Origin of the sequence: Gracilibacillus sp. HCP3S3_G5_2 (assembly GCF_052063305.1) — a bacterium.
GTDB lineage: Bacteria > Bacillota > Bacilli > Bacillales > Amphibacillaceae > Gracilibacillus.
This window is the reverse complement of record NZ_JBQHXU010000002.1, coordinates 288,357-403,699: the sequence shown is the minus strand read 5'-3', so window position 1 is coordinate 403,699 and position 115,343 is coordinate 288,357. Positions and strand designations below refer to the sequence as shown.

Annotated in this window: 123 protein-coding genes, 1 pseudogene and 1 other annotated feature (2 of these 125 cut by a window edge); of the genes and pseudogenes, 86 read left to right on the top strand and 38 right to left on the bottom strand. The window is 36.3% G+C overall.

Annotation, left to right across the window (positions count from 1 at the left end; all coding sequences use genetic code 11):
* From ACTNEP_RS04500 to ACTNEP_RS04490, 3 genes are all read left to right on the top strand, one after another.
* Positions 1-603: the 3' portion of a YesL family protein gene (locus ACTNEP_RS04500; protein WP_441160489.1), read on the top strand. Its footprint begins 30 nt before the window's first position; only the last 603 of its 633 coding nucleotides appear in the window; its start codon lies off the left edge, out of view; its stop codon occupies positions 601-603.
* Positions 604-1,020: 417 nt separating this feature from the next.
* The gene (locus ACTNEP_RS04495; protein WP_441160488.1) at positions 1,021-2,256 is read left to right on the top strand and encodes a C40 family peptidase; all 1,236 of its coding nucleotides are present in this window, start codon (positions 1,021-1,023) and stop codon (positions 2,254-2,256) included.
* Positions 2,257-2,327: 71 nt separating this feature from the next.
* Positions 2,328-2,567 (top strand): hypothetical protein, encoded by a 240-nt coding sequence (locus ACTNEP_RS04490; protein ID WP_441160487.1) that lies wholly within the window; start codon positions 2,328-2,330, stop codon positions 2,565-2,567.
* Between the two features lie 199 nt (positions 2,568-2,766).
* Here the strand turns inward: ACTNEP_RS04490 and ACTNEP_RS04485 are convergent, their stop codons facing one another.
* From ACTNEP_RS04485 to ACTNEP_RS04475, 3 genes are all read right to left on the bottom strand, one after another.
* A complete protein-coding gene (locus ACTNEP_RS04485; RefSeq protein ID WP_441160486.1) occupies positions 2,767-3,195 on the bottom strand; it encodes a BrxA/BrxB family bacilliredoxin in 429 nt (142 codons plus the stop codon).
* A 61-nt stretch (positions 3,196-3,256) separates the two neighbouring features.
* Positions 3,257-4,990, bottom strand: coding sequence for an aminodeoxychorismate synthase component I (gene pabB, locus ACTNEP_RS04480; protein WP_441160485.1), 1,734 nt, complete (start codon positions 4,988-4,990; stop codon positions 3,257-3,259).
* The gene (locus ACTNEP_RS04475) at positions 4,987-5,616 is read right to left on the bottom strand and encodes an anthranilate synthase component II (RefSeq protein ID WP_441160484.1); all 630 of its coding nucleotides are present in this window, start codon (positions 5,614-5,616) and stop codon (positions 4,987-4,989) included. Before ACTNEP_RS04475 ends, pabB begins: the two co-directional genes overlap by 4 nt.
* A gap of 173 nt (positions 5,617-5,789) precedes the next feature.
* Between ACTNEP_RS04475 and ACTNEP_RS04470 the strand changes: the two genes are divergently transcribed.
* From ACTNEP_RS04470 to ACTNEP_RS04440, 7 genes are all read left to right on the top strand, one after another.
* Positions 5,790-6,743, top strand: a complete 954-nt coding sequence (locus ACTNEP_RS04470) for an ABC transporter permease (RefSeq protein ID WP_441160482.1) — start codon at positions 5,790-5,792, stop codon at positions 6,741-6,743.
* Positions 6,733-7,680, top strand: a complete 948-nt coding sequence (locus ACTNEP_RS04465) for an iron chelate uptake ABC transporter family permease subunit (RefSeq protein WP_441160481.1) — start codon at positions 6,733-6,735, stop codon at positions 7,678-7,680. The genes ACTNEP_RS04470 and ACTNEP_RS04465 overlap by 11 nt, the downstream gene beginning before the upstream one ends.
* Entirely contained in the window at positions 7,674-8,432 is a 759-nt protein-coding gene (locus ACTNEP_RS04460; RefSeq protein ID WP_441160480.1) for an iron ABC transporter ATP-binding protein, read from the top strand. The genes ACTNEP_RS04465 and ACTNEP_RS04460 overlap by 7 nt, the downstream gene beginning before the upstream one ends.
* A 122-nt stretch (positions 8,433-8,554) precedes the next feature.
* Entirely contained in the window at positions 8,555-9,526 is a 972-nt protein-coding gene (locus ACTNEP_RS04455; RefSeq protein ID WP_441160479.1) for a siderophore ABC transporter substrate-binding protein, read from the top strand.
* Positions 9,527-10,067: 541 nt separating this feature from the next.
* A complete protein-coding gene (locus tag ACTNEP_RS04450; RefSeq protein WP_441160478.1) occupies positions 10,068-10,535 on the top strand; it encodes a chemotaxis protein CheX in 468 nt (155 codons plus the stop codon).
* Positions 10,536-10,554: 19 nt separating this feature from the next.
* A complete protein-coding gene (locus tag ACTNEP_RS04445) occupies positions 10,555-11,022 on the top strand; it encodes a chemotaxis protein CheW (protein ID WP_441160477.1) in 468 nt (155 codons plus the stop codon).
* 30 nt (positions 11,023-11,052) lie between these two features.
* Entirely contained in the window at positions 11,053-11,409 is a 357-nt protein-coding gene (locus tag ACTNEP_RS04440; protein WP_441160476.1) for a response regulator, read from the top strand.
* 225 nt (positions 11,410-11,634) lie between these two features.
* Here the strand turns inward: ACTNEP_RS04440 and ACTNEP_RS04435 are convergent, their stop codons facing one another.
* The 4 genes from ACTNEP_RS04435 to ACTNEP_RS04420 form a co-directional block, all read right to left on the bottom strand.
* Positions 11,635-12,267 (bottom strand): YczE/YyaS/YitT family protein, encoded by a 633-nt coding sequence (locus ACTNEP_RS04435; RefSeq protein WP_441160475.1) that lies wholly within the window; start codon positions 12,265-12,267, stop codon positions 11,635-11,637.
* Between the two features lie 67 nt (positions 12,268-12,334).
* The gene (locus tag ACTNEP_RS04430; protein ID WP_441160474.1) at positions 12,335-13,414 is read right to left on the bottom strand and encodes a Ger(x)C family spore germination protein; all 1,080 of its coding nucleotides are present in this window, start codon (positions 13,412-13,414) and stop codon (positions 12,335-12,337) included.
* Positions 13,404-14,474, bottom strand: coding sequence for a GerAB/ArcD/ProY family transporter (locus ACTNEP_RS04425; RefSeq protein WP_441160472.1), 1,071 nt, complete (start codon positions 14,472-14,474; stop codon positions 13,404-13,406). The genes ACTNEP_RS04430 and ACTNEP_RS04425 overlap by 11 nt, the downstream gene beginning before the upstream one ends.
* A gap of 37 nt (positions 14,475-14,511) precedes the next feature.
* Positions 14,512-16,017, bottom strand: coding sequence for a spore germination protein (locus tag ACTNEP_RS04420; protein ID WP_441160471.1), 1,506 nt, complete (start codon positions 16,015-16,017; stop codon positions 14,512-14,514).
* A gap of 152 nt (positions 16,018-16,169) precedes the next feature.
* On the opposite strand from ACTNEP_RS04420, the gene ACTNEP_RS04415 reads away from it, so the two are divergent.
* A complete protein-coding gene (locus tag ACTNEP_RS04415) occupies positions 16,170-17,327 on the top strand; it encodes an acyl-CoA dehydrogenase family protein (RefSeq protein ID WP_441160470.1) in 1,158 nt (385 codons plus the stop codon).
* Between the two features lie 45 nt (positions 17,328-17,372).
* Here the strand turns inward: ACTNEP_RS04415 and ACTNEP_RS04410 are convergent, their stop codons facing one another.
* The 8 genes from ACTNEP_RS04410 to ACTNEP_RS04375 all read right to left on the bottom strand — a co-directional run bounded on the left by ACTNEP_RS04410 (position 17,373) and on the right by ACTNEP_RS04375 (position 22,539).
* Entirely contained in the window at positions 17,373-18,518 is a 1,146-nt protein-coding gene (locus tag ACTNEP_RS04410) for a glycosyltransferase family 4 protein (RefSeq protein ID WP_441160468.1), read from the bottom strand.
* Positions 18,519-18,864: 346 nt separating this feature from the next.
* Positions 18,865-19,227 (bottom strand): fluoride efflux transporter CrcB, encoded by a 363-nt coding sequence (gene crcB / locus ACTNEP_RS04405; protein WP_441160467.1) that lies wholly within the window; start codon positions 19,225-19,227, stop codon positions 18,865-18,867.
* The gene (locus ACTNEP_RS04400) at positions 19,224-19,619 is read right to left on the bottom strand and encodes a fluoride efflux transporter FluC (RefSeq protein ID WP_441160465.1); all 396 of its coding nucleotides are present in this window, start codon (positions 19,617-19,619) and stop codon (positions 19,224-19,226) included. Before ACTNEP_RS04400 ends, crcB begins: the two co-directional genes overlap by 4 nt.
* Complete coding sequence (locus ACTNEP_RS04395) at positions 19,610-20,017, bottom strand: Fur family transcriptional regulator (RefSeq protein WP_441160464.1); 408 nt, start codon at positions 20,015-20,017, stop codon at positions 19,610-19,612. Before ACTNEP_RS04395 ends, ACTNEP_RS04400 begins: the two co-directional genes overlap by 10 nt.
* A gap of 4 nt (positions 20,018-20,021) precedes the next feature.
* Complete coding sequence (locus ACTNEP_RS04390; RefSeq protein WP_441160463.1) at positions 20,022-20,885, bottom strand: metal ABC transporter permease; 864 nt, start codon at positions 20,883-20,885, stop codon at positions 20,022-20,024.
* A 13-nt stretch (positions 20,886-20,898) separates the two neighbouring features.
* The gene (locus ACTNEP_RS04385; protein ID WP_441160462.1) at positions 20,899-21,651 is read right to left on the bottom strand and encodes a metal ABC transporter ATP-binding protein; all 753 of its coding nucleotides are present in this window, start codon (positions 21,649-21,651) and stop codon (positions 20,899-20,901) included.
* Between the two features lie 293 nt (positions 21,652-21,944).
* Positions 21,945-22,265 carry a spore coat protein gene (locus tag ACTNEP_RS04380; RefSeq protein WP_441160598.1) on the bottom strand — a complete coding sequence of 107 codons (321 nt, stop codon included), beginning with the start codon at positions 22,263-22,265 and terminating at the stop codon, positions 21,945-21,947.
* A 22-nt stretch (positions 22,266-22,287) separates the two neighbouring features.
* Positions 22,288-22,539, bottom strand: coding sequence for a hypothetical protein (locus ACTNEP_RS04375; RefSeq protein WP_441160461.1), 252 nt, complete (start codon positions 22,537-22,539; stop codon positions 22,288-22,290).
* Between the two features lie 177 nt (positions 22,540-22,716).
* Between ACTNEP_RS04375 and ACTNEP_RS04370 the strand changes: the two genes are divergently transcribed.
* From ACTNEP_RS04370 to sufB, 9 genes are all read left to right on the top strand, one after another.
* On the top strand, positions 22,717-23,073 hold the full coding sequence (locus ACTNEP_RS04370) for an arsenate reductase family protein (RefSeq protein WP_441160459.1): 357 nt from the start codon (positions 22,717-22,719) through the stop codon (positions 23,071-23,073).
* Between the two features lie 40 nt (positions 23,074-23,113).
* Complete coding sequence (gene gcvH / locus ACTNEP_RS04365) at positions 23,114-23,497, top strand: glycine cleavage system protein GcvH (RefSeq protein WP_441160458.1); 384 nt, start codon at positions 23,114-23,116, stop codon at positions 23,495-23,497.
* Between the two features lie 141 nt (positions 23,498-23,638).
* Entirely contained in the window at positions 23,639-23,989 is a 351-nt protein-coding gene (locus tag ACTNEP_RS04360; RefSeq protein ID WP_441160457.1) for a toprim domain-containing protein, read from the top strand.
* Between the two features lie 24 nt (positions 23,990-24,013).
* On the top strand, positions 24,014-24,337 hold the full coding sequence (locus ACTNEP_RS04355; RefSeq protein ID WP_441160456.1) for a thioredoxin family protein: 324 nt from the start codon (positions 24,014-24,016) through the stop codon (positions 24,335-24,337).
* Between the two features lie 734 nt (positions 24,338-25,071).
* Positions 25,072-25,857 (top strand): Fe-S cluster assembly ATPase SufC, encoded by a 786-nt coding sequence (sufC, locus tag ACTNEP_RS04350; RefSeq protein ID WP_441160454.1) that lies wholly within the window; start codon positions 25,072-25,074, stop codon positions 25,855-25,857.
* Between the two features lie 15 nt (positions 25,858-25,872).
* Positions 25,873-27,180 (top strand): Fe-S cluster assembly protein SufD, encoded by a 1,308-nt coding sequence (gene sufD, locus ACTNEP_RS04345; RefSeq protein WP_441160453.1) that lies wholly within the window; start codon positions 25,873-25,875, stop codon positions 27,178-27,180.
* Positions 27,180-28,400: a cysteine desulfurase gene (locus tag ACTNEP_RS04340; protein WP_441160451.1), complete on the top strand. Its 1,221-nt coding sequence runs from the start codon at positions 27,180-27,182 to the stop codon at positions 28,398-28,400. The genes sufD and ACTNEP_RS04340 overlap by 1 nt, the downstream gene beginning before the upstream one ends.
* A complete protein-coding gene (gene sufU / locus ACTNEP_RS04335) occupies positions 28,390-28,833 on the top strand; it encodes a Fe-S cluster assembly sulfur transfer protein SufU (protein ID WP_441160449.1) in 444 nt (147 codons plus the stop codon). The genes ACTNEP_RS04340 and sufU overlap by 11 nt, the downstream gene beginning before the upstream one ends.
* 33 nt (positions 28,834-28,866) lie before the next feature.
* Positions 28,867-30,264: a Fe-S cluster assembly protein SufB gene (sufB, locus tag ACTNEP_RS04330; protein WP_441160447.1), complete on the top strand. Its 1,398-nt coding sequence runs from the start codon at positions 28,867-28,869 to the stop codon at positions 30,262-30,264.
* Between the two features lie 88 nt (positions 30,265-30,352).
* Here the strand turns inward: sufB and ACTNEP_RS04325 are convergent, their stop codons facing one another.
* Complete coding sequence (locus ACTNEP_RS04325; protein ID WP_441160597.1) at positions 30,353-30,622, bottom strand: tyrosine-type recombinase/integrase; 270 nt, start codon at positions 30,620-30,622, stop codon at positions 30,353-30,355.
* Between the two features lie 51 nt (positions 30,623-30,673).
* Here ACTNEP_RS04325 and ACTNEP_RS04320 point away from each other — a divergent pair, with 51 nt between their 5' ends.
* The 7 genes and pseudogenes from ACTNEP_RS04320 (at position 30,674) to ACTNEP_RS04290 (ending at position 35,210) form a co-directional block, all read left to right on the top strand.
* On the top strand, positions 30,674-31,450 hold the full coding sequence (locus tag ACTNEP_RS04320; RefSeq protein ID WP_441160446.1) for a DUF5906 domain-containing protein: 777 nt from the start codon (positions 30,674-30,676) through the stop codon (positions 31,448-31,450).
* Between the two features lie 425 nt (positions 31,451-31,875).
* A complete protein-coding gene (locus ACTNEP_RS04315; RefSeq protein ID WP_441160444.1) occupies positions 31,876-32,118 on the top strand; it encodes a hypothetical protein in 243 nt (80 codons plus the stop codon).
* Positions 32,119-32,147: 29 nt separating this feature from the next.
* Positions 32,148-32,390 (top strand): hypothetical protein, encoded by a 243-nt coding sequence (locus tag ACTNEP_RS04310; RefSeq protein ID WP_441160443.1) that lies wholly within the window; start codon positions 32,148-32,150, stop codon positions 32,388-32,390.
* Positions 32,391-32,764: 374 nt separating this feature from the next.
* Entirely contained in the window at positions 32,765-33,235 is a 471-nt protein-coding gene (locus ACTNEP_RS04305) for a DUF4825 domain-containing protein (protein ID WP_441160596.1), read from the top strand.
* Between the two features lie 334 nt (positions 33,236-33,569).
* Positions 33,570-34,025, top strand: a pseudogene (locus ACTNEP_RS04300) (HK97 family phage prohead protease); the annotation flags it as partial.
* A gap of 2 nt (positions 34,026-34,027) precedes the next feature.
* Positions 34,028-34,765 (top strand): phage major capsid protein, encoded by a 738-nt coding sequence (locus tag ACTNEP_RS04295; RefSeq protein WP_441160442.1) that lies wholly within the window; start codon positions 34,028-34,030, stop codon positions 34,763-34,765.
* 1 nt (position 34,766) lies between these two features.
* On the top strand, positions 34,767-35,210 hold the full coding sequence (locus ACTNEP_RS04290; protein WP_441160440.1) for a hypothetical protein: 444 nt from the start codon (positions 34,767-34,769) through the stop codon (positions 35,208-35,210).
* A gap of 891 nt (positions 35,211-36,101) precedes the next feature.
* Here the strand turns inward: ACTNEP_RS04290 and ACTNEP_RS04285 are convergent.
* Positions 36,102-36,251, bottom strand: coding sequence for an ion channel (locus tag ACTNEP_RS04285; RefSeq protein WP_441160594.1), 150 nt, complete (start codon positions 36,249-36,251; stop codon positions 36,102-36,104).
* A gap of 242 nt (positions 36,252-36,493) precedes the next feature.
* On the opposite strand from ACTNEP_RS04285, the gene ACTNEP_RS04280 reads away from it, so the two are divergent.
* From ACTNEP_RS04280 to ACTNEP_RS04245, 8 genes are all read left to right on the top strand, one after another.
* Positions 36,494-39,226, top strand: coding sequence for a dynamin family protein (locus ACTNEP_RS04280; RefSeq protein WP_441160438.1), 2,733 nt, complete (start codon positions 36,494-36,496; stop codon positions 39,224-39,226).
* A gap of 226 nt (positions 39,227-39,452) precedes the next feature.
* Positions 39,453-40,283, top strand: a complete 831-nt coding sequence (locus ACTNEP_RS04275; RefSeq protein ID WP_441160436.1) for a sulfite exporter TauE/SafE family protein — start codon at positions 39,453-39,455, stop codon at positions 40,281-40,283.
* A 15-nt stretch (positions 40,284-40,298) separates the two neighbouring features.
* Positions 40,299-41,693 (top strand): bifunctional metallophosphatase/5'-nucleotidase, encoded by a 1,395-nt coding sequence (locus tag ACTNEP_RS04270; RefSeq protein ID WP_441160435.1) that lies wholly within the window; start codon positions 40,299-40,301, stop codon positions 41,691-41,693.
* A gap of 56 nt (positions 41,694-41,749) precedes the next feature.
* Positions 41,750-42,064 (top strand): YunC family protein, encoded by a 315-nt coding sequence (locus ACTNEP_RS04265; protein WP_441160434.1) that lies wholly within the window; start codon positions 41,750-41,752, stop codon positions 42,062-42,064.
* 104 nt (positions 42,065-42,168) lie between these two features.
* Complete coding sequence (locus tag ACTNEP_RS04260) at positions 42,169-43,260, top strand: HD-GYP domain-containing protein (RefSeq protein ID WP_441160433.1); 1,092 nt, start codon at positions 42,169-42,171, stop codon at positions 43,258-43,260.
* Between the two features lie 66 nt (positions 43,261-43,326).
* On the top strand, positions 43,327-44,115 hold the full coding sequence (gene yunB / locus ACTNEP_RS04255; protein ID WP_441160432.1) for a sporulation protein YunB: 789 nt from the start codon (positions 43,327-43,329) through the stop codon (positions 44,113-44,115).
* Between the two features lie 111 nt (positions 44,116-44,226).
* Entirely contained in the window at positions 44,227-45,708 is a 1,482-nt protein-coding gene (locus ACTNEP_RS04250; protein WP_441160431.1) for a sodium-dependent transporter, read from the top strand.
* 89 nt (positions 45,709-45,797) lie between these two features.
* Entirely contained in the window at positions 45,798-45,899 is a 102-nt protein-coding gene (locus tag ACTNEP_RS04245; protein ID WP_441160430.1) for a methionine/alanine import family NSS transporter small subunit, read from the top strand.
* A gap of 29 nt (positions 45,900-45,928) precedes the next feature.
* Here the strand turns inward: ACTNEP_RS04245 and ACTNEP_RS04240 are convergent, their stop codons facing one another.
* Positions 45,929-46,888, bottom strand: coding sequence for a M23 family metallopeptidase (locus tag ACTNEP_RS04240; protein ID WP_441160429.1), 960 nt, complete (start codon positions 46,886-46,888; stop codon positions 45,929-45,931).
* Between the two features lie 118 nt (positions 46,889-47,006).
* Between ACTNEP_RS04240 and ACTNEP_RS04235 the strand changes: the two genes are divergently transcribed.
* Positions 47,007-47,291, top strand: a complete 285-nt coding sequence (locus ACTNEP_RS04235) for a YutD family protein (RefSeq protein ID WP_441160428.1) — start codon at positions 47,007-47,009, stop codon at positions 47,289-47,291.
* Between the two features lie 216 nt (positions 47,292-47,507).
* Here ACTNEP_RS04235 and ACTNEP_RS04230 read toward each other — a convergent pair whose 3' ends face one another.
* Positions 47,508-47,807, bottom strand: coding sequence for an SAV0927 family protein (locus ACTNEP_RS04230; RefSeq protein ID WP_441160427.1), 300 nt, complete (start codon positions 47,805-47,807; stop codon positions 47,508-47,510).
* A gap of 242 nt (positions 47,808-48,049) precedes the next feature.
* Between ACTNEP_RS04230 and ACTNEP_RS04225 the strand changes: the two genes are divergently transcribed.
* The 9 genes from ACTNEP_RS04225 (at position 48,050) to ACTNEP_RS04185 (ending at position 54,298) form a co-directional block, all read left to right on the top strand.
* The gene (locus tag ACTNEP_RS04225) at positions 48,050-48,490 is read left to right on the top strand and encodes a DUF86 domain-containing protein (protein WP_441160426.1); all 441 of its coding nucleotides are present in this window, start codon (positions 48,050-48,052) and stop codon (positions 48,488-48,490) included.
* 149 nt (positions 48,491-48,639) lie between these two features.
* Complete coding sequence (gene moaA / locus ACTNEP_RS04220; protein ID WP_441160425.1) at positions 48,640-49,656, top strand: GTP 3',8-cyclase MoaA; 1,017 nt, start codon at positions 48,640-48,642, stop codon at positions 49,654-49,656.
* A 17-nt stretch (positions 49,657-49,673) separates the two neighbouring features.
* Positions 49,674-50,684: a ThiF family adenylyltransferase gene (locus tag ACTNEP_RS04215; RefSeq protein ID WP_441160424.1), complete on the top strand. Its 1,011-nt coding sequence runs from the start codon at positions 49,674-49,676 to the stop codon at positions 50,682-50,684.
* A gap of 11 nt (positions 50,685-50,695) precedes the next feature.
* Positions 50,696-51,934: a molybdopterin molybdotransferase MoeA gene (locus ACTNEP_RS04210; protein WP_441160423.1), complete on the top strand. Its 1,239-nt coding sequence runs from the start codon at positions 50,696-50,698 to the stop codon at positions 51,932-51,934.
* Between the two features lie 62 nt (positions 51,935-51,996).
* Positions 51,997-52,473 carry a molybdenum cofactor biosynthesis protein MoaE gene (locus ACTNEP_RS04205; RefSeq protein ID WP_441160422.1) on the top strand — a complete coding sequence of 159 codons (477 nt, stop codon included), beginning with the start codon at positions 51,997-51,999 and terminating at the stop codon, positions 52,471-52,473.
* Positions 52,466-52,699, top strand: coding sequence for a molybdopterin converting factor subunit 1 (gene moaD, locus ACTNEP_RS04200; protein WP_441160421.1), 234 nt, complete (start codon positions 52,466-52,468; stop codon positions 52,697-52,699). Before ACTNEP_RS04205 ends, moaD begins: the two co-directional genes overlap by 8 nt.
* Position 52,700: 1 nt before the next feature.
* The gene (gene mobB, locus ACTNEP_RS04195) at positions 52,701-53,186 is read left to right on the top strand and encodes a molybdopterin-guanine dinucleotide biosynthesis protein B (RefSeq protein WP_441160420.1); all 486 of its coding nucleotides are present in this window, start codon (positions 52,701-52,703) and stop codon (positions 53,184-53,186) included.
* Positions 53,187-53,300: 114 nt separating this feature from the next.
* Positions 53,301-53,891 carry a molybdenum cofactor guanylyltransferase gene (mobA, locus tag ACTNEP_RS04190; protein ID WP_441160419.1) on the top strand — a complete coding sequence of 197 codons (591 nt, stop codon included), beginning with the start codon at positions 53,301-53,303 and terminating at the stop codon, positions 53,889-53,891.
* A gap of 5 nt (positions 53,892-53,896) precedes the next feature.
* Entirely contained in the window at positions 53,897-54,298 is a 402-nt protein-coding gene (locus ACTNEP_RS04185; RefSeq protein ID WP_441160418.1) for a YbaN family protein, read from the top strand.
* A gap of 69 nt (positions 54,299-54,367) precedes the next feature.
* Here the strand turns inward: ACTNEP_RS04185 and ACTNEP_RS04180 are convergent, their stop codons facing one another.
* Positions 54,368-54,880: a phosphatidylglycerophosphatase A family protein gene (locus ACTNEP_RS04180; RefSeq protein ID WP_441160416.1), complete on the bottom strand. Its 513-nt coding sequence runs from the start codon at positions 54,878-54,880 to the stop codon at positions 54,368-54,370.
* Positions 54,881-54,960: 80 nt separating this feature from the next.
* On the opposite strand from ACTNEP_RS04180, the gene ACTNEP_RS04175 reads away from it, so the two are divergent.
* From ACTNEP_RS04175 to thrB, 4 genes are all read left to right on the top strand, one after another.
* Positions 54,961-55,932 (top strand): hypothetical protein, encoded by a 972-nt coding sequence (locus tag ACTNEP_RS04175; protein ID WP_441160415.1) that lies wholly within the window; start codon positions 54,961-54,963, stop codon positions 55,930-55,932.
* 320 nt (positions 55,933-56,252) lie between these two features.
* Entirely contained in the window at positions 56,253-57,545 is a 1,293-nt protein-coding gene (locus ACTNEP_RS04170; RefSeq protein WP_441160414.1) for a homoserine dehydrogenase, read from the top strand.
* 5 nt (positions 57,546-57,550) lie between these two features.
* The gene (gene thrC / locus ACTNEP_RS04165; RefSeq protein WP_441160413.1) at positions 57,551-58,612 is read left to right on the top strand and encodes a threonine synthase; all 1,062 of its coding nucleotides are present in this window, start codon (positions 57,551-57,553) and stop codon (positions 58,610-58,612) included.
* Positions 58,609-59,514 carry a homoserine kinase gene (thrB, locus tag ACTNEP_RS04160; RefSeq protein ID WP_441160412.1) on the top strand — a complete coding sequence of 302 codons (906 nt, stop codon included), beginning with the start codon at positions 58,609-58,611 and terminating at the stop codon, positions 59,512-59,514. The genes thrC and thrB overlap by 4 nt, the downstream gene beginning before the upstream one ends.
* A 243-nt stretch (positions 59,515-59,757) precedes the next feature.
* Here the strand turns inward: thrB and ACTNEP_RS04155 are convergent, their stop codons facing one another.
* On the bottom strand, positions 59,758-59,988 hold the full coding sequence (locus tag ACTNEP_RS04155) for a NifU family protein (protein ID WP_018930821.1): 231 nt from the start codon (positions 59,986-59,988) through the stop codon (positions 59,758-59,760).
* Between the two features lie 187 nt (positions 59,989-60,175).
* Between ACTNEP_RS04155 and ACTNEP_RS04150 the strand changes: the two genes are divergently transcribed.
* The 3 genes from ACTNEP_RS04150 (at position 60,176) to ACTNEP_RS04140 (ending at position 61,749) form a co-directional block, all read left to right on the top strand.
* The gene (locus tag ACTNEP_RS04150; RefSeq protein WP_441160411.1) at positions 60,176-60,424 is read left to right on the top strand and encodes a DUF1450 domain-containing protein; all 249 of its coding nucleotides are present in this window, start codon (positions 60,176-60,178) and stop codon (positions 60,422-60,424) included.
* A 17-nt stretch (positions 60,425-60,441) separates the two neighbouring features.
* Positions 60,442-61,296 (top strand): diaminopimelate epimerase, encoded by an 855-nt coding sequence (gene dapF, locus ACTNEP_RS04145; RefSeq protein ID WP_441160410.1) that lies wholly within the window; start codon positions 60,442-60,444, stop codon positions 61,294-61,296.
* 93 nt (positions 61,297-61,389) lie between these two features.
* On the top strand, positions 61,390-61,749 hold the full coding sequence (locus ACTNEP_RS04140; RefSeq protein ID WP_441160409.1) for a HesB/IscA family protein: 360 nt from the start codon (positions 61,390-61,392) through the stop codon (positions 61,747-61,749).
* A 39-nt stretch (positions 61,750-61,788) separates the two neighbouring features.
* Here ACTNEP_RS04140 and ACTNEP_RS04135 read toward each other — a convergent pair whose 3' ends face one another.
* Positions 61,789-62,772 carry an NAD(P)/FAD-dependent oxidoreductase gene (locus ACTNEP_RS04135; protein ID WP_441160408.1) on the bottom strand — a complete coding sequence of 328 codons (984 nt, stop codon included), beginning with the start codon at positions 62,770-62,772 and terminating at the stop codon, positions 61,789-61,791.
* A gap of 286 nt (positions 62,773-63,058) precedes the next feature.
* Here ACTNEP_RS04135 and ACTNEP_RS04130 point away from each other — a divergent pair, with 286 nt between their 5' ends.
* The 3 genes from ACTNEP_RS04130 to ACTNEP_RS04120 all read left to right on the top strand — a co-directional run bounded on the left by ACTNEP_RS04130 (position 63,059) and on the right by ACTNEP_RS04120 (position 65,517).
* Positions 63,059-64,276: an NAD(P)/FAD-dependent oxidoreductase gene (locus ACTNEP_RS04130; RefSeq protein ID WP_441160407.1), complete on the top strand. Its 1,218-nt coding sequence runs from the start codon at positions 63,059-63,061 to the stop codon at positions 64,274-64,276.
* Between the two features lie 174 nt (positions 64,277-64,450).
* Complete coding sequence (locus ACTNEP_RS04125) at positions 64,451-64,762, top strand: YuiB family protein (RefSeq protein WP_441160406.1); 312 nt, start codon at positions 64,451-64,453, stop codon at positions 64,760-64,762.
* 68 nt (positions 64,763-64,830) lie between these two features.
* Positions 64,831-65,517 carry a 3D domain-containing protein gene (locus ACTNEP_RS04120; RefSeq protein WP_441160405.1) on the top strand — a complete coding sequence of 229 codons (687 nt, stop codon included), beginning with the start codon at positions 64,831-64,833 and terminating at the stop codon, positions 65,515-65,517.
* 159 nt (positions 65,518-65,676) lie between these two features.
* Here ACTNEP_RS04120 and ACTNEP_RS04115 read toward each other — a convergent pair whose 3' ends face one another.
* Both ACTNEP_RS04115 and deoD read right to left on the bottom strand, forming a co-directional pair.
* Positions 65,677-66,150: a divergent PAP2 family protein gene (locus tag ACTNEP_RS04115; RefSeq protein ID WP_441160404.1), complete on the bottom strand. Its 474-nt coding sequence runs from the start codon at positions 66,148-66,150 to the stop codon at positions 65,677-65,679.
* A 242-nt stretch (positions 66,151-66,392) separates the two neighbouring features.
* Positions 66,393-67,100, bottom strand: coding sequence for a purine-nucleoside phosphorylase (deoD, locus tag ACTNEP_RS04110; RefSeq protein ID WP_441160403.1), 708 nt, complete (start codon positions 67,098-67,100; stop codon positions 66,393-66,395).
* A gap of 236 nt (positions 67,101-67,336) precedes the next feature.
* On the opposite strand from deoD, the gene ACTNEP_RS04105 reads away from it, so the two are divergent.
* The 3 genes from ACTNEP_RS04105 (at position 67,337) to ACTNEP_RS04095 (ending at position 68,636) form a co-directional block, all read left to right on the top strand.
* Positions 67,337-67,600, top strand: a complete 264-nt coding sequence (locus tag ACTNEP_RS04105) for a phosphocarrier protein HPr (RefSeq protein WP_058306856.1) — start codon at positions 67,337-67,339, stop codon at positions 67,598-67,600.
* Positions 67,601-67,821: 221 nt separating this feature from the next.
* Entirely contained in the window at positions 67,822-67,989 is a 168-nt protein-coding gene (locus ACTNEP_RS04100) for a hypothetical protein (RefSeq protein WP_441160402.1), read from the top strand.
* 59 nt (positions 67,990-68,048) lie between these two features.
* The gene (locus ACTNEP_RS04095; RefSeq protein WP_441160401.1) at positions 68,049-68,636 is read left to right on the top strand and encodes a superoxide dismutase family protein; all 588 of its coding nucleotides are present in this window, start codon (positions 68,049-68,051) and stop codon (positions 68,634-68,636) included.
* 100 nt (positions 68,637-68,736) lie between these two features.
* On the opposite strand, the gene ACTNEP_RS04090 is transcribed toward ACTNEP_RS04095, so the two are convergent.
* Both ACTNEP_RS04090 and ACTNEP_RS04085 read right to left on the bottom strand, forming a co-directional pair.
* Positions 68,737-69,912: a MalY/PatB family protein gene (locus ACTNEP_RS04090; protein WP_441160400.1), complete on the bottom strand. Its 1,176-nt coding sequence runs from the start codon at positions 69,910-69,912 to the stop codon at positions 68,737-68,739.
* 102 nt (positions 69,913-70,014) lie between these two features.
* On the bottom strand, positions 70,015-70,821 hold the full coding sequence (locus tag ACTNEP_RS04085) for an alpha/beta fold hydrolase (RefSeq protein WP_441160399.1): 807 nt from the start codon (positions 70,819-70,821) through the stop codon (positions 70,015-70,017).
* Positions 70,822-71,237: 416 nt separating this feature from the next.
* Between ACTNEP_RS04085 and yugI the strand changes: the two genes are divergently transcribed.
* The gene (gene yugI / locus ACTNEP_RS04080; protein ID WP_441160398.1) at positions 71,238-71,588 is read left to right on the top strand and encodes a S1 domain-containing post-transcriptional regulator GSP13; all 351 of its coding nucleotides are present in this window, start codon (positions 71,238-71,240) and stop codon (positions 71,586-71,588) included.
* 283 nt (positions 71,589-71,871) lie between these two features.
* Here the strand turns inward: yugI and ACTNEP_RS04075 are convergent, their stop codons facing one another.
* Positions 71,872-72,069 (bottom strand): DUF378 domain-containing protein, encoded by a 198-nt coding sequence (locus tag ACTNEP_RS04075; protein WP_441160397.1) that lies wholly within the window; start codon positions 72,067-72,069, stop codon positions 71,872-71,874.
* Positions 72,070-72,278: 209 nt separating this feature from the next.
* Here ACTNEP_RS04075 and ACTNEP_RS04070 point away from each other — a divergent pair, with 209 nt between their 5' ends.
* From ACTNEP_RS04070 to ACTNEP_RS04060, 3 genes are all read left to right on the top strand, one after another.
* The gene (locus ACTNEP_RS04070; protein WP_441160396.1) at positions 72,279-73,625 is read left to right on the top strand and encodes a glucose-6-phosphate isomerase; all 1,347 of its coding nucleotides are present in this window, start codon (positions 72,279-72,281) and stop codon (positions 73,623-73,625) included.
* 78 nt (positions 73,626-73,703) lie between these two features.
* Positions 73,704-73,847: a hypothetical protein gene (locus ACTNEP_RS04065; RefSeq protein ID WP_441160395.1), complete on the top strand. Its 144-nt coding sequence runs from the start codon at positions 73,704-73,706 to the stop codon at positions 73,845-73,847.
* 105 nt (positions 73,848-73,952) lie between these two features.
* Positions 73,953-74,366, top strand: a complete 414-nt coding sequence (locus ACTNEP_RS04060; RefSeq protein WP_441160394.1) for a YugN family protein — start codon at positions 73,953-73,955, stop codon at positions 74,364-74,366.
* A 43-nt stretch (positions 74,367-74,409) separates the two neighbouring features.
* Here ACTNEP_RS04060 and ACTNEP_RS04055 read toward each other — a convergent pair whose 3' ends face one another.
* Positions 74,410-75,417 (bottom strand): potassium channel family protein, encoded by a 1,008-nt coding sequence (locus ACTNEP_RS04055; RefSeq protein WP_441160393.1) that lies wholly within the window; start codon positions 75,415-75,417, stop codon positions 74,410-74,412.
* 73 nt (positions 75,418-75,490) lie between these two features.
* On the opposite strand from ACTNEP_RS04055, the gene ACTNEP_RS04050 reads away from it, so the two are divergent.
* Complete coding sequence (locus ACTNEP_RS04050; protein WP_441160392.1) at positions 75,491-76,549, top strand: M20/M25/M40 family metallo-hydrolase; 1,059 nt, start codon at positions 75,491-75,493, stop codon at positions 76,547-76,549.
* A 67-nt stretch (positions 76,550-76,616) separates the two neighbouring features.
* Positions 76,617-77,192, top strand: a complete 576-nt coding sequence (locus ACTNEP_RS04045; RefSeq protein ID WP_441160391.1) for an ECF transporter S component — start codon at positions 76,617-76,619, stop codon at positions 77,190-77,192.
* A 29-nt stretch (positions 77,193-77,221) separates the two neighbouring features.
* Here the strand turns inward: ACTNEP_RS04045 and ACTNEP_RS04040 are convergent, their stop codons facing one another.
* A complete protein-coding gene (locus ACTNEP_RS04040; RefSeq protein WP_441160390.1) occupies positions 77,222-77,596 on the bottom strand; it encodes a PaaI family thioesterase in 375 nt (124 codons plus the stop codon).
* A gap of 14 nt (positions 77,597-77,610) precedes the next feature.
* Positions 77,611-78,543: a 1,4-dihydroxy-2-naphthoate polyprenyltransferase gene (locus ACTNEP_RS04035; RefSeq protein ID WP_441160389.1), complete on the bottom strand. Its 933-nt coding sequence runs from the start codon at positions 78,541-78,543 to the stop codon at positions 77,611-77,613.
* A gap of 498 nt (positions 78,544-79,041) precedes the next feature.
* Between ACTNEP_RS04035 and ACTNEP_RS04030 the strand changes: the two genes are divergently transcribed.
* From ACTNEP_RS04030 to ACTNEP_RS04010, 5 genes are all read left to right on the top strand, one after another.
* On the top strand, positions 79,042-80,430 hold the full coding sequence (locus tag ACTNEP_RS04030) for an isochorismate synthase (RefSeq protein WP_441160388.1): 1,389 nt from the start codon (positions 79,042-79,044) through the stop codon (positions 80,428-80,430).
* Positions 80,430-82,175: a 2-succinyl-5-enolpyruvyl-6-hydroxy-3-cyclohexene-1-carboxylic-acid synthase gene (gene menD / locus ACTNEP_RS04025; RefSeq protein ID WP_441160387.1), complete on the top strand. Its 1,746-nt coding sequence runs from the start codon at positions 80,430-80,432 to the stop codon at positions 82,173-82,175. The genes ACTNEP_RS04030 and menD overlap by 1 nt, the downstream gene beginning before the upstream one ends.
* Positions 82,162-82,938, top strand: coding sequence for a 2-succinyl-6-hydroxy-2,4-cyclohexadiene-1-carboxylate synthase (menH, locus tag ACTNEP_RS04020; RefSeq protein ID WP_441160386.1), 777 nt, complete (start codon positions 82,162-82,164; stop codon positions 82,936-82,938). The genes menD and menH overlap by 14 nt, the downstream gene beginning before the upstream one ends.
* Positions 82,939-82,951: 13 nt before the next feature.
* The gene (menB, locus tag ACTNEP_RS04015; protein ID WP_441160385.1) at positions 82,952-83,770 is read left to right on the top strand and encodes a 1,4-dihydroxy-2-naphthoyl-CoA synthase; all 819 of its coding nucleotides are present in this window, start codon (positions 82,952-82,954) and stop codon (positions 83,768-83,770) included.
* A gap of 136 nt (positions 83,771-83,906) precedes the next feature.
* Entirely contained in the window at positions 83,907-85,352 is a 1,446-nt protein-coding gene (locus ACTNEP_RS04010; protein WP_441160384.1) for an o-succinylbenzoate--CoA ligase, read from the top strand.
* A gap of 80 nt (positions 85,353-85,432) precedes the next feature.
* On the opposite strand, the gene ACTNEP_RS04005 is transcribed toward ACTNEP_RS04010, so the two are convergent.
* The gene (locus tag ACTNEP_RS04005; RefSeq protein ID WP_441160383.1) at positions 85,433-86,683 is read right to left on the bottom strand and encodes a DNA polymerase IV; all 1,251 of its coding nucleotides are present in this window, start codon (positions 86,681-86,683) and stop codon (positions 85,433-85,435) included.
* Between the two features lie 367 nt (positions 86,684-87,050).
* On the opposite strand from ACTNEP_RS04005, the gene ACTNEP_RS04000 reads away from it, so the two are divergent.
* From ACTNEP_RS04000 to asnB, 6 genes are all read left to right on the top strand, one after another.
* Complete coding sequence (locus ACTNEP_RS04000; protein ID WP_441160382.1) at positions 87,051-87,893, top strand: ABC transporter ATP-binding protein; 843 nt, start codon at positions 87,051-87,053, stop codon at positions 87,891-87,893.
* 154 nt (positions 87,894-88,047) lie between these two features.
* Positions 88,048-88,368: a hydrolase gene (locus ACTNEP_RS03995; RefSeq protein ID WP_441160381.1), complete on the top strand. Its 321-nt coding sequence runs from the start codon at positions 88,048-88,050 to the stop codon at positions 88,366-88,368.
* Between the two features lie 102 nt (positions 88,369-88,470).
* Complete coding sequence (locus ACTNEP_RS03990) at positions 88,471-89,028, top strand: hypothetical protein (RefSeq protein ID WP_441160379.1); 558 nt, start codon at positions 88,471-88,473, stop codon at positions 89,026-89,028.
* A 22-nt stretch (positions 89,029-89,050) separates the two neighbouring features.
* Positions 89,051-89,533: an RNA deprotection pyrophosphohydrolase gene (gene ytkD, locus ACTNEP_RS03985; protein WP_441160378.1), complete on the top strand. Its 483-nt coding sequence runs from the start codon at positions 89,051-89,053 to the stop codon at positions 89,531-89,533.
* 333 nt (positions 89,534-89,866) lie between these two features.
* Positions 89,867-91,069: a methionine adenosyltransferase gene (gene metK / locus ACTNEP_RS03980; protein ID WP_441160377.1), complete on the top strand. Its 1,203-nt coding sequence runs from the start codon at positions 89,867-89,869 to the stop codon at positions 91,067-91,069.
* Positions 91,070-91,349: 280 nt separating this feature from the next.
* Entirely contained in the window at positions 91,350-93,254 is a 1,905-nt protein-coding gene (gene asnB, locus ACTNEP_RS03975) for an asparagine synthase (glutamine-hydrolyzing) (RefSeq protein ID WP_441160375.1), read from the top strand.
* A 77-nt stretch (positions 93,255-93,331) separates the two neighbouring features.
* Here asnB and ACTNEP_RS03970 read toward each other — a convergent pair whose 3' ends face one another.
* Complete coding sequence (locus ACTNEP_RS03970) at positions 93,332-93,859, bottom strand: gamma carbonic anhydrase (protein WP_441160374.1); 528 nt, start codon at positions 93,857-93,859, stop codon at positions 93,332-93,334.
* A gap of 82 nt (positions 93,860-93,941) precedes the next feature.
* On the opposite strand from ACTNEP_RS03970, the gene ACTNEP_RS03965 reads away from it, so the two are divergent.
* Positions 93,942-95,012 carry a tetraprenyl-beta-curcumene synthase family protein gene (locus ACTNEP_RS03965; protein WP_441160373.1) on the top strand — a complete coding sequence of 357 codons (1,071 nt, stop codon included), beginning with the start codon at positions 93,942-93,944 and terminating at the stop codon, positions 95,010-95,012.
* A gap of 70 nt (positions 95,013-95,082) precedes the next feature.
* On the opposite strand, the gene ACTNEP_RS03960 is transcribed toward ACTNEP_RS03965, so the two are convergent.
* From ACTNEP_RS03960 to ACTNEP_RS03950, 3 genes are all read right to left on the bottom strand, one after another.
* Positions 95,083-96,453 (bottom strand): aldehyde dehydrogenase, encoded by a 1,371-nt coding sequence (locus ACTNEP_RS03960; RefSeq protein WP_441160372.1) that lies wholly within the window; start codon positions 96,451-96,453, stop codon positions 95,083-95,085.
* A gap of 67 nt (positions 96,454-96,520) precedes the next feature.
* Positions 96,521-97,246, bottom strand: coding sequence for a class I SAM-dependent methyltransferase (locus tag ACTNEP_RS03955; protein WP_441160371.1), 726 nt, complete (start codon positions 97,244-97,246; stop codon positions 96,521-96,523).
* A 13-nt stretch (positions 97,247-97,259) separates the two neighbouring features.
* Positions 97,260-97,817: a class I SAM-dependent methyltransferase gene (locus ACTNEP_RS03950; protein WP_441160369.1), complete on the bottom strand. Its 558-nt coding sequence runs from the start codon at positions 97,815-97,817 to the stop codon at positions 97,260-97,262.
* Between the two features lie 154 nt (positions 97,818-97,971).
* On the opposite strand from ACTNEP_RS03950, the gene ACTNEP_RS03945 reads away from it, so the two are divergent.
* Both ACTNEP_RS03945 and ACTNEP_RS03940 read left to right on the top strand, forming a co-directional pair.
* The gene (locus tag ACTNEP_RS03945; protein WP_441160367.1) at positions 97,972-98,253 is read left to right on the top strand and encodes a DUF2524 family protein; all 282 of its coding nucleotides are present in this window, start codon (positions 97,972-97,974) and stop codon (positions 98,251-98,253) included.
* A 194-nt stretch (positions 98,254-98,447) separates the two neighbouring features.
* Positions 98,448-100,160, top strand: a complete 1,713-nt coding sequence (locus ACTNEP_RS03940) for a DNA-binding protein (RefSeq protein WP_441160365.1) — start codon at positions 98,448-98,450, stop codon at positions 100,158-100,160.
* Positions 100,161-100,599: 439 nt separating this feature from the next.
* On the opposite strand, the gene ACTNEP_RS03935 is transcribed toward ACTNEP_RS03940, so the two are convergent.
* On the bottom strand, positions 100,600-101,835 hold the full coding sequence (locus ACTNEP_RS03935; protein ID WP_441160363.1) for an MFS transporter: 1,236 nt from the start codon (positions 101,833-101,835) through the stop codon (positions 100,600-100,602).
* A 268-nt stretch (positions 101,836-102,103) separates the two neighbouring features.
* On the opposite strand from ACTNEP_RS03935, the gene ACTNEP_RS03930 reads away from it, so the two are divergent.
* The 5 genes from ACTNEP_RS03930 (at position 102,104) to ACTNEP_RS03910 (ending at position 106,808) form a co-directional block, all read left to right on the top strand.
* Positions 102,104-102,736, top strand: coding sequence for a helix-turn-helix transcriptional regulator (locus ACTNEP_RS03930; protein WP_441160361.1), 633 nt, complete (start codon positions 102,104-102,106; stop codon positions 102,734-102,736).
* A gap of 20 nt (positions 102,737-102,756) precedes the next feature.
* Positions 102,757-103,566, top strand: a complete 810-nt coding sequence (locus ACTNEP_RS03925) for a pyruvate, water dikinase regulatory protein (protein ID WP_441160360.1) — start codon at positions 102,757-102,759, stop codon at positions 103,564-103,566.
* A 489-nt stretch (positions 103,567-104,055) separates the two neighbouring features.
* On the top strand, positions 104,056-105,027 hold the full coding sequence (locus ACTNEP_RS03920) for a 2-hydroxyacid dehydrogenase (RefSeq protein WP_441160359.1): 972 nt from the start codon (positions 104,056-104,058) through the stop codon (positions 105,025-105,027).
* A gap of 11 nt (positions 105,028-105,038) precedes the next feature.
* Entirely contained in the window at positions 105,039-105,971 is a 933-nt protein-coding gene (locus ACTNEP_RS03915; RefSeq protein WP_441160593.1) for an aldo/keto reductase, read from the top strand.
* A 57-nt stretch (positions 105,972-106,028) separates the two neighbouring features.
* Positions 106,029-106,227: a binding site (T-box leader), on the top strand.
* 353 nt (positions 106,228-106,580) lie between these two features.
* The gene (locus tag ACTNEP_RS03910) at positions 106,581-106,808 is read left to right on the top strand and encodes a hypothetical protein (RefSeq protein ID WP_441160357.1); all 228 of its coding nucleotides are present in this window, start codon (positions 106,581-106,583) and stop codon (positions 106,806-106,808) included.
* Between the two features lie 245 nt (positions 106,809-107,053).
* Here ACTNEP_RS03910 and nasC read toward each other — a convergent pair whose 3' ends face one another.
* Both nasC and nirB (ACTNEP_RS03900) read right to left on the bottom strand, forming a co-directional pair.
* A complete protein-coding gene (gene nasC, locus ACTNEP_RS03905) occupies positions 107,054-109,189 on the bottom strand; it encodes an assimilatory nitrate reductase catalytic subunit NasC (RefSeq protein WP_441160356.1) in 2,136 nt (711 codons plus the stop codon).
* Between the two features lie 88 nt (positions 109,190-109,277).
* Complete coding sequence (gene nirB, locus ACTNEP_RS03900; RefSeq protein ID WP_441160354.1) at positions 109,278-111,602, bottom strand: nitrite reductase large subunit NirB; 2,325 nt, start codon at positions 111,600-111,602, stop codon at positions 109,278-109,280.
* A gap of 232 nt (positions 111,603-111,834) precedes the next feature.
* Here nirB (ACTNEP_RS03900) and nirB (ACTNEP_RS03895) point away from each other — a divergent pair, with 232 nt between their 5' ends.
* The 3 genes from nirB (ACTNEP_RS03895) to cobA all read left to right on the top strand — a co-directional run.
* On the top strand, positions 111,835-114,234 hold the full coding sequence (gene nirB / locus ACTNEP_RS03895; protein ID WP_441160353.1) for a nitrite reductase large subunit NirB: 2,400 nt from the start codon (positions 111,835-111,837) through the stop codon (positions 114,232-114,234).
* Between the two features lie 17 nt (positions 114,235-114,251).
* Positions 114,252-114,575, top strand: coding sequence for a nitrite reductase small subunit NirD (gene nirD, locus ACTNEP_RS03890; protein WP_441160352.1), 324 nt, complete (start codon positions 114,252-114,254; stop codon positions 114,573-114,575).
* Positions 114,576-114,858: 283 nt separating this feature from the next.
* A protein-coding gene (cobA, locus tag ACTNEP_RS03885; RefSeq protein WP_441160351.1) for a uroporphyrinogen-III C-methyltransferase crosses the window boundary here: on the top strand, positions 114,859-115,343 show its 5' portion. The gene runs 298 nt beyond the window's last position; only the first 485 of its 783 coding nucleotides appear in the window; the start codon lies at positions 114,859-114,861; its stop codon lies beyond the right edge, outside the window.

The window sequence follows — 115,343 nt, the reverse complement described above, 5'->3', positions numbered from 1 at the left end:
ATAACGAAGGTAGCATATTTGAATCTGTTATGGATTGGTTTTTCATTGCTCGGACTAATTATTGTAGGGCTGTTTCCAGCAACAGCTGCTACTTTCAGTGTGGCAAGAAAATGGGTTACAGGTAATACTGATATTCCTCTTTTTAAGACTTTCTGGAAAGGATTTCGCCAATCGTTAGTACAAGCGAATATCCTCGGGTATATATTAGTAATTGTCAGCTATATTCTTTATTTGGATTTTTTATTTATTACAGTAGTTCAAAATGACTATCTCCTGCTACTGACTATACCTTTTTTATTTATAACCATACTTTTTATCTTAACATCATTTTATATTTTTCCGGTATATGCACATTACGACATGAAATTGTTACAAGTAATTAAAAGCTCTTTTTTCATGATGATATTAAATCCGCTTCAAACGATTGTCATGCTTTTGGGGTCTTTCGGAATCATATATGGGTTATGGCACTTTCAATGGATGGCACTTTTCTTCAGCATGAGTCTACTAGCCGTTGCCTTATCAATGCCGGCCCATAAAGCTTTTAGTAAAATACAAGAAAAGAAAACATATTTCAATCAAAAGAATTTGCTGGAAGAATAAAAGAGCTAATAGGCTCTTTTTTTTTTGCGCTATAAATACTTATACTGCAAAATTAGATTGCAATTATGAGATGAGTTTTGCAATATAACAGCATTTTTCATACACAGAATAAAAAGTTTCATTATGAACAATATCATTAGTGCATAATAGTATCTAGTATAAATTAATCTAGATGACTAGGGTGATGCTTTCATAAATATACTAGAGTATTAGGGTCACGACATAAGTAGACATAAGTCGTAATAATATTGAAATATTTTTGTAATATTTACATAACATTAGTGAAATCTAACTATGTTACAATAATTTTGGCTTAAAAAATAGGCTTAAGAAACTATAAGAAACCCGATTGTAAGGGGAAACATACATAGAGAAAGCGACTAACATAAAAATTTTGTTGGAAAGTAGGGGAATCGAGTGCGAGAAATAAAAGGATTTATGAAGGACTCTGCCGTTGTATTAACGATTATGTCAAGTTTTTTCTTTGTTCAGACTGTGAATGCGGAAACAGAAGAAGAAATTCAGGCACAACGCTCTGAGGTACAATCAAGCATTGAAGAGAAGGAGCAAGAGATTAAGCAGATTAAAGAAGAGTTAATAGAATTAAACGAGCAACTCATAAGGTTAGAGGAAGCGATTGAAGACAATGAAGAAGTGATTGAGGAAACGGAAAGCGAAATTGTTAATGTGGAAACAGAGGTTAGTGATCTAGAAGCGGAAATTGAAGAAATCCAACAAAATATTGAACGAAGAAATGAAATACTGAAGGAAAGAATTTCTTCATTGCAAGAAAATGGTGGTTCATCTAGTTATCTAGAAGTTTTATTGGGTGCTGCGAATTTCATAGATTTTGTTGATAGAGTAGCATTAGTACATAAGATTACGCAAGCTGACCAAGATTTACTTGAGAATCAGCAAAAAGATAAGTTGGAAGTCGAGGAAAGCAAAGCAGAATTAAGCGCTAAATTAGAAGAATTAGAAGTTATGAAAGCAGAATATGAAGACATGCAAGAGCAGATCATTGAACAAAAAGAACAAAGTGAAGAATTGAAAGAAGAACTAAAAGAAAAAGAAGAAGAAAATAGCGAGATATTAGAAGATTTGAAAATTGAAGATGAAATCTTAAGAAGAAAAGCACAAGCAGTTAGAGAAGCAGAAGAAGAGGCTCGCGCGCAAGAATTAGCAGCCAGAAATTCAAGTGGATCTGAGGATAGTGCTATTGAGCAGTATGCTAGTAGCTCTTCTAATGTAGCTTCACCAAGTTCTAGTATGGTAAAGACGGTAACGACGGTAGGTAATAAGTACATTGGTAACTCAGTTTATGTCTTTGGCGGTGGCAGATCTGCTTACGATATTGCTAATGGTCGCTTTGATTGTTCAGGCTTTGTTAGTTGGGCTTTCAAACAGGCTGGAATTAGCTTGCCAGCAAGCACATCTAGTTTAGCATCAGTAGGATCAAAAGTTTCACCTAGCGATATGCAACCAGGAGACCTTGTCTTCTTTAATACAAACGGTACTAATGGACATGTTGGTATCTACCTAGGTAATAATAAATTTATCGGTTCTCAAAGTTCAACTGGTGTTGCAGTTGCTAACATGGGCAGTGGCTACTGGAAATCCAACTTCTCAGGACTTGTACGTCGTGTAGGATAATAGTTGAAGATCCCGTTATATAACGGGATCTTTTGCCGTTTTATGAAGTAATGTAGATAAGGAGTGATAAGATGATAAGCTATTATATTGCCGTGACGTATGATATATGTGAACATAACAATCTATATGAAGTGATGAATCACTATAAGGTAGATTTGGCTGTGGATTTGCATAAGCAACTAAGTGAATGGGCAAAGCAGGATGTTGCTCCATTAGTAAAAGTGTTTGAATCAGAAACAAGTGATTTTATCAAACCGAGACTTCATAAGGAATATAGATTTGAACAATATGATTGTCACTGTGAGGAATAATTTTTTTGCTAATCAATCGATAATAACAATAAATAGGGAACGAAAAAAATCCGAACAATAAAATGAGGCAATCAAACGTGGTCAACAGTAGAAAACTTCGCGTAAAGCGAAATACTTTGACGGAACCGTGAATGAGCATATCATTAATGTTCGGATTTTTCTCTATCTTCTATTCTTTTGTCCCAGTTTGTAGCGGCTGTTAACAGATTTCAGAGTAGGCGTTTGTCAGTTCTGTTACGATATCTTCCACTTCATGTCCCTCAATTCGTTCCCGAGGAATAAAGTGTTTTAATTCCCCACCTTGTACAATAGCCATTGATGGGGAAGAAGGCTCTACACCTTCGAAGTATTCCCGCATTTTAGCAGTTGCTTCTCGGTCTTGCCCAGCAAATACGGTAACGAGCTTGGCGGGTTTCTTTTCACTATTTAATGATTGGACAGCAGCAGGTCTTGCTAAACCAGCTGCACAGCCACAAACAGAATTAACAACAACTAATGCCGTATCCTCATTAGAAGACATGAATTGATCGACTTCCTCAGGTGTGAGTAATTCTTGAAAACCAGCATTGGTTAATTCATCTCTCATAGATTGTGTAATTTCCCTCATATATTCTTCATATGCATTCATTGTTCTACCTCCTAATTATACTCTAATCCGATTTTAACAAATATGAAGTGGAACTAGCGACTTATTTGTCTGAAAGTGAGTCCTCAAATTGAACACGAACCCATCCTTGTATACTATTAATAAACCAAATTTGTTCATATTGCTTTAACTCTGACAAAGGTATTTGTTTTTCTTTTATCTTATTTTCTTCCAGTAGTTGTAGGCGCTGAGTACCTGGAAGTAGTCCGTCCGAAACAGGAGGAGTAAAAAAACGACCATCTTTTTCTACAACAATATTTCCAATTGTAAACTCTGTAATATATCCTTCGTTGTTCCATAAAAGTGTGGACAAGACATGAGGTGGTGTAGCCTGATCTATTTTCTGATAAATTTCTCTGTTCGTTGTCTTATGATATAGATAAATATTGTTTTTATCAACTGGTGTCGGTGCGACAATTGTTCGGATTGGTCCATCAATTGGTTTTACAGGCTGGCATTCTAACTCCATCTTACCTGATGGATGATAGACTAGCCGAACTTTATAAACGCCTTTCTTGAATTGATTTGCTAAAATAGCTAATTCCTCTTTCACTTTATCCATAGCAAAGGGATATCCAAAATACTGTGCAGAATGGTTAAGCCTTTGTATATGATAATCCATTAATGGATAATTTCCATTATCTAACTTCAAGGATTCCAATAAGGAAACTGCTTTTCTTTTTTGATGTAAAACTTCTGCCTTCTGATTTAATTCATGGTATTCACTTTTACTTGTTGAATCCCATGTAATACCCCCGCCTGTACCGTAAACAGCATTATTTCCATTAATAAGAACGGTCCGAATAGGGACATTAAAGATTGCTTCTCTTTGTGGAGAAATCCAGCCAATGGCACCGCAATACACTTCTCTAGGTGTATCTTCTAAGTTTGCAATATATTTCATTGTCTCTACTTTAGGGGCACCTGTTATCGAGCCACAGGGAAATAAGGCTTGAAACCAATCATATACTCTCATAGTTTCTAGACTTGCCTCAATGGTGGATGTCATTTGGTGAACTGTAGGGTATGTCTCCACGTCAAACAAACTCGTAACTTCAACGGTACCAGGTTTGGCAATTTGTCCAATATCGTTTCGTAATAAGTCAACGATCATTACGTTTTCTGCCTGATCTTTCTCTGACTCTTTTAATTGTTGTTTTAATTCTAAATCTTCTTGATAGGTTCGGCCCCGCTTTATCGTGCCTTTCATTGGTTTAGTTATAATCCTTTCATCCTTGACTTGGAAGAATAATTCAGGAGAAACAGATAATATCTGAAAGTCTTCTATGTCAAGGAATCCGCAATAGAGAGCTTCTTGATTTTTAACTAATTGTTGATAAAAAGAATAAGCGTTACCTTTGAAGTGAGCATGGAGCCTTGTAGTGTAATTAACTTGATAGGTATTTCCTTCTTTAATTGCTTTTTTAATACGAGCAATATTAGTTTGATAGTCTTCATAGCTTGTCATATGCTTCCAATTGGACAGCATATAATCCGTTTCCTCCATTTGCCGTTTCCTGGTAATTGGTTTCTCAAATGCTGCTAGCCAGATAAGCGGTAGTTTATTATCCTTCTGAACGTGATAACTTGGATCAAATGCAGGTGCAGCTTCATATGAGATAAAGCCAGCAATGAAATAGCCATTATCAAGATATGCTTCCAATTCTTCGAATATTATAGGCACTTGGTGAATCTGCTTGGTTTTCCATACTTTGACTGGATTGTCAAATTGTTGGACGCTTTGATGAAAATTAAATTGTAAAAATGGCTTACTCATATAATCACTCCATTTATCGCAAGCTCGTAACTATTTCTTATCATATCAAAACCATATTCTGTGAGAATAGCTTCTGGATGAAATTGTATTCCCTCTATTTGATATTTTTTATGCTTTATTGCCATGATATCATTATCATAGGTTAATGCTGTAGTTAATAATTCTTGCTCCGGGAGTTTTGTCGTAATTAGTGAATGATATCTGGTGACCGTAATATCGTTTGGCAAAGTATGAAAAATACCAGTGCCATTATGTTTAATTTTTGATACTTTCCCATGCATGGGTGCGGAAGCTTTTGTTACTTGTCCACCGAAATAGTAGACAATTATTTGCATACCTAGACATACTCCGAGAATAGGGATAGAAGAATGGAAGTTATCCACTATCGAGATGCATTCTTTTTGCTCCTCAGGTGCCCCTGGGCCAGGTGATAAAACAATTAAATCAGGGTTTAGTTTCTGTATTTTCTCAATGGTAATCCGATCATTGCGAACGACGTATACCTGCTCTGTTAATTGACGGTAATACTGAGCAAGATTATATGTAAATGAATCATAATTATCGATAATAATAACCACTAGTTTTCTTCCTTTCTGTACAAGCTTCCCTACGTTATTATAGCGCACAATTCTTTCTTCCTCTAATATTCTTTTCTAATCACGAAGCTATTATTAGAATTCCATTACCGCAATTTTCAAAAAAGTATTGACAGTTTTACGGAATATGATAGTATTATTAATGTGTCTAATTGATAATGAATCTCATTATTAAAAAGTGAACAGGAAGGCCTAGGAATCTTATGAAGAAGCGATATTTAATTGTATTATTAGTTGTATTATCAGTCATCTCTTTGTTTATTGGAGTTATTGAATTAGATCCAAGGCATTTGTTCCAATTAACAGAAGATCAAAAAGAAATTTTACTTATTAGTAGGTTTCCACGGTTAATTAGTATTATCATCGCCGGAATGAGCATGAGTATTTGTGGTTTAATTATGCAACAATTAAGCCGGAACAAATTTGTATCACCGACAACAGCAGGGACAATGGACTCTGCCCGATTTGGTATTTTGATAGCTTTAATGGTATTTCCGGCTGCAGGTCCAATTGAGAAAATGTTGGTGGCATTTACCTTTGCATTACTAGGTACTTTCATTTTTATGAAAATACTGGATAAGGTGAAATTTAAAGATCCCATTTTCATTCCGTTAGTCGGTTTAATGTTTGGTAATATTGTCAGTTCTATTACTACATTTTTCGCCTATCAAAATGACCTGATTCAGAATATGTCCTCATGGCTGCAAGGAAATTTTGCTCTGATTCTTCAGGGGCGGTATGAAATGTTATACATAAGTATACCGTTGGTTATTTTCGCTTATATATATGCAAATAAATTTACGATTGCAGGTATGGGTGAGGATTTTTCAAAGAATTTAGGAATGAATCATAAGCGAGTAGTTAATGTAGGACTGGTAATAGTAGCGATCATAACATCGGTCGTGATCTTAACAGTAGGTATGATTCCGTTTCTAGGTTTAATTATTCCAAATATCGTTTCGATTTATCGTGGAGACCATTTGAAGAATAGCTTACCGCATACAGCATTACTTGGAGCTGTATTCGTATTAGCCTGTGATATATTAGGAAGAGTGATCATATTCCCGTATGAAATAGCCATTGGTGTAACAGTTGGTGTTATTGGTAGTGGGATCTTCCTTTACTTAATCTTGAGGAGATCTGCATATGCGTCTTAAGTCAAAGTTATCAATATTAATACTTTTGAGCCTTATTCTGATTGCAATATATCTTTTTTCAGGTGTTCCAGGAAATTGGGAATACATATTGCCAAGAAGGTTCAGCAGAGTGCTGGCTATTATTATAACCGGTTCTGTTATAGCGATCGCAACCGTAGTTTTTCAGACGATCACAAATAACAGAATCCTAACTCCAAGTGTGATCGGATTAGATTCACTATATGTATTGCTGCAAACTTTTTTTATCTTCGTATTTGGTTCAACAAGTGCATTTGCGGTTAATGCAAATTTGAATTTTGCTATTTCTGTTGGAGCGATGATTGTATTCGCGTTTTTGCTCTATCATTTACTTTTTAAAAAACAGAAAAATGTTTACTTTTTATTATTAGTAGGAATTGTATTTGGTACTTTCTTTGGAAGTCTATCTTCTTTTATGGAAGTATTAATTGATCCAAATGAATTTATGATAGTCCAAAATCGAATGTTTGCTAGTTTTAACAATGTGAATACCGATATACTGGTCTTTGCTATCATTATTCTCATGCTTACCATTGTTTATTTTTGGAAGTATATTAAGTTTTTAGATGTTATGTCATTAGGAAAAGAACATGCGATCAATTTAGGTATCAATTATGATCATGTAGTAAAGCGATTGTTAATCGTAATAGCGATCTGGATTTCTGTTGCTACTGCATTAGTTGGTCCGATTCTCTTCTTAGGATTGTTAGTTGCAAATGTTACTTACGAGTTTATGAAAACCTATCGCCACAAATATTTACTTATTGCTTCTGCTTTAGTAAGTATCGTCGCTTTAGTAGGTGGACAGTTAGTGGTAGATCGCATCTTTTCATTTGAAACAACATTAAGTGTAATTATTAACTTTATTGGTGGAGTATATTTCTTATATCTGATTTTAAAGGAGAATAAAGCATGGTAGAAGTACAGGAGATTACCAAAAAGTATGGAAATACTGCAGTTGTAGATCAGGTTTCGGTCTCCATTCCAAAAGGAAAAATAACCTCCTTTATTGGACCGAATGGTGCTGGGAAAAGTACTTTATTATCGATTGTAAGTCGCTTGATTACAAAGGATTCTGGTGAAGTCCTGATAGATGATCAAGAAATATCGTCGGTTAAAAGCAATGCGTTAGCGAAAAAGATAGCTATTCTCAAGCAATCTAACGATTTAAATGTAAGATTAACTGTAAAAGAACTAGTTGGCTTTGGTCGTTTTCCTTATTCACAAGGAAGGTTGACAAAAGAAGACCGTCAATTTGTTCAAGATGCAATCGATTATATGGAACTTAGCGATATGCAAAATAAATACTTAGATGAATTAAGTGGTGGACAGCGTCAACGTGCTTTTATCGCAATGGTAATTGCTCAGGATACAGACTATATTCTGTTAGATGAACCACTTAATAATTTAGATATGAAGCATTCTGTGCAGATTATGAAGGTATTGAAAAGATTGGTAAATGAATTGGGCAAAACAGTTGTTATTGTCATACATGATGTTAATTTTGCATCTGTTTATTCAGATTACATCGTGGCATTAAAGCATGGGAAAATTGTTCATCAAGGTCCTAAAGATGAAATGATTGATAAAGAAGTTCTCCGCGATGTCTATGACATGGATATTCAGATTCAAGATATTGATCAATGTAAAATTTGTTTATATTTTAATTAGTGGTTTAATCATATGAACACTTTTTATCTTCCTTACAGATGTTGATAGGGCCCATTAACATGGAACTAGAGATGAAGTGATCATAGTAAACATATTGAAAAAATAATAAGGAGAGTATAATCATGAAGAAATTAATTTTCTTTTTATCTTTTATAGCTTTACTATTTGTGGTTACAGCATGTGGTACAGATAGTGATACGCAGGCAAATGAGGAACAAAGTCAATCAACAGAAGCTTCAGAAAATGAAGAACAACCAGCAGAGGTAGTTGTCGAGCATGAGTTAGACACGACGACCGTACCAGTGAACCCAGAAAAAGTAGTTGTGTTTGACTACGGTACATTAGAAACATTAGACGAACTAGGGGTTGAAGTAGCAGGTGTTCCGCAAGGTAATCTGCCTCCTCATTTGGAAAACTATGAAAGTGATGAATATACGAATGTTGGTTCATTGAAAGAACCTGATTTCGAAGCGTTAGCGGTACTTGATCCTGATTTAATTATCATCTCTGGTCGTCAATCTGAAGTATATGACGATTTAGCAGAGTTAGCACCAACCATTTATATGGGTGTAGATACAGGAAACTATTTAGACTCATTCAAGGCTAATGTCGAAACGTTAGGCGAAATCTTTGCTAAGGAAGAGCTAGCAGCGGAGAAGTTGGATGAAGTATTAGCAGTAGTGGATGAAGTGAAAGCATCTACTGAATCGTCAGAAGGTAAGGGTTTAATTGTTTTAACAAATGACGGTAGTATAAGTGCATATGGTGCTGGTTCACGTTTTGGCTTGATACACGATGAATTAGGAGTTGCACAAGCAGATGAAAATATTGAGGTAGCAACACACGGTCAAAATGTAAGCTTTGAATATATCGCAGAAACGAATCCTGATTACTTATTTGTGATAGATCGTAACACCATCGTAGGCGGAGAAGAATCTGCGCAGAAAACATTGGATAACGATCTTGTACAAGGAACAAGCGCGGGACAAAATGATAAAATTATATATTTAGACCCGAACTACTGGTATATTTCTGGCGGTGGTTTGGAATCAGTTAGAGAAATGGCAACTGAAGTAAGAGACGCTATTCAATAATTATGAAATTATAAACTGGATATGTATTAACCCCGTTTCATCGATGATGGAACGGGGTTTTTAAATAGGAAGATTTATAGAATATGACTTAGCTGACAATTAACATGATGAAAAGCCAACTTCAAACAAGATAATGAACAAATCTAATAAGGAAGAGCACGGATTTGTTGAATAAGGGGAGATAATGAACAAATCTCGTAGGGAAGACCAAGAATTTGTTGAATAAATAAATATAATCAACAAATGTATTGGAAAAGGGAAAGATCTGTTGAATAATTTCGTTAGCACCCGAAAGAAGCTAAGGAATAGTATAAAAAGGTGGTTTAACAATCTATGATTACAGCATGCCACTTTCTTCACTTCGGAAAATAGGTAAAATAACTCATTATAACAACTTCAGAACATGGTATAATGTCATTAAAAGTACTGTCTTATTTGATTCTAAATATCCATGATGGTGTTGTGTATTCTCTCATCATTAGGTATTATGATATATAAGGAATGATTAAATCTTACCAGATGGGATTGAGGGGATATAATTATGGCATCATCAACTGAAGTACAAGCTAATGAAATCATAAAAGAATTATACAATGGATCTGTCCAATCTATCAAAAATGTTGTGCCTGTTGAGCATCAGTTTGAATCACCAAAAATGACTACTAAGCCATTAAACGTGGAATACGGAGTGTTGATAGGATATAGTGGGACATTTAAGGGAGATTTATTAATTCAGGCCAATCAACATGTATTCAGTTCCATTGGAGAAGCTTTATATGGAATGCAATTGTCAGAAGATATGTTGGATTCTTTCTCAGGAGAATTAGGTAATATGTTGGCAGGCGGATTGTCGACGCACTTAGCAAACGCTGGTATTAATACAGATATTACTCATCCAACCATTATTAATGGGAATGCAAATTTAACTGGTTTTAAAAGAATACTTGAGGTAGAAATACACTATCCAAGTATTGGTGATATGAAAATGTCACTTCTATTAAATCAATAAAAAGGCTGGTGTTATAAAAATGGAAACAACGATAACAAAAACAATCATTTTTAAGTTGAATAATCAGGAATACGGTGCAAATATTGATCAAATACGGTCTATTGAGAGATTAGAAGAAATAGTCTCGGTACCACAAACATCTGATTTTATAAAAGGAATCATCAATCTGCGTGGTAGTGTTACACCAATTATTGATTTACGTACTAGACTTGGAATGAAAGAGGCAAAACCAACGGAAGAAACTAGAGTGTTAATTGCAAATGTTCGAGATGTAAACGTAGGTTTAATTGTTGATGAAGCTACTGATGTAATTGATATTTCACCAGAAATTGTGGAAGATGCACCAGAGTTAGTCAAAGGTGTAGATTACCAATTTATAAAAGGTGTAGCTAAATTACCTGAACGAGGTATGTTGCTGTTGCTAGACCTTGATTATGTATTAAGTTTAAACGAGATTGAAGAAGTACAACAAGTAGCAGATAATTAAAAATTTGATAGATCAACGGAGGGGAATAGTTTGGCTCGAATATTGATTGTAGATGATGCTGCTTTTATGCGTATGCAATTAAAAAATATTTTTACTAACTTAGGACATGAAGTAGTAGGAGAAGCAGAAAACGGACAGCAAGCAGCCAGCTTGTATGAAGAATTACAACCTGACATTGTTTCGATGGATATCACAATGCCAGAAATGAATGGGGTTGAAGCAACGAAGGAGATAAAAAGTAAAGATGCAAATGCAACAATCATTATGTGTTCTGCAATGGGACAGCAACAAATGGTATTAGATGCGATAAAAGCAGGAGCCACTGATTTTATCGTAAAACCATTCACTGAAGAGCGTGTAAAAGAAACGCTAGAAAAAATAGAATAGAATAATGGTATGCTAGCTCCTAACTAATTGAAAACCCGTTCGAAATACTTCGAACGGGTTTTCAGTTTTCCCAAACAACTAAAGGATTCTTCTATTATATGATGTCCATGAGTTCATCATTTCTATGCTGTTATAATTTTATGCTATAAATACTTCGGCATAATGTGCACAGCAGCTTTAGTTACGATTACTTTCCCACCTGTGTAACGAAGTACGATGATTTTGTTAGCTTGCCTTCATTTTGCGCATTACATATTTCTGTTTAATTGAAACGATATGAGTACGTAATGCTTGAATAACAACACCAGTAAATAATGCATTTAGTAATGTGCCAATTCCAATATCACCTTGAAAGAGAAAAGCAATGATAACTAGAACAATGCTTATGATGGCACGAGATTTCCCAAACGATAATCCTGTTTTATCGGTTAAAATAACCATAGAACGATCCATCGGGTTCGGAGCGAAGCTAGATTCCAAATAAATCGCAATACCGATGCCGCTGAAAAGGATACCAAGTAACAGTAAAATGGATTGTTCCAACCAATTATTAGGTGTTAGCCAAGACCCTTGGATCAATAGCCATGAATCAATTCCAAGACCAGTAAGTAAAGAAGTTAACAATGCAAACAGTTCAGGCTTGGCTTTTATTGCAATCGCATTGATCATAACGATTGTAAAGCCGACAAGAATTTCCCAGCTTCCAATTGACAATCCGAATGTTCGGTATAAACCTACAAGCAATGCATCGAAAGGTGAGGCACCTAATTGTGATTGAATGGTGATGGAAATCCCTAATGTTAACATAATAATACCAAATATATATATCATGAATGATGAAATTAATTTTTGCATCATGTTCCTTTCCCCCTAGCATGGTACACTATAACAGAAAAAAGCTGTAAAGGGAATAAATGAACACTTTTTATTGAATTATGTTACTTAAATCTAACTCGAAATCGACAGAAGGAGAAATCGTTATGTTTGGATACTGTGTTTCCCATTCTTTTACATTCCAATCTTTAAAATTACTTTTAGCGGAAGCGCCAACCATAAGTGGATCAATTCCCAATTCTTGAAAAGTCTGTACTAATTGCTTACCTTCCTCCTCCAGTTTTTTCGATACAGCCTCTTCCAATTCTTTTTTTTCAGCAAAAGTTTTCATCCACATATTATTCGACTCCTTTAACGTTCCCGTGATATCAGCCTTTATTACTACTTCATTCCTTGACTTCCAATGTAAGCTATTCGTTGATCGAATCGAACTGATTGCTAACGTTTTGTTTTTTTCTTTCCATTCAAATTCATACGTGTGATCCTTACAATCTTGATATAATAACGTAAAAATAAAAAATTGTTCATAAGGAATTTCATAAACTAATTTGTCATCTTTCATCATGCCTAAAGCTACTATATCAACGGTACGATCGCCTAGTTTCAGAATCGGGAGAAATGGATCCATTCCCTCCCCGACTAAACGATAATTGAAATCATGCAAATTCATTTTGGGAATATTTGTTTCACTATTATTTTCGATCAATTTTTCAATAAATCTAGAAAGTGTTAATTCCAAGTTAGTGGCATTTTTCAATAATGCTTCTGCTTCTCCTTGAACAAAGGCTATATTTAGGTCCCTTCCCAGATCCGGGTCTTCATTAATACCTTCGATAATATTAAAGATACCTTTTTTTGCTAACTCCTCGCCAAATAAAATATCAGCTAAATTACCGACCTCCACTTGAAAGGGTGCTTGTGTTTGAATATAGGAATTAATATCCTGAAAGGTATTAGCATTACCGGTATATTGCACATTTTGATTCATATCTGATTGTTCACTAACACCAAAAATAGGAGCAACAGCTGTCCCTTTGTATGTTTCAGTAGTTGGATCCCAATCATAACCAAATGCCATAATCAATTCAACATCATCAAGTATTTTTGTCTTCACACAGCCTGTTAGTATGAAACAGCATAATAAAATAAGGTAACAACCATTAGCGCGCATGCTTATTTTTCACTCCTACTACTATTTTCTGGATAATAAATATTAATGGAATATAACCAAATAATAAACCAAATCCCACTCTTGAAATGGTGGTGGAGATAGTCTCGATGACAAGAAAGTTATTTATTAGATAGATACACACTATTGCTAATAATGAACAAAAGATACTTGTTTTTCGAAAAGATATCGCTGTTAGTCGGTTAAAGCATTGGATGCTTGCCCAGAAATATAAGCAACTGGTTGCTATAATGGCAAACAAGTGCATGCTAATCCCAATATATTCAAACCTTTCAATAATAGGCATATTAATCACTTTCCACAAATGAAGGGTTGGCCAGGATATTAATTGAAGTTGTTGCTCGTTATAATACATAAAAATAATAATAGCAGAAATAAAATAGACGAGCGTTGTATAGATATTCCCAGAAACTGCCCATTTTAATCCAGATGGGAAACGATGGATAAATGGAGCATAAATTAAAATTAATTCAATGCCTAAAAAACCAAAAGACATTGGTTCCACTGCCATTACAATATCTTTCATCGGAGTATTGAAAAGGGGAAGTAAATTACTAAAGTGCCCATCAATAACTCCTCCAAATTTAAACAATGCTAAAAAAGAAGTGATAAAAAAACTAAAAAATGCAAAACCGGCCACAATTCGAAATCCACCTAGACTAACGTATAAAATAAGAATGAGTAAAAAAGAAAGGAACACTTTGATCGACATATCTGGAAAAAACCAAATTTGGATAATTTCAATATAAGAAATTAAAACAATAATGGAAACAATTAGCAGATATAACCCGAATATGAATGTTAAAACCTTGCCGATTATGTTACCAAATAGATATTGGTGAATATCCATCAAGTCAAGCTGCTGATTTCCTATTATTCTCCAGATCATAACAATTACAATAGTTGTAAGGATGCCAGTGATAATGATACTTATCCAAGAATCATATCCAGCGATATTTGCAATGTCTCGTTCAAAACTTAAGATACCTTCACCAAGTTGGGTCGCGTGGATAATAAAAAATAACAAAAAGGGTGATAGCATCTATGTTAGATCCGGTTTAAATTGTTTCATGATTAACCTACTTTCGTTTCCCTCGCTTAGGGATTGTTCTAGAAAGGTTTACTCGATTTTTATCTTTTGGTGTTGTGATAATAGGTCTTGATCCTTGTAAGTTAAAAGGTAAGCGAATGACAGCATCTTTAAAATCTCTCCAGCGTGGAGGATATAATGGTTCTAAAAATGGCCGACCTAATGATGTTAACCTTAATAGGTGTGTAACAAGAAACATCAGTCCAATAATAATTCCGACTATCCCCCACATTTGAGCAAAAATAATAAAAGGAAAGCGAATTAATCGAATCGTATTACCAATCCGGTAAATCGGTGTTGTAAAGGAGGCTAATGCTGCTAAAGCTACTAATATAAGCAATACATTACTAGTTAGTCCTGCTTCTACTGCTGCTGTACCGATTACGATACCACCAACAATACCGATTGTTTGGCCGATTTTGGTTGGAAGTCGTGCTCCAGCTTCCCTTAATAACTCAATCGATAATTCGAGAATGAGTACTTCAATAATTGGAGGGAAGGGAATATCCTTTCTAGAGGAGACTAATGTCCCTAACAAATCTCCGGGAACGATGTGATAATGGTAAGTTAACACAGCCACATACATAGGTGTAATAAGTACAGAAAAGATCACCGCAAAGATACGAATAATTCGAAATGCCGAAGCAATCGGCCATGTTAAAAAATAATCTTCATAGGATGCAAAAAATTCTCCTAGCGTAGTTGGGGCTATTAAAACATGTGGTGATCCATCAACGACTACCGCAATTTTCCCTTCTACTAAAGCACTACTCACTCGATCTGGACGTTCTGTATCCATTAATTGAGGAAAAGGTGATTGTGAATTATCTGAAATCATTTGAGCAATAAAGGAACTGTCCATGATTTGGTCATATTCAACATCTGAAATTCTTTGTATAACTGTATCTACATTATCCTGATTCGCGACTCCTTCAATATAGACAACGGCAATTTCAGTTTTTGTAATTTTCCCTACTTGAAGTTTTTTTATATGTAGTTGAGGTAGTTTTACTCTTTTACGAATTAGGTTAATGTTCGTATTCATGTCTTCGATGAAAGCAAGTTTAGGACCGAGAACACTAAATTCTATTTCAGGCTGAGCTACTTCCCGATCTACTGCAAACTTAGCAGGGATAAGGAGTACTTCTTGATTGTTATTAACAAATTTTAGCGCTATGTATCCATTTAGTAATTTTTCTTCGATTGTTTTCATATCTGAGGTTATTTCTGTCTCAGAAAAAGGAAGTAAATTTTCTAATGCAGGAAGATGATCAATCTTAGCGTCATCTAATTTGTCAAAAAGATTAACCTCGATCTTTTCCATCGCAATTAACGAGTTATAATAATAAAGTTCAATATTATTAGTATTTCCTAAAGTTAAACACATAAAATCATCACTGTTTTTCATTACAGTGAGTAAGTCATCAATACTTTTTCTATCTTTTTTCGATTGATTATTTATTTTTCTCTTATAGAAGTTTTTTTTTCTGCTCATTATTAAATACCTCGTGGTGAAATATTGTGATTAGTATGTGTGATTTGGTAGTGAAGTATACACTTGGTAACAGCTTATTGTCTGAGTAGATTAGTGGCAAAATTTATGATAGTTCGTTATTATCAAACTAAGCACCAAAAGGAGGTAAATGAATGGATTCATCAAGGAATTTTCTTCAGACAGAGCGACATGAAGAGCTTTACCAAAAAGCAGCGCAATTAGCTGTCAAAATAAAAAATAGAAGGCAACAGGCTGACAAAGAGGCAACCTTACCAGTTGAGAATATCAAAGACTTGCGCCAATCCAACTATTTATCATTAACATTACCAAAAGAATATGGGGGAGAAGCGTTAAGTTTATATGAATTTTTGCTTGTCCAAGAAAAATTAGCAGAAGGTGATGGTGCGACCGCTCTTTCAGTTGGTTGGCATTTAGGAGTAATGAAAGAGCTCAGTGAAGATAAATTATGGGAGCAGCAAAAGTTTGATTATCTTGCAAAAGAAGTAGGGGAGCAGCAAAAATTAGTGAACCGTTGTGCTACAGAACCTGCGACAGGAAGTCCGACACGCGGAGGTATTCCTGAAACGACGGCTGTTTTGGATAGAGAAGCGTATGTTGTTAATGGTAGAAAGACTTTTGCAACAATGGCATTAGTACTGGATTATTATATCGTAACAGCTTATGTAAAAGACAGAGATGCCGTCGGTTCTATTTTGATTCCGAAAGAAACAGAAGGTCTACATGTTGATAAAACATGGGATACTTTAGGTATGCGTGGAACGGCTAGTGATGACTTAATACTAGAAAATGTACGAGTACCAAAAGATAATTTAGTAGAAGTAAGTGATAAACCGAAGAGACCAGGTCCAAAAGGCTGGTTATTACATATTCCTGCCTGCTATTTAGGTATTGCTCTTGCAGCACGTAATGATGTGATTAAATTTGCCAAAGAATTTCAGCCGAACAGTCTGAATAAACCAATATCAGAAGTAGAGCATGTACGCAATAAAGTAGGAGAAATCGACCTGAAGTTATTACAAGCACGACATTTTATGTACAGTGTTGCAGAGAAATGGGATGTATATCCACACAAACGTGAACAATTAATGAAAGAACTTGGTGCTGTAAAGCTAGTTGCCACCAATAGCGCAAACGAAGTAGTTGACCTTGTCATGCGGATTGTTGGAGGGCGCGGCTTATCTAAAAATATGCCGTTTGAACAATATTATCGTGATGTAAGGGCAGGGCTACATAATCCACCGATGGATGATATGGTTATTTCTTTATTAGCTAAAAACGCATTTTCCTGACTTAACTGCATTTTACTATTACTACCAAAAAAGCATGCTTTGTCATTAAGCATGCTTTTGATTGTTTTTTGTTTCATCTAATATAAATTGATAAGTGATGATTAATTCTTCAAAACGGTCTTCCCAACGTTGCTTTTGAGCATAACGAACAGCATTTTGTTCCAATTGATCTCGCCAATCTTTATCACTTAATATCGAACGAATAGCTTGAATAAATGAATCTATATTATTGCAATCACACAACTTTCCGGTAAAACCTTCTTGGACAATATTTTTTACACCACCTGCATTCGCCGAAACAACTGGTGTTCCTGTCGCCAATGCTTCTAACACTACATTACCAAATGTTTCAGTTTCAGATGGAAATACAAAAATATCGCTGGCAGCAACAATATTTGCTACCTCACGCTGTGTTAAGAATCCTGTATATGTTACATTTTGATGCCAGTCTTTCTCAAGATCCGTTTTTGAAGGACCATCACCTACAATGAGCCAATGAATATCTTTTTGTAATACAGCTGGAAGTTGTTTGGCGATATGAGGTAGTAATTCAACGTTTTTTTCTGGTGCTAATCGACCTACATAACTTAAAATATATCGTTCTTTTATTTTGTATTTCTTGCGGATTTCTTCCATAGAATAATGTGGGTGAAAAATAGTTGTATCGACACCGCGTTGCCATATTTGTAAGTTGCGGAAACCTTTTTGTTGTAGTTGTTGATATGTTACGGAAGATGGAACGAGAATACGACGAAGTGGTTGATGAAACCACTCCATATAACGCCAGAGCGCTTTCGATAACAATGTTAAATGATAGTATTTTAAATATTGATCAAAATCTGTGTGGTACGATCCAACGACTGGAATATTATATTTTTTTGCAAGGTGAAGTCCTGTTAATCCAATAGAAAATGGTGTAGCAACATGGATGATATCAGGTTGGAATTTTTTGATGATTTCCTTTAAATGAATAGTATTTGGTAAAGAGATACGACAATCTTTATAAAGTGGAAACGGAAAGCTTGATTGACGATAGATTTGACCGGCACTTATTTCTTTTCTTGTTTGTTTTGGTGAAATTACAATATAAGAATGGTTAGTTCGATCCAAATACTTAGTAAAACGCCCTAATGTTTTAGCAACACCGTTAACATCTGGAAGAAAGGTATCAGTAAAGATAGCTATTTTCAAAGTGTCTCCCCCCTAGGAACTATTCCTTATTTCAAACATATGTCGAAATAATGTAAAGAACAACAGGAATATGTTAAATGAATGTAAAAAATAACTAACATAATCTAGATACCTATAAAATATAAGGGAGATCATTCAATAATAGCTTTGGTCAATAATGAGAAAGTGTATATTACGGGGGAAGAGAAAGGAACAGGCAAATGTTTAGCAAAAAGAAATGGAACAAAGCTAAATAGAGGAAGAAGAAAGTGTTTTAGAAGTAACAGAAAATAGTGGAAGATCTAATTTTATGAAAAGGGGTACCATATTTTAATCCTTATCTAATATTAGCAACGGTCGATCACGATTATACCGGAATGACTTTCCAAATAGTAAAAACGGTAATAAAACTGATTCCAACTGAACCAAATAGATAAAAGAGCGCTTTTTTCCATTGCTTTTGCTCTAACATTCTAAAAACTTCCATACAAAATGTTGAGTGGGTAGTAAAGGCACCGCAAATTCCTACACCTAAAAAGCTCCATGTCCAGGGAGATAGCCAACCCGCTTGATAAAATAAATAGGTAAAAGCGAATAGGGTGCTGCCAGCTATATTAGCAATCAATGTACCTACTGGCAGCCAATATTTACTTGTATTCAATTGGAGACTAAGCATATATCTTAAAATGGCACCGATAAATCCACCTAGACCAACGAACAGATAACTCATACTTTTTTCTCCTTACTCATCGCTATCCTTGCACCAAGGAAACATAATACTATACCACCGAAAATTTGAATAGCCAGATAAAATAACATTCTACCTACATTCTCGTCCATAAGCAGTAAGCTTTCAGCAATAAACGTCGAAAAAGTAGTAAAGGAACCCAGTAGCCCTGTTGTAAAGGCAGTAAATATATAGGGTGCCAACTTATTTTTAATAAGTGGATGGAATGTAACATATGCTAATACAAAGCATCCGATTAAATTAGCGATGGTTGTACCAACTGGGAAATTACTAAACGATACAGTTTCTGCTATTAGGTAACGAAGTAATGCTCCAATTACACCACCAATGCCTAAAGCCACAAATAGTTTCAATTGCCTGGCTTTCATTGACATGTTGGACAGAAACCGTAAATTTCGAACTTATGATCATCTATCATATATTGCTTTAATTCCTCCGATATTTCTTCCATCGGGCAATGGTGAATTTCTTTTGTCACACCACAGTTTTTGCAAATAAAATGATGATGATGGTGATGGTCGCATTTAAGTCGGAAGTGTTTTTCACCATTTAATTCAGTAGATTCTAATATACCTAGCTGATGAAATAAATGCAGGTTGCGATAAATCGTATCAAAGCTTATCCCTTCATAATTTGGTTCCATATTCTCCAATAAATCTTTTGCTGTACAATAACGGTTTTCTTCCACAAAGAAATCAATCATATGCTTACGTTTATCGGTATATTTATAGCCCTTTTGTTTTAATATACCAAGCGCCTCAGTTGTATTCATTCGCTCACCCCGTTTTTAAACGATGTTTTCTATTTTTTAAAATGGCTGTTAGCTTTTTCATGATAATGGTTGCTATTAATAAAAGTATCAGTAGCATAACAATGGTACCACCAGGTGGTATTTCCAAATAGTAACCAGATATTAATCCTAAAATAACAGCTGTCTCTCCATATATTATCGCATAAATAATCGTTTGTTTAAATCCTTTTGCAATACGAATACTCGCTGCAACCGGCAGTGTCATAAGTGCTGAAACTAAAAGAACACCAACAATACGAATAGAAGCAGCTATTACTAAGGCAGTTATAACGATAAAAATAAAATGAATCCGTTTCGCATGAATACCAGTCACCACTGCTTGCTCCTCGTCAAAGGATAGTAAAAATAGCTCTTTATATAATAAGAAAATAACTGCACATACGATAATCGCTATTATGATTATACTATATAGGTCCTGTCTGCTGACTGCTGAAACAGAGCCAAAGAGATAAGTATATAAATCTGTATTGAAGCCATTAGCGATGGAAATAAATATAACACTTAAGCCAACACCACCAGACAAAATAATAGGGATTGCTAATTCTTGAAAGGCGGTATAAACTCGTCGCAATCGTTCAACTATTAAAGATCCTATAATGGAAAATCCTAACCCAGAATAAAAGGGGGTAATCAGCATTGCGCCTGTCTTTTTTTCTAATAGCAGACCAAACGCAATTCCTGCAAGGGTAACATGTGATAATGCATCAGCAATCAAAGATAGTCTGCGTACTACAATAAAGGCACCAAGTAATGGGGCAATAACACCGATAATGATTCCAGTGAAAAAGGTATTCCTTAAAAACTCATATTCTAATAAATTCATTAACATAATTGTTCCTCCATTAATGCTCATGGGTCACTAGATTTAGTGGGTGACCATAAAAATCCGATAACTCATCTTTGGAAAGTGTTTTAAACTCACTTGGTTCTCCGTGAAAATGTAATGTTTTGTTTAGGCACGCAACCTTTGATGCATGATGCGTCATCGTTCCAATATCATGGGTTACTAATAATAAAGTAATGTTTTGCTTGTTTAAGTCATGTAATAAGTCAAAAAACTTTTCTACATTTTCAGCATCAACACCTACAGTAGGCTCATCCAAAATTAATAATTCGGGATCACTAACAAGAGCTCTGGCAATAAAAATCCGCTGTTGCTGTCCTCCAGATAAGTCTCCAATATTTTCAGAAAGATAGCTGGTCATTCCTACTTTTTCTACAGCTTCCTCGATCCTTTTTTTATCCTGACGTGTTAATCGCTTGAAATAGCCTAGTTTTGCAGTTAGTCCCATCGTAATAACTTCTTCTACTGTTGCAGGAAAACCACGATTAAAAGTGTTAGCTTTTTGGGAAACATAGCCTAATTTACTTTTTTCTTTGAATTTTCGAATCGGCTGGCCAAAGAGATGTATCGTACCAGTAGTTGGCTTTTCCATTTCCAATAGTAGCTTGATTAGTGTTGTCTTACCACCACCATTAGGTCCTACCAATCCGATAAAATCTCCTTCATTTATTGTAAAATTAATGTTTGATAATGCCTGTCGATTACCATAATGAAAATTGACATTCTTCATTTCTACAATCGGTTTTGTCATTGTTATCCCCTTCGTTTTTCAATCTGTACATATTCTATCGTAACCATTACGGTTTGTAAATTGTCAAAACTGGAAAGATTGCAATTTAAATAGTCACAACTAAATATCCACTCTTTTTTCATGATGCTAATAATAAAACAAAATAGCAAAGTGGAGGTAACGTTGTAATGCTTAAACGTTTCTTTTACTCCTAGCGGGGGACACCCCCCCACTGGAAGAAGTTCTACTTTTTGATTTACGGAAACATGTGCATATTGTAACTTTTTTGGATATGTTCGTAGTGTAAGGAAAAATTAATGAGTTGGTAGCTGCTGCTTGTATTGTTGGAATTGCTGGAAGCTTTGTTCACATGCTTGGGGTGAAGCTTGTTCCAAACTGTACCAGCCATTTTTAAACATCATATTATATAGTTCGCGCTGGCAATTTTGCGTATCCTCAAAAATATGAAGTATGTCTTGATATAATGTCTGGTTGCTCGCTTCATTTAAAGCATATCCATAAGCTTGAGATAAATATTTTTCTGTAGCTAGCATATCATTCATGAAATCACGATCATTCATTGCTCGGGATTTAGGTATCTGCTGTTCGGGGTTCTGTACTTTTTGATTATTCATTTGTTGCATCATATTTTCCTCCTTACATCAAAGTTTTTTGATTATCTTTTAAATGTTCTAAGATCATATTGTAATGCTTCTCATGCATTTGACATGCCTTTTCAATTGTTTGTTTTACTTCAGGTATAGAACAATTTTCGGCAAAGAAATGTGCTTTTTTACAGGCAATTAAGTTCCAAGACAACATGTCAGTTAAATACAGATGATCTTTTGTGCTTACCATTTTAGGTGGTTGTGCCATAATCTGGTTATTATTCTGTTGTTGTAGGTCCATTTTTTCAACCTCCTTTATTAGATGATCAATATCGAGTTACTCAACTCAGCTTTAGTTTTACATGATACTTGTAAAAGTATTCGGTTTTGTTTTGTCATGATATGCCAACTAGATCATTTGCTTTTTTTCTGCTTTTTTCGTTAAAATAATAACAACGAATAGTAGGAGGAGTTATACATGACAGTTCAATTTTATTGGTATCCGAAGTGTGGAACTTGTCGAAAGGCTAAAAAATGGTTAGATGAAAATCAAATTAATTACGAAGCTATACATATCGTGGACAATCCACCTAGCAAAGTAGAATTGAAAAAAATGATAGATAAAAGTGGTTTACCATATAAAAAATTCTTTAACACAAGCGGAAAGAAGTATCGTGAACTAGGGTTAAAAGATAAATTGAAAGATGCTACAGAAGATGAAATGCTGGAGTATCTGGCTTCTGATGGTATGTTATTGAAGCGACCGCTGACAGTTGGTGAAAATCAAGTGACAGTAGGTTTTAAAGAGGAAGCATTCGAGCAGGCATGGAAATAATTTACTAATTTAAATATGCAGTAATATAGGAGGAAGGATCATGAGTTTACCTGAAAATTTTTTATATTCAAAGGAGCATGAATGGGTAAAAAAAGAAGATGATAAGGTTAGAATTGGTGTGACAGATCATGCCCAATCAGAATTAGGGGATATTGTGTTTATTGAACTGCCAGAAGTGGGAGATGAAATTAAAACAGATGAACCGTTCGGTAGTGCCGAATCAGTCAAAACTGTTTCGGAATTATATGCTCCAATAACAGGAAAAGTTGTGGAAGTAAATAGTCAGCTTGAGGACAATCCAGAATTAGTAAATGAATCTCCATATGAAAAAGCATGGATGATTGTGGTAGAGCCTAGTAATCAGGCAGAACTGGACAAGCTATTGACTGCTGAAGATTATGATAAGATGATCAATGAGTTGTAACAACCAGGTACAGGTAGCATTCGCATCAAGCGAATGCTATATTTTTTAATCGATCCGCTGTCATAACTTTATTAAGTTTTTCCATACAATAAATTAATAGCTTTTGGTTTTATTTGAACTTTGATGAAGTAGGTGAGCCAATTGTCAAAACAAGAAATAAAAGTAATCATTGTAGAAGGTAGATCTGATAAAGAAAAAGTGGCAAAATTAGTGGATGAGGAAGTGGAGATTGTCTGTACAAATGGCACCATTAATGTGGAGCGTTTGGAAAATTTAATTGAAAGGTTCAATATGGATTATCGGGATGTTTTTATATTAGTTGACGAAGATAGTGCAGGTAAGAAATTAAGAAAGCAATTATCTAAGGAATTACCCCATGCGATTCATATATATATCGATAAATCGTATCGAGAAGTGGCTGCAACACCTGAGTCTGAGTTAGCAGTTGCACTTGTTTCCTCCCATATTATGATAAATCCAGACTACCTATGATTTTAGAAGGAGACATGACATGAAATGATGGAGATAAATAAGGAAAGCTGGAATGAAGTGTTCGTTAATGAGGAACCTCAGATCATCTTTGTACACACACCTTTTTGCGCTACATGTCAATTGGCGGAAAGAATGCTATCAATAATAGAAGAAGCAGATCAGGTGCAGTCCTTTTACAGGATGAACGCCTCCTTTTTCCCCGAGTTTATGAAGCAAAATCAGGTTCAAAGTGTACCGGCTCTGCTATTAGTGAAGGCTGGTGTAGTATTAGACCGATTGTACGCCTTTGAATCGGTAACGAAATTGCATAATGTGTTGGAAAGGTGGAAACAAAAACAGAGCATTTAGCAATAAAATCAAGTAATTTGTAAAAATATATATCATACTTTCATCTGTATTATATATATCATGACAAGTGGATGTGTATCTTTGCAAATCTCTTCTCACTACATTTGGTCACGATGTAAGAAGATGTTACAATAAAAGTGTCATAAAAAAGAAAGGATTGATTTGTTATTAGTGACCAATTACATCTGCAGTATACAACAGAAATGGAAAAGGCGATGCACCAATCGCATGGGATGGGATATGCAGAATACAGTCGCAAACTTTCCAAACGATTAAGCGTCGAAAAGGAAAGAGAAGAAAGCTACCAAAAAAGCCAAAAAGTTGTGCAAGATGTAGAACGACTAGTTCACAGATAATGGAATTAAGAAGAAAATCAATAAAATCAATATAGACTAGGCAACAGTTACTTTTCCAAAAGTAACTGTTGTTTTTGTGTTAGAAATATACTATTGTTTTCAATTGATTAGGCACATATTCTGCCTCTCCATTATACTATTCTGATTAAGACGAAGAAGTCTAACATTGTGCTGGCTAAGCTTTTCAGCGTAATAAATCGAAAAATAGCAGTTAAGTGTGATATAATAGCAGACGAAATTAATCAAATCAGTCGTTTTTCAATAGCTGAAAATGGTTGATAATAGATTCGAAATAGTATAAGATTATAATGAGAATAAAGTGAGAATGAATGTAATTCCACTTCAAATCAAAACATTAAGCTTTGGAGGTATGTAGCTATGGCAAGTTCTACTTTGGAAATTAAAGATCTTCATGTTGAAATAGAAGGTCAAGAAATATTAAAAGGTGTTAACCTAACTATTAAAGGTGGAGAATTCCACGCAGTAATGGGACCTAATGGTACAGGTAAATCAACATTAGCTTCTGCTATTATGGGTCACCCTAAATATGAAGTTACAAAAGGCGAAATTCTACTTGATGGTGAAGATGTATTAGAAATGGAAGTAGATGAGCGTGCTCAAGCAGGGCTGTTTTTAGCGATGCAATATCCTAGTGAAATTAGTGGTGTAACAACTTCTGACTTCCTACGTTCTTCTATTAATGCACATCGTGAAGAAGGGGACGAAATCCCATTAATGCAATTTATTAAAGAAATGGACCAAGCGATGGATTATCTAGAAATGGATAAAAACATGGCTCAACGTTATCTAAACGAAGGTTTCTCTGGTGGTGAGAAGAAACGTAACGAAATTCTTCAATTAATGATGCTAAAACCAGCTATCGGAATCCTTGATGAAATTGATTCTGGTTTAGATATTGATGCATTAAAAGTAGTTTCAAAAGGTATTAATAAGCTACGTGATGAGTCATTCGGTTGCTTAATCATTACGCACTATCAACGTTTGTTAGACTACATCACACCAGACAAAGTACATGTAATGATGAACGGACGTGTTGTCAAATCTGGTGGGCCAGAACTAGCTCAACGTTTAGAAGCAGAAGGCTATGACTGGATTAAGCAAGAACTTGGTATTGAAGATGAAACTGTAGGACAAAAAGCGTAAGCTAGGAGGTATCGTATGACTGTGGAAACTAAACTGCCATATGATCAGGACTATGTCCGATCATTTTCAGAAAATAGAAAAGAACCAGAATGGATGACAGAGTTGCGTCTGCAAGCACTTGACTTGGCAGAAGGACTTGAAATGCCAAAACCGGATAAAACAAACATTAAGCGTTGGAAATTTGATGACTACAAGCATGATGTTGATGGGGAGTCTATCAACTCACTTAACGAATTACCTAAAGATATCCAAGTGTTTTTAGACATGGATAATCATAATAAGAATCTTGTCATCCAACGAAACCAATCTTTAGCCTATCAATCACTTGCTTCTGGATTAGCAGAAAAAGGAGTAATATTGACAGATATTCAAACAGCATTACAGGAACATAGTGATCTTGTAAGACGCTATTATATGAAAGATGCTGTACAAATTGATGAACATAAATTAACAGCATTACACACAGCTTTAATGAATGGTGGCGTATTTGTATATGTACCTAAAAATGTCCAAATAGAAGAGCCACTACAAGCGATTTTCTGGCAAGAGAACCCGGAAGCAGCTACTTTTAACCATGTAATTGTCGTTGCTGAAGAAAACAGTTCTTTGACATATGTGGAGAATTATATTTCTCAGAACAAAGAAGAACATGCAGTAGCCAATATCGTAACAGAAGTAATCGCGCACGATAATGCAAAGATTAACTTTGGATCTGTAGATAACTTTGCAGCAGGTACGACAGTTTATGTTAACCGTCGTGGAATTGCTTACCGTGATGCGAAAATTGAGTGGAATCTTGGCCAAATGAATGACGGTAACACAGTATCAGAGAATATCACACATCTAATTGGTGATAATTCCTATTCTTATGCAAAAACTGTATCTGTTGGCCGTGGGGATCAAGCTCAAAACTATACTGCAAAAATTGTTCACTTTGGCAAAAATAGTGAAGGTTTTATCTTACAGCACGGTGTAATGAAAGACAGTGCTTCCTCTATCTTTAACGGAATCGGTAAAATCGAACACGGAGCTACTAAATCAAACGCTGAGCAAGAGTCTCGCGTATTAATGTTAAGCAAAGATGCTCGTGGAGATGCGAACCCAATTCTGCTAATCGATGAAGATGATGTAACAGCAGGTCACGCAGCTTCTGTAGGACGTGTAGACCCGATCCAATTATATTATTTAATGAGTCGCGGTATTTCTCAACAAGAGGCTGAACGTCTCATAATTCACGGTTTCTTAGCACCAGTAGTGAAGGAAATTCCGATCGAAGCAGTACGTGAACAATTGACAGAGGTTATCGAAAGGAAAGTCTACTAATGACTGTTAACGCTATTCGTGAGCAATTTCCAATCCTGAATCAAGAAGTAAACGGGCATCCACTTGTTTACCTTGATTCAGCGGCAACATCACAAAAGCCAATATCTGTTATCGAGTCACTGGAAGCTTATTATAGAAGCGATAATTCAAACGTACACCGAGGTGTCCATACACTGGGTACGAGAGCAACGGACCAATATGAAGGTGCCCGCGATAAAGTGAAAAGCTTTATTAATGCAATTTCGACAGAAGAAGTGATTTTCACTCGTGGAACGACAACTGCCCTTAATATGGTTGCTTACGGATATGCTCGTCACGTTTTGCAAGAAGGTGATGAAATTGTCCTTACTGAAATGGAGCATCATAGTAATATTATTCCGTGGCAACAAGCAGCGAAATATACTGGTGCAACATTAAAGTACATTCCGATGGAAGCTGATGGAACGATCACACTTGATGCAGTCCGTTCCACTGTATCGGAAAATACGAAGATGGTTGCTGTAACACATGTATCCAATGTATTAGGAACCATTAATCCAATTAAGGAAATTGCCCAAATTGCACACGAGAATGGAGCAGTTATCGTTGTAGATGGTGCACAAAGCGTTCCCCATATGCAAGTCGATATGCAAGACCTAGATTGCGACTTCTATGCTTTTTCTGGTCATAAAATGTGCGGGCCAACTGGAGTTGGTGTTCTTTACGGTAAGAAAGCATTACTAGAAGAAATGGAGCCAGTCGAATTTGGTGGGGAAATGATTGACTTTGTTGACCTTTACGACTCCACATGGAAGGATCTTCCTTGGAAATTTGAAGGTGGAACACCGATTATCGCCGGAGCGATTGGTTTAGGTGCAGCGATTGATTTTCTTTCAGATTTTGGTATGGACAATATTTTGGAGCACGAAAAGCAACTTACCAAATATGCACAGGAAAAACTTTCAGAAATTAATGGTTTGACCATTTATGGACCGAAAGAACGCGGTGGTTTGGTGACCTTCAATATTGAAGGGGTTCACCCGCATGATACTGCTACTGTTCTAGATGCAGAGGGTATTGCAGTAAGGGCAGGACACCACTGTGCACAACCTTTAATGAAATGGTTAGATGTAACAGCTACAGCAAGGGCCAGCTTTTATCTATATAATGATGAAAGTGATGTTGACCGATTAGTTAAAGGAATACAGCGAGCGAAGGAGTATTTCGGTGATGTCATTTGACAATTTAGATACATTGTACAGACAGGTTATCATGGATCATTATAAAAACCCTCGTAACCGTGGCACATTGGAGAACGAATCTGTTACAATAGATATGAACAATCCGACATGCGGTGATCGTATCGAATTACACCTTCAAATGGAAGATGGTAAAGTAAAAGAGGCTAAATTTGAAGGAGAAGGTTGTTCAATTAGTATGTCATCCGCTTCAATGATGACACAAGCAATAAAAGGGAAAAAAGTGGATGATGCACTTAAAATGTCAGCCATTTTTTCTCAAATGATGTTAGGTGATGATGTAGAAGAGGTGGATTTCGATCTTGGGGATATAGAAGCATTACAAGGTGTTTCCAAATTCCCAGCAAGAATTAAGTGCGCAACATTGGCATGGAAAGCGATGGAAAAAGCAATCGCAGCTGACAAAGAAAAATAAGCACAATGAAATCCTAATATAGGAGGTAATAGTATGGCTAAAAAAGCACCTGAAATAGGCGAATATAAATATGGCTTTCATGACAGAGATGTTTCCATTTTCCGTACTGAAAAAGGTCTTACAAAAAAAGTAGTGGAAGAAATTTCTCGCATGAAAGAAGAACCAGAATGGATGTTGGAATTCCGCTTAAAAGCACTAGAACAATTCTATAAGAAACCAATGCCACAATGGGGTGGCGATTTATCAGAATTAGATTTCGATGAAATCACGTACTATGTTAAACCATCTGAGCGTTCTGAACGTTCGTGGGATGAAGTGCCAGAAGAAATTAAACAAACGTTCGATAAATTAGGTATCCCTGAAGCAGAGCAAAAATATCTTGCTGGTGTATCTGCACAATACGAATCTGAAGTTGTATATCACAACTTGAAAGAGGACTTGGAAGAATTGGGTATTATCTTTAAAGATACAGACACAGCATTAAAAGAAAATGAAGACCTATTTAAAGAGTATTTTGGAAAAGTAATCCCAGCTTCAGACAATAAATTTGCAGCTCTAAACACGGCAGTTTGGTCTGGTGGATCATTTATTTACGTACCAAAAGGCGTAAAAGCTGAAACACCATTACAAGCATATTTCCGTATTAATTCTGAAAACATGGGCCAGTTCGAGCGTACATTGATTATCGTGGACGAAGGTGCTTCTGTACACTATGTAGAAGGTTGTACGGCACCAACTTATACAACAAACTCATTACACAGTGCTGTTGTAGAAATCTTTGTTAAGAAAGATGCGTATTGTCGTTATACAACGATTCAAAACTGGGCAAACAATGTTTATAACCTAGTTACAAAGCGTGCTACATGTGATGCGAATGCAACAATGGAATGGATCGATGGTAACATCGGTTCTAAACTGACAATGAAGTATCCAGCGATCATCTTAAAAGGTGAAGGTGCTCGTGGTAATACTCTTTCCATCGCATTAGCAGGTAAAGGACAGCACCAACACGCAGGTGCCAAAATGCATCATTTAGCACCTAACACGTCTTCAACGATCGTTTCTAAATCGATCTCCAAACAAGGTGGTAAAGTTTCTTACCTTGGTATGGTACACTTTGGACGTAAAGCAGATGGTGCTCGTTCCAATATCGAATGTGATACGTTAATTATGGATAATAAATCAACTTCGGATACCATTCCTTACAATGAGATCCTAAATGAAAACATCTCATTAGAGCATGAAGCGAAAGTTTCAAAAGTATCTGAAGAACAATTATTCTATCTAATGAGCCGTGGTCTTTCAGAAGAAGAAGCAACTGAGATGATCGTAATGGGCTTCATCGAACCATTCACAAAAGAACTTCCAATGGAATATGCGGTAGAAATGAACCGTCTTATCAAGTTCGAAATGGAAGGTTCAATCGGATAACTAATGATTAACCCTTGTATATCAAGGGTTTTTCTTTTTTTTTGCACGTGCAAAGTTCAGTTCGTGCAAAGTTGAATTTATTTTGACGTTATTTGAAGTTATTTTTAACATGATTTTGTGATGTGTAAGCAGTGAATTTTGCAAGTTCATCTGTTTGAATTTTTCCAGTGATATGCCCATATGTTCTACATAATTCTTTTGTGTCTTTATGTCCTAATCTTTTTGCTATATAAATTTCACTTACACCTGATTCAAGGAGTAAAGTGGCATGAGTATGCCTGAAAACATGTAAGCCCCTATATTCACCCCCTGAAGTCTTAGTTCTGAATCGTTTCTCGAATGATTGAAGGTGTGAGATAATACCATCATTATTTTTCTTAAATCTTGGATTTCCAAGAATCAGTTCATTTTGCTTTGTGGTGGGAACGGCAAAGGAACACTTTTGTTGATTATCAGGAGAATCCTTGGATATGAAAGATGTTCAAGTTTGTCAATTAAACAATTAACAGATGAAAGATATTTTAGAACCATTCTGAACAAACTTGTGAATCTTGGGGATGATGTGCAGGATGAGGCAATCAATAACGAGCAAATGAAGGCATTAAAAAACATTTCAACATGTGATTATATGGCATCAAGAAATCTGTTTGAAATGTCAAAAGATGTTGAATTGACAACAAGCCTTATTTTCACATCCAATCATATTTTGAAATCCTTTGAAAAGGGTGAATCCTACAAAAGAAGGGTTCAATGGTGTCCAATGTTTTCAAAACCCACCAAGAAGGATAGAAGATTTATTGACAAATTGACAACCCCTGATTCCTTGAAATATTGGATGAAACTGATTGTTGAAGGATATATGAGATTATACCGAAATGAAGGATTCACTGAATCCCCAATTGTCAAAGAATACAATGAAAAGTATCATCAGATAAACAACAATTGCATTGAGTTTTTGCAGGATTTTGAACCTGCCCATTTTGAAGGCAAAAGGGCACCTGAATCATATGATGAATATCAAAATTGGGCAGAAGAAAATGGTTTGAATGTACATTCAAGAAAGTTGTTTAATGAATCCATGGATAAAGAATTAGGTTTAGTTATCTATCCTAAAAAAATAAACGGTAAAACTGCAAGAGTATATTTGACTAAAGAAGAAGTAGAAGAAAAAGAGAAGGGGGAATAAAAGGTTACATTTCTTAAATAAAATGTAACCAAATGTAACCAAAATGTAACCCAGTCGAACCCTTGGTATCACTAGGGTTTTTATTAAAAAAGTTACAAGTTACAAAATATATTTAGATTTTAAATATTATTTTATCTTTTATTAGTTTTGTTAAAAGATATCCGATAAAAAGATAAAAATAAAATTGTAAATAGAATTTGGAAATAAAAATGTAACTGTAACTTTTAAGGTAAAAACCCTTGGGAGAGTAGGGGGAAGAGGTTACATTTTGTTGCAGATTTTATAATAAATTTTGTAACCCATTATAATTTATCCCCCCTATTTTTGAGTTGGGGGGGCATCAATGGGACAAACGGCGACAAGGGAACTTTTTCCGACCAAGCTGAAAAATTGAGATACTTTTTTGAAAGGAGAATCACGGCTGAATGGTTATGCTTATCACATTACAAACGATTCAAAACGGCTTTTTTAGGTGCAAAATTAAACCCATTGTGGGTGCATCCTATCACCGAGAATTTACGGCTGAAGCATTACACGAATATTTAATGGCGATTGATTTCTATTGTGAAACAAAAGGTTATCAATATAAATTTGTCATTCCTGATGCGATTAAGAAGATGGCAGAGCATTGGTTAGAAAGTCTGGCAACAACCTATAATAAAAAATAGTGATGCCCAAATCAATTATGATGGTGTTCATGGTATTGCCTTTGAATGTTCTTGTTGTTGCGGTGAAAAGCATTCCTTTTGCTTGGGGGAATGCTTTTTATTATGCTTCAGAAGGTTCTGAAAGAGTTTCTGAATGGCATCATATGAATAAATATTCTTTCATGAAAGGATGCCGATACATAATGTATAAGGTTGCAAACATCAATTATATTATTGAAACAGAATCCTATATTGAAGAACATAAAAACAAAGATGCCCACCAAGGTGTATGAGTTTATTAGAGAAGTTTGTCAGGATGAAAGAAAATATATTGATTTAGTGGAACAAATGAGCAACCAAAAAGGGGTTCTGAAAGTACCTGAACCAAGGCTGATATAGTATGAAAGAGTGCTGAAAAGTCAATAATAATAATGCTTGCAAACGGTTCTGTGTTTCTTTCCTTTCTTTTTTTGTTCAATTGATTGTAATTCTAAATGATTTCAAGTGCTTGCAATTCAATTGTTTTAGTTTCATTCAATCCATCTTGCCCCCTGTTGGACTTCAACCCCAAACAGGGGTTTTTAATTGTGATAACGTCAATAATGGGGATTTTATGGTATATTTATATAGTGCGTAATTTATGAAAGGGGTATAAAGATTGAGAAAAATGATTAAGTTTTTGTTCTTTTCACTATTGGTAATGCTTTTTTTAAGTGGGTGTAATTCAAATGATACAAATATAAAGAATGATATTTTTAAATTTAAAGATTCGTTTGTAGGTGATAACAGTGCAGTAGGAAACATTGCTAATCAATTACTAGGAGCAGAGCAATTAAACGGTTTTGAACTTAAAACAAATGAAGAACCGTATGGAATAATCTTAAATTATGATTGGATAGAATCAGAGCAAGAATACAAGGAAACGGTGATATCCAATGCAACATTTTTATTTACATTAGTACAAAATGTTGATTGGATAACATTTAATTCTGATATCCTTCAATATACAATTACGAGAGAAAAACTACAGGAATGGTATGGTAAAGAATTAAGTGAAATCCAAAACGAGGATGAACTAAGAGAACTTATACAGGAATATTTAGAAGACGAAAACAAATTTAATCAGTTATTAAACTAACGGGTCTAACGGCTTTTTAAGGATTGAAACCAAGCCAACAGGGGTATAATATTACTAATTCTTTGTACACAAAGTTGATTCAAAGTCCGCAATAAGAAGAACTCACAAAAGGGGCATTTTGTGGGTTTTTTTTATGCCCTTTTTTATTGTGTGAACCATGAAAAACCCTTATCTATCAAGGTTTTTGGGCAAACTAATAACACCAATACCAAACCAAAAATCTATTACCGAAAAATAGTGATGATATAAAAATCCAAGATAGAAAGGGGGTACATAATTTTGATTGAAATCAGGGGCGATTTAAAGAGATTATCAAGGAAAAGTATTTGAACGTGCTTTAAGCCGTGCAAAGGATGTTCTATTGCTTTTTAACCATGATGGAAATAGAAAACTTGGTTCCATAACCCAAGGAAATCTAAAACTCATGGAAGATTCAATAGGGTTGAAGGCTGAAACCGAAATCAGGGATTCATCCATTATTGAAAAAGCAAAACAGGGCAATTTTTTGCAAGGTTGGTCTTTTGGGTTCATTGAACGGAAAATCCGTTTTGAAAAAGGTTCTGATGGGATTGAAAGGCGATTCATTGAAGATTTAGACCTGAAAGAAGTGTCTTTATTATCTGTGAAACCTGCTTATCCTTGTTGTTCGGTGGAAATCCGAAATAATGGCATCTATGAAAGGCGTTATTCTGACTTGAATCTTGAAATCAAGAATCATGAAATTAAAAATCCTAATTTGGATTTATACGAGAACGAAATAAAATATCTTACACTGAAGGGAATGTTTTAAAAATGTTTATTGGTACTCAAATGGCTTTACTGAAACAGGCACAACAAAGAGAACAACATTTGAACGAAATGAAAGGCATCCTGAACACGGCTAAAAAAGAAAACCGTGCTTTTACGGATGAAGAAAATACAAAGTTTGAAAATCTTCAAAAGTCTGCGGAATCAATTGATGCAGAACTTGAAAAGAACAATACAAGCCTAGAGGATTTAATCACTAAAATGGATGAACGTGAAAGCAAAGTAAGAGCATTAACAAAACAACCTGAAGAAAAAAAGAAAGCAAAAAAGCGTTCTGAAAATCCTTTAGAGGTTCGAGGATATACAGGAAAAGAACGAATCGGAAACAATGATACTGATGTTACAATCGGTGATTTAGTTGTGGCTTATGTAACAGGAAAACCAAGAAATGAAATGGTTAAAAGGGCAATGAGTACAACATCTTCAGGGGTTCTTGTTCCTACTGAAGTTTATCAGGGATTCATTGACCAAATGAGAGATACAAATTTCTTGTTGAATGTTACAACTTATCCAATGACTACAAAAGCCCTTGTGATTCCAAAAGTTGTGGGTGATATCCTTCCTACTTTCAAGGCTGAAAATGATTTAATTGTGGAATCTAACCCTGTTTTTGATGGGGTTCGTTTAGAGGCTAAACCTTTATATGCAATGACTTCAATCAGTTTAGGATTGCTTGAATCATCTTCAGTTGATTTAGGAATGGCAGTAACAAATGGCATTTAGCATGGCACAAGCCGTTCAAAGTTTCATGCTGAAGGGTGGGGGAACTTTAGGTTTTGAAGGTATCTTAAATGACCCTAACATCAATGTTATTGATGCTAGTGCTATTGATTATGCTAGTATTGGTGCTGGTATGCGTGCTATTAGAAGTGCTAATGGTAAACCTAACACTCTTATTCTTAACAATGGGGATGCTACTGATATTGAATTGCTAACAGATACAACAGAGCAATTTATAGCACCTCCTAACTTTATGAACAATCTTGAAACCTATATTCCCTTGGTGGTGGGCTTGATGAAGGTGAAGGGGTTGTTGCAGACCTTCAAAGGATTGCATGAGGTATTCTTTCTGAAGGTGGTTTACAGATTGATATTGATAAATCAGGGGATGCCTTCAACCGTGGACAAATCAAAATCCGTGCTAGAATCAACAGTGATTTTGCCCTAACAAATCCTAGATTGATTTCTTATCTAAGACCTGCACCAACAGTTTAAAGGCAAAGTAAAAAGACTAGGGTTGAACCAAGACCCTAGCCTTTTTTCTGCATTCAGATTGAACGAAAATTAAGCCATACAACAACAAAAACCGTTAATAGTCAAATTGTTACTTCTTGATAGGTTGTTGGTGAGACAAAAATCCCTAACAGTGTTTCTTCTTTGACCGTTTATATATTGTTCCCAAGGCAAATAAAAAAGACCCACAATCCCCATTGTGAGTCTTTCTAAGTTCGTGCAAAGTTGGGTTTATAAGAATAGTTTGAAGTGATTTCCAAAACGCTTTATATCAAGGGTTTAAGGGGTTATTTGGATTGGTTTTCATGTCATTTTAACCTCAATTAATCAAGTTCGAGATGGAAGGGTCTATTGGTTAATTGAGGTTGTAGCTTTGATATCCTAAGCGTTAAGAGGATAATCACATCATAGATAACGAGTTCGTGCCGTTTTTGTGCCGATCTCGTTATCTTTATATATATATAGATAAAACGCCTAAAAGTCTAAAGAATAGTGGTACAAATATTTTTTGGTGGTTGAAGAAAAAAATCTTAGATAATGAAGAAGAGGTTCGATCGTTAAGGGATGCCATATCCATTGTATTTATTCTTTTTGGAAAATAGAGCAGTTGAAAGGAAAACACAAGAGATTTTGTTGATAATAAAAAGTATCTACAGGTGAGTATCTACTGTTAATATTAACTTGTTGTGGTATTTTTTTCTTTTGTGGTAATAGCTGATTCATTGTTAAGGTCTTCTAACAATAGAATGATTCTCTGTTTTTCTCTTTCGTTAAGTTCATCGTATCTATTTAATTCTGATTTAATAAAATCTAATGTAGGATTCTTCTATTCAATCCCTCTCACAAAATAAGTAGTTAAAGAACCTGTAAACATGCCTATTAATCCAATACCGATTATCATTAAAAATATGGCAACTAATCTACCAACAATCGATTGAGGAGATACACCGTAACTTCTTAAGTAATTATAAAATATGTTATACGAACTCGAAAATTAATGCTTATGTTATCATTCATCATTTTTTTATGCCTGATTATACCCCGCAATAAATAATCACTCCGTCCATTAAATCTTTTTATCATTACCTACAAAAAAAGTGAACTAATTTACGAATTATTTATATGTGAAAGTATGGAATATAAATGAATATATTAATAAAGTAGTTTCCATGATTACATGAAAGATGATGAAACTAATAAATAGTATGGAGGATAAAAATGATATCAGAAGAACAACTTGTTCATAAATCCTATTATAAAACCTTTATCGACGGTACAGTAAATGTGCATCCGATCAAGGCATTGGGTGAAATGTATTTAGCGGAGCAACAAAAAGAAGTAAATGACCTTACGTATATTCGATTTGCTCAGGGAGAGGTATATTTCTTAAACAATGACTATGAAGCTGCAATTTATAAATGGGAGCATATTTCAAATGAACTTAAACCATGGGCTCTTAAGAATATAGGAGATGCCCATATGCAATTAGATCTGCTTGCAATTGCTGAGGATTATTACAAAGCAGTAGAAACGGAATCCGATGTTTTAAAAACGGAAGTACTTTTGGAATTATTTGCGTTATACATACGCAGAGATAATTTTGAAAAAGCAGTAGCTTCTATCAAAGAAGCAGTTCAGTTAAATCCAGATTATCCAGAAGTAACAGAAATTGCAAGGAAATTTTTTGAAGAAAATATGGACTATACAAGTGCGATGGAACTAGCTATTAAGGAAGCGATTCGAACAGAAGATTTATCCTGGTTCGAAACGTTAAGAATGTATGTGGAACAAGGCTATACAGAAAGCTTAGCACCGGCAACTTTTCGGGAAGTACTAAAGACTTTACTTAACATTAATCCTACAAGGTTCGAAGGCCTAAGTGTTGCACTCTGGAACAGCTATAAATATACGGATTATTATTTTGATTGGTTAAAGGAAATTAATCAGTTATTCATTGATATGGAATTAGACAGAGTAACGATATGGCATGACTTATCTCTTCTCTATAATGAAACGTTTAAGGAATTAATAAATGGTAAGTATTTGTTAAAAGAGTTGTCTCATATCATCCCACCACATTTAACTAATTGGTTAAAGATCTCTCCAGCATCCACTATTCTCGAATCGTCCTCAGCTGCCATAGCGTGGAATGAGGTTTTTCCGTCTAGTTTAGATGATTCCACTATCAATATGGCAGAAAGCATGTTAAGAGATGCACAACAGAAGCATATGGATCTAGAAGAAGTGTACAGTCTTATTGAAAATATGAAAAAATGGGCAGCAAATCATCAAGTAACATTAGGAAATCGATTTGAATGGACGGTTCGCAAGTTGCTGGACTTAGAAGACTTTCATTTACTTGTAACTGGACCAGCTAATAGTGGGAAGAAAGACTTTGTTAATACAATAATTAATGAGGACTTACTGGACGGATCGGCATCAACAACCGTTATCTTCGAGGATAAAGACCAAGCCGAAATGAAGGTGATGAATGATGAAGAGGAAAGAACTATAGCTAACTTACATGACTTTATTCAAGGTACAAAAATGCCGCAAACATTAGTCCACTGTCATATGCCAGTAGACTTTTTACAGGAAAATCAAGTTACACTTATCGACACACCAGGGTTTACTGACCAAAGGAAAACAAAGAAAGAAGTTTTCCAATATTTGCATTTGGCAGATGCGGTACTCTATGTCTTAAACGTAGAATCTGTACCTACATTTAATGAGTTGGATATGGCTGTTAAAATGAGAGAACGAGCACCAGAAACACCCATACATTTTTTATTATACGAAGTCAGCGGTAGATCGAATCAGGAAATAACGGAAAAAAGTATTACTTGGATCCATAAATATTTCCCAAATGCAAAAGTTCTGACATTTTCTCCGTTTGCAGAAAAAAATAGTCAGTTACAGGCTTTTTCCTCGTTTATCCAATCGTTAAGGAAAGATTATGATATGGTGAATGAGCGTAAAACGAAAATATTACATTATGCGAGACGTTCGACACAATTACTTCATAATCGAAGACTGGAATTGGAAAATTCGTTAATAGAAGAAATGAATTGGAATCAGGAAATGGTAGGGAAATTGGAAGGAGCATTATATCAAGTAAGTGATCTTGAAGAAGAGAATACGACCGATATTAAAAAAGCTTATCATGAAGTATTGGTTGATTTAAGAAAGAGTTTAACCACGAAAATTCCTGAAATACTCAAAAACTGTTCGGAGCTTGTCAAAGATGATAGTGAGATTGAGAAAATTCACGTTGAACTTAATGATGAAATGAACAGACGCGTGACAGAATTTGTTAAAGAAGAAGCTTTACCTAACTTACGTACAGCTATCCATGAATGGATTTCTCTTAGTGAACAAAAATTCCGTGAAACGGAAGAATACCTACAAGAAATGCGGGATAGTTTTAATCAATTGTATGGTGAGGAAAAACTCTCCTTAAATTGTGATTTTAAAGTTCTGGATGATTGGAAAAGAGATGTCGAAAGGATGACAAGATATAATATAGAGCTTGGTAACATACGAATTTTCAAGCGTACGACGTCATCTCAATATTTATTAAAGGCTACTGGAACACTGTTTGGGGCTCTCGCTAAAAATAAGAGCCTGCTGCAGGAGAAATATAAGCAGTTCATTGAGACAAAAGATTACAGGGAAATTGTTACATCCATTACCGATGAGTTCATGCAACAGTTTGAGTATTTTGAAAAAACATTAGATAGAGATATTAACATGTTTTTTGCTAACACAGTAGAAGAATTGAGTCACACCTTAAAGGAAACAAACCAAACGATAGAAATAAGTAAAGAATCACTAGAAAATAAAAGAAAAAACCCTGAATTCTATCAAGATCCGTTGAGTCTATTTGAAGTAAAGGTACGTCAATATGAGTGGATGAGAGAAGCTGGGAAGCGACAAGCTGAATTTCAGTAAGGTGGTAAGGTATTGACAGTAAGCTTATTTACAATGAATGACCAATTGTTGTTGCAAAAGTAAGGAACCAAACTCTTTGGGGAGCTCGAAGGAAACTGTCATTAATGATACTCATAATATTTGCAGGATAAATATAAGCCTCCTCAATTGGATAAATTCCCTCATAAGCTTTATAATAAAGAGTAATGCATCATAAGAACTAAGTTTAAAGATTGTAGGGATACGTTTGGTTATTATTATCTGTTTGATTATTGGATTATTATCGGCTATGTTAGGAAGCATAGTGGGATTTGGGGGAGGGGTTATCCTCGTACCAATTTTATTAATTCTACATGCAACAACTCCATTATTTGATTGGGCGAGTGCAAGTACCATTGTAGGTATATCTCTGATTATTATGATATTTACTGCCTTATCATCTACTTATGCTTATGCAAAAAGCAAACGAATAGATTATAAAAGTGGATTATATTTTATTGGTGGTAGTCTGCCAGGCGGTATATTGGGAGCATGGTTAAATCAGTTCGTTGAAACAGATATGTTTTCGTTGTTTTTAGGAATATTTATGTTATTGATCTTTTCCATGTTCTTATTTAAAAAAACGCCTATACCAGAAAAAGAAGACATCGATATCGATAATTCACATAAAGTGGTACGTGAGGTGAAAATAGGAGAGTCTACTTACCGTTATGCATTTTCTCCATATATTGCGATTGCTATAGCTTTTGTGGTAGGAATGTTATCCGGCTTTTTTGGAATTGGTGGTGGCTCTTTAATGGTACCTGCAATGATCTTATTGTTTCATTTTCCTCCTCATATAGCTACTGCTACATCGATGTTTATGATTTTAGCACTTAGTATTGTTAGTTCTGGTACACATATTGTGTTAGGTCATATAGAATGGATGTATGTATGGGCCTTTATTCCAGGTGCATGGTTTGGTGGAGTTTTAGGTGCCAAAATTAATCAGCAACTATCAAGTAAAACAGTAGAATATTTGTTAAGAACTGTCGTATTCCTCATTGGTATACGCTTGATCTGGCAAGGTTTGTTTTAGGGAGGGCTTGTCTTCATGATCGAACATATCCATTTTTATTATTGTAATGACTTACATAGTCACTTTGATCAATGGCCGAATATTGTCCATTATTTTAACAAAAAGAAAAAGCAGCATACCCAGGCAAATGAACAAAGCTGGAGAATTGATATCGGGGATCATGTAGATCGGTCTCATCCCATTGCAGAGGCATACAGTGGGAAAGCTAATGTTGAATTATTAAATGAAGCAGGGTTTGATTTTGCAACGATCGGTAATAATGAAGGAATTACACTAGAATATAATGACTTATATCACTTATATGATCAGGCTAATTTTCAAGTTACTTGCGGCAATTTGAAGTCGGTAAACAATGATAAACCATCTTGGTTGCAAAACAGTATTTCCATCCAAACAAAAGAGGGTTTACATATAAAACTATTTGGTCTTACTGCACCGTTTAATCCATTTTATCATCCTTTAGGCTGGCATGTAGAATCACCGTACGATTATTTAATACGGGAAATAAATGAGCTAAGAAAAGATGCAGATATACTTATATTACTTTCTCATTTAGGATATTCTGAAGACCAGTTAATTGCTGAAAGGTATCCGGAGATCGATATTATTATTGGTGGTCATACGCATCATTTATTGAAAAATGGTGAAAAGGTGAACGGTACATTGTTAACTGCGGCAGGTAAACATGGAAAATATATTGGAGAAGTCCATATAGATTGGGATCATCAGTCAGGTAAAATTATTAATAAACAGGCTTATACAGTTGAAACAGAGCATCTCAGCCAAGATAAAGAGACCGTGAAAAAAATTGAAACATTGAATAAATCAGCACAAGCTCTATTAGATAAGCAAGTAACATTTTTAGATAGTCGTTTAACAGTTGATTGGTTCGAAGAGACACCTATCATTGAAAAATTAACGGATAAATTGAAAGATTGGACGAAGGCGGATATTAGTATGTTAAATGCAGGCTTGCTATTAGAAAGCATGGAGGAAGGTTATGTTACATATGGAGATATCCACCGCATTTGTCCTCATCCGATAAATCCTTGTACGGTAAGGCTAAGAGGCATTGAAGTATTAGAGGTTGTGCGTGGGGCATATGATGAGGCACTTATGCACTTTGAACTGAAGGGATTTGGTTTCAGAGGTAAAGTGTTGGGGAAATTTATATTTAGCGGTATTGAGATTGATACAGAAATAGACCAAAATGGAATAGAACATGTTACATATGTCTCAATGAATGGCAAAGAAATTGAACATAATAAAGTCTATCTCTTTGCAACAGCAGATATGTTTACTTTTGGACAAATGTTTCCAGAGATTGCAAGATCTACTACAAAAAAATTTTATTTGCCAGAATTTATGAGAGATTTGCTAGCGGATGCTTTAATATCATCGTCTTCTTAAATAGACACACATATACACTTCCTTCATATTTTATATGGAGAGGAGTGTGTTTTTTTATGATGGAAATGAAACCAATATTTATAAAGAATCACCCTTTTACAGCCATTTCTGTAAAACTTCCCTATACGAATCTTTTGGTGATTGCCAATGATGTCGGATATGTTATGTGTGGGGCTTTAGATGTAGAATTATTGAATGATCGATTAACGGATCGCCCCATTGTTGCAGGGCGAGCAGTTGGGGTTAAAACGATTGAAGAATTGCAAAAAGCTAAATTAGATAAGGTAACCAACTACTCCAAGAACTATGGTTGGGAAGAAGGTATGATGATAGAAGAAGCGCTGTTAAAAATAGCCAACAAAAAGGGTTAATTTAACTACTAATCATCAATTAACGGGCAAAATATATGAAAAATAGTAGATTATATCGACATTTTCTGATAAAATTTTACCAAAACAATAAATAGGTGTTTGATATGAGGGTAGTTCCAACCAATTGTATCCGGGCAGGTAATGTACTAGCAAAGCCGATATACGATGCACATGGCCGGATTTTAGTGCAACAGAATATGCAATTAACGGAAATAATGATAGAGCGTTTGAAAAGTTCAGGCATAACGTATGTAGTTGTTCAGGAGGAGGACACAGAAGATATCGTTATTGATGGACCTATTCCTGAACGACAGCGGTTAGAAGCTGTGCAAAAAATAAAAGACACCTTCCAGCGGTTAAAATTAGATGACCTTACGAAAAATAATTACCTATTGGAAGATGCTGCAGTAAAACTAGAAGTATTAGTCAGAGAAATCGCCAGTGAATTAAATAAAAATGATGACGTTATTCATTACTTATCAAATTTATTAATCATCGATGATCATCTTTTTTCCCATTCCCTAAATGTAAGTATGTATTCACTTGCACTAGCACAAGAGTTGAATTTGCAGAATACCGACATGGTACAACTGGGACTAGGAGCAGTGTTACATGATATAGGTAAATTAATTATTCCGGAAGAAATTATCAATAAGCCTGGAAAGCTTACGAACAAGGAACTAAAAATTGTGCAAGCACATACTGAATATGGCTTTGATATGTTGAGAAAAGCACCGAATATTCCACTAATAGTTGCACACTGTGCATATCAGCATCATGAACGTATGGATGGGTCAGGTTATCCAAGAGGAATAAAAAGGAACGCAATTCACCCGTTTGCTAGAATTATTGGAGTAGCCGATGTTTTTGATGCAGTGACAAGTAATCGAGTATATAGAAACGCCATGTTACCACATGAAGGGTTAGAAATTTTATACGGTGGGGCAGGAACTCAATTTGATAAACACCTAGTCGAGATGTTTAAAAGAACAGTAGCCCTCTATCCAAACGGTTTAACTGTCTATTTAAGTGATGGCAGAGTAGGTGTTGTTGCTCGTCAAAATTCACACCTATTTGAACGCCCTGTAGTCCGGATACTGAAGGAGAACGGTTCAAAGATAACGCCGTATGATCTAGATTTGAAAGAGGTATTAGATGTGATGATTGTCAGTACAGATCAATTTATCACAATTTAATAAAAATAATAAAAATACAACTAAATGAATCCTTCCAATCATATTAATAGATTGGGGGGATTTATTATGCGCAGAAAAAATTGGAATAGACGAAAGATAGGTTCACCTCCAGCTAATCAACTAATTTTTATATCATTTTTCATTTTTATACTGACGATGATTGCAAGTATTTTAATTGTTAACGAAGGTATCAAGCCTGTACTGTTGGATTATGCGAAAGTTCGTGTAGAACAAATTGCTAATCAAGCAATGGGGATAGCTGTAAGTAAAAAAATTTCAGAAGATTTAGAAGCTGGCGATTTAATACAAGTACAATATGATGATGATGGAAAAGTGGAAAATTATATTTTTAATGCAGTAGTAGAAAATCGTGTGCAAAGAAATGTTCAGTACCGTGTAGAAAATTTCTTGAAGTTATTGGAAAAAGGGGAACGCCCAGAGTCAGGCGTACCGCTCGAAGTTGAACTGGATCTTGAGCCATCAGAACAAGAGTTATTGAACGATGTAAGAGAAAAAGGCTTATTAGTAGAAGTTCCATTAGGTCAAGCATTAGGAGTGCCATTGTTAGCTAATCTCGGGCCAAAAGTCCCGGTTAATATGGAAGTAATAGGTAGTGTTGGAACGGAAATAACGAGTGAAATAGTGCAAACTGGAATAAATGGTGCGTATATTCATGTGAATGTTCATATAGAAGTGGAAATGATGGTTGTGATCCCATTTGCTTCAGAGCCGTATAGAGTAGTCCAAGATATTCCTGTAACGAAAGTATTTCATCCTGGCGATGTCCCAAATTATTATCATGAAGGAGGAGAAGGCTCAGATCTGTCTATTCCTATAGACCCAAATATAGAATAATAGTATTTTCCTATTTTTTCCTTTGACAGAATATTCGGAAATCCGATATAATTTCTAAGATTAAAACTATTACTATAGAGAAATCATTAAAAATTGAGAGGAGTTAAAACAATGAACAACAGATCACAGTGGGGCACACGCCTTGGTTTCCTCCTGGCAGCTATTGGGTCAGCTGTAGGATTAGGAAACATTTGGCGTTTCCCTGCAACGGCTTTTGAAAATGGTGGAGGTGCATTTTTTGTTCCGTATTTGTTTGCCTTATTAACGGCAGGTATTCCGTTACTTATTATGGAATATACAATTGGACATAAATATCGTAGCTCGGCACCTAGAAGTTTTTCGAAAATTAGTAAAGGCATGGAATGGGTAGGATGGTGGCAGGTTCTAATTGCCTTTGTTATTTCTACTTACTATCCAATTATTATCGCATGGTCGATGATGTATGCTTATTTCTCTTTAGGGACTCAGTGGGGAGAAGATCCAACAGGATTCTTTGTCGGAGACTATTTAAATCTTGCTGATGCTGGAACTTTCGGTTCCATCGTACCGGCTGTCATGATTCCTTTATTAGTTGTTTGGGCATTAGTGTTATTTTTCTTAGGACGAGGAGTTAAGAAGGGGATTGAGTTAGCTAATAGAATCTTCATACCGACATTATTTATTGTATTTCTTATTATTGTTATCCGTGCTGTTACACTACCAGGAGCGTTTGAAGGGTTGGACGCCTTCTTTAAACCTAATTGGAGCAGTATTACAGATGGTTCGGTTTGGGTGGCAGCATATGGTCAAATTTTCTTTAGTTTGTCGATTGCTTTTGCTATCATGATTACTTATTCCTCGTATTTACCAAAAAAATCTGATATTACTAATAATGCGTTTATAACTGGATTTGCTAATTCATCCTTCGAATTACTAGCAGGTATTGGTGTATTTGCGGTTTTAGGATTCATGGCAGTTCAAGCAAATACAGAAGTATCTGAAGTGGTTGCAGGAGGCGTAGGTTTGGCATTTATGGTTTTTCCTGAAATCATTAGTCAAATGCCTGCAGCTGGCTTCTTTGGATTCCTATTCTTTGCATCATTGTTCTTAGCTGGGTTATCTTCCATGATTTCCATTTCAGAAACATATATTGCAGGTCTACAAGAAAAGTTTTCGATTTCACGTGGTAAAGCCGTTCTATTTGGTGGTGGCCTTGCACTGATTGCTTCTTTATTCTACGCAACTCAAGGCGGACTGAACTTGTTGGATACGGTTGATTATTTTATCAACAATTATGGTGTAGCACTTGCTGGTTTATTTGAAGTAGTAGCTATCGCCTGGTTCGCTCGTTCCCTAAAAGACTTGCAGAGCCATGCAGATTCTATATCAGATATTAAACTAGGGATATGGTGGAGAATTTGTTTAGGCATCATTACACCAATAGTATTAGGCTATATGATGTTGCAAAATCTTAGAACAGAAGTATCACGCCCATATGAAGACTATCCAATTGATTTCTTATTTACGTATGGCTGGGTAGTAGCGATCGGTGCAATGTTCGTAGGTGCATTATTAACAATAAAAAAATGGCCAAGTAAAGATCACGAAGCATAAAGGGAGATTCCACATAGTAGGAATTTTTTATCGCCCACTTAGCTTTAGTAGTGACTACGGTTAAATAGAAGAGCAAAGGAGGTATACTCATGTCTGGCAGTGCAATTGTTATGGCGGTAATTGGTATAGTAGTTATATGGGGCGGCTTAATTGCTAGCGTAATTCGAGCAAGAAGTGTCTCCAAAGATTAACAATAATAATCCGTAAAGTGGTGAAAACTTTACGGATTATTTCTTTCCCATCGTTTTAAATGTGGGTATGGATCAAATGACCATTCGGTTTTTCCATTATCTTTATATAAACCATAGTGCAAATGTGGTGGGAATTTCCCAGAAGTTCCTGGTGGACCATAACCGGAAGAGCCAACGGATCCAATTGTTTGTCCTGCTTCGACGATGTCTCCAATTTCTAATCCATCCGCAAATCCATTTAAATGAGCGTAATAATGATATCGGTTGTATATATCACGGATACCTATGCGCCAGCCTCCATACCTATTCCATCCTTTGAGCTCTACAATACCGAATGTAGTAGCCCTTACAGGAGTACCATAGTCAGCAAAAATGTCGGTTCCTTCATGTATTCTTCTTCCACCAAACCCTCTTGCATCTCCCCATGTGTTTCGGTAACTATAATTGTATCCCTTAGGTATGGGAAAGGCTGTTTCATCAAGACTAATTTTTTGATAGGTTTTAAACAAACGGGCATAGTTCATAATAGATAGTACCGTTAATTCTCGTTGATAATAATTCCAAAGTGCTGTCCGAATATCTTGATCTGAATGTCCGTACTGTTGAATATAGTGAGCCATTGAGTATAAAACATCATAATCATTCGTATGATCCGCTATTCCATCACCGTCACCATCTTTGCCAATACCACCAAACATTTCGATTACACTTTCGTCTGTTGGTTCGGTAACGGGTGAAAGTCCATACCATTTAAGCTCAGGGATTTTTATCATGATTAATGAATCATTGTCATCTGATTGATCGGAGTTAATATTGGCTTCATAACGGTTAATTGCCGCTAAATAATACCAAGGTATTAATGTGACAGCTTCCATTTGTTTATATAGGCTGATTTTTTCTTGATCAATATCCACATTTTCTTCTGCATGTGCTATAGTAGAGAGAAGAAAAAAACTTGTGAATGTTAATAATAAGCATCGCTGAATCAAAGGATATAGCCTCCCCTTGTTGTTTTTTCAGATAGATAACGTTAGTTTAGGTTATAAATGTTGATTTCATGCTAGTAACTTTTGTTAATTTGACTCTGGAAAAAAGGTGTGAAAATGAGTGGTTGAAGTACAAGGTCATCGTTATGAGATAGTGAAGGATTATCGTAATGCTTTTGAAGAAAGAGCTTTTAAGGAAAGATATACGGATATATTAAGTAAATATGATTTTATCGTGGGTGATTGGGGTTATGAACAACTTCGCTTAAAAGGGTTTTATGATGATCAAAATCCTAAAGCTACTTTTGATACAAAAATAAGTACGTGTGAGGATTACCTATACGAATATTGTAACTTTGGTTGCCCATTTTTTATTGTTAAACAAATCGAAGGGGCTGGCAGATAACTTAAGGAACAGAAAATCCGAACATTCCGACATAGTGTAGTCAAAATACGTATTGGGAACAGCATGGAGCTGAAGTGCTCGACGACATAGACAGCATTAGCAAAAGTGATTTTTGTGATTGAGCAGATGTTAGACTTGTGCCCTACGGTGATAATGAATATTTTGACGGAGAGGTGAACTAGTCGAGACATTAATGTTCGGATCTTCCCTTACCCATTATTCTATTGTCCCAGTCTCTTTGTCGTTTAATAATGGTTTCAAGTAGGAGCGAAAATCCTCTGCTTCCATTTCATTGAAATGGAATGCATGCTCAACAAAATTACTTTGCTTTAGCTTTGTACGATTAATTCGCGAATATTTATTAGTATTAAGATTCACTACAAGACAATCTTCTCCGAAGCTTGGAGAAGATATAATCGCAAGGTCAAACCTTTCAGTATCTCCTTTAAAACTGACAAAGCGGGTAGTGCTTTGTTCTTTTTCATTTTTGATAAATATTTTTTTTTGATCGCCCATCTTATCACTCCCTTTATAATAATATAGTTATTACTTCCTTTTCTGTAAAATATTCAAAGTCTCACTAACAATGTAGTTTATGACGTTTTTTGTGATCTTGTCAATTATTCGTTTCATTATTGCTGGTAATACACAAGTTCATGTGTTATTTTATCATATCAGAAATAATCACTGACGAGACCTTTGTTAGTGTGGTATCATATATTTAGATAGAAGTTGCTAGGAACGGTAGGGGGATTATCGTGTACTTTGTTGATATGAGGAAAATGAACGAAATATTGGACTATTTTGATCAAACTTTAACTTTGGTCAAGGATAACCATTTTCAAACATCTATTGAACATTTTGCGCTGGAACGAATAACCCATGTTTTAATTGAATCTATTCTAGATGTAGGCAATATGATGATTGATGGATTTATTATGCGTGATCCTGGAAGTTATCTGGACATCATTCATATTTTGATTGATGAAAAAGTTATTCCAGCACAAGAAAACCACGCATATGAAGCAATTATTAACATGCGAAAAGCGCTTGTTCAGGATTATAAACAAATCGATCACAATCAATTACAATCTGTTTTAAATAGAAATATCCATATTTTAATGAATTTTAGTAAGCATATTCGCACTTACCTGGCAACAGAAATGGGTGTAGCAAATACATTTACACATAATAAGTAATGTAGGTCTTTAATCAGCTAAGAGAAAGGTAGATAAAGATATATTACCTTTTTCTTTTCCTAAGAGTTGTGATGTCTCTCACAAAGATAGAATGAAACTCTTGTATAATTAAATGGATAAAAAATATTAAAGAAATGGAGCGATTCATCATGCAACAGTCAGTCATAACAGATAAATTTGGTAGAGCTCTACAGGATTTACGGATTTCTGTGACAGATCGTTGCAATTTTCGCTGTCGCTATTGTATGCCTCGAGAAATATTTGGGAAGGATTTCGCTTTTTTGCCGAAAGAACACTTGTTAAGCTTTGAAGAAATTGAACGGTTAACAAAAATATTTTTGAACTTAGGTGTACGTAAGGTACGTTTAACTGGTGGTGAACCATTATTAAGACGGGATCTCCCTATGTTAATCGAAAAATTGTCCAAGCTGGATGGGTTACAAGATATTGGTCTGACCACTAACGCAGTTTTACTCGGTAAGATGGCTGGAGATTTGAAAAAAGCCGGATTAAAGCGCGTTAATGTTAGTTTAGATGCGATTGATGATGAGACATTTATGAAGATAAATGACAGTAAAGTACGTACTCAGCCTGTGATCGACAGTATTATCAAGGCGCAAGAAATCGGATTAGGTGTAAAGGTGAATATGGTCGTAAAAAAAGGAATGAATGATCACCAAGTTGTCCCAATGGCCAAATTTTTTAAAGAATTAGGCGTCACATTACGCTTTATTGAATTTATGGACGTCGGTCAGACGAACAGCTGGGATTTCCAGCACGTGATAACAAAGAAAGAGCTCTATGGTGAAATTTCAGAACATTTTGAATTAGAAGCAATGGATCCTGCGTATTTTGGTGAAGTGGCCAAACGTTATCGATATAAAGGAACGAATACAGAAGTAGGGTTTATCACATCGGTTTCAGAATCGTTTTGTTCCTCATGTACAAGAGCAAGAATTGCAGCAGACGGTCACTTTTTTACTTGTCTATTTGCTGGAGAAGGCCTAAATTTGAAGGATATACTACGTAACGGGGCTACGGATGAGGAAGTTACAGATACGATTGTTTCACGATGGAAATATCGCAATGATCGTTATTCAGATCAACGTACAGAGGAAAGTGCCAAAAACCGTAAAAAGATCGAAATGTCATATATAGGTGGTTAAGGAAAGGATTGTATTGGATGTCAGATACCAGATATCATCGGCAAATACTTTTTCAAGGAATAGGGCAGCATGGGCAAGCACAATTATTATCCAAACATGTGTTAATCATTGGCTGTGGTGCGCTTGGTTCTTCATCCGCAGAGATGCTGACAAGAGCAGGTGTAGGAACTATTACTATTATCGATCGTGATTATGTTGAATGGTCCAATCTTCAACGGCAACATTTATTTACTGAGGAAGATGTTCAGGAGCAAATACCTAAAGCCATTGCTGCAAGCCGTAAACTAAAAAAAATAAATAGTGAAATAACTATTCAACCAGTAGTAATGGATGCTACTTCAGAAAATCTTTCTAGTTATGTAGAAAATGCCGATATAGTGATCGATGCAACAGATAATTTTGATACTCGTTTTCTAATCAATGACCTTGCGCAAAAACATAGGAAGCCATGGATTTTTGGTGCATGTGTAGGTAGCTCGGGAATGACCTTTTCGATTATGCCTGAACAAACACCTTGTCTTGATTGTTTATTAAGGGTTACACCTATGTTTGGGGCAACCTGTGATGCAGTTGGAGTGATAGGGCCAGCGGTGCAAATGGTTGTCACACATCAGACAACAGAAACATTAAAGCTATTAAGTGGGGCAGAACAAAAATTAAATAGTAAATTGCTTATTTTTGATTTATGGAATAATCATTATCAAACAATTGATGTAAGTCGTGCTAAACGCCCTAATTGTCCTAGTTGTGGTGAAAAACCGACTTATCCTAGTCTGTCTTATCAAGGCAGAACGAAAACAGAGGTACTATGCGGAAGAGATACAGTACAAATTCGTGGGAAACAATATTCATTGGAAGTTTTGGAGTCAAAGCTTGCTCATTATGGTGAAGTACAGGTGAATCCTTTTTTAGTTTCTGTTCATATCGGTAAGAAGCGACTAGTATTTTTTCAAGATGGTCGTACTTTTGTTCATGGTACGAATTCGATAGAAGATGCGAAAAAGCTATATTATCAGATTGTTGGTTAGGAGTATGTTGTATGTTAAATGAACGTAAGCCGATTCCGGTTTCAGAAGCAATCAACCGAGTTGCAAAATATAAGAAAACAGGTAAAACAGAATATGTGGAGTTAACCAATGCTTATAACCGTGTATTAGCAGAAGATTTAGTTGCTGATCATGATGTGCCACCATTTGACCGTTCGCCATATGATGGGTACGCACTTCGTTCACAGGATACTACAGAAGTAATGGAAAATAACCCGATTATAATGGAAACAGTGGGACATATTGGGGCAGGCAGTGTCTATAAGGAAAAAATAGAAAGTAAGCAAGCAGTTCGGATTATGACAGGGGCGCCGATTCCAGCAGGAGCCGATGCTGTGATTATGCTTGAAGATACTGTTTCATTTGAAGAGGATGGAAAATCGCTTGTAGCAATTAAAAAACAGCTTCATCCCCATCAAAACATTTCGTTTCAAAGCGAAGATGTGGAAAAAGGCACTGTGCTAGTGAAAAAAGGCACGCTGATTAACCCTGGAATTATTGCGTTATTAGCTACATTTGGTTATGCGCAAGTCCCTGTTGCTAAAAAACCGGTGATTGGTATCATTGCAACAGGTAGTGAATTAGTAGAAGTGGATCAGGCATTGGAGCCAGGTAAAATCCGTAATAGTAATGCATATATGATTATTGGTCAATTGCAAAGAGCAGGAGCAATACCTAAATATGTTGGGCAGTTAACTGATAATCTTGAGGAAAGCCTAGACAAGATTGCTGAGGTAATTAAGGAAGTTGACTTTTTAATTACAACTGGTGGAGTGTCAGTAGGTGATTTTGATTTACTGCCAGAGATTTACCAACAATTAGGTGCAGAAGTTTTGTTTAATAAAGTTGCCATGCGTCCGGGAAGTGTCACAACCGTTGCTTTGGTTAAGGATAAATTGCTATTTGGTTTATCTGGTAATCCATCAGCATGTTATGTTGGATTTGAACTGTTTACAAAGCCAGTTATTGACCAATTTTTGGCAAAAGAAACAATTGGAATGCTCCAACAACAGGCGACACTAGCTGCTGATTTTCCTAAACCGAACCCTTTTGACCGTTTTATTCGCGGAAATTACAAGGTCAATAATGGTCAGCTGATAGTGGAACCTGCTGGTAAGGATAAATCGAACATGGTACATAGTTTAGCGAATGCAAACTGTTTGATCCAATTACCTGGTGGAACAGAAGGATATAAAAAAGATCAACAAGTAACGATTCATTTGTTGCCCTAAGCAAATAGATATAATGAGTCAGACCGCTGAGTACGGTTTGTCATTTTGTAAGGAGAATGAGAATGCATGATAAATTGTTTGAAGTAGTAGAGGATCCTATTTCTGTCGAAGCATTAATTAAAAAAGTAAAAGATCGTAATGCTGGCGCGATTACAACCTTTATCGGTACGGTTCGTGAAATGACAGGTGACAAGAAAACCATTTATCTTGAATATCAGGCATATAAACCGATGGCAGAAAAAATGCTTGCTCAGATCGGGAAAGAAATAAATGCTAATTGGCCAGATACGAAGGTGGCTATCACGCATCGCATCGGCTCTCTTGAAATTTCAGAAATTGCTGTCGTAATTGCTGTTTCATCACCTCATCGTAAACCAGCTTATGAAGCGAATCAGTATGCCATTGAGCGAATTAAACAAATCGTTCCGATATGGAAAAAAGAGCAATGGGAAGATGGTGAAGCATGGATCGGCGACCAATTGGAAAATGTGTCCTATCCAGAAGGGAAACCAGAAATAAAGGGTGAGGAGAATGGTTGAGGTTTTATTATTTGCTCAATTACAGGAAGAAGTAGGAAAAGATAAAATTTATTTAGATATCAAAGAAAGTACGGTAAAGGATTTAAAGCAGAAATTGCAATCTGACTATAAATTGAGCCAGTTAGAACAATCGATGGTTGCTGTTAATGAAGCTTATGCATTGGAGGGTGATATCATTCAACCAGGTGACACTGTAGCAATTATTCCTCCAGTAAGTGGTGGTTAATATGTTTGTTGTACAAGTGGTAGGGTATAAAAATAGTGGTAAGACGACATTTATGACACAATGGATTAACTACTTAACAGAAAAAGGTTATCAGGTAGCTACCGTTAAACATCATGGTCACGGTGGTGAACCAGATCAGCTAAAAGGAACAGATAGTTATCAGCATTTTGAGGCAGGTGCAAAGCTGTCAACCGTTGTGGGCGATAGCCAGCTTATCATGACAGCTGATAAAAGGAAATTTTCATTGAAAGCACTATTGTTATTATATCAATCGATCGATATAGATATTGTTCTCATTGAAGGCTATAAACAGATTCCTTTACCGAAAATCGTATTACTGAAAAAGGATGATCATCTGCTTTTAGAGTCAGTTGAAAATGTGAAATATGTGTATCAGGATAATGCTGAATATGCTGAACAGTTATTTTACGAAGTAGAAGCTAACTGGTCAGATTTCGATTTTGAGAATGTCAAAACCTTTCTTTAAAGAATGATTTCGTTCTGTTTCAGTGAAATGAGACCAGTTATGAAAAAATATGACCGGTTCATGTGAAAGAATTCCGACAATATTGTGAAAAATTGAGCGAAAGGCGTGTAACTAGTGGAAAAATTGTCAGGAATCGTGTTAACTGGAGGTAAGTCATCTAGGTTTAAAAAAGACAAAGCACTTGCAACGAATAAAGGATTATCTTTCTACGAGCATGCAGTTCAAGTGATGGTAGCTTGTACGGATACCATCATTGTAGTCGGAAGGGACAACCAACCTGTGAAGCTGGATTCACCGAATATAGAGGTTATCAAAGATCTGGAACGTTTTAAAGGACAAGGTCCATTGGCTGGTATTTATTCCGCTATGGCTGCAGGGAATACTGAGTGGTACCTTGTCTTACCAGTGGATATGCCATTTATAGATCAATACATTTTAAAAAAGTTAACAACCAAGATTCATGAAAATACCGATGCCATTGTTGCTCGAATAAATGGACGGTTACAGCCATTAGTTGCTCTCTATAAAAAAAAGACAAGTCAGATGATGGAACAACAATTAACAAGTGGGCAACGGTCGATGCGTCAATTACTAGATCATTTACACGTAACCTATGTTGATTTTCCAGAGCAGGAAGAGAAATATTTTATCAATATAAATACGCAAGAAGAATATCAACAGCATGTGATAGCTAAGTTGGAGTGAAATAAATGTGGAAGTTTAAAAGATTATGTTGGCTATTAGGAGGGTTTGTAAGTCTTACTACCGGCTTAATCGGTATTATAGTGCCTATCCTGCCTACAACCCCATTAGTAATCTTAGCAGCATTTTGTTTTAGTAAATCATCTCCGGTATTGCATAATTGGCTAGTAACAAATAAATACTTTGGCCATTATATAGCAGATTATCAGAGGGGAAAAGGTGTACCAACTCGAATAAAGGCCTTTGCTGTTTTAATCGTTTGGACGAGTGTTCTAGTGACATTAAGTGTTATTCCATTAGTTGTTGTGAAAGTGTTGATGCTTGTGATTGCAGTACTTGTCACTATTTTTATTTTCACCTCGCCCCTATTAAAAAAGAAAACCAATACAGAATACATTAGCTTGAACTAATTACCTGATGACTGAAGAAATCCACGTATTTCATAGCACTGAAATACGTGAATTTTGTTTTTTCTTTACTTATTCATCATCTATGGAGTGGTCATTGGCTTTACTGTGTGCTAAGCGTGAGGAAGCAGCTGCTGCAATTGCCCCAACGATATCATCTAAAAATGTATGACATCCTTGTGATTTATCATTTAACTTTTCCAGAATACCTGGCTTTTGCTTATCAATGTATCCATAATTGGTAAACCCAATGGACCCATACACATTTACAATTGATAAGGCAACAATTTCATCTATACCATATAGGCTTTCATCTGTTTCCAGTATTTCCTGAAGTGGAGGTTCTAATTGATTGTTCTCTGCCAAAACATCCAGCTGGATACCGGTAATAATTGCATTTTGCACTTCGCGCTTCATTAACACTCGATCAACGTTTTCATAACATTCCTCTAATGTTAATTGATCCTGATATTTATTTTGGAGAAAATAAACTAATTCTGCAATGTCTTCTAATGTCACTCCGCGTTCTCTTAACCATTCTCTTGCTTTCTGTTCTAATTCGGTTTGTCTACGTTCGTTTGCCATTTGATCACATCCTATATTCATCATTTTCATATCACGGTATACATATAGTTTAATATATAAACATTAAAGGGGGAAATACAGTGCATCCTATTTTTTTACACTACCCAATTCAGGTGCCTACTAAACAAGTCACAGAGAAACCATATTTAACTTTTGCAGATCAAACATATTATTATTTTGTTATCCCGACTTCTATAACTGAGCGCTTTGCGCTTGAATTATATACTATTGCTACTCATTATCATCAACAAGGCTGGACAAATGTCACCTGTCCGATTCCAAATGTGCACAATCAATTTCTTACATCCATTGGTAAAGAAAAATATTTGCTGTGTTATGCGATCTACAAGGAAGACCAACGAGAAGAAGCTACTAAACTTTCCGAATTTCATCAAGCAGGTTTTGGTTATCCGTATCAGCCAAGTTCGATGAACAGTTATGGAAAATGGAAAGAATTATGGATTTCCAAGTTAGACCAGTATGAGGCTATGTTTAAGCAATTATATGAACAAAGACCTGCTTCACCTTTTATTCGTGAATTTGTTAATATGTTTCCTTATATTATTGGCTTAGGAGAAAATGCCATTCAATACCTGCATAGTGTGGAACAGGAATCTCGATTTAATGAAAGTGATCAACCATCGATCACCTTTGGACGTTATCAAAATGATATGAAGGAGATATTCATTTTAAGTGATCGATTTGTGTATGATCATCCAGTACGTGATATAGCAGAAAAATTGAGGCAGTACATGCTAACATCAGAAGGTCTGTCTAGTCATGAATGCCAACAATTTTTGCAAGGTTATGTAACTAATAGGACACTATCAGCATTCGGATGGAAACTATTATATGCACGATTGATTTTTCCTATTCATTTATTAGACTACATGGACCAAATCCGTCATAAGACCAACGATTCTTCTGATATAGATACACTCATTAAAAATCAATCTTTTTATGAAGAGAATATGCGCACGTTTTTTTATCAAATAGGTATTGATGAAAGAGAAATAAATAGTATACAATTAGATTGGTTAGTAGATGTCTAAAAGTACCGGACAATGCACCTGCATCATGGATCGACTAGGTGCATTTTTTATTTTCGAAAAATGTAATGTATCATAATAAAATAGTCATAGTAAAGGAATATTTCTCTCAATCTAAGTGAGAATGGAAGAAAGCTTTCCATTATTTTCTCGATCACGTAGTTTTATCTACTATTATCTCAAATAGTAAGAGGAGCAGTTGGATTTACTGTTTTTCTTCTTTTTTAGGTGATTGTGTCTTGCTAAAGACAGCTTTCACATGTATAATGTCCACTATATATATACAAATGTTCACGTAACGCAAACAAAGGGAGGGCGTCTATATGAATCAGGTTAACGTTGGTTTATGTGGTTTAGGCACAGTAGGAACAGGAGTTGTCAAACTGTTACAAAGCCATGCCGAAGAAATCAAATATAAGGTAGGCTGTGAAATTCAAATAAAAAAAATTCTAGTCAATGATATCGAAAAGAAACGTGATGTTGCCATTCAACCTGAGTGGTTAACAGATAATCCGCAAGAATTAGTAAGTAATCCAGATCTTGATATTATTATTGAAGTAATGGGTGGTATTGAGGATACTAATCTTTTATTAGAAAAAGCAATCCGTAACAAAAAACATATCGTTACAGCAAATAAAGACCTAATGGCGGTTCACGGTCAAGAACTACTTAGATTAGCTAAAGAAAATAATTGCGATATATTATATGATGCAAGTGTTGCCGGGGGGATTCCGATTATTCGCTCTCTAACAGAAGGATTGGCATCAGATCGTATTCAAAAAATAATGGGGATTGTTAATGGGACAACAAATTATATTTTAACCAAAATGACAGATGAGGAATTAGCATTTGAACCAGTCTTAAAAGAAGCACAAGCACTTGGCTTTGCCGAAGCAGATCCGACTTCTGATATTGATGGGTTAGATGCAGCAAGAAAAATGACCTTGCTTGCAAATCTAGCTTTCAAAATGGAAATTGGTTTAGAAGATGTTGAAGTATCAGGAATAAGAACAATTTCCCAAGAAGATATTACCTTTGCTACAAGTTTAGGGTATACTATTAAATTAATAGGAATTGCATCGATCTATAATGGAAAAGTAGAGGTAAGTGTGGAACCTACTCTTTTACCACAAGATCATCCACTAGCTTTAGTCAAAAATGAATTTAATGCTGTATATGTTTATGGTGAGGCAGTAGGGGAAACAATGTTTTATGGACCTGGGGCAGGAAGCATGCCAACCGCAACAGCAGTTGTGTCTGACTTAATGGAGGTAGTGAAAAATATTCGTCTTGGCATTACGGGTAATGAATATACCGTACCACAATATGAAAAGCAATTAAAAAAGGATAACGAAAAATATATGCAGTATTTCATTCGAATGGAAGTAGACGATGAGGCTGGCACTTTTCAAAAAATTACAAACGTATTTACCAATGAAGAAGTAAGCTTCCAAAAGATCTTGCAATTACCTTCTAATAAAGAGAAAATGGCAGAGATTGTGATGATTACTCATAAGATAAGTAAGCAGCAATTATTGAACAGTAGAGAAAATCTAAAAGGATTAGACGTAGTTAATGAAATAATCAGTTGTTATCGCGTCGATGGGGAGGATTAATTGTTATGGCATGGCAAGGACTTTTGAAAGAGTATAAGGAATTTTTACCGATTGAAGAAAACACGCCGTTAATCAGCTTGCATGAAGGGAATACCCCTTTAATAAAATTAGATAAATTGTCAGAAAAGTTTGGCATTAATGCGTATGCTAAATTTGAAGGGTTAAATCCCACAGGTTCTTTCAAAGATCGTGGCATGGTAATGGCAATGGCAAAGGCTGTAGAAGAAGGTGCTAAAGCAGTTATTTGTGCATCTACTGGTAATACTTCGGCGTCTGCAGCAGCTTTTGCTGCACGTGCTGGCTTAAAATGTATTGTGGTTATTCCTGAAGGTAAAATAGCGCAAGGTAAATTAGCACAAGCAGTAATGTACGGTGCTGAAATTTATTCGATAAAAGGCAATTTTGACGATGCTCTTCGTTATGTTCGTAAATTGGCGGAGAGCGGGGAAGTAGCACTTGTGAACTCTGTCAACCCATACCGAATTGAAGGGCAAAAGACGGCAGCATTTGAAGTATGCGATGACTTAGGTAAGGCACCAGATTATTTATTTATTCCTGTTGGGAATGCAGGGAATATTACAGCATATTGGAAAGGTTTCAAAGAATATCATGAAATGAAAGCAACGGGTTTACCGAAAATGATGGGATTTGAAGCGAGTGGTGCAGCGGCGATTGTACATAATCGTGTCTTTGAAAACCCTGAAACAGTAGGTACAGCTATTCGTATAGGTAATCCAGCAAGCTGGCAAGGTGCAGTAAATGCTCGTGATGAATCGAATGGTGAAATTGATGAAATCACGGATGATGAAATGATCGAAGCTTACAAATGGATTGCCCAAAATGAGGGAGTATTTGCAGAACCGGCATCTTGCGCCTCTGTAGCAGGTTTATTAAAGAAATTAAAAGAAGGAAAAGTAGCTAAAGGATCAACAGTTGTTACTGTGTTGACTGGTAATGGCTTGAAAGACCCGGATACTGCTATCAATTATAGTGAAGTTAAACCAACTGTATTGCCGAATAAAGAAGAAGTAATCATCAATGAGATAATGGGTAGTGTCAAGGCATGAGCTGGTCAATAAAAGTTCCATCTAGCACAGCCAATTTAGGTGCAGGCTTTGATTCAATTGGATTGGCTTTAAACCTGTATTTAGAATTGTATGTATCATATGCAGAAGATTGGCGTTTTATAGCGATTTCTGATTGTTTGGAAGGTATTCCAACTGGAAAAAATAATTTAGTTTATGAAATAGTCGAACAGGTTGCAAAATTGTATAATAAAGAAAACCAGATCCCTGCATGTCAAGTAGAAATGAAAAGTGAAATTCCGTTAGCAAGAGGTTTAGGAAGTAGTGCTACTGCGGTTATTGCCGGGATTGAACTTGCAAATGTGCTTTTAGATTTAGATCTTTCCAAAGCTGATAAATTGCAGATTGCGACAGATATTGAAGGACATCCGGATAATGTTGCACCATCCTTAATAGGGGGATGTGTAATTGGACATTACGATGGCGATGTCACCTATTCTCAAATAGCGATAAAAGGTGTTACATTTGTAGCTTGTATCCCGCATTTTGAATTGAAGACAAGTGATGCTCGCAATGTTTTACCGGAGCAGTTAAGCTTTAAAGAAAGTGTACAAGCTAGTAGTGTAGCAAATGTGAGTGTAGCAGCAATTTGTCAAGGTGACTGGGAAACATTAGGAAAGATGATGGAAAAAGATCATTTCCATCAGCCGTACCGTAAGTCACTAATTGCTCATTATGATGAGCTTTATCATTATTTGAAAAATAAAGGTGCTTATGGTGTTTTTCTAAGTGGAGCAGGCCCAACAATGATAGCAGTTGTAGACGATAAAAAAGTATTTTCACTCGTTAAGGAATGGAAAGCAGCATACCCGGATTATCAGTGGCTTCCACTACAAGTGGAAAATACTGGTTCGATCGTGGAAACACTACGTGAAGATATATAATAAGACTGTTTAAAAAGATAAATCCACTTTTTTGTGTGATTTATCTTTTTATTATGCTGCTAACCAAAAATTACCCTAGTAGGAGAAAAGATTTGTTGCATAAACCGAGATAATAAACAAATCTGGGAGCTAACCGTCTGATATCACCTCGAGTGAGCGAAGTATCACTTTAATCATCCAATGGCTTTCCAATAAAAAAGGAAACGTTTCTTTTGAAAGAATCGTTTCCTGGTAAAATGTTGATTAAAATACTTGCTCAATTTCCGTAACGCCAGGTACTTCAGCCATTAGTGCGCGTTCAATACCTGCTTTCAGAGTAATGGTAGAGCTAGGGCAGTTACCACATGCACCCATTAAACGTAAGCGAACGATACCATCTTCCACATCCACTAATTCGACATCGCCACCATCACGTAATAAAAATGGACGTAATTTATTTAAGACTTCTTGTACTTGTGCTGATTGTTCTTCCATGAATGGAGACTCTCCTTTCCTCACTACTACTCTAAAGGGCTATTTGTTAAAAAATCTATGTTTAGTATCACACGAATGACAAACATTCTCAACTTTATTTTATCTTTTATTGATTTATTTGTAAATAAAAGTGTGTTAAAAATAAATTAGGCAGATGAACCTTAAGATAATTTGAAGGTGTGATATAATGAGAATTAGAATCAATGTTGGCTTTTGTGTGAAAAATCTTGCAAAAGGTACAGAGCAGGTCCGACAACAATTACTAACGGATCCTGATATGGATGTAGCGGAATATGGGTGTACAAGTTATTGTGGCATTTGCCGTAACTATCATGTTGCTATCGTGAACGGTAGGCCAATCACAGCAGATACACCAGAACAATTATTAGATAATATTAATGAGTATATCGATAATGAATTAATCGATCAGTTTTAAAGAGGGGACAGAAAGAAATGAACATACCATTTACTAAAATGCATGGTTTAGGAAACAGTTATATTTTTATCAATGTATTTGATTTTCCACTTGAAGAAGAGATGCTGGCTGATTTGGCGAGATCTGTAGCTGATAAAGATACTGGAATAGGATCAGATGGCCTTATATTAATTCATCCAACTGAAAATGCTGAAGTTGGAATGCGTATTTTTAATAAAGATGGATCGGAAGGAAAAAACTGTGGCAATGGTTTACGATGTGTCGCAAAGTATGCCTATGAGCATCACTTAGTAGATTCAAAACAATTTACAATTGAAACGAAAGCGGGAAATGTCAGTGCAGAAGTACACGGAGACCGTTCGCAGGTAGAGGAAGTAACGATTGATATGGGAAAACCATTGTTAAAACGGTCAGAGATTCCGATGTTAGGTAGAGAACAAGACAAGGTAGTAGCTGAGCCGTTTGCTATTGAAGATGAACAGCTAGCTATCACGACAGTGTCCATGGGGAATCCACATGCTGTTTTCTTTGTGGAGGATATTAATCAAGCACCATTAACTACGTTGGGTCCAGTTATTGAGAAAGATGAGCGATTCCCGGAAAGCGTCAATGTTGAATTTATCGAAAAAGTGAATGATCAGGAGATACAGTTTAGAGTATGGGAAAGAGGTTCAGGGGTGACACAAGCATGTGGTACAGGCGCTTGTGCAGCTGTTGTTGCATCTATTTTAAATAATAAATTGGAAAAAGGAAAAGAAATTACTGTTCATTTAGCTGGTGGCGATTTGTATATCACTTGGGCAGAGGATGGGCATGTCTGGATGCGTGGAAAAGCGGAAACGACGATTGAAGGAACATTTTTCATGGCTTAATTATAATGCAAATATATTGAATTACCATGATTGAGTTTGTATACTTGATCATACAATAAGTATTAAAGTACTTAGAAAAAGGAGTTTTTTTCTATGGTTATTAATATTACGGAAAGTGCCAAAAATCAGATACAAGAAATGATGAAAGAAGAAGATGCAGAAACAGTACGTCTTCGTTTCGGTGTCAAAGGTGGCGGATGTAGTGGTCTTTCTTATTCCCTTGGCTTTGATTATGACGTCAATGAAGAATTAGACTATACTGAAGAGTCAAATGGTATTCCACTAACGATCAAAAAATTCGATATTGATGTGATCGAAGGAACGACAATTGACTTCAAACAAAATATGATGGGCGGAGGATTCACGATTGATAACCCCAATGCGATCGTATCATGTGGTTGTGGATCATCGTTTAAAGCGAAGGAAAGAGAAGGAACACCTGAAAATTGTTAATGAAAAAAGCATCGAGCAAATTGGCTCGATGCTTTTCTATTAAAACATGCTAGTAGAATGCTTGGGTTGAATTCTTGCCTTTGGATCCATATAAGCTTTGGCATTGTTAACTGCAGTTGGTCCTTCTCCAAAACCAGCAGCGATTAAATTCACTTTACCTGGATACGTACAGATATCACCAGCAGCATAAATCCCTGGGACATTTGTTTCCATTTTTGAATTAACAACTATACTATTCTTATCAATTTCTAATCCCCAGTTTTTAATTGGTCCTAAAGATGAAATAAACCCATAATTCACTAGTACATGGTCGACGTCCAGTACGACTTCCTTGTCACCTTTCACTTCTTTTAACCGGACTTGATCAATCTTATCTTGGCCAATTAGGCTTTCAGGCACATACGGTGTTAATATATTAACATTCGATTTCATTAAGTTTTCTACACTTGCTTCGTGGGCTCGGAAGGTATCTCTTCTGTGTACTAATGTAACTTCTTGTGCAATCGGTTCTAACATTAATGCCCAATCAACCGCTGAGTCTCCGCCACCAAACAATACAACACGTTGATCACGGAATTTATCCATATTATCGACGAAATAGTGAAGATTTTCACCTTCAAACTCTTCCGCCTGATCAATCGTTAATTTTCTCGGTTGAAAAGCGCCATTTCCACCGGTAATAATAATTACTTTAGAGAAGTGTTCTTCTGTTGGTGTGGTAATTCGGAAGGTCTCATCATCTAAACGTTCAACGTTTTCAACCGGTTGATTTAAGACAATTTCAGGTTTAAATAAATCGGTTTGTTCTTTTAAATTATCAACGAGTTCCTGTGCTCGGACTTTTGGAAAGCCAGCTACATCATAAATATATTTTTCTGGATATAGTGCGCTGAGCTGTCCGCCAATTTGTGGCAAACTCTCGATGATTTTAACAGAAGATTGCCTTAATCCACCATAAAAAGCGGTAAATAAACCGACAGGTCCTGCACCGATTATCGTTATATCATAAACTTCCTTTAACATAGTTAGATTCCCCCTAATGCTTACATCAATGCCTAATATTTTAACATAATTGCTGCTATTATGTCATTTTTACTTGCTTTTAATTGGTAATTTGTAAAATTCACCAAATTAGTAGAGAAAGTTTTTAAAAAATTGTACAAAATCAACCGCAAGGGTTGAAAAATGTCGTAAAAAGGTCTAACATATACTATGGACTAATAATTAAGGCTCATGTATCATTACGTGATAGTACGTGAAATACATCACGAATTGTTACAAAAAAAATACTTAAATGGATGTGAGAAAGATGAATAAACCTAAAATTGTTGTTTTGGGAGCAGGCTACGGTGGTCTTACTACAGTAGCAAAACTACAAAAAAAATTGGGTGTAAACGATGCACACATTACACTCGTCAACAAGCACGATTACCACTATGAATCTACTTGGTTACATGAAGCTGCAGCAGGTACCTTACACCATGACCGCAGTCGGGTGAAAATATCTGGTATTATTAACTCTGCAAAGGTTAATTTTATTCAAGATACTGTAACAGCGATAAAACCTGATGAGAAAAAAGTTGAACTACAAGATGGCGAAGTGCTGGATTATGATTACCTGGTAGTTGCCTTAGGTTTCGAAGCAGCTACGTTTGGAATTCCTGGTTTATTAGATCATGCATTTACGATTGGTAGTATCAATAAAGCGCGTCAGATTCGTGAACATATCGATTATCAATTTGCAACATATAATAATGAAGCTGAACCTAAGGCAGAGCGATTAAATATCGTTATCGGTGGCGGCGGCTTCACTGGAATTGAGTTTGCTGGAGAATTAGCAAATCGGATTCCAGAGCTTTGTGAAGAATATGATATAGATCGCAGTAAAGTGAGAGTTATTGTCGTAGAAGGTATGGATACAATTATGCCTGGTTTTGACCCAGAATTAATTGAATATGCACTAAACTCACTGGAGTCACGCGGAGTGGAATTCAAACTTGGTGCGATGTTAAAAGAGGTTCGTGCTGATGGTATTACCATTGAGCAAAACGGTGAAAAAGAAGATATTCCTACAATGACAACCGTATGGGCAGCCGGGGTACGTGCTAACCATCTTGTGGAAGAATCTTCATTAGAAGATAACCGTGGTAAAGTGGAAGTTACCCCAGAATTACGTGCACCATCACACGAAGATGTTTTCGTGGTTGGAGATTGTGCTTTAGTCTGGAATAAAGAAATTGATCGCCCATATCCACCTACTGCTCAAATTGCTATGCAACAAGCAGAAGTTTGTGCACATAATTTAATTGCACTTGTAAAAGGTGGAGAGTTGGAACATTTCGAGTTTATCAACCGTGGTACTGTATGTTCACTTGGTGACAAAGATGCAATGGGCTCTATCTTTGGAGGTAAGAAGATCTACGGATGGACTGCTTCCTTCATGAAGAAAGTTATTGATAACCGTGCATTATACAAAATCGGCGGTGTAGGATTAGTATTGAAAAAAGGTAAATTTAACATCTTTTAATTACTATCATAAAAAGCAGAGGGCTAATCCTCTGCTTTTTATATCCATCCATATGGTTTAGTTTTATGGTCGAATTTTCTTACAAAAAAATGAACTTTGTTGCACAAGTTCTGATGGCGGTATAAAATAAAATGAGTAATTAATTTTGGCATGAACTTAGAGGAGTAGACCCGAATGATTCAACTTTTTATCTCAGTTCTTTTATTTTTTGTGTTATTTTTTGGTATTAGTTTTATTCTCAATATGATTTTGCGTCAAACATGGTTAATGGCATTTGTGTTTCCAGTAATCGTTATATTTATTGTCGATACTTTTCCATTTTCTACATATTTCACTGATCCAGGCTATGCATTCCCGACTTTGTGGAATGAAATCGTTACATTAGGTGTACAAGATATGATTATCTTATCCTCGGGATTTATTGGGACAATAGTTGCTGGAATCGTCATTAAGTTTTTGAGAAAAAACGGTTATCAAATGTTCTAAAATGATGAAAATGTATAATTCTTCTTGGTAGTGGAAAAGATTACACCTAAGAGAGGTGTGATCTTTTTATGTTTTTATGGAAAATCGCCAAAAATTTATTGTGGCTTTCTCTATTGTTTGGTGCATTAATGTCTAGTTTCACAATGGTATCTAATGTATCAGCACAAGAAGTGATTAATAGCTTAGCAGATGAAACACCTGACTCACTTGATATAAGTTATCAGGAAGATAGAGAGATAGTAGACAAAAAGAAGAAATCCATGAAACACCGTAATAATCGAGTCACTTATATTTCAAGTGAAGAAATCACAGGACCATCAACTTTAGAGGAAACATTAGATTTAAGTCAATATGAGAAACATAATGTCGTTGCTACAGGTTATACAGCAGGTGTTGAATCTACTGGTAAAACTCCAGATCATCCTGCATATGGTATAACTTATTCAGGTGTAAAAGTTACGCGGGATTTGTATTCCACGATTGCAGCAGATTTAAATATTTTTCCTCTTGGTACAATACTCTATATTCCCGATTATGGCTATGGTATTGTAGCTGATAAGGGTGGTGCAATTAAAGGGAATAAGATTGATTTATATTATCCGACAGTAGAGGATGTTTATGAAAAATGGGGGAAAAAAGCATTAGATGTATATGTGATTGAATATGGAACAGGACAATTGACAGAAGAAGTAGTGGAAGGTTTAAATAATACAGAATCATTACAAGTATTTAGGCATCAATATAAAGCAGAGTAAAAAAGTACGCGTAGTCGTTCAAATGAATAACCGCATGAAATCTAATGATAATGGATGATTTCATGCGGTTTTATTTTCTGATTGGATTTCAAAAAAATTACTTTTTATGTATGTTTCAGCCTTTTTGCATATATAGGCTGAGGATGTAGCATTTCATTTTTAAAATAGTGGATAAAGTAGGAAGGCTAAGATGATCCCTGTTAAGCCACCAAAGAACACTTCGATCGGCTGATGACCGAGAAGTTCTTTTAATTCTTTTTGTTTTTCATATTCCCCTTTTTTAGACCATCCTTTTGCTTCAGAGACAAAATGATGAAAATCCTTCACTAGTGTGTTTATTAATATGGCTTGTTCTCCAGCTTGTCTACGGATGCCTGTTGCATCAAACATGATAATAATGGCGAGCACACAGGATACGGCAAATAGTCCTGATGACACACCGTGTTCAATGCCGACTCCAGTGGTAACGGCTGTAACCGCTGCAGAATGACTACTTGGCATACCGCCTGTACTAAATCCCAATCCAGGTTTGAATTCTTTAGTAGCGATAAAGTGTAGGGGAACTTTTATAAATTGGGCAAAAACGATTGCGATTAAAGCTGCCCAAAGTGGGAAGTTTTCGAAAAGCTCCAATTAGAACATCCTCTCTGTCTCTTAGATGGAAAAGCTCGGTATCCGGTGTTGATAATTACTAAAAATGTTCCTATTTATAGGTATCTACCGACCAATTTCTTTTTCATTATAGCATAGCTTTAGCCTATTTAATATTGATTACTCATCACTTAACACAGTTTTAATAATAAAAGGATGAGAACAAAACTATGCTCTCATCCTTTTGTTCTGAAGGGATTTTGAACGGTTGTAATACCCTATTCTTATTTAATTGCCGCTTCAAGTGATACTTCAATCATCTCGTTAAAAGTTGTTTGACGTTCTTCTGCGGTCGTTTCTTCTCCTGTAACTATATGATCAGAAACAGTTAGAACGGATAATGCGTTACGATTGAATTTAGCTGCTAGTGTATACAATGCTGTTGACTCCATTTCAATTGCTAACACGTTGTATTTATCAAGTAGCTCTAGCATTTCTTTCATGTTATCACGATAAAAACTATCGCTAGTAAATACATTTCCAACTCTTAAAGATAGCCCTTTTTCTATGCCTGTGTCATATGCTTTTTTCAATAAGTCAAAATCAGCAGTTGGGGCGTAATCAATTCCTCCAAACACCATTCGGTTCATTTGCGAGTCTGTCGAAGAGGTACTGGCAAGAATGACATCTCTTACCTTTACATCTTTTTGAATAGCTCCACATGTCCCGACGCGAATCAGATTCTGTACATCATAGCTTTGGATTAGCTCATTCACATAGATAGAAATAGATGGGACTCCCATCCCGGTTCCCTGAACAGATATTTCTCTCCCTTTATATGTGCCAGTATATCCGTACATCCCGCGAACTTCATTATAGCAAGTAGCATTTTCTAAGAAATTTTCTGCAATATATTTGGCGCGCAGTGGATCTCCGGGAAGTAGGATTGTATCTGCAATATCTCCTTTTTTTGCTCCAATATGTACACTCATGTATAAGCCCTCCTTTTAGGCGTAGTATAAATAGAAAATATCATAATGAAAATCGAAATACAAATGGAATCCTTTTGAAACAGAAATGGAACCCTTTACATTGTTTGTGGATTTTTTTCTCTTTTTTGTTTCTTAATTCGTTTTTTTCGTATATAATAGTCTTAGTTAGTCATTTCAGGTTTTTTGCAATTATTTGACTGTTAAATGATGATCGATTGATGAGGAGGAGTTATGTTATGAAAGAACAATCTTTTACTATTCAAAGTGACACTGGTATTCACGCACGACCAGCTACTTTACTAGTAAATAAGGCTGGGCAATATGAATCGCATGTAGAATTACATTATAACGGAAAAACAGTAAACTTAAAATCCATCATGGGTGTTATGTCACTTGGTGTTCCAAAAGGAGCGGAAATTCGTATTACTGTTGATGGTAATGATGAAGATCAAGCTCTTGAAGGAATTGCAGAAACAATTGAAGAGCATCTAGGAAAATAATGTCAAAAAGCTAGTGATTCATACTAGCTTTTTTAATTTCTAAAAATTCGAATGTCGCAGGTGCTGCAATGCCTCTATCATCTATTGATTTTTTGTACGGGCGCGTAGGCTTTTCTTATGTTATAATAGGGTTTTATTAGGAATACTTTATCACGGTGCTAATCGTCCGTGAAACCCCCATTGAGGGAAGTCTCACTTTATAATAAGGGAAGTGATGTAAGATGATGGAATTTCTTTATTTCCCGGAAGATAAATCGTTGTATATTCCTGCGGTGATTAGTCTGTTAATTTTTGTTATCGGGGCGATTGTTGCGATGTATTTTATTAAGAAAGCATCAAAAAAAGAAGAAGAGAAGTGGAAACAAAAATATGACGATTTGAAAGATTGATTAAGTTTACTTCTCCTTGTCCATAATAGGTAATGGATAAGTGAAGAGGAGTAGATGTGATGAAAAAAAGATATGTAGTTTGTTTCTGTTTTTCAGTGTTTATCGTGTTAACTAGCTGCCAGGCAGCCGAACGCTCTCCGTTAGAAGTGCGTCTGTATAATACGGATCAAGATGCCGTTGGAACTGCTACATTTAATGAACAAGATGGTATGGTATCTGTTCAAATTAAGGTGGAAGGTCTGGAGCAAGGTATGCATGGTGTACATATTCACGAATATGCTAAGTGTGAAGGACCGGACTTTCAATCTGCCGGGAATCATTTTAATCCAGAAGGAAATGAACATGGCCTCATGCATCCAGATGGTGCTCATTTAGGTGATTTGCCAAATATAGAAGTAGAGGCAGATGGAACTGCCGATGTAGAACTTGAAATTGATGGGGCTACCCTAATGGATGGAGACAAGTCATTATTAAGAGAAGATGGTACTTCTATTATTATTCATGCTGGACCAGACGATGGAATTTCACAGCCAGCAGGAGATTCGGGTGACCGTATTGTCTGTGGTGTTATATCGCTAGAAGAAGCAACGGATGAAGAAAAACCAACCGATCCAACAGAATTTAATACAGAAGAAGAGGAAGAGTAAGCTTTCATTTGCTTACTCTTCTTTACGTAGCAGGAAGTATAGAGAATTGTATAACGAAATCTGAGGCATTCGTAGATCCGAGGCCATTTGGTGATTGGCCTTATTTCCTAAATTTTTCCAACGCATTCATAATTCGGGAAGTACCTTCTTTTACTATTGCTAATGGGCAGGCGATATTCATTCGCATAAAGCCTGTGCCTTCTTCACCAAACGAGACGCCGTCATTTAAACCGATCTTCGCTTCTTTTTGTAGGAATTCTTTTAATTTATCTTGTGACATACCGAGTTTGCGGAAATCCATCCATACTAGGTAGGTGCCTTCTGGATGGAATACATTTACTTTATCGTGATCAGCAAATGCCTTTTCTACATAATCGATATTTGTCCGTAATTGATCGAGCAATTGATTAAGCCATTCCCTGCCATCATTATAGGCAGCCTCTAAAGCAGTAATCCCCATTGTGTTTAGCATATGTATTCCTTGTTTATGGAATGTCTTCTCTAATGCCTCTCTTTTTTGTTTATTCGATACAATAGCGAAGGAGGCTTGTAATCCTGCCAAGTTAAAAGTTTTAGTTGGTGACATACAGGTAATGATTTGGTCTGTCATTTCCGTATCGATTTTAGCGATCGGGATGTGCTTGTATGGTTGATAGACAAGATCAGCATGAATTTCATCCGCAAGAATCATCACATTGTATTGTTTGCACAGCGCGATGATTTGCTCTAATTCTTTTTGTGACCATACACGTCCCACAGGGTTATGCGGGTTGCAGAGAATAAATGCCTGAACGCCTTGCTGTAATTTGGCTTCAAAATCTTCGAAATCAATTTCATATCTATTATCTTGAATAATGAGTTGATTTGTCACTAGTTCGCGGTCATGTTTTTTTACGATATCATAGAAAGGAGGATAGACAGGCGTCTGGATGAGCACTTTATCTCCTTTATCTGTGAAGGTTTGGATCGCCATATATAACGTAGTGATCACACCTGGGCTATATAGAATAGAAGCGCTTTTTACTTTCCAATTATGTTTATATTCCAACCAACTGGTAATGGTATGTTGAAGTGCATTATCTGTAAAGGTATAGCCGAATATGCCATGCTCTGCTCGTTGTATTAGTGCGTCTTTTACAGCTACTGGCACTTCAAAATCCATGTCTGCTACCCACATTGGCAAGACATCCTCTGATCCATAAAGCGCTTTGACCAAGTCCCATTTAACCGCCCTTGTATTTCTTCTCTCTATTTGGTCATCAAAAGAAAATTTCATCGTTTTTTGCACTCCCTTAACAATACTCTTTGATATGTCTATTCAACCATATTGTTCGGTTGAAAAAAAGTCTCATGCTTGAACTCTAAGGAAAAGAAGACATTATTTTATTCCTTGCCCAACGAGTTTAGCAATGTAGTAAGAAGCCTCTTCTGGGAGGAGGTGACCGGTTTGATCTAGGGTTGTCAGTGTGGCATTCGGTAGGTATTTGATCAGTTCATATCCAATTTCGTATGGAATAATTTCATCGTTTTTCCCCCAGATGATAGATGTAGGTGTGTCAATGGTGACGAGTAATCGTTCAGTTAAATCACCTTGGTGGTCGTTCAGGATTTTTATGATACAAGGGTATATCTTTTTATCGAGAAAGGGTTTTTTATAATGCTCTAACATTTCATCTGTGATAATGTCGTCGCGATAAATCGAATGCCTGAGCATTTCATATACTCCTTTTCGCTTTAACAACGTTCTAGTTATGAATGAAGATAGTGGGTTATGACAGATTACTTTAGCGAACCAAGGTGAGTGTCGCATAAAGCTGCATGGGGCTAGCAAATATAATTGTTTAACATTGTCAGGGTATTTGTATGCAAACCGCAAAGAAATTTGGCCGCCCATCGAGTGACCGAGTAAAAAGGCTGTATCAATAGCCTGATCGTCCAATAGATATTTAATGGCATCTGCCATATGATCGTAGGAAAATAAACAAGTATTAGATTTTTCACTTTCTCCAAATGGTGGAATATCGATGGTAATGACTTGAAAGTCCTTTGTTAATAAAGGAATTAACTTCCGAAAACAATAGGATGAAGCTAAAAATCCATGCAACAAGATGATTACTGGTTTAGATGAATCTTTATAAAAAGTGAAGCTAATCATATGTCCTTTGTATGCAATTGTCCTTTTCATGCTATGAACCTCACTTAGATAATTTCAAGATGTATGGAAGGGTATTTATGACGATGCTATTCGTACCTTAATCAAGATTTAAGTAACATAAGGATAAGTTTAGTGATAATAGAAGCTAGCACCCTGATCATAGTCTCACTTTATTTGGACTTTAGTAAAGTAGAAAAAAATAAGCAAAGCGACAGAGCGCTTTGCTATCCAGGGGGAATACGAGAAAGTCTTACATACTTATAAATTGCCCAATTTTATAATTCTTAAACATATTTTTAATAAAATATAGAAATTTTATCTGAAAGTTTACGATTAGAAAAGAAACTCGGCTTTCTTTTTGCCATTTTTATTCTAAGTATGCTAACATTACTTAATGTTTAAAGAGTAAATAATTCGGTAAGAAAATGTTTAGAGGAGTTGGAAGCATGTCAGAAAAATTTCAAATAGGAGATGTGGTGGAAGGAGTTATTACAGGGGTTCAACCTTATGGTGCTTTTGTCTCGATTAGTGATGAAGTACAAGGATTAATTCATATATCAGAAGTTACCAATGGATTTGTTAAAGATATTACGGATCATGTTAAAGAAGGTGACCATGTTAGAGTGAAAATAATTGAGGTTGATGAGGAAGAGAACAAGTATGCTTTATCGATTCGTGCTCTAGAGCCTGAAAAGCCAGATGACCGTGTTACAAATCCAATTGCCGAAAAAGAAGGGGAACATGGATTTAATACACTGAAGGACAAGCTGAAAGAATGGATTAAGCAATCAGAATAAAAAAATGAAAAGACTGGGACAAAAGAGTAAATAGATAGGATAAATCCGAACATGAAAGTCTGCGTACACATCCCGCTTCGGCAAAATATTTCGCTTTCCGTGGGCGATCTTTAGCTAACTGTGTGAAGAAAAACACTTCACACAGTGAATCTACTCGTGTGAGTTTCGAAGATCAAGCCGATCCACAGGTATGTTGCCTACGCTTCGTTCAGATTGTTCGGATTCTCGTTTACCTATTTAGTTATGTCTCAGCCTCTTTCTTTAAAGCGAAGTTTAACAAGGATTACTCCTCATTGGAATCAAAAAGAAACGCAATGCTTACAAGTCCCGCAATTCCAACAATGGTATAAATAACTCTAGCAAATGCACCTTCTTGACTGCCTCCACCAAACAGGGCTGCAACTAAATCAAATTGAAACAGTCCAATCAAGCCCCAATTAATCGCCCCGATAATGATTAATATTAAAGCTAGCTTCTTCATTTTTAAACCTCTTTTCTTTTATGGTATTGTAAAAATAGATATATTTCTTTCCTATTCTGTCATTATTCTCGAAAATTATACTAAGTGTTCATTGACTCCCATTTTTTTATTGGACAACTTTTCTAAAATCCACTGTTTCTATGCTTGATTTAAGACAAAGGATTCGGTACATTTAAATAGTGATAATAATTATTGGAGGTTACAAAGACATGACACATGTACGCTTTGATTACGAGAAAGCATTAGCCTTTTTCGGGGAACATGAATTAGAGTACTTGAAAGAACCTGTAAAATTGGCACATGAAATGGTACATAATAAAACAGGTGCAGGAAATGACTTTTTAGGCTGGGTAGACCTTCCGACTGATTATGATAAAGAAGAATTTGCCCGTATTAAGAAGGCTGCCGAAAAAATCAAGTCGGATTCGGATGTGCTATTAGTTGTTGGTATTGGTGGTTCTTACTTAGGAGCACGTGCAGCAATCGAAATGCTTAACCATTCTTTCTATAATGAATTAACGAAGGAACAACGCAAAACACCTCAGGTTTTCTTTGTTGGTAACAGCATTAGTGCTCCATATATTAATGATTTATTTGATGTATTAAAAGACAAAGATGTCTCTGTAAATGTTATATCGAAAAGTGGTACGACAACAGAACCAGCAATTGCTTTCCGTATTTTCCGTAAGTTTCTTGAAGAAAAGTATGGTACGGAAGAAGCGAAAAAACGTATTTATGCGACAACTGATAAAGCAAAAGGTGCACTAAAAACATTAGCAAATGAACAAGGCTATGAAAGCTTTGTTATTCCTGATGATGTGGGTGGACGCTATTCTGTTCTTACAGCAGTAGGCTTATTACCAATCGCGGTAAGTGGAGTAGATATCGATGCCATGATGCAAGGTGCACAAAAAGCTCAAGCAGAATTGAGTGAAGCAGATCTTGCCAAAAACCCAGCGTATCAATATGCCGCAGTACGAAATATTCTTCATAACAAAGGCAAAACAATCGAAATGCTAATTAATTATGAGCCAGCTCTTCAGTATTTTGCTGAATGGTGGAAACAATTATTTGGCGAAAGTGAAGGGAAAGATTTCAAAGGGATTTATCCATCCTCTGCTAATTTTTCCACAGACCTTCATTCATTAGGTCAGTATGTACAAGAAGGTCGTCGTGATATTTTTGAAACAGTCCTTCACGTTGAAGAACCGAAATCAAATATCACGATTGAAAAAGAAGAACAAGATTTAGATGGATTAAATTACTTAGCAGGTGAAACTTTAGACTTTGTTAATGAAAAAGCATTCCAAGGAACATTGCTAGCACATACGGATGGTGAAGTGCCAAATCTGCTTGTCCATCTTCCGAAGTTAGATGCATACACATTCGGGTATGTAGTGTATTTCTTCGAAAAAGCTTGTGCGATCAGCGGCTACTTATTAGGTGTCAATCCATTTGATCAGCCAGGTGTTGAAGCATATAAGAAAAATATGTTCGCATTACTTGGTAAACCAGGTTTTGAAGAAGAAAAAGAAAAATTAGAAAAACGTTTATAATCGTTAAGAGCTGTCCTTAAAGTGTCTTTATTTGGGGACAGCTTTTTTACATACGAATAATTGATTAGGAGGGATATCATGAATAAAATCGTAGATAATCGAGGAGAAGAACATGAATGGAAGCTGATTATTGTTACAATCTGTTCTTTGATCACATGTAGGAAAATAAATAAATTGGAACGGTATAAGAATAGATTAAAAGGAACCTTTACACCATATTAATCACGTTGCTCATTGACTGAAAATCCGCACAGAGGAAAGTTTTAGTTTTTACACGCATTATTTTCTGAGTTGAAGGGTACCCTAATAAAAAAAGGGGTGCATACATTGTACGAATTAGATTCAGAAATTGAGAATAATGTTTATTCCTATCAACAGGTCAAAGGGATACTTGAAAAAGAAGGGTATGCTCTAGGTGGAGCATGGGATTATGATCATGGCTATTTTGATTATAAATTAGCTACTGATGGCGGTTATCATTTTCTTCGTATCCCATTTCAATCTGAGCGAGGAGAAATAGAGCATGACGCGTCGGTCATTAGGATGGGAAAACCATATATACTAACTCATCGCTATCAGGATGATGTAGATGCCTATGCAGAAAGCAGTGTCATCCAATCAGCATTTAATCAATTCCAAACTCCCATTGAAAAAGATGGAGATATCCCTTCCGAATATATTGAAAAAGGGAAAGTTGTATTGCAAAACTTGGAAGTATTACTTGCGCAAATATCAGGCTAAAAAGCAAAAAAGAAGTTTACCCATTTCGTTTAAAAGAAATGGGTTATTTACTTGAATCCATTGGCATTAAGTAGATTAATGAATCTCCCATTTTCATATGTAATGTAAAATCGGGATGCAGGAGCATTTCATTTTCCCGAATGATGCCAATTAACCATTTTCTCTCGCTAAGCAATTGCTGAGCACAAAAATAAAAATCTTTTCCAATCAATCCTTCAGAGATCAATGTGGAGCAAAATTGTTGTTCCTCCAATGTGTTTGCTATAATATCAGTAACTTGAAGATCTTTTTGGAAGAGTGATTGATAAAATAAGGAACTCATGAAATTATTGGAGCGGACAACAACATTTGCACCAGCACGAATGGCATTTTTTCGCTGGATTTCGGTTAGAATTTCTGCAATGATATGGATAGAAGCATTATTACCACGGGCTGCAATAATACTTAAAATCGTTTGTCGATCCGCTTGTTCTTCCGTTAACGTAGGATCGGAAGTAATGATAACGAATTTTGCTTGAGCAATATTGGCTTTTTGTAATGTCTTGTCTGAGGTGGGCTCCCCATTAATAAAATGGATGTGGTGCTCCTTATACGATATCTTATTTACAGAATGATCTATCAATACAGTATCAGTGTCGAGATTATGCGCTTTAAACATGTCAATTAATTGCTTAGTCCGCTCATTCCAACCGATTATGATAGTATGGTTTGTCCCTTTATAAGTTGTTTTTCCTTCTGATAAGTCTTGTTCAAATTTAATTGTTCCGGCGGATAACGTAGCCATATAAAATGTTACGAAACCACCACCCGCTAAAATTAGAAGGATAGCAATTATTTTCCCAAGTGAGCTAAGCGGAACATAATCACCATATCCAACTGTTGAGCCAGTGACAAACGCCCACCAGATGCCATCAAACACAGAAGGAAAATGAGCAGGTTCAATTAAATGAATAAGATAACCGAAGCATAACATTAGTATCGTTACACTTAGTAATAGACGTACTATAATCGGAAGGTGGAAGTAAAATTGTATCCATTTATTCCAGAGCATATATGATCACCTTTTTTTTACTTATAGTGTTAACAAGTGCTACCAACTTATTCTTATAGGAGGAATGTATAACATGGAAACCGAAAGAATTGCGTTTTTACAAGAATTATTACATACACCATCACCATCGAGCATGGAGATGGAAATTCAGAAAAAGTGGATGAACTATGTCGAACCGTTTGTTGATGAAGTACGTACTGATAATGCAGGGAATGTTATTGCAGTTAAAAATGAGGATGCGGATTTTCATTTGTTATTGGCTGGTCATTGTGACGAGATCGCCTTTATTGTAAATCGTATTGATGAAAATGGCTTTGTCTATGTTGATAAAATGGGTGGCATTAATCCGAAGGCAGCAATTGGTATGAAGGTGGAGATTTTAGGTCAAGATAAACTAGTTCCAGGGGTTATTGGTGTAAATGCTCAGCATCATGGAGGGATAAAAGGCGATTTTGATGTAGCAGATCTATTTATTGATTGTGGAGCAAAAGATAAATCAGAAATGGAAGCTGACATTCAAATCGGTGATTTAGTAGTATATCGTAGACAGTCGGAAATTGTAAAGAATCGTTATGTCTCAGGTAGAGGACTTGATAATCGTACAGGTGCGTTTATAGTTGCAGAAATTATGAGAAGACTTGCTAATAAAGATATTCGTATTGGAGTATATGGAGTAAGTACAGTCAATGAAGAGACGAATATGGGCGGAGCCTATTTCGCTGCAGCGGGTCTGCAACCAGATGCAGCCTTAGCATTAGATGTAACGTTTGCTACGGATTACCCATCCGTTGATAAACGAAAGCATGGGGATATTCGTTTAGATGGTGGCCCTGTACTTGCGAAGGGAGCACCAATTAATCGTAAATTAAACCAACTTCTTGAAAAGAACGCAAAAAAACTGGGGATGAATATTCAATATGAATTAACGCCAAGACATACAGGAACAGATGGTGATAAGATGCGTTTAACCGGTAAAGGCGTTCCGATCAGTCTAGTTTCACTTCCATTAAGGTATATGCATTCACCTGTAGAAACGGCAAGCTTGAAAGATATCGACGAAGAAATTTCGTTAGTAGTTGAAATGATTATAAATATGACTGGTAAGGAAAGTTTAAACCCGTTGGATGATTAAAAAATGTTGACATCATATGCTAAAACCCATAGGATTATATTATTAATCTGATGGGGAGGCAAACATTGTGAAGTCATCTGCCCAAACTGGTAATCTCTATCGTTTAATTGTCATTTCGATTATGGGAACGATATCGGTTTTATTAATATTTTTAAATTTTCCTTTACCATTTCCTTTTATTCCAGCGTATTTAAGAATAGATATAAGTGATATTCCAGCGTTAATTGCTGGTATTATTTTCTCGCCTATCGCAGGAGTGGCAGTCGTAGCAATAAAAAATGTGTTATATGTGCTTGTAACAGCTATTTCTGATCCGATTGGTGCAGTAGCCAATTTCTTTGCCGGAATGTTTTATGTTCTCCCAGTGAGCTTCATGTACATGAAATACCGTACGATGAAAAGTGTGTTAATTGGTTTAGGTTTCGGCACATTACTTATGACGGTTGGCTTATCTGTCTTAAACTATTTCTTGTTTATCCCGGCGTATAGCTGGTTTATGGGCTGGGAAGAAATGTCCGAAAGTGTAAAGAGAACCACCGTATTGCTTGGTATCCTTCCATTTAATTTGATTAAAGGGATTATCGTAGGTATTGTATTTGCACTAATCTTTAGTAAACTGAAAAACTGGATACAAAAAAAATAAAAAATCGAGCTGCTTGTGCTCGATTTTTCTTATGGGTTGATAACACCAAGTGTACAACGAGAAATAGCGATTAAATCCCCATCTTGATCCTCTACATGGATATTCCATACCATTGTTCTTTTTCCGATATGAACTGGAGTTGCTTTTGCTGTTATGCTACCGTCTTTTCTTGATTTTAGATGATTACAATTAATCTCGATACCAACAATTGTCTGCAAGTTAGGATCAATATGCTCCATTCCACCAATACTTGCTGCCGTTTCTGCAAGAGCTACAGTTGCACCTCCATGTAGAAACCCCATTGGTTGTTTTACATTTCCGGTAATTGGCATTTCAATTGCAACAAGATACTTGGATTTTTCCTTGACTTTCATTTGTAGTGCTTCCATTAAGGTTTTATGCATACATATACCTCCCTTTACAATGGTAGCGGGATAATTATTTGTAATAATAAGGATAATCCGATTAGTGCACCATAGATGGTGTTAGTTTGAGCTGTATTAACCATGGCAGGAATCATTCCAACATTTGTTGTATTCGCTTGGAATATACGAACTGCTTTTCGTGCTTTCGCTATGCTTAATAAACTTATGATACTATAAATTGGTAGTAGTCCAGCGATAATAAAAGCAGTGGTTAATGCATAACTAAGCAACATCAAGCTGGATAAAAGAAAGATAGCTTTATCTCTGCCGATTAAAATAGCGATTGTTTTTCTACCGTTTTCCTTGTCCCCATCTAAGTCGCGAATATTGTTAGCTAACAGGATGCAACCAATAAAAATAGCGATTGGAATAGAAATGACGATTACCTGCCAAGTGATTGTTAGTGTCTGAATATAATAGCTAATACTAATAATGACAGTTCCCATTAACACCCCCGAAAAAACCTCTCCGAAAGGTGTATAAGCAATCGGAATTGGCCCGCCGGTATATAAATAGCCTACTAACATGCATATGCTTCCTATTAAAGCAATCCACCAGCTAGAAGCCATACAAATATATACACCTAGCAAGATAGCCACTCCGAAAAATATAAATGCTAACCTTTTTACAACAATGGGTTTTACACCATCTCTGACAATGGTTCCACCGATGCCGACAGAGCTTTCGTTGTCCAGTCCCCGTACATAATCATAATACTCGTTGAACATATTGGTTGCTGCCTGGATCAGTATCGCGGCAATTAACATAGCAATAAATAATAATGGATGGAAATTGTTATCCAAAATCGCTAACATTGTCCCGACAAAAACGGGAATAAAGGACGCGGTTAATGTATGTGGCCTCAATAATCTCCACCATATATGGAACCCAGGCTTCTCATTTAAATGGTTTGCTTTTGTTTCCATTGTAAGAAATCTCCTTGATAAAAATTAAGTAACATTATAAGTTTAGTGAATACTTAAATATGTGTCAAACTATTGTTATAAAGTGAGACTATGATAGTGAGGGTTTTGTCCGCGTGATCATTAGCGAAACTATCAGTGGGTAGCGGCGGCTATTCCTAAAGTTATCTTTGCGTTAATGCTTGAAGTGGTGATCTTACTGATCGTTAAACAATATTCATCCCCAAAGACAAGTTTTTTGTTATACTATTAAAGGGTATATATCTAAGGAATATATTAATGCCTTTAAAAATTATGCAAATTATACTATAATGAATAGCGTTTATCACGGTGCTAAGTCTATAAATCCTGATTTAAAGGTTCTAATAAAGCATGCTAACTAATTAGAATAACGGACGTTAACACCTTGACAAGTTTCATTAACCCTCAGTAAGGGGTAAAACCCGCCGAGGTAAATCACACTATATAAAAATATGCCCTAATATATTGGAGGGTTTATCAATGATTGAAACAAAGGAAATAAAGATAGATGGTGTTTTACAAGTAGCCCAAAAACAATCTATAGATAAATCGACACCAACCTTTGTTAGTATTACCGAACAAATAGAGTGGATCGATCCCATCGATTTCTTTCAGAATGGAAAAGCGATTGGTGGAAATAGGGTCTTTTGGTCTAGCGCAGATAACAAAACACAATTTGTCGGCATTGGTGAAGCGTTACTTTTTCATGATAAAGATGCTTCCTATAAAAACTTAAAGGATAAATGGAATCAAACGATGGATAATAGTTGGATTGTCAATCCATTTGATCAATATAAGACAGGACCGATTGCTTTTGGCGGATTTCCCTTTGATGCAAAAGAGAAGGCAGAGGAATTATGGGCAAGCTATAATGGTAGTCAATTTCGGGTTCCGACTTATTTGTTAACGATAGATAACAATAAAGCTTTCTTAACTACAACCGTTTACGTGGAGCAAGGAAGTAATATCGATCAATTGGCGTCAGAGCTGGTAACTGGTAAGAACCAGCTATTACATGCACCAGATCCGGTCTATCGGGAAAACCATGTCGTGTTAAAGCACGAAGTAGATCCAGTTCAGTGGAAAAAACTCGTAAAGAAGGCAACCACTGCTATTGATGAAGAGCAGGTTGATAAAATTGTCTTGGCACGGGAATTGCAGCTCGAATTTGAGGAGGATTGTGATTTAGGTGAGGTTCTCGATCGCTTAGAGAAAACACAGGAAAACAGCTTTGTTTTTGCATGGGAGAAGGATCATACTTGTTTTATTGGTGCCACACCTGAACGCTTAGTAAAAGTAGATAACAGGCAGTTATTATCTGCATGTATTGCTGGAACAGCACCAAGAGGTAAGACGAAAGAGGAAGATAACGATATCGGTCAACAATTATTAAATGACCAGAAAAACCGTAATGAGCACCAATTTGTCGTTAATATGATCAAAAATGCGGTTAGTTCATTTGCTAAATTTGTTGAAATACCTGATCAGCCAATTTTGTATCCATTAAAAAATCTTCAGCATTTATATACTCCTGTAAATGCAGAATTGGATCAAGGCTATACATTACTAGATGTTGTCGAAAAACTTCATCCTACACCTGCTTTATGCGGCTTTCCAAGAGAAAGCTCATTGGCTTTCATCCGTCAATTTGAACAGTTGGAGCGTGGCTGGTACGGTGCCCCAATCGGTTGGTTTGATCAGACCTTTGATGGTGAATTTGCCGTAGCGATTCGATCCGCACTTGTTTCTGAAAATAAAGGTTCGTTATTTGCTGGATGTGGAGTTGTACAGGATTCAGATCCAGAAATAGAGTATCAGGAAACAACGATTAAATTTACTCCGATGTTGCACGCGTTGGGAGGAGAATGATGAGTCATATTGAGTCTTTAACCAAATATATTGGCCATTTTGTTGACCAACTATATAAGAGTGGTGTGCGTGATATAGTCATTTCTCCAGGGTCACGCTCCACACCTTTATCTCTCGCCTTTGCGGAGTACAACCAGTTTAATATTTGGGTCGATATCGATGAACGTTCGGCTGGCTATTTTGCAACTGGTATTGCAAAGCAAACAAAAAAAGCAGTCGTACTGGTTTGTTCTTCTGGCACCGCTGCTGCTAACTACTATCCGGCAGTTATTGAAGCCTCTCATGGCCGGATTCCGTTACTGGTTTTGACAGCGGATCGTCCCCATGAGCTACGTGATGTAGGGGCACCACAAGCCATTGATCAATTGAAGATCTATGGTAACTATGTGAAGTGGTTTCACGAAATGGCTTTGCCTGAAGCAACGCCGAATATGTTACAGTATGCACGTAACCATGCAGACCGAGCAGTACATACTTCTCTCTTTCAGGTGAAAGGGCCTGTTCATTTGAATTTCCCTTTTCGTGAACCACTTATTCCTGACTTTCGTATAAAGGGAGCATGGGGAGAAGATGTGGTTATTACGCATCATTTTCCATTTGAAGAGACGCGGATTTCTGAAGAAGCATTGGCAGCTATTGAGCGGCAATTATATGGCAAAAAACGGGGGATCATTGTTTGTGGACCACATGATTATTCTGACCTAGCAAATGCTGTTTTGTATTTAGCGAAAAAATGGCAACTGCCTGTATTTGCTGACCCGCTTTCTTCTTTAAGGCTTTTAACGGGAGAAAATGTGATTGTAGAAAGCTATGACAGTATTTTGAAATCAAAAAAAGTAAGAGAACAAATCAATATTGATTTTATCATCCGTTTTGGGGCAATGCCTGTATCGAAGCCTGTTTTGCAACTTTTGCAGGAAAATGACATCGAGCAATTTATTATTGATGAAGATGTTACATTCCGGAATCCTTCGATAAAGAGCGCGCATTATTTATATGGAAAACCTGCTAATATTGCGATTCAATTAGCGAGTCTTTCCCTTTCATTTGATAAAGCCTGGTTATCGATCTGGCAGGAGCTGAATGCTGTAGCAAAAAAAATATTGAGTAAAGAGCAGCAAGCTTTAACAGAAGGATTAGCGGTTCGCGGTATCCAAACAGTTATTCCTGATGAAAGTATTTTATTTGTCGGAAATAGCATGCCAATTCGAGATGTTGATACATTTTGGGTGGCGACAGAGAAAAAGATCCGGGTACACGCCAATCGTGGTGCCAATGGGATAGATGGTATTATCTCAACTGCCCTTGGCATGGCAAGCACTGGAAAGCGTGTGACGTTATTGATCGGCGATATTTCGTTCTTACATAGTATGAATGGCTTATTATTAACGAGCAATTATCCGCTCAATCTGACCGTTGTATTAATCAATAATCAAGGTGGAGGAATCTTTTCCTTTTTACCACAAGCCAAAGCAGGAAATCCACACTATGAAATGTTGTTTGGGACACCACAGTCAATTGCATTTGACAAGGTAGCAGCGCTGTATAACGTTGCATTCACTAGAGTGGAAGAGTGGTCGGCCTATTTGCGTGCACTGGAATCTAGCTATAAACAGAAAGGTGTTTCGTTAATCGAAGTAAAAACCGACCGCGATCAAAATGTAACGTGGCACCAAATGAAATGGCAGGAGATTGAAAGGTATACATTGCCTATTTTAGAGGAGTATAGTGATGTATTTAGGTAATTATTGGGTAGAGGTCTATGGTAATGGTGATCCTGTTGTATTATTGCACGGTTTTACTGGTTCAAGTCAAACATGGTATCCACTTCTTCCTTTTTTCCCTAACAATCAATTAGTTGTGGTGGATTTACCGGGCCATGGTCATACTAGGGCTGAAGTGAAGTCAATGGATGACTGCTGTAATGACCTTCATCGTGTTTTTAATGAAATGGGGCTAGAGTTGTTCGATCTTGTCGGTTATTCGATGGGAGGTAGGACAGCTTTATCCTTTACCTGCCATTATCCTGAAATGGTGAGATCTCTGACGTTAGAAAGTGCATCACCTGGATTAGCAACGGAAAAGGAGCGAAAGGCAAGACAGCAAAAAGATCAGGAACTTGTTGCTTTTATTTGCAGTAATCCGCTTGCATCGTTTGTTGATAAATGGGAGAATATACCATTATTTACTTCACAAAAACAATTACCTTTGAGCATCCGTGAAAAAATTCGTAAAGAACGATTATCACATTCAAAAGAAGGATTAGCTCATTCGTTAATAACAATGGGTACTGGTGTGATGCCATCATGCTGGAACCAGCTTCATCAGCTAAGACTACCTGTTTTATTAGTTGTAGGCGAATCGGATCACAAGTTTGTCGAGATCAATAAAAAGATGGACAAAATGATTCCAAACAGTCGACTAGAAATAATCGAACATGCTGGACATGCAATTCATGTGGAACAAACAAAAAATTTTGGTACAATAGTAGAGGAATTTATTTCTTAGAGGAGGTCATCAAATGACAGTAGAATGGATAAGTGAACGCACTTATGAAGATATTTTATATGAAACTTACAATGGAATTGCTAAAATAACCATTAACCGACCGGAGGTACGTAACGCATTCCGACCACAAACAGTGAATGAATTGATTGATGCCTTTACATATGCGCGTGATGATTCAAATATAGGTGTAATTGTACTAGCAGGAGCAGGAGACAAAGCATTCTGTTCCGGGGGAGACCAAAAAGTTCGTGGTCATGGCGGTTACGTAGGTGAAGATGAGATTCCACGGCTTAATGTTTTGGACTTGCAGCGTTTAATCCGTGTAATTCCAAAACCGGTTGTCGCAATGGTTTCTGGATATGCAATTGGTGGCGGTCATGTATTACATGTTGTCTGTGACTTAACAATAGCTGCAGATAATGCTATCTTTGGACAAACAGGACCAAAAGTAGGAAGCTTTGATGCTGGTTATGGTGCAGGTTTATTGGCACGTATTGTTGGTCATAAGAAAGCTCGCGAAATCTGGTACTTATGCCGCCAATATAATGCACAAGAAGCATTGGATATGGGCTTAGTGAATACGGTAGTACCACTTGAAAAATTAGAAGAAGAAACGATTCAATGGTGTGAAGAAATGCTCGAGAAGTCACCAACTGCCCTTCGTTTCTTGAAAGCATCGTTCAACGCAGATACAGATGGACTAGCTGGTCTACAACAAATGGGCGGAGATGCAACATTGCTTTATTACACAACAGATGAAGCAAAAGAAGGCCGTGATGCATTTAAAGAAAAACGTAAGCCAGACTTCAAACAATTCCCACGCTTCCCATGATGAAATAGAGGCTGGGACAAAACGAAATATGAAGAAGGAGGATCCGAACAATCTGAGTACAGATATTATTGTTCGGATCTCCCCTTTTTCCTAACTTTTTTGTCCCCACCCTTGTTTAAAAAAGAGAGAAGGAGGTGTGACGCGGATGGAGCATTGGTTGACAAAACGGGCATATTTGACCCCGGATAACATTGCTATTGAGTTAAGTAATGGGGAGACGGTGACGTTTGCCCAGCTATTTAAGAAAGCACATGATTTTGCTTACAGATTATATACCGTTCATCCAAACGGCCATATTGCCATGCTATCGGACAATTCTATTGATATGGTGGTTGCTTTTTGGGCATGCACGTATTTGAATGTTCCAGTGGTTTTTCTCAACACGCGTTTAACAACTAGAGAATGGCAGATACAATGTGAAGATGCAGACGTTCAGACTATTATTTACGCTGATCAGTACCGCAAGAGCATTCAGTCGTTGACTGTGCCAGCTTATTCTTTTGCTGACATTCATTGTGCTCCAAAAGCAGACTGCACACTGTCGAGCGATATCGATCATGATCTCGTTTGCTCGATGATGTTTACCTCCGGAACAACAGGTAGGGCAAAACCAGTGATCCATACCTATCATAACCATTGGGCCAGCGCAGTAGCCTCTGCTTTAAATTTAGGCTTACTGCCAAATGATAAATGGCTTGCCTGTCTTCCGCTATTCCATATTGGCGGTCTATCGATATTATTCAAAAGTGTCATATATGGTATGCCGGTTTATTTACTAGAACGATTTGATGAGGACAAAGTACACAGTGCAATAATGAAACGGAATGTTACCCTTGTCTCTGTCGTAGCGGTGACTTGTTCTAGGTTGTTAGAGCAGTTAGCGGATGATCATTATCCAAGCTCGTTTCGTTGTATGCTATTAGGTGGTGGACCGGCACCAAAGCCGTTATTAGAGAAGGCAAAAGAAAAACATGTACCGATTGTGCAAACGTATGGCATGACCGAGACAAGTTCGCAAATTGCGACGCTTAATGAAGCAGACGCTTTACGTAAATTAGGTTCTGCCGGAAAACCGCTTTTCTCGGCATCCTTACAAATTTATACCGGTAAAACAGTAGCGAAGCCTAATCAGATTGGTGAAATTGTTGTACAGGGACCAATGGTAACAAGAGGCTATTATCACCGGGAGCAAGCTAATAAAGAAGCTTTTCAAAATGGATGGTTTCACACTGGTGACCTAGGTTACCTAGATGATGAAGGTTTCTTGTTTGTAGTCGATCGGCGGAGTGATTTAATCATCTCTGGCGGGGAAAATATTTATCCAGCTGAAGTAGAAGAAGTATTGCTTTCATGTGAAGGGGTGAAAGAAGCAGGAGTAACAGCAATGGAAGATAGTAGATGGGGACAAGTCCCTGTTGCATACGTAGTGAAAGCAGACGGGAAGATAACTGCTGAACAACTATTGGCACATTGTCGTCAAAGACTAGCTTCATTTAAAGTGCCAAAGCAAATCTATTTCTGCGAACAACTGCCACGTAACGCTACAAATAAATTGCAACGGCATTTATTAAAAAGCTGTTAAATGTGCCCAAAGTTGGCTAAATAAATACCGAAGGTTGATAGTAAAAAGGACAGTATTACGCCAAATTGCTGTCCTTCTTCTTATGCATAATGCCCACCAATTTTCTTACTGCGTTCTCTTGTGATACCAGCTTCGGTGTAGCTTGACGCCCGTAAAATAGCAGTCGATCCATATTTAGCACGAATGGCATCCATCACATAGCCGATATCTTTCTTTTTCGGTTGATCTTCAAATAAATTCAGCTGTGTTTCGATATCATCATATAAGTTATTCAATGAAACATTGACACGACGAATTTTGCTATGTTGATTATAAAATTCGTGAAATAATTGCAAGCATACCTGATAAATATCCATCGTGATATTAGTAGGCAAGTGAAGAGATCGTGAACGATGAAAACCACCACCGTTATCAGCATAGCCAATGCCTAGGTGAATCGTTCTTCCCGCTCTTTTGTGTGTACGGGCACGTCTACATACTTCCTCACATAAGTCGAGAATACATGTTAATGTCTCTGCAGCGGAATAATCACGTAATAAGGTGATGCCATGTCCGAAGCCTTTTTGTTCTTCTTTTCTTCCGAATGAATCATAGACTGGGCTTAAGTCAACTCCCCAGGCATGCCAGTACAATTGCTCCCCGATTACTCCAAACCGTTTTTGTAGCCTATCTAATCGATAATTAGCTAATTGGCCCAAATAGACAATCCCCATCCGGTTAAGATGCGCTGTCAGTTGTCTGCCGATCCCCCATATTTTTTCAATCGGCACTGGCCATAATAAATGTTCGACATCTTGATAACGACATGTAGCAATACCTGTTTTTTTCGCATAGAGATCCATCACTACTTTCGCTAAAAATTTATTGTCACCAATCCCAATTGCACAGGTCAATCCCATCGTGTCATATATTTCGTCCTTGATCATTTGAGCAACATGGTGCGCATCCCCGTATAAATCTTCTAATCCATCAACGGTAATCCACATTTCATCAACGGAATAGGGATGGATCGCTTCTTTCGGAACATACTGGTGTAACAACTTGGTGATTCCCATTGACACCTTCACGTAATCCCCCATTTTTGCCTCGACTACTTGAATAGCCGGATCATTAGGCAGCTCGAAGTATCGACTCACATTTTTGACTCCGTGCCGTTGTTTTAAGGCGGGGGAAGCAGCAAGAATAATACTGCCAGATCGACTTTTATCCCCAACAACCGCAAGCATAGTTGTCATCGGATCTAGGCCACGTTTGACACACTCAATACTTGCATAAAAGGATCGCATATCAATACAAAGCACGTTATGTTTAGGAAAAGAGCTATAATCCATCATTCAACACCTCTAACGAACGTTTGTTCTTGTGATTAGTATAGCCTATGCGAAATAAAAATAATAGTGTTAAAATATAGCAATAAATGAAAAAAAGCACATTCAGATCAAGAATAGACATGCAAAAGAAAAGGGTCACTTTTTACAGTGGTCCATATTTTATGGAACTTATACATGAGATGCTTAACATGATGAATTTAGGTATCTTTATTTAAAAAAAGTAGGTAATGATGAGAGAAATAGTGAAAACGATTCTCAAACTCATTGACTTCCTTATCAAAAGCTAATAAACTAGATACAGAAGAAAAGTTTGAATCGAAGATATTAAAAGATGGCCCGAACAGTGTGAATAAGGGAGAGATTCAGCATGGAAACACTGGTAACAAAAGATTTGACGCTTGGATATGGCGATGAAATTATAATAGATGAATTGGATATTTCGATTCCTAAAGGTGAAATAACAGTCTTAATTGGTGGAAACGGTTGTGGCAAATCAACATTATTACGTTCATTAGCCCGACTGTTAAAGCCTAAACAAGGGAATGTTATTTTAAACGGGGAAGACATTGCAAGAACACCAACAAAAGAAGTGGCGAAACAATTGGCGATTTTACCACAAAGTCCTATTAGCCCAGAAGGCTTAACTGTTGAAGACCTCGTTAAACAAGGAAGACATCCGTATAAAACAGTGTTTAAGCGTTGGTCTGAAGAAGACGAAAAAGCTGTTACAGAAGCATTAAATGCTACCAATATGACAGACTTGAAGAACCGTGCTGTTGATTCCTTATCAGGTGGTCAGCGTCAGCGTGCTTGGATTGCGATGACACTAGCACAAGAGACCGATACTATTTTATTGGATGAGCCTACTACTTATTTAGATATGACCCATCAAATTGAAATACTCGATTTGCTTTTTGAATTAAATGAGCGGCGAAAGAGCACGATTGTTATGGTGTTACATGATTTAAATTTAGCTTGTCGTTATGCACATCATATTGTAGCGATTAAAGATAAGCAGATATATGCGCAAGGAAAACCAGAAGAAATTGTTAACTGCAGTTTAGTTCATGATGTATTTCAAATGAAAGCTGACGTAATGTATGATCCGATGTTCGGTACACCAATGTGTATTCCGCACGGTCGTGGACGTTGTCTTATTAAAGAAGTTGTCGAAGAATCGAAACAACAAATTCAATCAGTCGGTAATTAAAAAGTCCTGTGTTCTTAAGAACACAGGACTTTTTTGTGTCCGGAAAATGTTGTGCTATGCTAGTTGGCTAAAATAAACATCTCCTTAAACGCTTCTAAATATCTGCATGTTTCCCGTTTATTTACATACAATATCACTGAAGAGGTGAACAAATATGGAAAAGAAAACATACTACGTTAATATTGCTTCGCAGGAAATTTCCCAAATACCATACGGTAACAATGCAGAATATACGATTCAAGCAACAGACGAAGAAGTATTTTTGTTAAGAGAAAAATTTAACGAATTACATGAAGATGATATCGGTACTTTTGTTCGTGCCCATATTCCTTATGTCCAGTACCATCAAGACCCTCAAAATGATGAATATGATACAGATTTACAGGATGTTATACAAATGCTTTATCGATTAGCAACGCCTGAAACAAGACAAGCCATGGATGAATCAAACATCATTCCAAAGAATGAAAAATAAATGAAACAAACAGGTGGCTTTATTCGTCTAATAGTATAACGGAATGTTTACAATAACGATAAAGAGGAATAGATAAATAGAAGGCATTAGGAGGGAGAAACCATGAACAAAATCATCACACGCACAACTGTTTTAGTCCTTTTCGTATTTGCCATTGCCGTAATGAACTATTTGGACTCTGAGCATATTTATGCTAATTCAAATCATATACATGTACAAAAAAATGCTGCACTCAAACAAGTACCTAGTAAAAGTATCGAGCAAAAAACAGACTCAAATGAAATAACACACGCTGAAATAGTAAAATTGACTGACACTTTTATGGACCTCTTAGTTCAGGAAGTGGATGATCATTACAAAGTTGTACGATTTAATACAAAAGAAGAGCTAATAAATGCTTTTGAACCTTATATTGTGAGAGAAGCTGTACAACCTTATATTGATTTTTATTTTAAAGAAAAAGAAGACGGATTATACATTCTACCGACAGAAACACCGCCATGGTTTGACAAGGATGAAGACTATAATAAAAAAATAGAAGATAATAAAGTAACCATTACTCAAGCGAATGAAAATGCATTATATGGTAAATATACGATTGAAATGGGATTTGAAAAGATGGATGGTACATGGAAAATAGTAAACATTAGCCATAAGTAAAAATAAAGGGTAGTATAGAATTATGAAAACTTTTTATGATTACTATAATAACAAAGTACAATTATCGTTTGAAGATCATCCGTTTGATTCAGACCCTAAGCATGTCTGGGTGATTTGCCGCTTCCAAAAGAAGTGGTTACTAACAAAACATAAAAACCGAGGAATTGAATTTCCAGGTGGCAAAGTAGAAGGAAACGAGACCCCACAACAAGCAGCAATAAGAGAAGTACTAGAGGAGACAGGAGGCGAAGTAGAGAAAATTGAATACATTGGACAGTATTTCGTAACAGGCAAAAGGGAAAAAATCGCTAAGAATATCTACTTTGCAATAGTCAAGAATTTAAAAGAACAAGATTCTTACTTTGAAACAGAAGGGCCTGTTTTATTAGAGAAGCTTCCTGCCAATATTAAATCCAATGAAACATATAGTTTTATCATGAAAGATGATGTATTATCACATAGTCTAGATTATATCGAAAAGATAATTGAACCAATGTATAGCTAGCTCTAACTATTGTTAGCTATACATTTTTTTGATGTATTGGGTAGTTGTGATCGGTTGACTTTATTACCAGAATCAGATACGATATACCGTATAATTAGTAAGGGAAGATAACTCTAGACTTACACAAACCACTGTCTAGAGTCATATATTGCTCTTATAACCAAGTATTTTTATCGGTTTAATGAGTTAATTTGCCCCGTGCATTTTTTTAGGAAAAGTTGTATAGTTGAATAGGTAGATTTTTTCATAAACATAAAATCTTTAATTAGACTTTTATATAAAAGTGAATGATGAAAGTCTTGGTGTAAAACTAAGAGGGAGGAAACAGGAAACATGGCGAAGAATAGACGTTTATTTACATCAGAATCAGTTACAGAAGGTCACCCGGATAAAATTTGTGATCAGATTTCTGATGCAATATTAGATGAAATTTTATCAAAGGACCCAAATGCAAGGGTAGCTTGTGAAACAAGTGTAACAACTGGATTAGTATTAGTCTCTGGTGAGATAACTACATCCACTTATGTAGATATCCCGAAAATTGTACGTAATACAATTAAAGAAATTGGTTATACAAGAGCGAAATATGGCTTTGATGCAGAAACCTGTGGGGTATTGACTGCTATTGACGAGCAATCGGCTGATATTGCAGGTGGTGTTGACAGAGCACTTGAAGCACGAGAAGGACAAATGACAGAAGATGAAATTGAAGCAATTGGTGCTGGCGATCAAGGCCTTATGTTTGGCTACGCAAACAATGAGACACCGGAATTAATGCCACTGCCAATCAGTTTAGCACATCGTTTGGCGAAGCAGTTGTCAGATGTTCGAAAAAATAACACCTTAGATTATCTTCGTCCTGACGGAAAAACACAAGTAACAGTGGAATATGATGAAAATGATAAGCCACAACGTATTGATACGATCGTTATCTCTACGCAACATCATCAAGATATAACGTTAGAACAAATTCAAAAAGATGTAAAAGAACATGTGATTCAACCGGTCGTACCAGCTGAATTATTAGACGAGGAAACGAAATACTTTATCAACCCAACTGGACGTTTTGTGATTGGAGGTCCTCAAGGTGATGCTGGTTTAACTGGACGTAAGATTATTGTTGATACCTATGGTGGATATGCTCGCCATGGTGGCGGTGCCTTCAGTGGTAAAGATGCAACAAAAGTAGACCGTTCTGCTGCATATGCAGCTCGTTATGTAGCGAAAAACATTGTAGCTGCAGGCTTAGCAGAATCTTGCGAAGTACAATTAGCATATGCAATCGGTGTAGCACAGCCTGTATCGATTTCGATCAATACATTTGGGACTGGAAAACACACAGAAGAAGAATTGGTTGTAGCAGTACGTGAAAACTTTGATTTACGACCAGCCGGAATAATCAAAATGCTAGATTTAAGACGACCAATTTTCCGTAATACAGCTGCTTACGGTCACTTTGGCCGTACTGATGGTGATTTTCCTTGGGAGAACACCGATAAAGTGGACGTATTAAAATCATCTCTGTCAAAAGCCTAAGAAAAGCCAATGTTGGATCAGCAACGGACCAACGACGCCGCACAACATGGATGCTACTTTCACCCAGGCCATGTCAAAATAGGATGTGAGTGGGACCGAAGTTAGTTGGTGAAAGAGTGTAAGGCTTAAGTTTTATATTTTCCTATAAAAAACGATAATGAGGCTAAGTACATGCATTGTACTTAGCTTTTTTGATTGGAAATAAAAATAAGTGTAATACTAAGAAATAATTATCGTCTAATAGGTGAAGGAAAATATTCTCAAGAAAGAAGGAATCAGGATGTGCGGTTTTATTGGGCTATTAAAAGCAGAAACAAAATGGCTAGATGCTTGCGAACGAAAAGAATTTGAGAACCGTAATAATCTTATGCGTCATCGAGGTCCTGATGATGATGGCTATTATGAAGATGAACAAATTGTATTTGGTTTTAGAAGGCTAAGTATTATCGATGTTGAATATGGTCATCAACCAATTACTTATCATGATGATCGGTATTGTATGGTATTCAATGGTGAAGTATATAATTACCTAGAATTGAAAGCATCACTAGAGAAACAAGGAATGACTTTTTCGACAGAGTCTGATACAGAAGTAATTATTGCCATGTTCACTAAAAAAGGGGTTGATATGTTCCGTGAACTTCGAGGCATGTTTGCGCTATTAATTTGGGATAAAGAAGAGCAGTGTTTATATGGTGCACGAGATATATTCGGGATCAAACCATTTTACTATAAAGAATCGGAAGAGGGGATCTATTTTGCATCCGAGAAGAAAAGTTTACTTGCAGAATCAGAGCAAATAGATCAAGAAGCGTTACAACATTATTTTACCTATCAATATGTACCTGAGCCGATGTCTATGAAAGAAACGATTAGAAAGATAGAACCTGGGAGTTATTTTATAAAAGAAAAAGATAGGCGATTAGTAAGCTATCGTTATTTTCAACCAGGTTTTAAATTGAAACATTATGAAAATAAGGATTGGATAGAACGGATCCAATCTGTTTTAGATCAATCTGTCGCACTGCATATGCGTAGTGATGTTCCGGTAGGTTCTTTTTTGTCTGGTGGTATCGATTCTTCATTTATCGTTGCCTTAGCAAAAAGATACCATCCGAATATAAAAACCTTTTCGGTTGGATTTGAACAAAATGGTTATTCTGAAATCGATGTTGCACAAGAGACAGCGGACCGATTAGGAATAGAAAACTATTCTTACACTATTTCACCAGAGGAATATGTAGCAAAATTACCAAAGATTATATGGCATTTGGATGATCCGTTGGCAGATCCAGCTTGTGTCCCTTTATATTTTGTTGCTAGAGAAGCAAAGAAACATGTAACAGTAGTGTTATCGGGTGAAGGAGCGGATGAATTATTTGGTGGTTATAACATATATCGAGAACCTGAATCACTACGAGTCTTTGAATCCATTCCAATACGAGCGAAAGGTTTATTAGCGCGTGTTGCTGATGTTCTACCAGAGGGTGTTAGAGGGAAAAGCTTTTTAGCGCGAGGTACAACTCCATTAAGGCATCGGTATATTGGAAATGCAAAAATGTTTGAAGAGGAAGAGAAGCAGAGATTATTAAGGAATTACCAGAAAGAATACTATTATCAAAAGATTACCGCTCCACTTTATGATCAAATCGAACAAGACCATCCTGTACATCAAATGCAATATATTGATATACAAACATGGTTACGAGGCGACATTTTACTTAAAGCAGATAAAATGACAATGGCCCATGGATTGGAGTTGCGTGTTCCATTCTTAGATAAAGAAGTATTTAACGTAGCGAGAGAAATACCAGTATCCAAGAAAATAACAAATCGTACCACTAAACAGATTTTACGTGAAGCTGCTAATGGAATCGTACCTGATCATGTATTGAATCGCCAGAAGCTAGGATTTCCTGTCCCAATTCGTCACTGGCTAAAGCATGAGTTATATGCATGGGCGAAAAAGCTTATTATGGAGAGTGAAACGGATCATTTACTAGAGAAAGGTATCATTTATAGCTTGCTTGAGGAACATAGGAATGATAAAAAGGATAATAGCAGAAAACTTTGGACAGTATTAATGTTTATGTTATGGCACCAGATTTATATCGAGAAAAAATTTGATGTTGGTGATTTACAGGAAGAAGATAAAACAGAAAGCAAGCTTGTTCCTATTTCATGACCAAGCTTGCTTTTTATTTCTCGCAGGGGAGCTAACCTATATCAGTGGCAACGGACAATCGTTTAGCTAAGTGTGGATTAATCTTCCGTCACTAATGGCATTTTTACTTTATATACCTGTCCTTTTTCCACATACTCTTGCCGAATTCGTTTCATTTCTTCTTGGTCCTTTTCCGTTAGCTCACGGACTACTTTAGCTGGTCTGCCAAAAGCAAGGGTGTTAGGAGGGATTTTTTTGCCAGGAGGTACTAAGCTGCCTGCACCAACAAATGCTCCTTCGCCAACTTCTGCTCCATCTAAAATAATCGATCCCATGCCGACTAGCGCGTTTTTTCGGATGACAGCAGAATGTAATGTAACTTGATGTCCAACTGTAACATGATCCTCAACGATCAATGGGAAGTCAGGACTTTGATGGAGCAATGATAAATCTTGGATGTTCGAATAAGCTCCAATTTTAACTGGTGCTACATCACCACGAATTACTGTTTTAAACCAAATGCTCGCGAATGCTCCAATTTCTACATCTCCAATGATAACACAATCGGGTGCGATAAATGCTGTTTGATCAATGGAGGGAGTTTTTCCTTTATAATCATCTATCATCTATGTTAACCTCCTATTATCTAGTTAATTATATGATATCATATTAGTATAGAGGCAATAATAGTAAAGTGAGGGAGAAAAGTTGTCAACAAATGTCCCAACAAATGCACCGATCATGATGAAAAATGTTTATCAAAAAATATTTCCACGAGTAAATAGTGAATTAAATTATTGGAAAAAACGTGCAAATGAAATACCAGATCAAGAACTTAAGACACAGGCATTAGCCAGTATCAGAGATAAAAAGTTTCACTGTCAGGGTGGAAGTGTCTATAGTTTATTAGCTGGAGATAAGTGGCAGGATGCCATTCGGTTTATCGTTGCCTATCAAACAATTAGCGATTATTTAGATAATTTGTGTGATCGGAGCACATCACTTGATCCGACTGATTTTCGTATGCTTCACCAATCAATGGAGGATGCATTATCTCCAGAAAACGAAGTGAAGAATTATTATCAATATCGACTAGAACAAGCTGATGGCGATTATTTAACAGAATTAGTAAGGACCTGTCAACAAGTACTGCTTAAAATTGACAATTATTCGCTTTTTCAACCACATATGATTCAATTAGAATCGTTATACAGTGACCTACAAGTACATAAACATGTCGACCATGATCAGCGAATTCCGAGATTGGAAAAGTGGTTCCAGCAGCATCAGGAGAGATGGCCGATGTTAAGCTGGTACGAATTTTCTGCTTGTACGGGTTCTACACTGGGGATTTTTTGTATGGTATCCTATGGACTCAATAATCAGATGACAGAAGAATTAGCGGAAAAGATATTTGACAGCTATTTTCCTTTTTTGCAAGGCTTACATATTATGCTTGATTATTTTATTGATCAAGAGGAAGATAAGGAAGAAGGTGACTTAAACTTCTGCAATTACTATCAAAATCAACAGGAGTTGGAACAGCGCCTTGTCTATTTTGTGAAACAGACCAATCAGCATATTCAAGTATTACCAGACCGTTCTTTCCATGAAATGGTTCAGCATGGTTTGGTTGGCCTTTACCTAGCTGATCCAAAAGTGAAAAAAATGAAGAAGTTTGAAGCAATTGTGAAACGCTTGATACGGGTAAGTGGGCGAAAGTCTCAATTTTTCCATTGGAATATTAAAGTGTACAATAGGCTTGCGGGCAGATATTAATGAATAAAAGTGCAAGTGTTTATAAATATCCAAACCACAAACCGGGCAGCTCAGTAGCTTGCACGGTCTTCTATTTCATCAAACGTTTCAATAATTTCAGCCCGTTTTTCATATTAGGATAGCGGAACGGAAGATCAAACGCTGTTGTTTGTTTTAACACACTTTTTTGGTGGGAAAAAGTCAGAAAACTATCTTTGCCGTGATAAGCACCAATGCCGCTATTACCAATACCGCCAAACGGTAGATAAGGACTTGCTAAGTGATACATGGTGTCATTAATACAGCCACCACCAAAGGATACTTTCTCCATGATTTCTTCAGCTAAAGATTGATTTTCAGAGAAAAAGTAAAATGCGAGCGGGTTTGGATAACGCTCGATACCGGTTAATACATCAGTTAAGTCTTGATAATTTATGATTGGTAATAGCGGACCAAAGATTTCTTCCTGCATTACTTCATCTTCCCACGTAATATCGGCAAGCAATGTCGGTTCTATTTTTAATCGTTTACGATCACTCTTACCACCAAGAATAATCGTTCCATTTGTTAAAAAGTTCTGTAGACGATCAAAATGTTTTTCATGGACAATCCGACCAAAATTTTGATTTTCTAGAGGGTGTTCGCCATATAATGTTCGAATCGCTTGCTTGAGTTCGGATATAAAGGAGTGTCTAATATCTTCGTGTACGTACAGATAATCGGGAGCAACACATGTTTGCCCAGCATTGGTGAACTTCCCCCATGCAACACGTTTAGCTGTCACTTCAAGATTGGCATCCTTATCAATAATGGCCGGGCTTTTACCACCTAATTCTAATGTTACAGGTGTTAAATTTTTGGAAGCAGCTGCCATCACTGCACGACCTACCGAAACACTGCCGGTAAAAAAGATATAATCGAAATTTTCTTGCAGTAAAGCTTTACTTGTTTCGGCAGCTCCTTCTACAACGGTAATATAATTATCAGAAAAGCTATCTGCAATTAACTCATTAAGCAATGCAGAGGTTTCTGGTGTGTATTCAGATGGTTTAATTACAGCGCAATTACCTGCAGCGATGGCACCGATTAATGGAGCAAGTGCTAGCTGAAAAGGGTAATTCCATGGGGCAATTATTAAAACAACACCGTATGGCTGCTGATAAATATAGCTTTTTGATCCCTTGTGGGTAATAGGTGATTTGACTCTTTTTCGCTTTGCCCAATTTGGCAGTTCTTTGATGAAATGATCGATTTCGCTATAAAGAAACCCAATTTCCGTCATAAATGCTTCCGCTTCAGATTTATTAAGGTCTTTCTTGAGAGCGACTATGATTTTATCTTCATATGCTTTTATACTCGCCTTTAATGATTGTAGTGCTTGGATTCGAAATTGCACGTCTCTTGTTTTATTATGGGCAAAAAACTGTTTTTGTTTAGTCAGAATTGAGTGTAAGTGACTCATCTTATCATTCCTATCTAAGCTTTTCTTCAGTATATCATCAGTCTTTATCGAATAAGAAGAATAAGTATTAAATTTTTTCAGCTGATAATAGTAGAAACATTGGGCGGCGCAGTTCGTCTTTCATATCAGGTAACATATCTTCGGAAGGAATGGACTCTTTGACTGTTTTTATAACAAATCCAGTTGAAATCAACCCGTTGATATAGCTTGATATGGTTCGATGATATTTTATAACGTTTTCGGTAAGAAATGAGGTTTGACGTATCCCCTCTGTTTGATAATGATCAACAGGCCAATGTAATCGGTTGCCATTGTTATCATAACACCAGTCTTGTTCTGCTCTTGAAGTAAAGATTGGGTGTTCAACAGAGAAAATGAAGGCTCCACCAGGTTGGAGATAATCATATGCTTTGCGGCAAATTGCTTGATAATCCTTCACATAATGAAGCGTTAATGAGCTCCAAATTACATCAAATGTAGCTTGCCGAAACTCGATGTCTTCTATTGGTTTATTGATATAAGAGATAGAAGAATCGTTCGTCATCGCACGAGCTTTTTGCAGCATTTTTTCCGAAATATCTACACCAACAACAGAATTTGCTTGTTGTTCACGAGCATATCGGCAATGCCATCCAAAACCACATCCTAAATCAAGAACTTTTTTATCTTGTAATTTAGGAAGCAATGTTTGAAAGATATACCATTCTCCAGCTGCTTTTAAACCTTTAGTAGATCTTGGCATATTTTTATAGGCAGAAAAGAACAGTTCGTCATCATATTTATTTTGCTTCATCATTTTCTCACTCCTAAATTAATTTTTCGATCGCAATCACAAAAGGCGGATTATTTATCTGATTAATAAATTGATATTGTAATACTTGATATTCTTTTTGATCTAGCCCTTTGCAAAAGGACAATACATGATTTTTCTCCGTTGTACCACCTTTATGACCATGATAAATAACAACAACGATACGACCATGCTTTTTTAGTAATGGTAGTATGGAGCGGATAGCTTGGATTGTTGTAGCTGGTGTAGTAATAATCGAATGGTCTCCTTTAGGCAAATAGCCTAAATTAAAAATTGCACCAGAAATTGTCTGCTCTTTCACATAGGTTGATACCTGCTCGTGACCGGCATGAATAAGTTCGACATTTTCAATTCGTTGTTCTGTTATTCGCTTTTTTGTTTGTTCAATTGCCTGTTCTTGAACATCAAAGGCATACACTTTTCCAGTATTACCTACCAGCTTACTTAGCACTAAAGTGTCATTGCCGTTACCACAAGTTGCATCGATTACACGATCACCTAAATGGACAACTTCTTCTAATAATTGGTGGGAAAAAGGGATGATTGCTTTCATCTTCGTTACTCCTTTTAAGCTTGGTTCTTACAACACGATATAATTCTTTATCTTGTAAACTAAATGGTCTTGATACTCCTGTATTTTAGCAAACATTGTTTGAAAAGTGTATGATATTTACTAATTGTCATACACTATTTTTGAGGTGATTGCGATGGCAACAAGAGATTCTATTGAAAATTTACTTATAGAAGGACAGCACATTATTCAACAAGCAGAAGAACAGTTGGATATGTCTAATCGAAATCAATTTTTGTTAAATGAAGATTATACAAACGCTCATTTAGAGTTAGAAAGACTATCACAAAGTATTGACAGGGTTATGGCAAGTGCCAATGCTCAACAACGTGAGCAACTTCACAGGTTCCAGTTAGTGGTGAATGAAAAGTTAAATGATATGATATTGGATCAGGTTGATATGACAAGATATGAATAAAAAAATATATAATGTTAGTTGAGGTACAATCATTTATGGATTTGTACCTTTTTTTGTTGGAGATCTAACATAATTGATAGGTAGCTTGGATAGCCTTTAGAAAAAAATTGGTCTGTTTATGGAGTAAAGAGAAGATTGGATGAAACTTTTCCTTCTTTGGTTCGTATAAAATAGTATCAGAGGGGGAATTAGAAATGATAGGTGTATTAATTGCAACGTTGATTGCAATGATTTTATATGTAGTAGGACTAATTATTACCGTAAGTTTGTCTTCAAGTAATACTTCACGGATAATGAAGCATGGTCTAATTATTTTCGTAATTGGGTATGTGATAACAGGTATCATTTTTTATTTTGGGATGCCGGCAATTACAGTACCCAACATGCTAATTGCTAATTTAATCATAGCAGTAGTGCTACTCCCATTATTGTTGTATGTCATTCAACCAGGAGAGAAAGTAGAAACCAAAGTGTTGAAACCAATTATCGTCTTTTTCAGTGCAGGATTAATTGGCGTGATTGTGGTGATTATCTTAGGCTTTACAACACTGGATCAAGCACATCAAAGCATTCCTGTTCAAGAAGAAGAAGAGGCAAAACCATTAACTAAAGACGAAACACCAATAACAGTTGCACCCGAATTTGCACGAAATAAAATCCAGAAAGCAATGAGTGTTGTACCGAATCCGCAATTTTATGATTTAGGGAAGCTTCAAGTACAAAAAGTGAGTGAAGAGATTGTTTACGTAGCACCTGTAGAATTTGCAGACTTTTGGAAGTTCCTTAGAGGAAAAGAGACTGCAGGCTATTTTACGATTTCCGCTACAAATGTAAATGCACAACCGGAATTTCATGAAGATGCGATGCAATATACCAATTCTAGTTATTTTAATAAATACGTTCAGCGTGTTATTTATGATAAATATCCACACTATATTCAAAGTGGTGAAGCACAGGTTGAAGTAGATGATGAAGGTAAGCCTTGGTATGTCCAAACCGTTTATCGTCCGATCCATGTAACAAATAAACCGAATTTAGAAGATGTAAAAGTGGTAGTTATTGATCCTCATTCTGGGAAGATGCAGATGTTTACTACCGATGAAGCGCCCGCATTTATTGAAGGATCGATCAGCTCTGAAATGGCCACGTTAGAAAATAATTATTTTGGAAAATATATTCACGGCTGGTTGAATAGTGTTTTTGGAAAAAGAGATGTGAAAATCCCTAATGAATCTGGATCGGAAGCAGGAGTAACTCCAATCTTTGATGATAATGGCGATATGTTCTACTTTACGGATATGACATCACCAAAAGAAAATATAGATTCAGCTTTAGGGTATACATTAGTTAATGCACGCAGTGGAGAACTTACCTATTATAGTGGTGAAAAGAATAATGGAATTATGGATAGTGAGGGTGCTAAACAAATTGTCAATAAAGAATTTCCTGAGAAAAAATGGGAAGGATATATGCCTGTCCTATACAATGTCGATGGAAACCCAACTTGGGTCGTTAACGTCTTAGATCCCAATGGTCTACACAAACAATATGCTTATATTAAGGCTAATGATTCTGACTTTGTTGTCTTTGGAGATACTGCTAATGAAACATTAGATGCTTACCGAATGGCTCTGTTACAAGATCCAGGCAATGTTGGGGCAACAGATAGCGCGATGACAGAGCAGGTAACAGGTGAAGTAGATCGCGTATTAGTCACGTCAACTGAGCAAGGTCAAGTCGTCCAATTCGTATTAACAAATGAGTCGACCATTTATACAGTAAACGCAAGTAAATCTCCATTAGCCATTTTCTTGGAAAAAGGTGATAATATTCATGCGGAGGCTCAAATATTAGACAATGGAACAGCAACTGTGGAAGAAATCACAATTGAAGGTTTAACTGAATAAACATAAAAGAGCCAAGGATAAAAGAATTTATCATTACAAAATTCCAAACGATTATTCGAGTCGACCTTGAAATCGTTTGGATTTTCTTATTTATTGGGAACAAACTACGCGCTAACTTATTTTTTTGAAAGTTGATATAAACGTAACCACCGCTTCGGCTTGCACACTTCGCTTTTACCCATAGGGCATAAGTCAACATCTGTTCAAGCAAGCTTTCACAGTGTATCCTATACCGAGGGGCGTGTCTTCAGCTAACTTTTCCAAGCGGTCTTTGATTGGAAAAGTTAGCTGAAGATAAAACCCCACGGAAAGGAAAGTGGGCAGCCAGAGCGTTGGTTAATAGATATATTTCCCAATCAATTTTTCAGTCTGTTGGCGAGATAAGTACTTCACTTCGCGATAAAAAAGAAGCTATTTCATTATGTAATCAGTCTCTGACTTATAAAACATTTCCTTCCTTCTTTAATCTTCGGTATATCTCCCATGTTGCCAATCCACAAAGAATAGCAGTCATAGCAATAAAGCCATAACCTGCTTGCATCCCAATTTTGTTACTCTCGGCAAATGTAGCACCAAATGAAAGATTAGTCACCCATTCGATTATATAGCCAATCATTAAGTTAGTCACTACACCACCGATCCCGATAAGAACAACTGTAAATGTAATGGCTGTATCCGTTCCTTTCGTGTATTTTCTAGCCAGTAAAGCCATCATCGTCGGGTAGATGGGTCCAATCCCAAAACCTGCAATTGCAAACAATATCGCGAGATGATCACCAGTAAATATAGGAATTAAACTAAATATACCTGCAAATAAAGAAAGAACAATAATCGATAGTGCATAACCGAATTTATCTGTTACCGGGCCAAGTAAAAGTCTGGCAAGCATAAAGGAAAAGAAGAATACGGATAACATTCCAGAGGCATCGGCGATCGACCATTCACTTACCCTCACTAAATAGTTAACAAGCCAAGCAGCAATTCCTAATTCAGCGGTAACTCCCATTGTTAAGGCAAATACAATTAGCCATGCGATAGGATCTTTTGTTAATTTCCTTATGGAGGTTCGATCTTCCTCATCCGTCCCTACCTCTTTAGGAAAACGACTTAGCATCACGGGGATAATTGGTAATAGTGATAACGAAAGCATGATTAGATACATGCCACGCCATCCTAAAATTGTAGAATGGATCTCCCATCCCATCATTTGAGCGGCAACTATTGGTGCGACCGTTGATCCAAGTCCGTAAAAGAAATGCGATAAATTAAGCATAGTTCCTGTATTTTTCGTAAACAATCGTGCAGCAATTATTGCTAGACTAATTTCAAGCATCCCATTTCCAATGTATAGTAAGAAATAGGCAATTACCAAAGAGGAGAAATTAGTAGAAAAATAGATACATATACCAGAAATGGCCATTAATACAAAGGTTAATATACTCGTGGTTTTGGCTCCGATTTTTGCAATAAGCCAAGACGTATACGTGCACGCAAGGAAAAAACCGAAAGCATTGATCGCCAATAAGACACCTAATGTCCCATCCGTTAAAGATAATTCTTGTTGCATTTCAGGTAATGCCGGTCCTTTAACATTTTCCGATATACCAAAAATTAAAAAACCACCGAAAATGACAAATAATAATACGTAATAATTTGCTTTTTTATTTAACTGCATATGTATAAATCCTCTCATGTAAGCGTTAAAATAAATCATACTATAAAACAATTAATTTGTAACCAATAGTGGATCCGTCATGCTATCTTTTTTTGTACATATGTCCCTAAAATAAAGTGACACGTGTCATTTATACAGTATTCGTTAGGAAAGAAGGGAGAAGAAGATTTTATTAATAGTACATTCACCATCTCCTTATTAAAAATATGTTATGATGATCCTATAATTATTACGTTTATTAGGGTGTTGGAAAAGCAGGAGGAAGATCATGATCGACTTTACGATGCGGCAAAAGGAAATTATGAATATATTAGCGAAGCATGAACCTATTACAGCAGAACAAATTGCAGAAATGCTTGGTGTGAGTAAAGGGACACTCCGCTCAGATTTAGCTGTTTTAGTGATGACAGGGCAAATTGAAGCAAAACCTAAAGTAGGCTACTTTTTAGCTAATAACGTAAATCAAGAGAATCAACAAGCTATTTGGAAACAAACGCTTGTCAAAGATATCCAAGGAGTTGCAGTTACCGTTCAGGGTACTACATCAGTGAACGATGCTGTTATCTCATTATTTTTAGAGGATGTTGGTTCGTTGATTGTTGTCGATGAGAATAATTACTTAGAAGGAATAGTATCCAGGAAGGATTTATTAAAAGTGACCTTAGGAAACCCTCAAGCAACAACAATGCCTGTACAATTAGTGATGACAAGGCAACCAAAGGTTTACTCGATTGAAGCAGATAAGAGTGTCTATGAAGCTGCCAAAATGATGATATACTACGAAGTGGATAGTTTACCAGTCGTGAAGGCCATCGACGATAGCCACAAAGTAAAAGTAATTGGTCGGATCACTAAAACGAATATTGTAAAAGCATTAATTGATTTGGGATCTGAAGCATAACATAAAAGGAGAGTTTTGAGATGGGAGAAAATCAGTCATTTGTATATGTATGTTCGGATGCAGTTGGCGAAACGGCAGAGGCAGTAGTTCGTGCGACCATTAGACAGTTTACCAGCAGCAATGTAGAGGTAAAGCGATACAGTCACATCCAAACAGAAGAGGAAATTGAATCAATTGTTCAAGAGGTAAGAGAAAACGATAGTTTTGTTGCTTATACGCTTGTTCAACCTGAGCTAAGAGCGAAAATACAACAAGAAGCTATTCGTTATGATATCCGAGCGGTGGATGTAATGGGGCCGATGATGCAAGCATATATCGACACCTTTAATGGTAACCCGAAACCAGAGCCTGGTCAGCGCCAGGTGTTAGATGAAGAATATTTTAAGAGAATAGAAGCTGTGGAATTTGCGGTGAAATACGATGATGGCAAGGATGTAAAAGGATTAATATTGGCTGATGTCGTATTGATTGGAGTTTCAAGAACTTCCAAAACACCATTAAGCATTTTTTTAGCGCATAAAGGAATTAAAACTGCCAATCTCCCTATTTTACCTGATATGGAAGCCCCGGAAGAATTATTCCAACCAGCAGATCGTATGATTGTCGGATTGACCATTAATCCCGGCCATCTATTAAAAATAAGGTCAGAACGTTTAAAAACATTAGGATTACCAGCGCAATCCAAATATGCTTCCATGGATCAAATTAAACGAGAATTAAAAACAGCAAGTGAGTTAATGAAAACACTTGATTGTCCAGTCATTAATGTCTCCGATAAATCAATTGAAGAAACAGCGGGTATCATCATGGAAATGCGATCAGAACGCTAGGAAAAGGTTACTCAGAGAAATTTTATTGAGCAAAATACATAAACTGCGAAATAACTTTCTTAAGATTTGCTGTCTTTCATTCTTTTGAGTTGAGTGTAAGTTCCACGCTCCGGAAAAATACTCCCTCCGTGGGCACGGCTTCAGCTAACTTGGTAAAGAAGAGCGCTTCACCAAGTGGATCTTCAGTTCGCGCCTTTCCCACAGGAGTGTCGCACTTTTCCGCAGCTCGTTGTAGTGTTCTGATTAAGTAACAGAAGTCCCAAAGATATAATTCCTGTATTTTTATTCTTTCAATAATTAACATTATAACTAGCGTAGGCCGAATACGTAGACTCCGGTGGGAATAGCATAATTCGAAGACCCAGCAGAAAAGCGATTTTTTGCCCTTTTTATTTTCACTGTAATACTACTTTGTTGCATGCGGATTTTTCGATTATTCAAATAGTTCGTGCTATTATAGGGTTAACTGGTAAATTAAAGGAGGTACCTATGCAAAAAAGAGTATTAGTCACCGAACCAATTCCCGAATCAGTAAAACAATATTTGCAGGAACATGTAGAATTGACAATATGGGATCGTGCAGAACAAATGCCCAGAGAGCAACTTATTAACACAATAGGTAATTTTCATGGATTGATAACAGCTAAAGACCGCATTGATGAGGAATTACTTCAACAAGCCGGTCAACTAGAAGTAGTGAGTAACATCTCGGTTGGTTATGACAATTTTGATGTCGATGCGTTAAAGCGTAATCAAGTAATTGCTACACATACGCCATACGTATTAGATGAAACGGTGGCAGACCTTATATTTGGATTGATCCTTAGCAGTGCAAGAAGAATTACTGAGTTAGATCAATATGTCAAGCAAGGAAAATGGGACAAAGCAGTGGATGAACCATTGTTTGGTCATAATGTACACCATAAGAAACTCGGAATCATTGGAATGGGCAGGATCGGTGAAAAGGTTGCCAGAAGAGCCAAATTAGGGTTTGAAATGGATGTTACCTATTACAATCGTTCGCGTAAGGAAAAGGTCGAAAAAGAACTAGGCGTTACATATCAGGATTTTGATTCTTTGCTAAAAGAATCTGATTTTATTTTATTGATGACACCATTAACGAAAGAAACTGTTCACTTAATAGATGGAGAAGCCTTTGACAAAATGAAAAACTCTTGCTTTTTTATCAATGCATCAAGAGGTAAAGTAGTGGATGAAGCAGCAATGATTCAATCTCTGCAAGATAAACAAATTGCCGGTGCAGGATTGGATGTATTTGAGCAAGAACCTATAGATCCAAAAAATCCACTATTGAAAATGGACAATGTTGTTACTTTACCACATATTGGGTCAGCAACTACAGAGACACGAGAAAAAATGAAATTATTCGCAGCAAAAAATATGTTACAAGGGTTAAGAGGTGAAAAACCTGAGGCCGTGATTAAAGAATTACAACAATAATTGGAGGGCTTATAGTGGCAAACGTTCAATTAGGGAAGACAGATTTATATGTCAATCCAATCGGTTTAGGAACAAATGCAGTTGGAGGACATAATTTATATCCTAATTTAAATGAAGAAACGGGAAAAGAGTTAATTCGTACGGCAATTGATGAAGGAATTAATTTCTTTGATACAGCATATATCTATGGTCCTGGTAGATCTGAAGAATTGATTGGACAAGTGTTAAAAGAAACTGGGAAAAGAAATGAGGTTGTTCTGGCAACAAAAGGTGCTCATCATCCTGTAGGCGATGAGATGGTTATGGATAATTCCCCCCATTTTTTAAAGCAGACAGTAGAAGAGAGCCTGAATCGATTGCAAACAGATTATATCGATCTATTCTATATTCATTTTCCTGATAAAAAAACGCCAAAAGACGAAGCCATTGGTGCATTGTATCAGTTAAAAGAGCAGGGGAAAATAAGATCGATAGGTGTATCCAATTTCTCTCTTGAACAGTTAAAAGAAGCGAATAAAGATGGATATGTCGATGTTTTTCAAGGGGAATATAACTTAATCAACCGTCAGGCAGAAAAAGAACTTTTTCCTTATTTGAAGGATCAAGAGATTTCATTTGTTCCCTATTTTCCACTTGCAGCAGGCTTATTAGCTGGAAAATATAAAAAAGGTGATCAGTTTAATGATTTGCGTAAAAACATGGACTTTTTTAAAGGAGAACGTTTTGAACGAGAACTGGATCGAATTGAAACAGTAAAACAGATTGCCGCAGATAAAAGTGTGGAAACAGCTCACTTAGTACTTGCTTGGTATTTGAAGAATCCATTAATTGACGCAATTATTCCGGGTGCTAAACGATCAAGTCAAGTGAAGGATAATTTGAAAACGTTAGATATCATGTTGACAGATGAAGAATACACTAAAATAGATCAAGTCTATCGCTAAAAGGTGACCTTGCTTTTTTTAGAAAAAACCTATAAAATATGATAAATTAACAATCAGATAGTTGCGTTGATTAAGCTTGGTAATTTGAATGAACTTTTAACAGAGAGGGAACAAGTGATGGAGAAGTTCCTAAAGATATTCAAATGAACCTGCCTATGAGCTATGTGTGTAAAAACACAGCCGTTTTAGCCGTTATTAATTTAAGTGTAAAGCTGTGCTTTAAATTAGGGTGGTACCAACGTAAATGGTCCCTAACTTTAAACACAGCTTTTTATTTCTGGAGAATACCACCAGGATGGAGGTTACTTTAGCTCGATGGTATACCGATGTTGTAACGAAAGCTAAGCTCATTGCTTATGTATCTGTTCACGGAAGTATGAGTATTACGCCCTATGAATATTAGGGAAAATATTAAACGTGAATTAGATAGAGAGAGCATTTGAAGAAAAAGAAATAATGGACTTCAGCATGTTAAAAGTGCGGTCCATCTACATATTTAATAAAATTCGAGAAAAAAATACTTTCATAATAGGGAAAATATTGTATGATAGTATTGACAAAGAAAAGTATAAAGATGAAAGATGTTTTTCGTGGTAATGAGGTGTAGATGTGGATATTATAGTAGAAGCTATGACTTTACCTGTAGATAATTTTTTAGGACTGCTGATATATGCCGTGATTTTTATGGTTGTTATAGGCCTTGTAGTTAGTCTGGCATTAAAGTTTATTCCTAACAATTTACCATATGCGGTGAAAAGTCAGATCGTTTTTATTGCAATTATTATTAGTTTAATAGTGTGGTGGCAACTGATTGTCAAGCCTGGTTTGAATCTATAAGAAAACAGAAAATGATCAATTTGGGCATAAATCTGTTCAATAAATAAGTGCTTACAATATAGAGAGAGTTAATAAGTTAAAAACTTTTACATTACTAGAAAAAATAAAATTGCCGACGTTCTTTAACAAAAAGGAACGTTGGCAATTTTCGGTTAGGAAAGATATAGCTATAATGTGCTGCTTGGCAATCTTTATTTTGTTTGTATGTGGGTTAGGGGACATACTATTGAAAGAATTGTTGTTAATCAATTCATAGGACTTAGTCTAACTACACTCATCTTAAAACCTGGCATTCGGCAATACGGATCTAGCTGATCTGACACAAGTAGATTAACATTTTGTTTTTCAGTCCAATGAAAAGGAACAAAAACGGTGTCTTTTCGAATAGCTGTTGATAATCTGGATCTAACAATAATCCAACCTTTTTCAGAGGTAACCCGAACGAGGGAGTCAGCTTCAATTCCGTATTTCTCTGCTGTTTGCGGGTGGATTTCTAAGAAAGCCTCAAAATCTCTGGCTGCCAATGATGGACTTTTCCTTGTTTGTTCACCAGTTAAATAGTGGCTCATTACCCTACCAGTAGTCAAATATAATGGATATTCATGTGTTATCGTAGGTTTGTTTTTAATACTTTGGAAGGGAATGACAGCCATTTTTGCTTTCCCGTTTTCATGGGCGAAAGAATCTTCAAACAATCGGTCAGTTCCTCCATGATCTGTAGAAGGACATGGCCAAAGAATTCCTTGTTCTTGGCGTAATCTCTGATAGGTAATACCAGAATAGTCAGCTTTCCCGCCTTTACTCGCTATCCGAAGCTCTTCAAAAATCTCCTCTGCACTATGAAAATGAAAATATTTCCCCTTGCCTAATCTTTTGGCAATATCACAGAGAATTTGCCAATCGTGTTTTGCTTCTCCTTGAATAGGATAACTAGCTTCTCGTAGCATTACTCGTCCCTCGACATTCGTTAAAGTGCCTTCGTCCTCTAAATAAGAAGTAGCTGGTAAGACTAGATCTGCGAGTTTTGCTGTTTCAGATATAAATAAATCAGCAACAACAAGGAATTTTAACTTTTGTAATGCTTTTTTGACGAGGTTGGCATTTGGATTGGAGACTATCGGATTGGAACACATGACAAACATACTGGTAATGTCACCGGCTAATATTTTTTCAAACATTTCATAAGCAGAAACACCCTTTTGTGGCAGTCTTTTTTCTTCAATTCCCCAAACATTTGCAATATATTGGCGATCCTTAGGATTTTCGATTAGACGGTAACCAGGAAGCTGATCAGCTTTTTGACCATGTTCTCTAGCTCCTTGACCATTTCCTTGTCCTGTAATGGCTCCGTATCCCGAATTAAGCTTCCCTATTTTACCGGTAGCTAGTAATAAATTTAAGAAGCTACGAACAGTTTCTGTACCATTGATTTGTTGTTCAATACCGCGAGCAGTAAAGATCATCCCTGATGATTCACGACCGAATACAAGTGCCATCTGATATAAATCGTCTAAGGAAACCCCTGTTGTATTGGAAACATCATCTAAATTGATCGTTTGGATGTACTCTCTTACTACTTCAAAATCTTCTGTTCGTTGTTCAATAAAATCATAATCAATCAAGTCTAAATCTATCAATATTTTTAACACACCATTAGCAATGGCGACATCCGTACCGGGTATATTTTTAATATGCAGATCTGCTAACTTAGTCGTGCTAGTTTCTCGGGGGTCAATCGCGATAATATAGGCACCATTTTCTTTTGCTTTTTCAAAATAAGGCATAATCGTTGGTTGGCATTCTGCGATATTGGTACCAGCTAATATTATACATCTCGTATTGGGTATTTCATGCAGTGTGTTAGTAAAACCTCTGTCAATGCCAAATGTCAGATTGGCTCCGGTTGCTGCAGAAGCCATACAAAGTCTACCATTATAGTCAATGTGTCTGGTTTCGAGGGCAACACGAGCAAACTTTCCTAATAAGTAGGCTTCTTCATTGGTAACAGAAGCACTCCCGTAAACAGATAATGCATGTTTTCCATCTGTATGTTGTATTTGTTCAAACTGTTCCTGAATCATTTGATATGCTTCATCCCAGGTGATAGGAACGAATTCACCATTAACTTGGCGCATAGGTTGTTTTAAGCGATCATGATGAAGGGCGTGTTGATGGGCGTTCATTCCCTTTACACATAGCCTTCCTTGTGAGGTAGGATTATCTTTACCGATTGTTTTTTGTTTCTTTCTTGATACGATTTTCTGTTCGATCAATTGCATCTTGCATTGCATACTGCAATATGGACATTGTGTATCATAAATTTTCTCGGATTGTACTTTCTGTTGTTTGTCTCGAAAATATTTGAGCATTAATTCAGTCATCATTTTCTTCCTTTCCTTCACAAAAACTTTGGCGAAATTCTTAGCTTAGCTTCTACCAACAAAAATGATTAACGGATCAATAATCTGCTTATAATTGGAGATGACGAATGATCGAATATTTGCGACTTGTTTGATCATTGTTTAAATCCGTCTTCAGCATTTGTTGAATTTCTTCGTTAAAGAGAACCTCTCGAATATGAACGATTCCAACTCTTTCTATCCATTGTGAGATCTTTTCATTATAATTTGCTGAACGTCGATAATATTGGATAAAAGAAAGGAATATATTTTGTGCTTCCTCTAGATTTACTGTCGCATATAAAATGCCTTGATTAGTGATTATCTCCCAGTTATTAGTTGTTTGTAGTAAAGCAAGATCAAAATAATGCTCCGATAGCTTCTTTTTACAACAAAATGCTTTCACTATAAGAGATGTAGGTAAGTTGATAAATTCTGTTTGTCGTTCTATTTTTTCTACCAATGAATGAAGTGCTCGCTTATTACTTACACAATTACAATCAGGTATTTGAACACTTCGGAGTAAGGAAGGATGATAACTATGTAATGTCATATTTAAGGCATTACATATTGCTATTAGTTCATTTTCCTGAATATCACTTATTTTAAGACGCTGATCACTAGTGATCGATATGTTACTAATATTAAAATCTATTAGAACATTACTAATACGTTTGAACTGTTCTGCTGTTATTTTTGCGCTATATAATTGTGGAATAATCGTAAATGTACCGTCCTTTTCGCGAAAAGCATTCGTTTTGTGATCTAAATAAAAGAAATCTTGTTGTGCAAAATGTTCTGGATGAATCATCTCCAAATAATATTGGAGAGCAGGTTTACATTTAGAGCATCCAGATGAATTATTCCATTTCAATGCTTCCATTATCATCTCAATCGATGTTAATTTTTCCTGTTGAATAGAACGGATAACTTCATCTTCCGTTAACAAAGTACATGAGCAGAAACGATTATCTTTCACTGTTTCATGAAAATAACTACTATGAATATAGTCTAACAATTCTTGTACAATAGGTTTGCAACCCCCACAACTACTAGAAGCTTTTGTATGCTCTTTTACATCCTTTACTGTACGTAGATTTTTCTCCAGTACATTTTCTATAATGCAAGATTTTGTAACACTGTTACAGGTACATATGTGTTCATTTCTTGGAAGGGTAGCTGCATATGATTCTTCTATTTTGACTGCTTGTAATAATTCTGCTTTCCGTTGATCTGGAATGAATTTTTGTTTTTTAATGATGTCTAATAGGTTGCCGCTTAAAGAGATGTCCCCATATAGTACTGCACCGATTGCTTTGTCATCTTTAAATAAAACTTTTTTATAGGATTCACCAATTTCATCATAGGAGTAAATTGCTTTGGTTTGATTATCTTCTTCCGTTTTACCAACAGAGAAGAGGTTAATTCCTGAAATTTTCAGTTGGGTATATAAAGTTGACCCAGTATAACTGGAATCTTGATTTGCTAACCTTTTACCTAGCACTTCTGCCTGTTCGTATAAAGGCTTTACTAGTCCATATACTCTTCCGTTATGCTCCGCACATTCCCCAACGGCATATATATTAGGCACACTTGTTTCCATGTGATCATTCACCACAATACCTCGATTAACCTCAATTCCTGACTCTTGTGCTAGTACTGTATTTGGCTTGATCCCAACTGCCATTATTACGAGATCTGCGTCAATGGATGTACCATCTTTAAAACGTAAACCTTCAACAGTTTTGTCTCCATAAATTTCTGATGTTTCTTTTTCTAAGTAGAAGTTCATTCCCTGTCGTTCCAGCTCTTTTTTTAATAAATACGCTGCTTTAGCGTCTAATTGCTGGTTTAAAAGACGATTTCCAAGGTGAATGACATTCACATCCATACCTAAATTAAGTAACCCTCGTGCTGCTTCCAGCCCAAGCAAGCCACCACCGATTACAGCTGCTTTTTTATAATGTTTTGCAGCTTCGATCATTTTTTTACAATCGTCAATTGTTCTAAAGGTCATCACGCCTTCTTTATCGACACCAGGGAGCGGTAAAATAAACGGATTAGATCCAGTAGCAATAATAAGCCGGTCATAACGCACCGTTCTAGATTTATCTGTTGAAATAGTCTGTTTTTGGCCATTTATTTCTATGACCGTTTCATTCGGATATAAAGTAATATGATTATCTTCATACCATTTCCAATCATTAATTAAAATATCATCAAACGTAACATCACCTTGTAAAACTGATGACAACATTATACGACTGTAGTTGGTATAAGGTTCTGAACCGAAAATTGTTATTTTATATAATTGATTATTTGCTTTTAACAAAGATTCAATGGTCTTTATTCCAGCCATTCCGTTTCCAATCATAACGAGGTGCTGTTTTTTCATTTAATGAGATCCTCCCAACTCGAAACTAGATCACCTAGCATCAAATGAAGAATATCATGCGGTTTCTTCGATTTCCTTTTCTCTGTCAGAAAATATAACGCTCTTTTTCCGGAAAATATTTTCATTTTCAGAAAAAACATGTAAGAAAAGTTAACAACTAATTAGAATCTTCTAAAGCACCCGTGTACGATGTATTTAAGTTAAATTTCCAAACTAATTGGGGGATGCAAAAATGGAGAAGAAAAAGTTGGTATTAATTGGGAATGGGATGGCAGGTATCCGAGCGATTGAGGAAATTTTAAAATTGTTACCTGATCAGTTTACTATAACTGTATTCGGTAAAGAGCCATATCCAAATTATAACCGTATTCAATTATCGAAAGTGTTACAAGGGGATACCGAAATTAAAGATATTACCTTGAATGAATGGCAATGGTATGAAGATAATGATATTCTGCTTTATCCAGGAGAAACAGTTACAAAAATTGATAAAGATAATCAAATAGTTTATACCGATAAAGGGAAAGAAACCCCTTATGATAAATTGATAATTGCTACTGGTTCAAATCCATTTATGCTACCGCTTCCTGGTGCAGACAAAGAAGGAGTAACAGCATTTCGTGATATAGAAGATTGTGAGAAAATGATAGATGCCTCAAAAAACTACAAAAGAGCAGCTGTAATCGGTGGTGGTTTACTAGGTTTGGAGGCTGCACGAGGTTTGTTAAATTTAGGTATGGAAGTAGATGTTATCCATATTTCTGACTATTTAATGGAACGACAGTTAGATCGTGCGGCTGGTGAACTATTACAGAAGGAATTAGAAGCACAAGGGATGAATTTTTATCTTGAAAAGCAAACAGCTGAAATTACAGGTAAAAAACGTGTAACTGGCTTGAAATTTAAAGATGGTGGTGCCATTCCTGCTGACTTAGTAGTGATGGCAGTTGGGATCAGGCCAAACGTTGCACTTGCACAGGAGTCAGGAATTGAGGTTAATCGAGGTATTGTGGTGAATGATCATATGGAAACAAGTGTGCCAAATATATATGCCGTTGGAGAATGTGCGGAGCATAACGGAATGGTGTATGGTCTTGTTGCTCCTTTATATGAACAGGGCCAAGCATTGGCGAAACAAATTTGTGGTATGAATCATCAAGGATATAAAGGCTCCGTTTTATCTACACAGTTAAAAGTTTCTGGTGTCGATGTGTTCTCCTCAGGAGTGATTAATGAATCAACTGAGACAAAAGCGATTAAAGTTTTTGATGAATGGCAAAACACCTATAAGAAAATCGTCGTACAAGATGATACAGTAATAGGTGCTGTCTTGTTCGGGGATACAAAAGAAGGAACGAAATTAAAGAGTTTAATAACGAAAGGAGCAAATATAGAAGAGTATTTAGAAACTCAGCAAGGTACGGATGACGGAGAAAGTCTTGTTGCTTCATTAAGTGATGAAGAAATTATATGTGGTTGTAATGGTGTATCAAAAGGTGAAATTGTCCAAGCAATTAAACAAGATGGATTAACTTCCATTGAAGAGGTGAAAGGTGCAACAAATGCTTCGCGTTCGTGTGGAACGTGTAAGAATCTAGTATCCGAATTATTAACAGATACATTAGGTGATGAATATGAAATAGATACAAAAGAAACTATTTGTGCTTGTACAGATCTTTCTCGTGATGAAGTGGTGGCAAACATTAAAGAAAAAGGGTTGACACATACTAAAGAAGTAATGAACGTATTAGAGTGGAAAACAGAAGAGGGTTGCTCTAAATGTAAACCTGCTCTTAACTACTACTTAGGTATGATTTATCCGAAAGAACACGAGGATGAGCGAGAATCACGCTTTGTTAATGAACGTTTACATGCAAATATTCAGAAAGATGGTACTTATTCTGTGGTACCAAGAATGTATGGCGGTGTCACAAATGCAGAAGACTTACGTACGATTGCAGATGTGGCAGAGAAATATGAAGTTGGTATGATCAAATTAACAGGTGGTCAACGCATTGACTTATTAGGAGTGAAAAAAGAAGATTTACCGAATGTTTGGAAAGACTTAGGTATGCCATCAGGATATGCATACGGTAAATCAGTACGTACCGTTAAAACTTGTGTTGGTGCTGAGTTTTGCCGATTTGGAACGCAGGATTCTACAGGGATGGGAATTCAATTAGAGAAAAAATTTGAAGGATTAAACACACCACATAAAGTGAAAATGGGAGTATCTGCCTGCCCACGTAACTGTGCGGAAGGTGGAATTAAAGATGTAGGGGTTGTTGGGTTAGATGGTGTATGGGAAGTATATGTTGGAGGTAACGGTGGTACTGAATTGCGTAAAGCTGATTTACTCGTAAAAGTGAAAACACAAGAGGAAGTACTAGAGTATACGGCAGCATTTTTACAATATTATCGTGAGAATGCTAGTTACTTGGAAAGGACCTCGCATTATGTGGAACGAGTCGGTATTGAGCATATCCAAGAGGTTGTAAACAATGACCAGTTGCGAAAAGAACTAAATGAACGGATGGATGAAGCGCTTGGTGTTTATAAAGAGCCTTGGAGTGAGGTGCTGGAAAGTGAAACTACACTGAAAGACTTATATCAAAAAGTGACGGCAAAATAATGGATGGGGGAAGCAAAATGGAACAAACAGTAAGGAAAGTACTAATCGGAAATTACCAAGATTTACCTGTGAGTTTAGGAAAAGCTGTTGTTGTACGCGATAAAGAAATTGCTGTATTTCGCTTATCCAATGGAAAAGTAAAAGCAATTGAAAATAAATGCCCCCACCGTGGCGGGGTACTTTCCGAAGGAATGGTAAGTGGTGAGCATGTCTTCTGTCCGTTACATGACTGGAAGATCAATGTAACAGACGGATTAGTGCAAGCGCCAGATGAAGGCTGTGTACAGACCTACAAAACTACTATTGAAGATAATCAAGTATATGTAGAAATTCCTGAATAATACCTTACGGAAAAGCCATGTACAAATACATGGCTTTTCTAATAAATTAATAATTGTACAAAACAAATAGCTAGCAACTGTGAAATAACTTTCATAAGCTTTTACTTTCTTCCGTTCTTTTGGAGTTGAGTGTAAGTTCAACGCTGCGGAAGGCGAAGTGTTTTGCCGAAGCGCTATTCCAGTTATCTCATAGAATAAATGAAAAGAAGTCAATAGTTTTGCAGTAGTTATCTACTAACTAATGAACATTAGGCTAGCAATTATAATATCGGAGGGAAAACAAATGGGGAAGGTATACTTGGTTGGGGCAGGTCCGGGAGACCCAGACTTGATTACGGTGAAAGCATTAAAAGTTATCCAGCAAGCAGACGTTATTTTATATGACCGACTCGTTAACCAGGAATTATTAAATGAAGCGAAACCAGAAGCAGATCTTATCTATTGTGGGAAATTACCTAAATTACATTTTATGAAGCAGGAAACAATTAATCATTTACTCATCAAATATGGAAAAAAGAAGCAAATTGTAGTACGCTTAAAAGGAGGCGACCCCTTCGTATTTGGCCGAGGTGCTGAGGAAGCAGAAGCTCTGGTGAGAAATGGTATACTTTATGAAGTGATACCAGGTATTACTTCAGGAATTGCAGCACCTGCATATGCAGATATTCCGATTACTCATCGAGAATTAGGTCGTTCTTTTGCAGTGGTAACAGGTCATTGTAAAAATGGTGAACCATCTGATATACAATGGGATTATTTAGCTAAATC

Excerpts from the sequence above, each read along its gene's own strand:
- ACTNEP_RS04490 (WP_441160487.1), top strand. The coding sequence starts at position 2,328 with ATGATAAGCTATTATATTGCCGTGACGTATGATATATGTGAACATAAC.
- ACTNEP_RS04485 (WP_441160486.1), bottom strand. The coding sequence starts at position 3,195 with ATGAATGCATATGAAGAATATATGAGGGAAATTACACAATCTATGAGA.
- pabB (WP_441160485.1), bottom strand. The coding sequence starts at position 4,990 with ATGAGTAAGCCATTTTTACAATTTAATTTTCATCAAAGCGTCCAACAA.
- ACTNEP_RS04470 (WP_441160482.1), top strand. The coding sequence starts at position 5,790 with ATGAAGAAGCGATATTTAATTGTATTATTAGTTGTATTATCAGTCATC.
- ACTNEP_RS04465 (WP_441160481.1), top strand. The coding sequence starts at position 6,733 with ATGCGTCTTAAGTCAAAGTTATCAATATTAATACTTTTGAGCCTTATT.
- ACTNEP_RS04460 (WP_441160480.1), top strand. The coding sequence starts at position 7,674 with ATGGTAGAAGTACAGGAGATTACCAAAAAGTATGGAAATACTGCAGTT.
- ACTNEP_RS04455 (WP_441160479.1), top strand. The coding sequence starts at position 8,555 with ATGAAGAAATTAATTTTCTTTTTATCTTTTATAGCTTTACTATTTGTG.
- ACTNEP_RS04450 (WP_441160478.1), top strand. The coding sequence starts at position 10,068 with ATGGCATCATCAACTGAAGTACAAGCTAATGAAATCATAAAAGAATTA.
- ACTNEP_RS04445 (WP_441160477.1), top strand. The coding sequence starts at position 10,555 with ATGGAAACAACGATAACAAAAACAATCATTTTTAAGTTGAATAATCAG.
- ACTNEP_RS04435 (WP_441160475.1), bottom strand. The coding sequence starts at position 12,267 with ATGATGCAAAAATTAATTTCATCATTCATGATATATATATTTGGTATT.
- ACTNEP_RS04430 (WP_441160474.1), bottom strand. The coding sequence starts at position 13,414 with ATGCGCGCTAATGGTTGTTACCTTATTTTATTATGCTGTTTCATACTA.
- ACTNEP_RS04425 (WP_441160472.1), bottom strand. The coding sequence starts at position 14,474 with ATGCTATCACCCTTTTTGTTATTTTTTATTATCCACGCGACCCAACTT.
- ACTNEP_RS04420 (WP_441160471.1), bottom strand. The coding sequence starts at position 16,017 with ATGAGCAGAAAAAAAAACTTCTATAAGAGAAAAATAAATAATCAATCG.
- ACTNEP_RS04415 (WP_441160470.1), top strand. The coding sequence starts at position 16,170 with ATGGATTCATCAAGGAATTTTCTTCAGACAGAGCGACATGAAGAGCTT.
- crcB (WP_441160467.1), bottom strand. The coding sequence starts at position 19,227 with ATGAGTTATCTGTTCGTTGGTCTAGGTGGATTTATCGGTGCCATTTTA.
- ACTNEP_RS04400 (WP_441160465.1), bottom strand. The coding sequence starts at position 19,619 with ATGTCAATGAAAGCCAGGCAATTGAAACTATTTGTGGCTTTAGGCATT.
- ACTNEP_RS04395 (WP_441160464.1), bottom strand. The coding sequence starts at position 20,017 with ATGAATACAACTGAGGCGCTTGGTATATTAAAACAAAAGGGCTATAAA.
- ACTNEP_RS04390 (WP_441160463.1), bottom strand. The coding sequence starts at position 20,885 with ATGTTAATGAATTTATTAGAATATGAGTTTTTAAGGAATACCTTTTTC.
- ACTNEP_RS04385 (WP_441160462.1), bottom strand. The coding sequence starts at position 21,651 with ATGACAAAACCGATTGTAGAAATGAAGAATGTCAATTTTCATTATGGT.
- ACTNEP_RS04380 (WP_441160598.1), bottom strand. The coding sequence starts at position 22,265 with ATGAATAATCAAAAAGTACAGAACCCCGAACAGCAGATACCTAAATCC.
- ACTNEP_RS04375 (WP_441160461.1), bottom strand. The coding sequence starts at position 22,539 with ATGGACCTACAACAACAGAATAATAACCAGATTATGGCACAACCACCT.
- ACTNEP_RS04370 (WP_441160459.1), top strand. The coding sequence starts at position 22,717 with ATGACAGTTCAATTTTATTGGTATCCGAAGTGTGGAACTTGTCGAAAG.
- gcvH (WP_441160458.1), top strand. The coding sequence starts at position 23,114 with ATGAGTTTACCTGAAAATTTTTTATATTCAAAGGAGCATGAATGGGTA.
- ACTNEP_RS04355 (WP_441160456.1), top strand. The coding sequence starts at position 24,014 with ATGATGGAGATAAATAAGGAAAGCTGGAATGAAGTGTTCGTTAATGAG.
- sufC (WP_441160454.1), top strand. The coding sequence starts at position 25,072 with ATGGCAAGTTCTACTTTGGAAATTAAAGATCTTCATGTTGAAATAGAA.
- sufD (WP_441160453.1), top strand. The coding sequence starts at position 25,873 with ATGACTGTGGAAACTAAACTGCCATATGATCAGGACTATGTCCGATCA.
- ACTNEP_RS04340 (WP_441160451.1), top strand. The coding sequence starts at position 27,180 with ATGACTGTTAACGCTATTCGTGAGCAATTTCCAATCCTGAATCAAGAA.
- sufU (WP_441160449.1), top strand. The coding sequence starts at position 28,390 with ATGTCATTTGACAATTTAGATACATTGTACAGACAGGTTATCATGGAT.
- sufB (WP_441160447.1), top strand. The coding sequence starts at position 28,867 with ATGGCTAAAAAAGCACCTGAAATAGGCGAATATAAATATGGCTTTCAT.
- ACTNEP_RS04315 (WP_441160444.1), top strand. The coding sequence starts at position 31,876 with ATGGTTATGCTTATCACATTACAAACGATTCAAAACGGCTTTTTTAGG.
- ACTNEP_RS04310 (WP_441160443.1), top strand. The coding sequence starts at position 32,148 with ATGGTATTGCCTTTGAATGTTCTTGTTGTTGCGGTGAAAAGCATTCCT.
- ACTNEP_RS04305 (WP_441160596.1), top strand. The coding sequence starts at position 32,765 with ATGATTAAGTTTTTGTTCTTTTCACTATTGGTAATGCTTTTTTTAAGT.
- ACTNEP_RS04295 (WP_441160442.1), top strand. The coding sequence starts at position 34,028 with ATGTTTATTGGTACTCAAATGGCTTTACTGAAACAGGCACAACAAAGA.
- ACTNEP_RS04290 (WP_441160440.1), top strand. The coding sequence starts at position 34,767 with ATGGCACAAGCCGTTCAAAGTTTCATGCTGAAGGGTGGGGGAACTTTA.
- ACTNEP_RS04280 (WP_441160438.1), top strand. The coding sequence starts at position 36,494 with ATGATATCAGAAGAACAACTTGTTCATAAATCCTATTATAAAACCTTT.
- ACTNEP_RS04270 (WP_441160435.1), top strand. The coding sequence starts at position 40,299 with ATGATCGAACATATCCATTTTTATTATTGTAATGACTTACATAGTCAC.
- ACTNEP_RS04265 (WP_441160434.1), top strand. The coding sequence starts at position 41,750 with ATGATGGAAATGAAACCAATATTTATAAAGAATCACCCTTTTACAGCC.
- ACTNEP_RS04260 (WP_441160433.1), top strand. The coding sequence starts at position 42,169 with ATGAGGGTAGTTCCAACCAATTGTATCCGGGCAGGTAATGTACTAGCA.
- yunB (WP_441160432.1), top strand. The coding sequence starts at position 43,327 with ATGCGCAGAAAAAATTGGAATAGACGAAAGATAGGTTCACCTCCAGCT.
- ACTNEP_RS04250 (WP_441160431.1), top strand. The coding sequence starts at position 44,227 with ATGAACAACAGATCACAGTGGGGCACACGCCTTGGTTTCCTCCTGGCA.
- ACTNEP_RS04245 (WP_441160430.1), top strand. The coding sequence starts at position 45,798 with ATGTCTGGCAGTGCAATTGTTATGGCGGTAATTGGTATAGTAGTTATA.
- ACTNEP_RS04230 (WP_441160427.1), bottom strand. The coding sequence starts at position 47,807 with ATGGGCGATCAAAAAAAAATATTTATCAAAAATGAAAAAGAACAAAGC.
- moaA (WP_441160425.1), top strand. The coding sequence starts at position 48,640 with ATGCAACAGTCAGTCATAACAGATAAATTTGGTAGAGCTCTACAGGAT.
- ACTNEP_RS04215 (WP_441160424.1), top strand. The coding sequence starts at position 49,674 with ATGTCAGATACCAGATATCATCGGCAAATACTTTTTCAAGGAATAGGG.
- ACTNEP_RS04210 (WP_441160423.1), top strand. The coding sequence starts at position 50,696 with ATGTTAAATGAACGTAAGCCGATTCCGGTTTCAGAAGCAATCAACCGA.
- ACTNEP_RS04205 (WP_441160422.1), top strand. The coding sequence starts at position 51,997 with ATGCATGATAAATTGTTTGAAGTAGTAGAGGATCCTATTTCTGTCGAA.
- moaD (WP_441160421.1), top strand. The coding sequence starts at position 52,466 with ATGGTTGAGGTTTTATTATTTGCTCAATTACAGGAAGAAGTAGGAAAA.
- mobB (WP_441160420.1), top strand. The coding sequence starts at position 52,701 with ATGTTTGTTGTACAAGTGGTAGGGTATAAAAATAGTGGTAAGACGACA.
- ACTNEP_RS04185 (WP_441160418.1), top strand. The coding sequence starts at position 53,897 with ATGTGGAAGTTTAAAAGATTATGTTGGCTATTAGGAGGGTTTGTAAGT.
- ACTNEP_RS04180 (WP_441160416.1), bottom strand. The coding sequence starts at position 54,880 with ATGGCAAACGAACGTAGACAAACCGAATTAGAACAGAAAGCAAGAGAA.
- ACTNEP_RS04170 (WP_441160414.1), top strand. The coding sequence starts at position 56,253 with ATGAATCAGGTTAACGTTGGTTTATGTGGTTTAGGCACAGTAGGAACA.
- thrC (WP_441160413.1), top strand. The coding sequence starts at position 57,551 with ATGGCATGGCAAGGACTTTTGAAAGAGTATAAGGAATTTTTACCGATT.
- thrB (WP_441160412.1), top strand. The coding sequence starts at position 58,609 with ATGAGCTGGTCAATAAAAGTTCCATCTAGCACAGCCAATTTAGGTGCA.
- ACTNEP_RS04155 (WP_018930821.1), bottom strand. The coding sequence starts at position 59,988 with ATGGAAGAACAATCAGCACAAGTACAAGAAGTCTTAAATAAATTACGT.
- ACTNEP_RS04150 (WP_441160411.1), top strand. The coding sequence starts at position 60,176 with ATGAGAATTAGAATCAATGTTGGCTTTTGTGTGAAAAATCTTGCAAAA.
- dapF (WP_441160410.1), top strand. The coding sequence starts at position 60,442 with ATGAACATACCATTTACTAAAATGCATGGTTTAGGAAACAGTTATATT.
- ACTNEP_RS04140 (WP_441160409.1), top strand. The coding sequence starts at position 61,390 with ATGGTTATTAATATTACGGAAAGTGCCAAAAATCAGATACAAGAAATG.
- ACTNEP_RS04135 (WP_441160408.1), bottom strand. The coding sequence starts at position 62,772 with ATGTTAAAGGAAGTTTATGATATAACGATAATCGGTGCAGGACCTGTC.
- ACTNEP_RS04130 (WP_441160407.1), top strand. The coding sequence starts at position 63,059 with ATGAATAAACCTAAAATTGTTGTTTTGGGAGCAGGCTACGGTGGTCTT.
- ACTNEP_RS04125 (WP_441160406.1), top strand. The coding sequence starts at position 64,451 with ATGATTCAACTTTTTATCTCAGTTCTTTTATTTTTTGTGTTATTTTTT.
- ACTNEP_RS04120 (WP_441160405.1), top strand. The coding sequence starts at position 64,831 with ATGTTTTTATGGAAAATCGCCAAAAATTTATTGTGGCTTTCTCTATTG.
- deoD (WP_441160403.1), bottom strand. The coding sequence starts at position 67,100 with ATGAGTGTACATATTGGAGCAAAAAAAGGAGATATTGCAGATACAATC.
- ACTNEP_RS04105 (WP_058306856.1), top strand. The coding sequence starts at position 67,337 with ATGAAAGAACAATCTTTTACTATTCAAAGTGACACTGGTATTCACGCA.
- ACTNEP_RS04100 (WP_441160402.1), top strand. The coding sequence starts at position 67,822 with ATGATGGAATTTCTTTATTTCCCGGAAGATAAATCGTTGTATATTCCT.
- ACTNEP_RS04095 (WP_441160401.1), top strand. The coding sequence starts at position 68,049 with ATGAAAAAAAGATATGTAGTTTGTTTCTGTTTTTCAGTGTTTATCGTG.
- ACTNEP_RS04090 (WP_441160400.1), bottom strand. The coding sequence starts at position 69,912 with ATGAAATTTTCTTTTGATGACCAAATAGAGAGAAGAAATACAAGGGCG.
- ACTNEP_RS04085 (WP_441160399.1), bottom strand. The coding sequence starts at position 70,821 with ATGAAAAGGACAATTGCATACAAAGGACATATGATTAGCTTCACTTTT.
- yugI (WP_441160398.1), top strand. The coding sequence starts at position 71,238 with ATGTCAGAAAAATTTCAAATAGGAGATGTGGTGGAAGGAGTTATTACA.
- ACTNEP_RS04075 (WP_441160397.1), bottom strand. The coding sequence starts at position 72,069 with ATGAAGAAGCTAGCTTTAATATTAATCATTATCGGGGCGATTAATTGG.
- ACTNEP_RS04070 (WP_441160396.1), top strand. The coding sequence starts at position 72,279 with ATGACACATGTACGCTTTGATTACGAGAAAGCATTAGCCTTTTTCGGG.
- ACTNEP_RS04065 (WP_441160395.1), top strand. The coding sequence starts at position 73,704 with ATGAATAAAATCGTAGATAATCGAGGAGAAGAACATGAATGGAAGCTG.
- ACTNEP_RS04055 (WP_441160393.1), bottom strand. The coding sequence starts at position 75,417 with ATGCTCTGGAATAAATGGATACAATTTTACTTCCACCTTCCGATTATA.
- ACTNEP_RS04050 (WP_441160392.1), top strand. The coding sequence starts at position 75,491 with ATGGAAACCGAAAGAATTGCGTTTTTACAAGAATTATTACATACACCA.
- ACTNEP_RS04040 (WP_441160390.1), bottom strand. The coding sequence starts at position 77,596 with ATGCATAAAACCTTAATGGAAGCACTACAAATGAAAGTCAAGGAAAAA.
- ACTNEP_RS04035 (WP_441160389.1), bottom strand. The coding sequence starts at position 78,543 with ATGGAAACAAAAGCAAACCATTTAAATGAGAAGCCTGGGTTCCATATA.
- ACTNEP_RS04030 (WP_441160388.1), top strand. The coding sequence starts at position 79,042 with ATGATTGAAACAAAGGAAATAAAGATAGATGGTGTTTTACAAGTAGCC.
- menD (WP_441160387.1), top strand. The coding sequence starts at position 80,430 with ATGAGTCATATTGAGTCTTTAACCAAATATATTGGCCATTTTGTTGAC.
- menH (WP_441160386.1), top strand. The coding sequence starts at position 82,162 with ATGTATTTAGGTAATTATTGGGTAGAGGTCTATGGTAATGGTGATCCT.
- menB (WP_441160385.1), top strand. The coding sequence starts at position 82,952 with ATGACAGTAGAATGGATAAGTGAACGCACTTATGAAGATATTTTATAT.
- ACTNEP_RS04005 (WP_441160383.1), bottom strand. The coding sequence starts at position 86,683 with ATGGATTATAGCTCTTTTCCTAAACATAACGTGCTTTGTATTGATATG.
- ACTNEP_RS04000 (WP_441160382.1), top strand. The coding sequence starts at position 87,051 with ATGGAAACACTGGTAACAAAAGATTTGACGCTTGGATATGGCGATGAA.
- ACTNEP_RS03995 (WP_441160381.1), top strand. The coding sequence starts at position 88,048 with ATGGAAAAGAAAACATACTACGTTAATATTGCTTCGCAGGAAATTTCC.
- ACTNEP_RS03990 (WP_441160379.1), top strand. The coding sequence starts at position 88,471 with ATGAACAAAATCATCACACGCACAACTGTTTTAGTCCTTTTCGTATTT.
- ytkD (WP_441160378.1), top strand. The coding sequence starts at position 89,051 with ATGAAAACTTTTTATGATTACTATAATAACAAAGTACAATTATCGTTT.
- metK (WP_441160377.1), top strand. The coding sequence starts at position 89,867 with ATGGCGAAGAATAGACGTTTATTTACATCAGAATCAGTTACAGAAGGT.
- asnB (WP_441160375.1), top strand. The coding sequence starts at position 91,350 with ATGTGCGGTTTTATTGGGCTATTAAAAGCAGAAACAAAATGGCTAGAT.
- ACTNEP_RS03970 (WP_441160374.1), bottom strand. The coding sequence starts at position 93,859 with ATGATAGATGATTATAAAGGAAAAACTCCCTCCATTGATCAAACAGCA.
- ACTNEP_RS03960 (WP_441160372.1), bottom strand. The coding sequence starts at position 96,453 with ATGAGTCACTTACACTCAATTCTGACTAAACAAAAACAGTTTTTTGCC.
- ACTNEP_RS03955 (WP_441160371.1), bottom strand. The coding sequence starts at position 97,246 with ATGAAGCAAAATAAATATGATGACGAACTGTTCTTTTCTGCCTATAAA.
- ACTNEP_RS03950 (WP_441160369.1), bottom strand. The coding sequence starts at position 97,817 with ATGAAAGCAATCATCCCTTTTTCCCACCAATTATTAGAAGAAGTTGTC.
- ACTNEP_RS03945 (WP_441160367.1), top strand. The coding sequence starts at position 97,972 with ATGGCAACAAGAGATTCTATTGAAAATTTACTTATAGAAGGACAGCAC.
- ACTNEP_RS03940 (WP_441160365.1), top strand. The coding sequence starts at position 98,448 with ATGATAGGTGTATTAATTGCAACGTTGATTGCAATGATTTTATATGTA.
- ACTNEP_RS03935 (WP_441160363.1), bottom strand. The coding sequence starts at position 101,835 with ATGCAGTTAAATAAAAAAGCAAATTATTACGTATTATTATTTGTCATT.
- ACTNEP_RS03930 (WP_441160361.1), top strand. The coding sequence starts at position 102,104 with ATGATCGACTTTACGATGCGGCAAAAGGAAATTATGAATATATTAGCG.
- ACTNEP_RS03925 (WP_441160360.1), top strand. The coding sequence starts at position 102,757 with ATGGGAGAAAATCAGTCATTTGTATATGTATGTTCGGATGCAGTTGGC.
- ACTNEP_RS03920 (WP_441160359.1), top strand. The coding sequence starts at position 104,056 with ATGCAAAAAAGAGTATTAGTCACCGAACCAATTCCCGAATCAGTAAAA.
- nasC (WP_441160356.1), bottom strand. The coding sequence starts at position 109,189 with ATGACTGAATTAATGCTCAAATATTTTCGAGACAAACAACAGAAAGTA.
- nirB (WP_441160354.1), bottom strand. The coding sequence starts at position 111,602 with ATGAAAAAACAGCACCTCGTTATGATTGGAAACGGAATGGCTGGAATA.
- nirB (WP_441160353.1), top strand. The coding sequence starts at position 111,835 with ATGGAGAAGAAAAAGTTGGTATTAATTGGGAATGGGATGGCAGGTATC.
- nirD (WP_441160352.1), top strand. The coding sequence starts at position 114,252 with ATGGAACAAACAGTAAGGAAAGTACTAATCGGAAATTACCAAGATTTA.